At 32.2% G+C, this 115343-nt stretch carries 112 protein-coding genes, 4 tRNA genes and 1 other RNA gene (2 of these 117 only partly in view); 74 read left to right on the top strand and 43 right to left on the bottom strand.

Annotated elements, in window-relative coordinates:
* The 3 genes in view from dnaB to EU91_RS00355 are tightly spaced (at most 58 nt apart) and all read right to left on the bottom strand, a layout consistent with a single transcriptional unit that may run on beyond the window.
* A protein-coding gene (gene dnaB / locus EU91_RS00345) for a replicative DNA helicase (RefSeq protein ID WP_032525183.1) crosses the window boundary here: on the bottom strand, window positions 1-1382 show its 5' portion. It extends 1 nt beyond the left edge of the window; only the first 1382 of its 1383 coding nucleotides appear in the window; its start codon is at window positions 1380-1382; only part of the stop codon is in view: it crosses the left edge, with 2 bases visible at window positions 1-2.
* A gap of 58 nt (window positions 1383-1440) precedes the next feature.
* Window positions 1441-1896 carry a 50S ribosomal protein L9 gene (rplI, locus tag EU91_RS00350; RefSeq protein ID WP_032525182.1) on the bottom strand — a complete coding sequence of 152 codons (456 nt, stop codon included), beginning with the start codon at window positions 1894-1896 and terminating at the stop codon, window positions 1441-1443.
* 20 nt (window positions 1897-1916) lie between these two features.
* Window positions 1917-2855, bottom strand: coding sequence for an acyl-CoA desaturase (locus tag EU91_RS00355; RefSeq protein ID WP_032525181.1), 939 nt, complete (start codon window positions 2853-2855; stop codon window positions 1917-1919).
* Window positions 2856-2930: 75 nt separating this feature from the next.
* On the opposite strand from EU91_RS00355, the gene EU91_RS00360 reads away from it, so the two are divergent.
* The 5 genes from EU91_RS00360 to EU91_RS00380 all read left to right on the top strand — a co-directional run bounded on the left by EU91_RS00360 (window position 2931) and on the right by EU91_RS00380 (window position 8665).
* Window positions 2931-3629: a hypothetical protein gene (locus EU91_RS00360; RefSeq protein ID WP_032525180.1), complete on the top strand. Its 699-nt coding sequence runs from the start codon at window positions 2931-2933 to the stop codon at window positions 3627-3629.
* A gap of 18 nt (window positions 3630-3647) precedes the next feature.
* Window positions 3648-4940: an aminotransferase class I/II-fold pyridoxal phosphate-dependent enzyme gene (locus tag EU91_RS00365; protein WP_032525178.1), complete on the top strand. Its 1293-nt coding sequence runs from the start codon at window positions 3648-3650 to the stop codon at window positions 4938-4940.
* A 2-nt stretch (window positions 4941-4942) separates the two neighbouring features.
* Window positions 4943-5332, top strand: coding sequence for a glycine cleavage system protein GcvH (gcvH, locus tag EU91_RS00370; RefSeq protein WP_032525177.1), 390 nt, complete (start codon window positions 4943-4945; stop codon window positions 5330-5332).
* 45 nt (window positions 5333-5377) lie between these two features.
* Complete coding sequence (gcvP, locus tag EU91_RS00375) at window positions 5378-8287, top strand: aminomethyl-transferring glycine dehydrogenase (protein ID WP_032525176.1); 2910 nt, start codon at window positions 5378-5380, stop codon at window positions 8285-8287.
* Window positions 8288-8416: 129 nt separating this feature from the next.
* Window positions 8417-8665, top strand: coding sequence for a hypothetical protein (locus EU91_RS00380; RefSeq protein ID WP_032525174.1), 249 nt, complete (start codon window positions 8417-8419; stop codon window positions 8663-8665).
* Between the two features lie 12 nt (window positions 8666-8677).
* Here the strand turns inward: EU91_RS00380 and EU91_RS00385 are convergent, their stop codons facing one another.
* From EU91_RS00385 to rpmI, 6 genes are all read right to left on the bottom strand, one after another.
* Window positions 8678-9811: a glycosyltransferase family 4 protein gene (locus EU91_RS00385; RefSeq protein ID WP_032525173.1), complete on the bottom strand. Its 1134-nt coding sequence runs from the start codon at window positions 9809-9811 to the stop codon at window positions 8678-8680.
* A gap of 27 nt (window positions 9812-9838) precedes the next feature.
* Window positions 9839-11032: an NAD-dependent epimerase/dehydratase family protein gene (locus tag EU91_RS00390; RefSeq protein ID WP_032525171.1), complete on the bottom strand. Its 1194-nt coding sequence runs from the start codon at window positions 11030-11032 to the stop codon at window positions 9839-9841.
* A gap of 171 nt (window positions 11033-11203) precedes the next feature.
* Window positions 11204-11998 carry a thiazole synthase gene (locus EU91_RS00395; protein ID WP_032525170.1) on the bottom strand — a complete coding sequence of 265 codons (795 nt, stop codon included), beginning with the start codon at window positions 11996-11998 and terminating at the stop codon, window positions 11204-11206.
* A 2-nt stretch (window positions 11999-12000) separates the two neighbouring features.
* Window positions 12001-12558, bottom strand: a complete 558-nt coding sequence (locus tag EU91_RS00400) for a hypothetical protein (RefSeq protein WP_032525169.1) — start codon at window positions 12556-12558, stop codon at window positions 12001-12003.
* A gap of 37 nt (window positions 12559-12595) precedes the next feature.
* Window positions 12596-12943, bottom strand: coding sequence for a 50S ribosomal protein L20 (gene rplT, locus EU91_RS00405; RefSeq protein WP_011377296.1), 348 nt, complete (start codon window positions 12941-12943; stop codon window positions 12596-12598).
* A gap of 28 nt (window positions 12944-12971) precedes the next feature.
* A complete protein-coding gene (gene rpmI / locus EU91_RS00410; protein WP_011819271.1) occupies window positions 12972-13169 on the bottom strand; it encodes a 50S ribosomal protein L35 in 198 nt (65 codons plus the stop codon).
* 91 nt (window positions 13170-13260) lie between these two features.
* Here rpmI and EU91_RS00415 point away from each other — a divergent pair, with 91 nt between their 5' ends.
* Both EU91_RS00415 and EU91_RS00420 read left to right on the top strand, forming a co-directional pair.
* Entirely contained in the window at window positions 13261-14799 is a 1539-nt protein-coding gene (locus EU91_RS00415) for a SpoIID/LytB domain-containing protein (protein ID WP_032525168.1), read from the top strand.
* A gap of 26 nt (window positions 14800-14825) precedes the next feature.
* Window positions 14826-16127, top strand: a complete 1302-nt coding sequence (locus tag EU91_RS00420; protein ID WP_032525167.1) for a glycosyltransferase — start codon at window positions 14826-14828, stop codon at window positions 16125-16127.
* Window position 16128: 1 nt separating this feature from the next.
* Here the strand turns inward: EU91_RS00420 and EU91_RS00425 are convergent, their stop codons facing one another.
* The 4 genes from EU91_RS00425 to tig all read right to left on the bottom strand — a co-directional run bounded on the left by EU91_RS00425 (window position 16129) and on the right by tig (window position 21542).
* A complete protein-coding gene (locus tag EU91_RS00425) occupies window positions 16129-17892 on the bottom strand; it encodes a DNA polymerase III subunit gamma/tau (RefSeq protein ID WP_032525166.1) in 1764 nt (587 codons plus the stop codon).
* Window positions 17893-17950: 58 nt separating this feature from the next.
* On the bottom strand, window positions 17951-19318 hold the full coding sequence (clpX, locus tag EU91_RS00430) for an ATP-dependent protease ATP-binding subunit ClpX (protein ID WP_032525165.1): 1368 nt from the start codon (window positions 19316-19318) through the stop codon (window positions 17951-17953).
* A gap of 104 nt (window positions 19319-19422) precedes the next feature.
* On the bottom strand, window positions 19423-20067 hold the full coding sequence (clpP, locus tag EU91_RS00435) for an ATP-dependent Clp endopeptidase proteolytic subunit ClpP (protein WP_032525164.1): 645 nt from the start codon (window positions 20065-20067) through the stop codon (window positions 19423-19425).
* A gap of 65 nt (window positions 20068-20132) precedes the next feature.
* Entirely contained in the window at window positions 20133-21542 is a 1410-nt protein-coding gene (gene tig, locus EU91_RS00440; protein WP_032525163.1) for a trigger factor, read from the bottom strand.
* A gap of 124 nt (window positions 21543-21666) precedes the next feature.
* Here tig and EU91_RS00445 point away from each other — a divergent pair, with 124 nt between their 5' ends.
* From EU91_RS00445 to EU91_RS00455, 3 genes are all read left to right on the top strand, one after another.
* Window positions 21667-22698 carry an aspartate-semialdehyde dehydrogenase gene (locus EU91_RS00445; protein ID WP_032525161.1) on the top strand — a complete coding sequence of 344 codons (1032 nt, stop codon included), beginning with the start codon at window positions 21667-21669 and terminating at the stop codon, window positions 22696-22698.
* Window positions 22695-23597, top strand: a complete 903-nt coding sequence (gene dapA, locus EU91_RS00450; protein ID WP_032525160.1) for a 4-hydroxy-tetrahydrodipicolinate synthase — start codon at window positions 22695-22697, stop codon at window positions 23595-23597. The genes EU91_RS00445 and dapA overlap by 4 nt, the downstream gene beginning before the upstream one ends.
* 80 nt (window positions 23598-23677) lie before the next feature.
* Complete coding sequence (locus EU91_RS00455) at window positions 23678-25663, top strand: ribonuclease J (protein WP_032525159.1); 1986 nt, start codon at window positions 23678-23680, stop codon at window positions 25661-25663.
* Here the strand turns inward: EU91_RS00455 and tilS are convergent.
* Window positions 25660-26670: a tRNA lysidine(34) synthetase TilS gene (tilS, locus tag EU91_RS00460; RefSeq protein WP_032525158.1), complete on the bottom strand. Its 1011-nt coding sequence runs from the start codon at window positions 26668-26670 to the stop codon at window positions 25660-25662. The two genes, EU91_RS00455 and tilS, sit on opposite strands and share 4 nt — an antisense overlap.
* An 85-nt stretch (window positions 26671-26755) precedes the next feature.
* Here tilS and EU91_RS00465 point away from each other — a divergent pair, with 85 nt between their 5' ends.
* Together EU91_RS00465 and uvrB are read left to right on the top strand one after the other, a co-directional pair.
* Entirely contained in the window at window positions 26756-27532 is a 777-nt protein-coding gene (locus EU91_RS00465; RefSeq protein WP_032525157.1) for a DUF561 domain-containing protein, read from the top strand.
* 29 nt (window positions 27533-27561) lie between these two features.
* Window positions 27562-29601, top strand: a complete 2040-nt coding sequence (uvrB, locus tag EU91_RS00470) for an excinuclease ABC subunit UvrB (protein WP_032525156.1) — start codon at window positions 27562-27564, stop codon at window positions 29599-29601.
* Window positions 29602-29608: 7 nt separating this feature from the next.
* Here uvrB and EU91_RS00475 read toward each other — a convergent pair whose 3' ends face one another.
* Entirely contained in the window at window positions 29609-31369 is a 1761-nt protein-coding gene (locus EU91_RS00475; RefSeq protein WP_032525155.1) for an aspartate kinase, read from the bottom strand.
* Window positions 31370-31408: 39 nt separating this feature from the next.
* A complete protein-coding gene (gene holA, locus EU91_RS00480) occupies window positions 31409-32410 on the bottom strand; it encodes a DNA polymerase III subunit delta (protein ID WP_032525154.1) in 1002 nt (333 codons plus the stop codon).
* 58 nt (window positions 32411-32468) lie between these two features.
* Here holA and EU91_RS00485 point away from each other — a divergent pair, with 58 nt between their 5' ends.
* Window positions 32469-33092, top strand: a complete 624-nt coding sequence (locus EU91_RS00485) for a precorrin-8X methylmutase (RefSeq protein WP_032525153.1) — start codon at window positions 32469-32471, stop codon at window positions 33090-33092.
* Between the two features lie 31 nt (window positions 33093-33123).
* On the opposite strand, the gene mutS is transcribed toward EU91_RS00485, so the two are convergent.
* Window positions 33124-35865 carry a DNA mismatch repair protein MutS gene (mutS, locus tag EU91_RS00490; RefSeq protein ID WP_032525152.1) on the bottom strand — a complete coding sequence of 914 codons (2742 nt, stop codon included), beginning with the start codon at window positions 35863-35865 and terminating at the stop codon, window positions 33124-33126.
* 140 nt (window positions 35866-36005) lie between these two features.
* On the opposite strand from mutS, the gene psbZ reads away from it, so the two are divergent.
* From psbZ to EU91_RS00510, 4 genes are all read left to right on the top strand, one after another.
* A complete protein-coding gene (gene psbZ, locus EU91_RS00495) occupies window positions 36006-36203 on the top strand; it encodes a photosystem II reaction center protein PsbZ (protein ID WP_002807211.1) in 198 nt (65 codons plus the stop codon).
* A 49-nt stretch (window positions 36204-36252) separates the two neighbouring features.
* Window positions 36253-36729, top strand: coding sequence for a 6,7-dimethyl-8-ribityllumazine synthase (gene ribH, locus EU91_RS00500; RefSeq protein WP_025893656.1), 477 nt, complete (start codon window positions 36253-36255; stop codon window positions 36727-36729).
* A gap of 61 nt (window positions 36730-36790) precedes the next feature.
* Window positions 36791-36862, top strand: a tRNA-Gly gene (locus EU91_RS00505).
* 45 nt (window positions 36863-36907) lie between these two features.
* Window positions 36908-37339, top strand: a complete 432-nt coding sequence (locus EU91_RS00510) for a nuclear transport factor 2 family protein (RefSeq protein WP_032525151.1) — start codon at window positions 36908-36910, stop codon at window positions 37337-37339.
* A gap of 32 nt (window positions 37340-37371) precedes the next feature.
* On the opposite strand, the gene EU91_RS00515 is transcribed toward EU91_RS00510, so the two are convergent.
* Window positions 37372-37827, bottom strand: coding sequence for a GNAT family N-acetyltransferase (locus EU91_RS00515; RefSeq protein WP_032525150.1), 456 nt, complete (start codon window positions 37825-37827; stop codon window positions 37372-37374).
* Between the two features lie 172 nt (window positions 37828-37999).
* Here EU91_RS00515 and secA point away from each other — a divergent pair, with 172 nt between their 5' ends.
* Complete coding sequence (gene secA, locus EU91_RS00520) at window positions 38000-40831, top strand: preprotein translocase subunit SecA (protein WP_193741647.1); 2832 nt, start codon at window positions 38000-38002, stop codon at window positions 40829-40831.
* A gap of 8 nt (window positions 40832-40839) precedes the next feature.
* Here secA and cysE read toward each other — a convergent pair whose 3' ends face one another.
* The 4 genes from cysE to miaA all read right to left on the bottom strand — a co-directional run bounded on the left by cysE (window position 40840) and on the right by miaA (window position 44169).
* A complete protein-coding gene (gene cysE / locus EU91_RS00525) occupies window positions 40840-41574 on the bottom strand; it encodes a serine O-acetyltransferase (RefSeq protein WP_032525149.1) in 735 nt (244 codons plus the stop codon).
* 3 nt (window positions 41575-41577) lie between these two features.
* Window positions 41578-42564 carry a GntR family transcriptional regulator gene (locus EU91_RS00530; RefSeq protein WP_032525148.1) on the bottom strand — a complete coding sequence of 329 codons (987 nt, stop codon included), beginning with the start codon at window positions 42562-42564 and terminating at the stop codon, window positions 41578-41580.
* A 78-nt stretch (window positions 42565-42642) separates the two neighbouring features.
* Window positions 42643-43215, bottom strand: coding sequence for a translation initiation factor IF-3 (gene infC / locus EU91_RS00535; RefSeq protein WP_032525147.1), 573 nt, complete (start codon window positions 43213-43215; stop codon window positions 42643-42645).
* 54 nt (window positions 43216-43269) lie between these two features.
* On the bottom strand, window positions 43270-44169 hold the full coding sequence (miaA, locus tag EU91_RS00540) for a tRNA (adenosine(37)-N6)-dimethylallyltransferase MiaA (protein WP_032525146.1): 900 nt from the start codon (window positions 44167-44169) through the stop codon (window positions 43270-43272).
* 152 nt (window positions 44170-44321) lie between these two features.
* On the opposite strand from miaA, the gene gyrB reads away from it, so the two are divergent.
* From gyrB to EU91_RS00565, 6 genes are all read left to right on the top strand, one after another.
* Entirely contained in the window at window positions 44322-46289 is a 1968-nt protein-coding gene (gene gyrB / locus EU91_RS00545) for a DNA topoisomerase (ATP-hydrolyzing) subunit B (protein WP_032525145.1), read from the top strand.
* Window positions 46286-46615, top strand: coding sequence for a hypothetical protein (locus tag EU91_RS00550; protein WP_032525144.1), 330 nt, complete (start codon window positions 46286-46288; stop codon window positions 46613-46615). Before gyrB ends, EU91_RS00550 begins: the two co-directional genes overlap by 4 nt.
* Window positions 46616-46618: 3 nt before the next feature.
* Window positions 46619-46984 (top strand): fluoride efflux transporter FluC, encoded by a 366-nt coding sequence (locus EU91_RS0108895; protein WP_032525143.1) that lies wholly within the window; start codon window positions 46619-46621, stop codon window positions 46982-46984.
* Entirely contained in the window at window positions 46981-47310 is a 330-nt protein-coding gene (locus EU91_RS00555; protein WP_032525142.1) for a CrcB family protein, read from the top strand. Before EU91_RS0108895 ends, EU91_RS00555 begins: the two co-directional genes overlap by 4 nt.
* 43 nt (window positions 47311-47353) lie before the next feature.
* Complete coding sequence (gene mgtE, locus EU91_RS00560; protein WP_032525141.1) at window positions 47354-48760, top strand: magnesium transporter; 1407 nt, start codon at window positions 47354-47356, stop codon at window positions 48758-48760.
* Between the two features lie 100 nt (window positions 48761-48860).
* A complete protein-coding gene (locus EU91_RS00565; RefSeq protein ID WP_032525140.1) occupies window positions 48861-49862 on the top strand; it encodes an RpoD/SigA family RNA polymerase sigma factor in 1002 nt (333 codons plus the stop codon).
* On the opposite strand, the gene EU91_RS00570 is transcribed toward EU91_RS00565, so the two are convergent.
* A complete protein-coding gene (locus EU91_RS00570; RefSeq protein ID WP_032525139.1) occupies window positions 49847-50761 on the bottom strand; it encodes an alpha/beta fold hydrolase in 915 nt (304 codons plus the stop codon). The two genes, EU91_RS00565 and EU91_RS00570, sit on opposite strands and share 16 nt — an antisense overlap.
* Window positions 50762-50850: 89 nt before the next feature.
* On the opposite strand from EU91_RS00570, the gene EU91_RS00575 reads away from it, so the two are divergent.
* On the top strand, window positions 50851-51849 hold the full coding sequence (locus EU91_RS00575) for a carbohydrate kinase family protein (protein WP_032525138.1): 999 nt from the start codon (window positions 50851-50853) through the stop codon (window positions 51847-51849).
* On the opposite strand, the gene tsaE is transcribed toward EU91_RS00575, so the two are convergent.
* On the bottom strand, window positions 51807-52244 hold the full coding sequence (tsaE, locus tag EU91_RS00580; protein WP_032525137.1) for a tRNA (adenosine(37)-N6)-threonylcarbamoyltransferase complex ATPase subunit type 1 TsaE: 438 nt from the start codon (window positions 52242-52244) through the stop codon (window positions 51807-51809). The two genes, EU91_RS00575 and tsaE, sit on opposite strands and share 43 nt — an antisense overlap.
* 51 nt (window positions 52245-52295) lie before the next feature.
* Between tsaE and ahcY the strand changes: the two genes are divergently transcribed.
* Together ahcY and EU91_RS00590 are read left to right on the top strand one after the other, a co-directional pair.
* Window positions 52296-53714, top strand: coding sequence for an adenosylhomocysteinase (gene ahcY, locus EU91_RS00585; protein ID WP_032525136.1), 1419 nt, complete (start codon window positions 52296-52298; stop codon window positions 53712-53714).
* Window positions 53715-53716: 2 nt separating this feature from the next.
* Window positions 53717-54376 (top strand): DedA family protein, encoded by a 660-nt coding sequence (locus EU91_RS00590; protein WP_032525135.1) that lies wholly within the window; start codon window positions 53717-53719, stop codon window positions 54374-54376.
* On the opposite strand, the gene EU91_RS00595 is transcribed toward EU91_RS00590, so the two are convergent.
* Window positions 54373-54744: a single-stranded DNA-binding protein gene (locus EU91_RS00595; RefSeq protein ID WP_032525262.1), complete on the bottom strand. Its 372-nt coding sequence runs from the start codon at window positions 54742-54744 to the stop codon at window positions 54373-54375. The genes EU91_RS00590 and EU91_RS00595 overlap by 4 nt on opposite strands.
* A 134-nt stretch (window positions 54745-54878) precedes the next feature.
* Here EU91_RS00595 and EU91_RS00600 point away from each other — a divergent pair, with 134 nt between their 5' ends.
* The 6 genes from EU91_RS00600 (at window position 54879) to EU91_RS00625 (ending at window position 59994) form a co-directional block, all read left to right on the top strand.
* Window positions 54879-55931 (top strand): rod shape-determining protein, encoded by a 1053-nt coding sequence (locus EU91_RS00600; protein WP_032525134.1) that lies wholly within the window; start codon window positions 54879-54881, stop codon window positions 55929-55931.
* 4 nt (window positions 55932-55935) lie between these two features.
* A complete protein-coding gene (mreC, locus tag EU91_RS00605; RefSeq protein ID WP_032525133.1) occupies window positions 55936-56685 on the top strand; it encodes a rod shape-determining protein MreC in 750 nt (249 codons plus the stop codon).
* Window positions 56685-57203, top strand: a complete 519-nt coding sequence (locus EU91_RS00610) for a hypothetical protein (protein ID WP_032525132.1) — start codon at window positions 56685-56687, stop codon at window positions 57201-57203. Before mreC ends, EU91_RS00610 begins: the two co-directional genes overlap by 1 nt.
* Window positions 57204-57383: 180 nt before the next feature.
* Entirely contained in the window at window positions 57384-58130 is a 747-nt protein-coding gene (gene rpaB / locus EU91_RS00615; RefSeq protein WP_032525130.1) for a response regulator transcription factor RpaB, read from the top strand.
* Between the two features lie 50 nt (window positions 58131-58180).
* Window positions 58181-59719, top strand: coding sequence for a lysine--tRNA ligase (lysS, locus tag EU91_RS00620; RefSeq protein WP_032525129.1), 1539 nt, complete (start codon window positions 58181-58183; stop codon window positions 59717-59719).
* A 29-nt stretch (window positions 59720-59748) separates the two neighbouring features.
* Window positions 59749-59994, top strand: a complete 246-nt coding sequence (locus EU91_RS00625) for a hypothetical protein (protein ID WP_002805793.1) — start codon at window positions 59749-59751, stop codon at window positions 59992-59994.
* Window positions 59995-60020: 26 nt separating this feature from the next.
* Here the strand turns inward: EU91_RS00625 and smpB are convergent, their stop codons facing one another.
* On the bottom strand, window positions 60021-60515 hold the full coding sequence (gene smpB / locus EU91_RS00630; protein ID WP_032525128.1) for an SsrA-binding protein SmpB: 495 nt from the start codon (window positions 60513-60515) through the stop codon (window positions 60021-60023).
* A 52-nt stretch (window positions 60516-60567) separates the two neighbouring features.
* On the opposite strand from smpB, the gene ruvB reads away from it, so the two are divergent.
* The 5 genes from ruvB to thiC all read left to right on the top strand — a co-directional run bounded on the left by ruvB (window position 60568) and on the right by thiC (window position 65369).
* Complete coding sequence (gene ruvB / locus EU91_RS00635) at window positions 60568-61626, top strand: Holliday junction branch migration DNA helicase RuvB (RefSeq protein WP_032525127.1); 1059 nt, start codon at window positions 60568-60570, stop codon at window positions 61624-61626.
* Entirely contained in the window at window positions 61613-62401 is a 789-nt protein-coding gene (locus EU91_RS00640) for a tetratricopeptide repeat protein (RefSeq protein ID WP_032525126.1), read from the top strand. Before ruvB ends, EU91_RS00640 begins: the two co-directional genes overlap by 14 nt.
* Before the next feature lie 3 nt (window positions 62402-62404).
* A complete protein-coding gene (locus EU91_RS00645; protein ID WP_032525125.1) occupies window positions 62405-63589 on the top strand; it encodes an amidohydrolase in 1185 nt (394 codons plus the stop codon).
* Window positions 63586-63801 carry a DUF3188 domain-containing protein gene (locus EU91_RS00650; RefSeq protein WP_032525124.1) on the top strand — a complete coding sequence of 72 codons (216 nt, stop codon included), beginning with the start codon at window positions 63586-63588 and terminating at the stop codon, window positions 63799-63801. The genes EU91_RS00645 and EU91_RS00650 overlap by 4 nt, the downstream gene beginning before the upstream one ends.
* 197 nt (window positions 63802-63998) lie before the next feature.
* The gene (thiC, locus tag EU91_RS00655) at window positions 63999-65369 is read left to right on the top strand and encodes a phosphomethylpyrimidine synthase ThiC (RefSeq protein ID WP_032525122.1); all 1371 of its coding nucleotides are present in this window, start codon (window positions 63999-64001) and stop codon (window positions 65367-65369) included.
* Between the two features lie 14 nt (window positions 65370-65383).
* Here the strand turns inward: thiC and tkt are convergent, their stop codons facing one another.
* Genes tkt through acpP form a run of 3 tightly spaced genes read right to left on the bottom strand, consistent with a single transcriptional unit; the run spans window position 65384 to window position 68924 of the window.
* The gene (gene tkt / locus EU91_RS00660) at window positions 65384-67390 is read right to left on the bottom strand and encodes a transketolase (protein WP_032525121.1); all 2007 of its coding nucleotides are present in this window, start codon (window positions 67388-67390) and stop codon (window positions 65384-65386) included.
* Between the two features lie 43 nt (window positions 67391-67433).
* Window positions 67434-68678: a beta-ketoacyl-ACP synthase II gene (gene fabF / locus EU91_RS00665; RefSeq protein WP_032525120.1), complete on the bottom strand. Its 1245-nt coding sequence runs from the start codon at window positions 68676-68678 to the stop codon at window positions 67434-67436.
* 6 nt (window positions 68679-68684) lie between these two features.
* Window positions 68685-68924, bottom strand: a complete 240-nt coding sequence (gene acpP / locus EU91_RS00670) for an acyl carrier protein (RefSeq protein ID WP_002808065.1) — start codon at window positions 68922-68924, stop codon at window positions 68685-68687.
* A gap of 133 nt (window positions 68925-69057) precedes the next feature.
* On the opposite strand from acpP, the gene psaC reads away from it, so the two are divergent.
* A complete protein-coding gene (gene psaC / locus EU91_RS0108890; RefSeq protein WP_007099573.1) occupies window positions 69058-69303 on the top strand; it encodes a photosystem I iron-sulfur center protein PsaC in 246 nt (81 codons plus the stop codon).
* Window positions 69304-69383: 80 nt separating this feature from the next.
* A complete protein-coding gene (gene glmS / locus EU91_RS00675) occupies window positions 69384-71279 on the top strand; it encodes a glutamine--fructose-6-phosphate transaminase (isomerizing) (protein WP_032525119.1) in 1896 nt (631 codons plus the stop codon).
* Window positions 71280-71303: 24 nt separating this feature from the next.
* Here glmS and rimM read toward each other — a convergent pair whose 3' ends face one another.
* Complete coding sequence (gene rimM, locus EU91_RS00680; RefSeq protein ID WP_032525118.1) at window positions 71304-71849, bottom strand: ribosome maturation factor RimM; 546 nt, start codon at window positions 71847-71849, stop codon at window positions 71304-71306.
* 24 nt (window positions 71850-71873) lie between these two features.
* On the opposite strand from rimM, the gene EU91_RS00685 reads away from it, so the two are divergent.
* Complete coding sequence (locus EU91_RS00685; RefSeq protein WP_032525117.1) at window positions 71874-72059, top strand: NAD(P)H dehydrogenase subunit NdhS; 186 nt, start codon at window positions 71874-71876, stop codon at window positions 72057-72059.
* 3 nt (window positions 72060-72062) lie between these two features.
* Here the strand turns inward: EU91_RS00685 and EU91_RS00690 are convergent, their stop codons facing one another.
* Together EU91_RS00690 and rnpB are read right to left on the bottom strand one after the other, a co-directional pair.
* Window positions 72063-72812: a ribonuclease III family protein gene (locus EU91_RS00690; RefSeq protein ID WP_032525116.1), complete on the bottom strand. Its 750-nt coding sequence runs from the start codon at window positions 72810-72812 to the stop codon at window positions 72063-72065.
* Window positions 72813-72833: 21 nt separating this feature from the next.
* Window positions 72834-73214, bottom strand: an RNA gene (rnpB, locus tag EU91_RS08970) — RNase P RNA component class A.
* A gap of 38 nt (window positions 73215-73252) precedes the next feature.
* On the opposite strand from rnpB, the gene EU91_RS00695 reads away from it, so the two are divergent.
* The 3 genes from EU91_RS00695 to EU91_RS00705 all read left to right on the top strand — a co-directional run bounded on the left by EU91_RS00695 (window position 73253) and on the right by EU91_RS00705 (window position 74224).
* Window positions 73253-73326 (top strand) — tRNA-Arg (locus tag EU91_RS00695).
* Between the two features lie 78 nt (window positions 73327-73404).
* On the top strand, window positions 73405-73737 hold the full coding sequence (locus tag EU91_RS00700; RefSeq protein WP_032525115.1) for a hypothetical protein: 333 nt from the start codon (window positions 73405-73407) through the stop codon (window positions 73735-73737).
* Between the two features lie 31 nt (window positions 73738-73768).
* On the top strand, window positions 73769-74224 hold the full coding sequence (locus EU91_RS00705) for a hypothetical protein (RefSeq protein WP_032525114.1): 456 nt from the start codon (window positions 73769-73771) through the stop codon (window positions 74222-74224).
* Here EU91_RS00705 and EU91_RS00710 read toward each other — a convergent pair.
* The gene (locus tag EU91_RS00710) at window positions 74217-76763 is read right to left on the bottom strand and encodes a glycogen/starch/alpha-glucan phosphorylase (RefSeq protein ID WP_032525113.1); all 2547 of its coding nucleotides are present in this window, start codon (window positions 76761-76763) and stop codon (window positions 74217-74219) included. The genes EU91_RS00705 and EU91_RS00710 overlap by 8 nt on opposite strands.
* A 150-nt stretch (window positions 76764-76913) precedes the next feature.
* On the opposite strand from EU91_RS00710, the gene EU91_RS00715 reads away from it, so the two are divergent.
* Genes EU91_RS00715 through EU91_RS00730 form a run of 4 tightly spaced genes read left to right on the top strand, consistent with a single transcriptional unit; the run spans window position 76914 to window position 81457 of the window.
* Entirely contained in the window at window positions 76914-78281 is a 1368-nt protein-coding gene (locus tag EU91_RS00715) for a cation:proton antiporter (protein ID WP_032525112.1), read from the top strand.
* Window positions 78282-78324: 43 nt separating this feature from the next.
* Window positions 78325-79224, top strand: a complete 900-nt coding sequence (locus EU91_RS00720) for an alpha/beta fold hydrolase (protein ID WP_032525110.1) — start codon at window positions 78325-78327, stop codon at window positions 79222-79224.
* A gap of 9 nt (window positions 79225-79233) precedes the next feature.
* Window positions 79234-80088, top strand: a complete 855-nt coding sequence (locus EU91_RS00725; RefSeq protein ID WP_032525109.1) for a galactose mutarotase — start codon at window positions 79234-79236, stop codon at window positions 80086-80088.
* 13 nt (window positions 80089-80101) lie between these two features.
* Entirely contained in the window at window positions 80102-81457 is a 1356-nt protein-coding gene (locus EU91_RS00730) for a four-carbon acid sugar kinase family protein (protein WP_032525108.1), read from the top strand.
* Here the strand turns inward: EU91_RS00730 and EU91_RS00735 are convergent.
* Window positions 81454-82878, bottom strand: a complete 1425-nt coding sequence (locus EU91_RS00735) for an NADP-dependent isocitrate dehydrogenase (protein WP_032525107.1) — start codon at window positions 82876-82878, stop codon at window positions 81454-81456. The genes EU91_RS00730 and EU91_RS00735 overlap by 4 nt on opposite strands.
* 210 nt (window positions 82879-83088) lie before the next feature.
* On the opposite strand from EU91_RS00735, the gene EU91_RS00740 reads away from it, so the two are divergent.
* The 5 genes from EU91_RS00740 to EU91_RS00760 are packed head-to-tail and all read left to right on the top strand — an operon-like array spanning window position 83089 to window position 86273.
* Window positions 83089-83520 carry a hypothetical protein gene (locus EU91_RS00740; RefSeq protein ID WP_032525106.1) on the top strand — a complete coding sequence of 144 codons (432 nt, stop codon included), beginning with the start codon at window positions 83089-83091 and terminating at the stop codon, window positions 83518-83520.
* 57 nt (window positions 83521-83577) lie between these two features.
* Window positions 83578-84288: a heme oxygenase (biliverdin-producing) gene (locus tag EU91_RS00745; RefSeq protein WP_032525105.1), complete on the top strand. Its 711-nt coding sequence runs from the start codon at window positions 83578-83580 to the stop codon at window positions 84286-84288.
* A gap of 6 nt (window positions 84289-84294) precedes the next feature.
* Complete coding sequence (locus EU91_RS00750; RefSeq protein WP_032525104.1) at window positions 84295-85005, top strand: 15,16-dihydrobiliverdin:ferredoxin oxidoreductase; 711 nt, start codon at window positions 84295-84297, stop codon at window positions 85003-85005.
* Complete coding sequence (locus EU91_RS00755) at window positions 85006-85767, top strand: phycoerythrobilin:ferredoxin oxidoreductase (RefSeq protein ID WP_032525103.1); 762 nt, start codon at window positions 85006-85008, stop codon at window positions 85765-85767.
* A gap of 32 nt (window positions 85768-85799) precedes the next feature.
* Window positions 85800-86273 (top strand): low molecular weight protein-tyrosine-phosphatase, encoded by a 474-nt coding sequence (locus tag EU91_RS00760; protein WP_032525102.1) that lies wholly within the window; start codon window positions 85800-85802, stop codon window positions 86271-86273.
* Between the two features lie 2 nt (window positions 86274-86275).
* Here the strand turns inward: EU91_RS00760 and EU91_RS00765 are convergent, their stop codons facing one another.
* On the bottom strand, window positions 86276-87808 hold the full coding sequence (locus EU91_RS00765; protein ID WP_032525101.1) for a bifunctional pantoate--beta-alanine ligase/(d)CMP kinase: 1533 nt from the start codon (window positions 87806-87808) through the stop codon (window positions 86276-86278).
* Window positions 87809-87906: 98 nt separating this feature from the next.
* Here EU91_RS00765 and purM point away from each other — a divergent pair, with 98 nt between their 5' ends.
* The 3 genes from purM to EU91_RS09560 all read left to right on the top strand — a co-directional run bounded on the left by purM (window position 87907) and on the right by EU91_RS09560 (window position 89882).
* Window positions 87907-88950 (top strand): phosphoribosylformylglycinamidine cyclo-ligase, encoded by a 1044-nt coding sequence (purM, locus tag EU91_RS00770; protein WP_032525100.1) that lies wholly within the window; start codon window positions 87907-87909, stop codon window positions 88948-88950.
* Between the two features lie 133 nt (window positions 88951-89083).
* Window positions 89084-89728: a hypothetical protein gene (locus EU91_RS00775; RefSeq protein WP_032525099.1), complete on the top strand. Its 645-nt coding sequence runs from the start codon at window positions 89084-89086 to the stop codon at window positions 89726-89728.
* On the top strand, window positions 89715-89882 hold the full coding sequence (locus EU91_RS09560) for a hypothetical protein (protein ID WP_193741646.1): 168 nt from the start codon (window positions 89715-89717) through the stop codon (window positions 89880-89882). The genes EU91_RS00775 and EU91_RS09560 overlap by 14 nt, the downstream gene beginning before the upstream one ends.
* 209 nt (window positions 89883-90091) lie before the next feature.
* Here EU91_RS09560 and EU91_RS00780 read toward each other — a convergent pair.
* A tRNA-Cys gene (locus tag EU91_RS00780) sits at window positions 90092-90162 on the bottom strand.
* Here EU91_RS00780 and EU91_RS09100 point away from each other — a divergent pair.
* Together EU91_RS09100 and EU91_RS0108880 are read left to right on the top strand one after the other, a co-directional pair.
* Entirely contained in the window at window positions 90127-91434 is a 1308-nt protein-coding gene (locus EU91_RS09100; RefSeq protein ID WP_072012909.1) for a lipid-A-disaccharide synthase-related protein, read from the top strand. The genes EU91_RS00780 and EU91_RS09100 overlap by 36 nt on opposite strands.
* 34 nt (window positions 91435-91468) lie before the next feature.
* Window positions 91469-91735: a hypothetical protein gene (locus EU91_RS0108880; RefSeq protein WP_032525097.1), complete on the top strand. Its 267-nt coding sequence runs from the start codon at window positions 91469-91471 to the stop codon at window positions 91733-91735.
* A gap of 3 nt (window positions 91736-91738) precedes the next feature.
* Here the strand turns inward: EU91_RS0108880 and EU91_RS00785 are convergent, their stop codons facing one another.
* A complete protein-coding gene (locus EU91_RS00785) occupies window positions 91739-92374 on the bottom strand; it encodes a ribonuclease D (protein ID WP_032525096.1) in 636 nt (211 codons plus the stop codon).
* Between the two features lie 152 nt (window positions 92375-92526).
* Here EU91_RS00785 and EU91_RS00790 point away from each other — a divergent pair, with 152 nt between their 5' ends.
* Complete coding sequence (locus tag EU91_RS00790; protein WP_032525095.1) at window positions 92527-93084, top strand: cofactor assembly of complex C subunit B; 558 nt, start codon at window positions 92527-92529, stop codon at window positions 93082-93084.
* Window positions 93085-93112: 28 nt separating this feature from the next.
* On the opposite strand, the gene hemF is transcribed toward EU91_RS00790, so the two are convergent.
* Window positions 93113-94141, bottom strand: coding sequence for an oxygen-dependent coproporphyrinogen oxidase (gene hemF / locus EU91_RS00795; RefSeq protein ID WP_032525094.1), 1029 nt, complete (start codon window positions 94139-94141; stop codon window positions 93113-93115).
* Between the two features lie 156 nt (window positions 94142-94297).
* Between hemF and EU91_RS00800 the strand changes: the two genes are divergently transcribed.
* The 8 genes from EU91_RS00800 to EU91_RS00835 all read left to right on the top strand — a co-directional run bounded on the left by EU91_RS00800 (window position 94298) and on the right by EU91_RS00835 (window position 104719).
* On the top strand, window positions 94298-95368 hold the full coding sequence (locus tag EU91_RS00800) for an Mrp/NBP35 family ATP-binding protein (protein ID WP_032525093.1): 1071 nt from the start codon (window positions 94298-94300) through the stop codon (window positions 95366-95368).
* A 3-nt stretch (window positions 95369-95371) separates the two neighbouring features.
* Window positions 95372-96640 carry a rod shape-determining protein RodA gene (gene rodA, locus EU91_RS00805; protein WP_032525092.1) on the top strand — a complete coding sequence of 423 codons (1269 nt, stop codon included), beginning with the start codon at window positions 95372-95374 and terminating at the stop codon, window positions 96638-96640.
* Window positions 96640-98004, top strand: coding sequence for a sensor histidine kinase (locus EU91_RS00810; protein ID WP_032525091.1), 1365 nt, complete (start codon window positions 96640-96642; stop codon window positions 98002-98004). Before rodA ends, EU91_RS00810 begins: the two co-directional genes overlap by 1 nt.
* A gap of 120 nt (window positions 98005-98124) precedes the next feature.
* Entirely contained in the window at window positions 98125-98547 is a 423-nt protein-coding gene (locus EU91_RS00815; protein WP_002807018.1) for a photosystem I reaction center subunit II PsaD, read from the top strand.
* 59 nt (window positions 98548-98606) lie between these two features.
* Entirely contained in the window at window positions 98607-100127 is a 1521-nt protein-coding gene (locus EU91_RS00820; protein WP_032525090.1) for an anthranilate synthase component I family protein, read from the top strand.
* The gene (gene gshA / locus EU91_RS00825) at window positions 100128-101237 is read left to right on the top strand and encodes a glutamate--cysteine ligase (protein ID WP_032525089.1); all 1110 of its coding nucleotides are present in this window, start codon (window positions 100128-100130) and stop codon (window positions 101235-101237) included.
* Window positions 101238-101299: 62 nt separating this feature from the next.
* A complete protein-coding gene (gene ppc / locus EU91_RS00830) occupies window positions 101300-104269 on the top strand; it encodes a phosphoenolpyruvate carboxylase (RefSeq protein WP_032525088.1) in 2970 nt (989 codons plus the stop codon).
* A 3-nt stretch (window positions 104270-104272) separates the two neighbouring features.
* Window positions 104273-104719 carry a hypothetical protein gene (locus tag EU91_RS00835; RefSeq protein ID WP_032525087.1) on the top strand — a complete coding sequence of 149 codons (447 nt, stop codon included), beginning with the start codon at window positions 104273-104275 and terminating at the stop codon, window positions 104717-104719.
* Window positions 104720-104729: 10 nt separating this feature from the next.
* Here the strand turns inward: EU91_RS00835 and EU91_RS00840 are convergent.
* A tRNA-Arg gene (locus tag EU91_RS00840) sits at window positions 104730-104803 on the bottom strand.
* A 56-nt stretch (window positions 104804-104859) separates the two neighbouring features.
* On the opposite strand from EU91_RS00840, the gene recF reads away from it, so the two are divergent.
* Both recF and speD read left to right on the top strand, forming a co-directional pair.
* Window positions 104860-105972: a DNA replication/repair protein RecF gene (recF, locus tag EU91_RS00845; RefSeq protein WP_072012908.1), complete on the top strand. Its 1113-nt coding sequence runs from the start codon at window positions 104860-104862 to the stop codon at window positions 105970-105972.
* 51 nt (window positions 105973-106023) lie between these two features.
* The gene (gene speD / locus EU91_RS00850; RefSeq protein ID WP_032525086.1) at window positions 106024-106458 is read left to right on the top strand and encodes an adenosylmethionine decarboxylase; all 435 of its coding nucleotides are present in this window, start codon (window positions 106024-106026) and stop codon (window positions 106456-106458) included.
* Between the two features lie 10 nt (window positions 106459-106468).
* Here the strand turns inward: speD and larE are convergent, their stop codons facing one another.
* Entirely contained in the window at window positions 106469-107293 is an 825-nt protein-coding gene (gene larE, locus EU91_RS00855) for an ATP-dependent sacrificial sulfur transferase LarE (protein ID WP_032525085.1), read from the bottom strand.
* 108 nt (window positions 107294-107401) lie between these two features.
* Here larE and EU91_RS00860 point away from each other — a divergent pair, with 108 nt between their 5' ends.
* On the top strand, window positions 107402-108562 hold the full coding sequence (locus tag EU91_RS00860; protein ID WP_032525084.1) for a cob(I)yrinic acid a,c-diamide adenosyltransferase: 1161 nt from the start codon (window positions 107402-107404) through the stop codon (window positions 108560-108562).
* 16 nt (window positions 108563-108578) lie between these two features.
* On the opposite strand, the gene moeB is transcribed toward EU91_RS00860, so the two are convergent.
* Window positions 108579-109730 (bottom strand): molybdopterin-synthase adenylyltransferase MoeB, encoded by a 1152-nt coding sequence (moeB, locus tag EU91_RS00865; protein WP_032525083.1) that lies wholly within the window; start codon window positions 109728-109730, stop codon window positions 108579-108581.
* 287 nt (window positions 109731-110017) lie between these two features.
* Between moeB and EU91_RS00870 the strand changes: the two genes are divergently transcribed.
* Window positions 110018-110383 carry a CAAD domain-containing protein gene (locus EU91_RS00870; protein ID WP_032525082.1) on the top strand — a complete coding sequence of 122 codons (366 nt, stop codon included), beginning with the start codon at window positions 110018-110020 and terminating at the stop codon, window positions 110381-110383.
* Between the two features lie 7 nt (window positions 110384-110390).
* Here EU91_RS00870 and EU91_RS00875 read toward each other — a convergent pair whose 3' ends face one another.
* Window positions 110391-111269 carry a fructosamine kinase family protein gene (locus tag EU91_RS00875; protein WP_032525081.1) on the bottom strand — a complete coding sequence of 293 codons (879 nt, stop codon included), beginning with the start codon at window positions 111267-111269 and terminating at the stop codon, window positions 110391-110393.
* A gap of 4 nt (window positions 111270-111273) precedes the next feature.
* Here EU91_RS00875 and crtD point away from each other — a divergent pair, with 4 nt between their 5' ends.
* The gene (crtD, locus tag EU91_RS00880) at window positions 111274-112779 is read left to right on the top strand and encodes a C-3',4' desaturase CrtD (protein ID WP_032525080.1); all 1506 of its coding nucleotides are present in this window, start codon (window positions 111274-111276) and stop codon (window positions 112777-112779) included.
* On the opposite strand, the gene EU91_RS00885 is transcribed toward crtD, so the two are convergent.
* Window positions 112769-113608, bottom strand: coding sequence for a prephenate/arogenate dehydrogenase (locus EU91_RS00885; protein WP_032525079.1), 840 nt, complete (start codon window positions 113606-113608; stop codon window positions 112769-112771). The two genes, crtD and EU91_RS00885, sit on opposite strands and share 11 nt — an antisense overlap.
* 94 nt (window positions 113609-113702) lie before the next feature.
* Here EU91_RS00885 and EU91_RS00890 point away from each other — a divergent pair, with 94 nt between their 5' ends.
* Together EU91_RS00890 and EU91_RS00895 are read left to right on the top strand one after the other, a co-directional pair.
* Entirely contained in the window at window positions 113703-115151 is a 1449-nt protein-coding gene (locus tag EU91_RS00890) for a DNA helicase (RefSeq protein WP_032525078.1), read from the top strand.
* A gap of 29 nt (window positions 115152-115180) precedes the next feature.
* Window positions 115181-115343, top strand: the 5' portion of a protein-coding gene (locus tag EU91_RS00895; RefSeq protein WP_025895071.1) for a DUF2839 domain-containing protein. Its footprint extends 83 nt past the window's final position; the window shows 163 of its 246 coding nt (coding positions 1-163); it begins with the start codon at window positions 115181-115183; its stop codon lies beyond the right edge, outside the window.

The raw sequence follows: 115343 nt of genomic DNA, 5'->3' as shown, positions 1-115343 counted from the left end.
TAATTAGCTAAATTCCTAAATCTCGTAAATTGAGGTTCAAATAACAATTTAACAGTTCCTACCGGTCCATTTCTATGTTTAGTGACAATGATTTCTGTAATTCCTCTATCTTCAGTCTCTGGATTATAGTATTCATCTCTATAAATCATTAATACTAAATCTGCGTCTTGTTCAATAGATCCTGATTCTCTTAGATCGCTTAACATTGGTCTTTTATTTGTTCTAGATTCTACCCCTCTACTAAGCTGAGATAAAGCAACTACTGGTACTTTTAATTCTCTGGCCATGCTTTTAAGACCTCTTGTTATTCTTGAAAGTTCTTGCACTCTATTATCAGGGGTTGTTCCCTCCATCAACTGGAGGTAATCAATCACAATTAATCCAAGTTCTTTTTTTTGTTCAGCTATTAATCTTCTGCACAGAGATCTCATCTCTAAAACGCTTAAGTTAGGCTTGTCATCTATAAATATTGGTAATTGACCTAATGAATTGATACCTTCTCCGAGTAATGGCCATTCATCTTGCTGTAATCTTCCTGTTCTTAGCCTGCCACTCTCGATTCCAACTTCCATAGAGAGTAATCTATATGTCAACTGTTCTTTACTCATTTCAAGGCTAAATACACACACAGGTAAATCTTGAGATTGTGCAACATTTTTAGCCAGATTAAGAACCATTGAAGTTTTCCCCATTGAAGGTCTTCCAGCAACAATTATTAAATCACTTCTTTGAAAACCTTGAGTCATCGCATCAAGATCGTAGAAATTTACTGGAATTCCAGCTACTGAAGTACCTAATGATCTTGACTCTATTTCGTTGAAAGTACTTGTAAGGATTTCAGCTGCTTGAGTAAGACCTTTTGAAGGTTTTTCTTGACTGATTTCAAATATTTTTTGCTCTGCTTTATCTAGAACTTCATTAGTATCTTGAGTTTGATCAAATCCTAGTTGAACCACTTCATTCCCAGATCTTATAAGTTGCCTTCGCATGAATTTGTCATTAATTAAATTAGCAACTTGTTCTATGGAAGCTGTAGAAGAAACATTTTCAACTAGTTCTACCAGTTTGCTGTTCCCTCCAATTTTTTCTAGTGATCCATTATCTGCTAACCAAGCACTCATTGATGTTAAATCAGTTGGTTTACCCTGGGTATGCAACATTAGTGCTGTTCTATAAATCTCTTGATGGGCATTTATATAAAAGGCTTCAGGTTTAATTAAGTCTGCAATTCTTCCGATCGCGTCTGGATCGAGAAGTATGCCACCAAGAACGGCTTCCTCTGCTTGAACGTTTTGAGGAGGTACTAATCCAGAATTTTCACTATTAAAATCCTTTTTAAAATTTTTATTTTGCCCATTATTCGGAAAAGGTACAGAAACCATATCTTTAATTGCTTAGATATATACTCTGGCTACTTTTCAAAATAATGCAACAAATTGATTAACTTGTTACTTCAATATTTACTTCTGCGTTTACTTCTGCATGTAATTTTATTTTTGCAGTAAAGGAACCTAAATTATGAATATCAGGAACGGTAATGTTTCTTCTATCAATTTCTTTTTTAGTTGCCGTTTCTATTGCTTCGGCAACATCTCCATTGGTAACCGTTCCAAAAAGAACACCGTCTTCTCCAACCTGTTTTTTGATAGTGAACCTACCTATTGTAGATAGTGCAGTTTGGAAATCTAAAGCTTCCTGCTTTAATTTATCAGCAGCGATTTTTTCTTTTTCTTTCTTCCTTTCAATTTGTCTAAGGACAGCTGGAGTTACATTCATTGCCTTGCCATAAGGTAATAGAAAATTTCTTGCGTATCCAGGTGCAACTTCAACTAGATCTCCTTCTTTACCTAGTGAAGCGATTGATTCAGTTAATGCGACTTGTACTCTTTTAGCCATGAAAATATTGAACAATATAATTAATAATAAGACCTAGAGGGTAACTTTACTTTTTTTGCAAGACCAAATTTCGCAAGAATCTTAATATGTTCCCATGTTATATCTATTTGACCTCTAAATAATCCTTGTTTTGCCGAGTTGGGAAATGCATGATGATTATTATGCCAACCTTCCCCAAATGTTAATGCAGCAACCCACGCATTGTTTTTAGATGAATCACCACTTTCAAATGGCGCTTTACCCCAACAATGCGTCGCGGAGTTTACTAGCCAAGTTACGTGATAAACAACCACAAGTCTCAATGGAATTCCCCAAAGAACTAAAGCCCATCCTCCAACGCCTAATTTTTGACCTATTGCGTACAAAGAGAGTCCAATAGGAATTTGTAATAATAAAAAATATTTATTTAGAAATCTATAGTATGGATCTTTGATTAAATCTGCACTTAGTTTTGGAACAGCTTTTAGTGCTTCAACGTCTTTAAACATCCAACCCATATGACTCCACCAAAACCCCCTTTTACTATTGTGATGATCTACTTCAGTATCTGAAAAAGAGTGGTGATGCCTATGTAAACCTACCCAATCTATTGGTCCATGCTGGCAACTTATAGCTCCACAGGTAGCAAAAAATCTTTCTAACCATCTTGGAACAATGAACGATTTGTGTGATAACAATCTGTGATATCCAAGAGTGACTCCTAAACAAGCAGTTACCCAGTAAAAAAATAACAGTGATACTACTGCAGGGAGACTCCAAAATTTTGGTTGTATAGCTACAAGAGAAAGAATATGAATTGCAACCATGAAAAATATCGTTCCCCAAGTTTTATGTAGTCTTGGAGGATATCTTTTTGAATGGCTGGAAGGTTCCAGTAATTTTTCTGAGAGTTCTATAACTTTTTCAGCTGGAACAGGTTTTTTTAGTTTTGCTGTTTGTTGGAAAATTACTGAATTCATGATATTGAAATACTATTTTCAAAATTACCGATATGTAATATTATCATACTATACTATTGATAAGTTTAATTATCTGTGAGTCTCGGATATCGCGATAAATTATCTAGAGGTCGAAGGGCTATGGCTCATTTGATACACCTCTGGCATGAAAGAAATGGATGGTCACACAGAGTTTTGCCATTACTTTCAGAAGTTCTTGATTTAGGTAAAGTTCACAATTCGCAAATTTCTAATCTTAGGAATGGGAAGTTATCTTCACCAGGACCTGAAGTATTTCTTGCTTTAGCTCAAGTTAATACGATTCTTGATCAAGGTATAGAAAAAATCAGGGATCGTTTAGAAAGTGATTACCCAGATTTATGGAAATCTTTGGAAGAGTCTGCATTACCCCTAAAAAATGATTCTGGTAATCCATTGTCGGCTGGGGAGTTATTCGAGATATTTTCAGGATTAAAATCTCTACCTTCATCGTTTGACTGGTACATAGAAGATGAAGAAGCTTCTGCTTTAAGTGCTGCTCTTTCAGTGCATTTCTGTCAGAATAAGGCTTGGAGATCATGTAAAATTCAGGTAATGGATGCATATGCTGTTAATAAATCTTCCCGTAGAGAACGTTTTGCTGAGGTAATAGCAGGAATTAGAGATTTTACGGCAGAAGAATTAGATGGAGAACTACTTGATTTATATGAGGCTTCCAAAAAACTTTCTTATTTTCAGGGTAGAGGACCTAATGCTTTCCTCGCAGAATTAAGAAATTTAGCTTCTGAAAAATAATATGAGTTTTCATAATTAATGACACTAAACAATAACTTAAAACTGGCTGAAAACGCTGTTCTTTCTGTCGAAGAGAGTTTGAGTAATGTTTTCCAAGAAAGGTCTAATCAGGTTTTCCATAAATTAGAAAATATTTTGACAATTTTTAAGGAAGAAAAAGTTTCTACTAGTCATTTCAATCAATCTTCTGGTAGTGGTCATAATGATATATCTAGAGAAAAAATTGATGCGGTTTTTGCAAGATTATTTCTTGCTGAAAAGGCAGCTGTGAGGATGCAATTTGTGAGTGGAACGCATGCAATAAGTTCTGTCTTATTTGGAATTCTTAGACCTGGAGATGTAATGTTATCTCTTACAGGACAACCATATGACACGTTAGAAGAAGTCATAGGAATAAGAGGAGGAGGAAAAGGCTCACTTAAAAATTTTGAGATTGAATATAAGCAAATAAATATCTGCGAGAATTTTGATTCTTTTGAAGAAAAAATTGTTCATTCTTTTAAAGAAAATTCATATAAATTAGTATTCATACAAAAAAGTTGTGGATATAGTTGGAGAAAATCCCTGACGAATCATCAGATAGAGAAAATTTTTAGTCTCATTCATTCTCTTGATCCTAAATGTATATGTTTTGTTGATAACTGTTATGGAGAGCTTGTTGAAGATAGTGAACCAATTTCTAAAGGGGCAAATATAATTGCTGGATCATTGATTAAAAATTTGGGAGGAACAATTGTTCCTACTGGTGGGTACGTTGCGGGAGATGAAGAGTTGGTTGAGATGGCATGTTCTAGATTAACCTCACCAGGTATTGGTTCTTCTGCAGGAATAAATTTTGGACTAGGAAGATTAATTTTGCAGGGTTTGTTTTTAGCACCACAAATTGTTCATGAATCACTAAAAGGTGCTGATATGGTTGCAGCAGTATTTAAAAATTTGGGATTCAAGGTTTTACCAGAGCCAGCAACTTATAGATCTGATCTTATTCAGTCAGTAAGATTGAATAATCCTTATTTGGTACAAAAAGTTTGTCAATCTTTTCAAAATTCTTCACCAGTAGATTCTTTTCTGAATGTTGTTCCATCGTCAATGGATGGATATGATTCAAAATTATTAATGGCAGGAGGTACATTTATTGAGGGCAGTACAAGTGAATTTTCTGCTGATGCTCCTCTAAGAGATCCTTACAATATTTTTGTTCAAGGTGGTTCTCATATAGCTCACATCAAAATTGCATTAATTCGATTATTATCTGAATTATTAGATGAAAAATTAATTTCAAAGGATTCTCTATCTCCTTTATCTCCTTAATCATGTCTTACCAGTTTCCAGACAACCTAAACTATGCTGATACTCATGAATATGTTTTGGAAGAAAACGGATTATTAAAAATTGGAGTTAGTGAATTTGCTATAGATCAATTAGGTGATATCGTTTTTGTTGAGTTAGCTGATCAAGGGGCGACTTTAGAGAAAGGTGAGACTTTTGGAACAATAGAATCAGTTAAGGCCGTTGAGGAAGTCTATTTACCTTTTTCAGGGGAAATAGTTTCTGTAAATGAAAGTGTTATTGAGAATCCTGAGCTTTTACAGAATGATCCGATTGGAGAAGGTTGGTTAGTCATTTTAAAACCAGAATTAAAAGCATCAATTGCTGATTTGATGACTTCTGAGGAATATCAATCAAAGGTTGTACCAAAATAAGGCAAATTTTTTAAAACGAGCTATTTTAAAGAAAAATATTTTAATATGACATCCAAATTTGGGTCCGATTTGTTTATAGATAGACATCTCGGGTTAGGAGATAATGATGAAAGAATTATGCTGAACAAGCTTGGTTTTAATAATATTGACCAATTTATAAATCAAGTTATTCCTGAAGATATTCGGTTTAAAGATAAATCTTCAGAAATATTGCCCCAAGGTTGTTCAGAAATTGAGGCTTTAAATGAATTAGAAGAGATTGCGAAGAAGAATACCAAAATGAGATCACTAATAGGCCTTGGTTACTATGGCAATCACATGCCTAAAGTAATTCAAAGACATGTTCTTGAAAATCCTAGGTGGTACACATCTTATACTCCATATCAAGCAGAAATTGCGCAAGGAAGATTAGAAGCTTTATTTAATTTTCAAACTATTGTTTGTGAACTAACAGGATTCCCTGTCGCCAATGCATCTTTGTTAGATGAGGGGACTGCTGCTGCAGAAGCTATGGCCATGAGTTTTGCTGCAAGAAAAAATAAATCTTCAAAAGTGTACTTAGTAGAATCAAATGTTTTTGATCATACTTTTAATGTTTTACAAACCAGAGCAAAACCTTTGGGAATATTCTTAAAACGCTTTACTCAAAGTAACCTTCCTAATCATGATGATGTCTTTGGAATTTTGTTGCAATTACCCGGTAAAAATGGCGAATTATTTGACCCCACATTCTTAATATCCCAAGCACATAGATCAGAAATTATTGTATCGGCTTGTATTGATCCATTGGCACAAGTCTTAATTAAACCAATTTCTGAATTTGGTGTTGATGTAGCAGTGGGTAGTATGCAAAGATTTGGTGTTCCAATGGGTTTTGGTGGCCCTCATGCCGCATATTTTGCATGTAGCGAAAAATATAAAAGGCTGATACCTGGAAGAATTGTTGGGCAAACTCTCTCTAAAAATGGAGAAAAGTCTTTAAGACTAGCATTGCAAACAAGAGAGCAACATATTAGAAGGGAGAAGGCCACAAGTAATATTTGTACTGCTCAATCTTTATTAGCCATAATTTCTTCTTTTTATGCTATTTATCATGGCCCCTCTGGATTAACGCAAATTGCTAAGAGATTAGTGGAGTTGAGAATAAACTTAGAATCATGTTTGGTTGATTTAGGTTTTGATATACCTGATGGGATTAGATTTGATAGTGTAGATGTTTATTCTGAGCATTCCCAAAAGATCCATAATGAAGCGTTAAAAAACGGCTTTAACTTTAGAATTTTGCCCTTGGGATCAACTATTGAAGATTCAACTGGCTTTGGGATCTCTTTAGATGAGCTTAGTAATGAAAAAGAAATCAAAGATATTTTGACTTTCATAGCGAACCTCATAGAAAAAAAAGAAGATTTAGAGCATATAAAATTTGATAAAGGATTTCATCTTGAAAGTTTAGCTCTGAGATCCACTGAATGGATGCAGCAAGATATATTCACTAATTATCAAAGTGAAACTGAATTAATGAGATATATATACCGACTTGCTGAAAAAGATTTTTCTTTGGTAGATGGAATGATGCCATTAGGAAGTTGTACCATGAAGTTAAATTCTGCAGCAGAGTTAAATCCAGTCTCTTGGGCTAATTTATCTTCTATCCATCCTTTTTCTCCGTCAGATCAAACTAAGGGGTATTCAAAAATAATATCTGACCTAGAAAAATGGATAAGTGATATTGTTGGTTTAAAATCAGTTTCTTTTCAACCAAATGCAGGTTCTCAAGGAGAGTTTGCGGGTTTATTGGCAATAAATTCTTATTTTGAATCAAAAGGCGAACTTTTAAGAAAAAAATGTTTAATTCCTAAAAGTGCTCATGGAACCAATCCTGCTAGTGCAGTTATGGCAGGTTTTGATGTTTTAACTGTTGAATGTGATGACGAAGGAAATATTGATTTTCAAGATTTGTCGACCAAGGTCAAGAAATTTGATAACCAAATCGGAGCTCTTATGTTGACCTATCCTTCTACTCATGGAGTTTTTGAATTACAAATTAGAAAGATATGTGAATTAATTCATTCTGTTGGAGGATTTGTCTATTTAGATGGAGCAAATTTGAATGCTCAGGTTGGATTATGTAAACCCGGGGACTATGGTGTTGATGTTTGTCATTTGAATTTACATAAAACATTCTGTATTCCACATGGTGGCGGTGGTCCAGGAGTTGGTCCAGTAGCGGCATCAGAAACTTTAAGCCCATTTCTTCCTACTCATTCGTTAATTGATAATAATTTCTTTAATAGTTCCAATTTCGTATCTTCCGCCAAGAATGGGAGTGCAAGTATTCTTCCAATAAGTTGGATGTATATAAAAATGGCTGGTCTTAGTGGTTTAAGAAAAGCAACTTCGCATGCAATTTTATCTGCAAATTATATTGCGCATTCTTTAAAGCATAAATTTAAGATTCTTTATAAAGGAAAAAATAATTTTGTCGCACATGAATGTATTTTAGATTTTAGAGATTTAAAATCCAAAACCGGTTTGAGTGTAAATGATTTAGCTAAAAGATTAATAGATTATAGTTTTCATGCCCCAACTATAAGTTGGCCTGTTCCAGAGACCATAATGATAGAGCCTACCGAAAGTGAAGGTTTGGCAGAATTAGATAGATTTTGTGAGGCTATGCTATTGATCGGAGAAGAAATCAGTGAAATAGAAAATAATATTGAATTAAAAAATAATAATGTAATAAGTAATGCTCCCCATACGCTTAAAGAGTTGATTGCTGATAATTGGCATTATCCTTATTCTAAAGAAAAAGCTTCTTTTCCTTATAAAACTCCTACAACTATAAAGTTTTGGTCCACAGTTTCTAGGATTAATAATGCATACGGCGATCGCAATTTAATTTGTTCTTGTAATGTAAATCAAGGAGAGACGTTAGAAGAAAAAAAATGTGCTTAAAAGACTAGCGTACTTGTGTTTACTTGGTTATTATCAATGTGAATAAAAATTTAATATTTTCTTATAGAATTTTTTTAAATTTTTTTATTAAAATATTCGAGCATCAAATTTTTTGGGGTATTTGAAGCTATGACCAAAGATTTTCAATCTGGTAATGTTAAGCACCTGCCAGTTAAAAATGTTGACTTACCAAACTTTGTCAATAATTTTTCAGAAGATAACTCAAATATTTGTTCCATTGAGGGAACTAACGTTATAAGAGTACCTTTTGGTAAAAAATTTCCAAAGAAAAAAAGGCCTGAAAAGAATCAAAATATCGCTACTTTAATACTACCTTTAAGTTCGTATAGTAATCCTACGCCTCCACACGTAGCATAATTAAGATTAAGTTTAATCTAATTCTTTGAGAGTATTTGAATAATAATTTTGTAGTTGTAAAGTTGCTTGATTCCAGTCCCATTTTTCAGCTTCATTTCGTGCCTCTTTCCTCATAACTTCTCTTTGATCTTCATTCTCTAGAATTTTTTTTGTCGCTTCAATCAAACTTTGTACCCCATTATCTTTTTCATCAGGATCATATAAACAACCATTAATCCCATCACTAATTATATCTGGAATCCCCCCCTTGTTGGCTCCGATCACTGGACATCCTGCTGCCATTGCTTCAAGTAAAACTAATCCAAGTGTTTCTGTACTAGAGGGAAATAAAAATATATCTCCAGAGGCATAGGCGCTAGCAAGTTCATCGCCAGATAAATATCCTATGAAATTAGTCTTTGTATTTTCGAAGATTTTTTCAAGTTGGTTTCTATAAGGTCCATCCCCTACAAGTGCTAGGCAAGCATTAGGGATACTTTCTAAGACTGGTTTAATTCTCTCAATTTGTTTTTCGGCTGATAATCTTCCTACATAAATCAATAAATAATTAGCATCCTTATATTTTCCAAATAATGTTTCTCTCATTTTCTCACTTCTCAAATCTGGTCTGAAACTATAAGTATCTACTCCTCTTTGCCAAAGAGCAGTCCTTTGAATACCTTTATCTTTTAATTCATTGACCATTGCTGTGGAAGTGCATAAATTTAATAAGGCTTGATTATGAGCTGCTTTAAGTAATTCCCACAAAAGCGGCTCTAACATACCCATTCCGTAATGTTCTAGATATTTAGGAAGATGAGTATGGTAGCTAGCAATTAAAGGAATATTATTAGTTTTCGCCAACCATATGCCGCCTAAGCCAAGTACAGCTGGATTAACAACATGTATCAAATCTGGGTTAAATTTTTCTAACTTATCTGAGACTGCAGGACCTGGTAAACCAAGTTTCAACTCTGGATATAAGGGTAATGGCATTGCAGCAACTCCAACTACAGTTGCTCCCATATATGTTTCTGGACACCCTTCTGGACAAAAAATTATAACTTCATCACCATTTTTTATTAAAAATTCAATCGTTTTAGTCAGTCTTGTTACTATGCCGTCAACTTTGGGTAAAAAAGTTTCAGTAAACAATGCAATTTTCACTTTCTTAGGGTAATTATTTCAGAAATTTTAATTAGTCTTTATAGCCTTAGCTTGTTTTTTAGTCCAAGATGAAACACAAGGTATGCGCTTAATATCACATCTATTGGAGTATTTTTTAGCAACTTCAACAACTTCCTCTAATAAGCCATTATCAAGAGTCGTTGGGTTTAAACCTAATTCTATAAAGCATTTATTATCAACAATGAGATCATTTTCTACTGCTTCATTCCTTGGATTAGGTAAATAATTGATATCAGCTCCTGTTAGAGACGCAACTTTTTTAGCTAGTTCTCCAACTTGATGACTCTCAGTCATTTGATTAAAAATTTTGACTCTCTCTCCAGGTTTTGGAGGATTCTCAAGAGCAAGTTGTACACATTTTACAGAATCTTTTATGTGTATAAATGCTCTTGTTTGTCCTCCTGTCCCATGAACACTTAATGGATATCCAATGGCAGCTTGCATTAAAAATCTGTTTAGAACAGTTCCATAATCTCCGTCATAGTCAAATCGGTTTGTCAATCTAGGGTCTTTTAAAGTTGCTTCTGTATTTGTTCCCCAAACAATGCCTTGATGTAGATCAGTGATTCTAACAAGATCATTTTTGTTGTAGTAAAGAAATAATAATTGATCTAAAGTTTTAGTCATATGGTAAACACTACCTGGACTTGCGGGGTGTAATATCTCTTCTTCAAAGCGACTTCCATCTGGTTGAGGAACTTCAACTTTTAGATAACCTTCTGGAATTGTTGCTCCTCTATGTGATCCATATCCGTAGACTCCCATTGTTCCTAAATGAACAACATGAATATCTAAATTACTCTCTACTATTGCCGCCAGAAGATTGTGGGTGCCATTAACATTATTATCTACTGTATACCTTTTAGTAAAACTCGATTTCATAGAGTAAGGTGCTGCTCTTTGTTCTGCAAAATGGATCACGGAATCTGGTTTTTCATCAATTAGCAAATTGAGTAATTTTTGATATTGCTTAGAGATATCCATGTTAATAAATCTTATAGGCTTACCTCCAATTTCTTCCCATGCAGAAAGTCGTTCTGTTATCGAAGCAATTGGAGTTAAAGATTCTACCTCTAAATCAATATCAATTTTTCTACGACTTAAATTGTCGACAATAATTACATCATGATTTTGCTCTGCTAAATTCACCGCACAAGGCCAACCGCAAAAACCATCTCCACCTAGAACAATAACTTTCACTCAGAACTCCAGAATTAATAGATTCATAATATATTTATTAAATTACTACAGTGTGCTTCCAATTTGCGAAAAAACATTGTAAATAGTTTCAAATCTTCTTTCTTAATACAATAAATAAAATCAAATAATAAATTTTTAACCTCTTTTTAAAACTTTGCTTAATTTAGAGAATTAAAAAGATATATTTTTCTCAGGTGAACTTGCAACTGCAAAGTCTTGTTTTTTAATTCTTCCCGATAGAAAAGCTTGCCTGCCAGCTTTAACTCCATAATTTATAGCCTGAGCCATTAGAGGAGGATTTTCAGCTTGTGCTATAGCACTATTGATTAAGACGCCATCAGCACCAAGTTCCATAGCTTGAGAGGCTTCACTTGGCACTCCAATTCCTGCGTCAATTATTACTGGCACTTTTGCATTCTCAATAATTATTCTTATATTTGATAAATTTAATAAACCTTGCCCAGAGCCAATAGGCGAGCCTAATGGCATTACAGTTGCACAACCTATTTCTTCTAGTCTTTTTGCAAGAATAGGATCTGCATTGATATAAGGAAGTACAGCAAAACCCTTTTTTATTAAAATTTCGGCTGCTTTAAGGGTTTCTATTGGATCTGGTAGTAAATACTTTTTATCTGGAATTACTTCTAACTTTACAAAATTATTTTCTTCTTGACCAGATAATTTTGTAAGTTCTCTTCCTAAAATTGCTATTCTGACTGCTTCATCTGAATTAACGCAACCAGCTGTATTAGGAAGCATCCAGTATTTTTTCCAGTTGATCTTTTCGAGTAAATTTTCTCCGGTCTGATTATTTTTAATTCTTCTAACAGCGACGGTTATAATTTCAGTCTCAGAATTTGACAAACTTTCTACCATATCTTGAGTAGATTTGTATTTGCCAGTACCTACCATTAATCTACTGGAAAATTGTTTTCCTCCAATTAGTAAAGATGAATAATTTTTCATATTTAAAATCCCTTATCTTTTATACCTTTATAAGGTTTATAATTATTTCTTTTTTCTAACTCCTTACTTTTTTTAATGGCCGTTTTGTTTTTTGGATCTATCACTAAAACCTTTTGATAAGTTGCATATGCTAAGTCGTACTCAAGTAAACGCTGTTGTGCTGATGCGAGGTTATTTAGGGCTATAGGATATTCAGGGAGCGATTTTATAGCAAAGTTATAGTGTTTTATTGCTTTCTTAAATTCATTTTGAGCAGCATAAGAAAATCCTAAAGCATTATTTATTATCGCCTTGGCTTCATCAGGTTCATTTTCATAATTTTCAATTGCTTTTAAAAAAGTTTTAGTTGCCTCAGAGTATAATCTTTTTTTTATCTGAATAGAACCAAATTCATATAATTCTGTAGCTTGAGTGAGAGAATCTAAACCTTTCTGCTCGAATTTTACTAAATTTAATTCTTCACTTCTTGTTTTTAGAAATTGTCTGAATACAAAAATAGAAATTATTATTAATACGACAAAAAGAATTATTAAATAGGATTGAAAGGAAGAAATTTCCATTATTAATAATTAATTTTCTAAATTATATTCTTTTTTTCTAATTACTAACGGAAGAAACAATTTTTTCAAAACACTTAGGATCGTTTAAGGCTAATTGAGCAAGCATTTTTCTGTTAATGATAATTTCTGAATTTTTCATGCCATTTATTAACTTGCTATAGTTTGTTCCATTTATTCTGGCAGATGCGTTTATTCTAGAAATCCAAAGTCTTCTAAAATCTCTTTTTCTTCTTCTTCTATCCCTATAAGCATTACAAAGAGCTTTCATCACTCTTTGGTTTGCCGTTCTGAAAAGATTTTTGTTGCCGCCTCTAAAACCTTTTGCAAGATTTAAGATTTTGTTTCTTCGTTTTCTGGCTATGTTGCCTCTTTTTACGCGTGCCATGAATATCTAATAAAAATTGGTTAAAGATTTATGCGTATGGAATCATTAATCTTACATTATCAGCATCTCTTTCATCAACTACTGCTTTTGTTGATAGATGTCTTTTTAATTTCGAGCTTTTATGATCAAGTAAATGATTATGGAAAGCTCTTCTTCTCATGAATTTACCCGTCGCAGTAGCTTTAAATCTTTTAGCAGCTGATTTACGAGTTTTTAGTTTAGACATTTAAGTCAAATGTGTTTAATTAGAGTAATCTAAACCTTTATAGGCATTGGTGCAAATTAAAGTTTTTAATTGATAAAGAAAGTTCTAACTTATGAAACTTAAATTTACCTTTTTAAACTTATTTTTAAGTTGTATTTCTCTCTTAATAATAAACACTACATTTACTTCAGATGTAAAAGGAGAAGAATTGCTGAAGGTTGAATTAAATAAGGAAATTAAAAAAGGAAAATTTTTAATTGGTTTAAAGCAATATTTAGGCGGGGAGAATGACAGTTTTTCAAAAAAAAGGAATATCATTTTTAATGCTGATAAAGGGTTTTTAAACCTGATATCGTCTAATGGTATTAAACATAAATCAAAACAAATTAATATTAGCTGGGTGGATATACCCATCAAAAATCCAAAAATAATAGAAAGAATTGTTTTCGGTCCATTTGCTAGCTATGAGTCAGCAAAAAAACAAGCAGTCAAACTTAAAGAGAAAGGATTTGAAACTACTGTTGCATACCCTAAAAATTGGGAAGTATGGATTCCATTTCAAGATGATCTGCCAGAGTTTGAATCAAAAAATAAGATTTCCAGAAAAATAAAAAACTTTCAAATTACTCCTGTTCTTCACAATGAATATAGTGTTATGAAACTCGAAGGACCTATAAATATTTATGCTCAAGAGGAAATAAAAATAAATGGTGTCAATTTTGGTAAAAATTTTTATTTAATAAAAGATTCATATGGAACTTGGACATTAGTACAAAAAATTGAATTTGATGACTATTTGGCAGGTGTTTTGCCATATGAAATTGGACCGAATTCTCCTTTAGAAGCACTCAAGGCTCAAGCAGTTATTGCAAGAACTTGGGGAATATTTAATTCTGATAGATTTAGTATGGATAAATATCATTTATGTATAACCACTCAATGTCAAGTTTATAAGCCACCTAAAATTTCAAATAAAACCGTGCAAAAAGCCATAGAAGAAACTTCAAATTTAATTCTCACTTATAGAAATCAACCAATAAATGCTTTTTACCATGGTTCTAATGGTGGCGTATCTGCTACTGCAGGCGAGTCTTGGCAAATTCAAGATTATTTTTATTTCAATTCAATCATTGATGGTTCTAAATCATTAAATAAAATTTTTGAACTCCCAATTACAAATGAATCTGATTTAAATAACTTTTTAGATTTTGATAAAGAAAAGTTTTATGGTAGTAATCATTCTCTCTTTCGATGGAATAAGAAAATTTCTAGTCTTGAAATTAAAGAAAAGTTAATTAAAAACAAACTCATAAATAATAATGATAATGTTTTGGATTTAAATTCTATTGAACGTGGTTCTAGTGGCAGAGTGACAAAATTAGAAATACAAACGGACAAAGTCAATAAATCTATTGTTCTAGTTAAAGATGATATTCGACGAGTATTAAATTTTATACCTAGTAATTTGTTTACTATTAATAAATTAAGTGATGATTTATGGCTTTTGAGAGGAGGAGGCTTCGGTCATGGTGTAGGTTTATCTCAGTCAGGAGCAATCGAAATGGCTAAATTAGGATTCTCTTATAAAGAAATATTGAATCATTACTATCGAGATGCAAAACTGCAAACAATTGAGATATTGTCTCAATGAAAGTTAAGTAATTAAAATTTACTTTTATGAGTAAGGGTTTTTATAAAAATCGAAGATTGAAGTCGTTTATATTTCTTGGTGCTTGTTTTTTAGTAGCTTTTATTCCCCATGCTTACATTATCGAAAATTTCTTTAATACTATATTGACTCTTTCTTTTGTGATTGTTTTTTACGGGTTAATAGTTATTTCTAGAAATTTAAAAAGGAACAACATTTCAAATACTGTAAGCAGCAGAATTAGCAATAAAGAGTTACCTGTGCTTGATATTTTAGTTGCAGCTAGAGATGAAGAGAATGTCATAGCAAGATTAGTTGAAAGATTATTTAATTTAGATTATCCAAAAAATAAATTAAATATTTACATAATCGATGATGGCAGTTCTGATAAGACGCCTTTAATTTTAGATCGATTATCTAGACAATATGAAAAGCTAAAAGTCATAAGTCGTTCTCCAAATGCAGGCGGAGGAAAGTCAGGAGCTTTAAATTATGCCTTGAAGTTTACTTATGGTGAATGGTTATTAGTTTTGGATGCTGATGCTCAATTAAAACAAGATTCTTTGATAAGGTTATTTAGTTTTGTAGAAGAGGGTAATTGGTCTGCAGTTCAACTAAGAAAATCAGTAACAAATGTAAGTAAGAATTTTTTAACTTCTTGTCAGTCAATGGAGATGGCTATGGATGCAATTTTTCAATATGGAAGATTATCAGTCGCTGGAGTTTCTGAATTAAGGGGAAATGGCCAATTAATTAAGAAAGATACATTATTGGCATGTGGATCTTTTAATGAATATACTGTGACTGACGATCTTGATTTGAGTTTACGATTATTATTATCAAAATTTAGCATTGGAATCTTATGGGACCCTCCAGTCATGGAGGAAGCAGTTGAGAATTTAAATGCTTTATTAGCACAAAGGCAAAGATGGGCAGAGGGGGGGTTGCAAAGATTCTTTGATTATGGAGATCAATTATTCACCAATAAAATTGATTATTTGCAAAAATTTGATTTAACTTACTTCTTCATCTTGCAATATGCACTACCAATCATTTCTATTTTTGATTTAGTTTTCAGTATTGCTTTATTAGATCAACCAATTTACTGGCCTATTTCATTGACAGCTTTTATATTATCTGGAATTGCCTTTTGGTACGGTTCTTCTTGCAAAAGCGAAGTACCTGTATTGCAAAAAAGTAATTTTTTGATGGTATTTGTATCGGTTTTTTATTTATCGCATTGGTTTTTAGTCATCCCTTGGGTGACAATAAAGATGTCTATTTTCCCCAAAAAGATACTCTGGCGAAAAACTGTTCATACTGGAGTTTAGTTTATTCATCAAATTCTATAATTTCTCCATTAAAAAAATTTGCTAAGTTTTTTGAACTATCATCATAATTTTCTTCGTTTGATATTTTTGTTGACGAATTAGTTTTTGGTTCTATTTTTTTTATTGGTCGAAAATTATTTACTTCATTTTGAGTTATTTCTGGAGTGTTTGTTGGGTTGCTTTTATTTAATTGTTTTGTTGAAAAATTAAGTATTATTTGATCTCCAAAAATCTTTTTTACAGTATTTTCAATTATAACTTTTCTGCTTTTTATCATATTTTCCCAGTTTGGAGATAATGCAATTATGATTTGCTCTGAATCCAAACTTTCAAGTTCTGCTTGTTGTGAAAGTAACATTCTTGTTGATGGTAACTCTACTTTAGAAAGAATTAATTCCCATTTATCTTTTAAATTATTTGATCTAGGTTTATTTTGGTTATTGTCAGAAATATTTTTGGTACTTTCTTTGTCAAGAACGTCAAATTTTTCTAATTTTTCGTCTTTTTTTTCGATCAATTCATCGTTATATATCTCTTTTTTGATACTTGGTTTTTGAATTTCATTAGAAATAATTTCTCCATTAATTATTGCAATGTTTTTTATGCTTTCATCCTTCTCCTTAGTCGCATTATTTTTAATTTTTTCATTATTTTTTAAAATATTTATTTCTTGATAATCTAGAAGGCCAGTTAAATGTATTTCAAACCAAAGTCTTGGATTATCACTTGTTTTGATTTGATATTCAATATTTCTGAGATGATTATGCCATTTAATAATTTTTGATTTATTTATTTTTTTTGAGATTTTATCTAATTCATCTTGGAATCCATCTGACGTGTAATAGAGATCTGAATAATTGTTATTTGTAGAATGTAGTAATAAATCTCTTGTTATATTCAATAATCCGATAATTATTTGTAGGGGTTCATTTCCCGCATCATATAATTTGTTGCAGGTGATAATTAATGACTCAGGATTATTTTCAATCAATGATTTAATCAAATTTGTTAATTCAATTTCTGATACTTCTCCTAGCAGGTTTTGTAGATTATTAATTGTGATTCCTTCTGGTAAAAGATTCAGTTGTTCAAGGAGGCTTTGTGCATCTCTCATACCTCCATTACATCTTTTTGCAATCATTTTTAATGCCTGAACTTCATAATCAATGGACTCTTTTTCTGCTATTTCTGATAAATGTTGAAAAATATCATTGGGGCTTATTCTCCTAAAATCGAACTTTTGGCATCTACTTTGTATTGTATTTAGTACTCTCTCAGGATTTGTTGTCGCAAGAATAAATACAACTCTTGAGGGTGGTTCTTCAATAGTTTTTAGTAAAGCATTTGAAGCTGCCGTTGAAAGCATATGACATTCATCAATAACGTATACTTTCCATCTCGCTTGAGTAGGTGCAAATCTCGCTCTTTCTATAATTTCTCTTATATTTTCTACTCCTGTATTTGATGCTGCATCAATCTCGATAATATCTAGAGCGTTCCCATCTGTAATTTGTGCACATAATTCACATTTACCACAAGGATTTATAGTAGGTTGGTCGAATGCCTGGCAATTTAGAGATTTTGCAAATATTCTTGCACTTGATGTTTTTCCAGTACCTCTTGGACCGTTAAAAAGATATGCAGGAGCAATTTTTTTGGTTAATAGTGCTTGTTTGAGTGTAATGGATATAAATTTTTGCCCAACCAGTTCGTCTAAGTTCTTTGGTCTATATTTTTGATGAAAAGGCTTATGTATATTTGGCATTTATTTTTCATTAATTAGAAAAATTAGGGATTAAATTAAAACAATTAAAATCTAAATTTTATGCAGACTCTTTAATAATTCTTTTTGATCCTGAAGGTAGTTTTACAATTTTAGATGAGAATAAATTATCGACCATTTTTTTCGTAATTGTGAATTCTTTCACATTTTCTTCAGAAGGCAAAGTGTACATTACGTCAAGCATTAGTTCCTCAATTATTGATCTTAATGCTCTTGCACCTGTTTTTCTGTTATATGCTTCATTTGCTATCGCTTCAACAGAATCAGGCTCAAATGATAATTCAACATTATCCATACTTAGCAAAGTTTTGAATTGCTTTACTAATGCATCTCTTGGTTGAGTCAAAATAGACTCTAAAGTTTCTTTAGTAAGACGATCCAATACAGCACAAACAGGAATTCTTCCAATAAATTCTGGAATTAAGCCATATTTTACTAAGTCATCTAATTCTAAATTTTTCAAGGAATCCCTTGGGTCTACTGTTTTTTTTGTATCAACTCTGTTTTGATCTGAATTGGTGGTAAACCCTATGGAATGCTTACCCATACGCTTTTGAACGATATCTTCTAAACCTATAAAGGCTCCCCCGCAAATAAATAATATTTGACTTGTATCAATTTGGATGCAGTCATGATAAGGATGCTTTCTTCCGCCTTGCGGTGGCACATTAGCAATTGTTCCTTCAAGCATTTTTAATAATGCTTGCTGAACCCCTTCTCCAGAGACATCTCTAGTAATTGAAGGATTCTCGCTTTTTCTCGCAATTTTATCTATTTCATCAATATAAATTATTCCTTTTTGAGCTAGTTCTACATTCATTTCTGATTTTTGCAGAAGTCTTAAAAGTATGTTTTCAACATCTTCACCAACATATCCAGCTTCTGTCAAAGTCGTTGCATCAGCTACTGCAAAAGGAACATCAAGAAACTCTGCTAAAGTTTGAGCCAATAATGTTTTTCCACTTCCAGTAGGGCCGATGAGTAAAATATTAGATTTTTGTAATTTAGTTGCTTGTGAATCTTTTGAATTGCTATTTTTACTGTCTTCTTTAACTTTCCAAGCTAATCGTTTGTAGTGGTTGTATACGGCTACTGATAATATTTTTTTTGCAGATTCTTGTCCAACAACTTGATTATCTAGAAAATTTTTAATTTCTAATGGTTTAGGAATTGAGGTTAATTCTAAAGGAACAGATTTTTTTGGATTATCAGTTGGTAATTTCTTTTTTACTTGCGGAGAGTTATTTGTGTTTGCTTGATTATCAAGAAGTTCTTCATCGAGAATTTCATTACATAGATCTATACACTCATCACAGATATAAACCCCAGGACCAGCTATAAGCTTTCTTACTTGGTCTTGTGATTTTCCGCAAAATGAACATTTAAGATGGGCGTCGAATTTAGCCATCGATTATAAGTTTTAATTTGAAAGGTGTTAAATATCCCCTATTCACTAGGATTGCTTATAAATATCGATTCGTCATCATATTCTTAAAAAATCAGCATCCCTTGTCACTTTTTGATAACTTTATCAATTAATCCATATTCGACTGCTTCTAATGGAGATAAAAAGTAATCTCTTTCTGTATCTTCATTAATTTTTTCTAAAGGTTGACCGGTATGTTCTGCTAAAAGCGAATTTAATGTTTTCTTGAGAAAAAGTATTTCTTTAGCTTGTATTTCAATCTCTACTGCTTGACCTTGTGCACCTCCAAGAGGCTGATGAATCATAATCCTAGAATTAGGTAAAGCCAATCTTTTCCCTTTTGCTCCTCCAGAAAGGAGAAATGCTCCCATACTTGCTGCTACTCCAAAACATATTGTCACTACATCAGGAGATATCTGTTGCATAGTATCGTATATGGCCATTCCTGCAGTTACTGAGCCTCCAGGAGAATTAATATATATTTGTATATCTTTTTCTGGATCTTCAGCTTCAAGAAATAATAATTGTGCGACAAGTGAGTCAGATACTTGATCATTAATTCCAGTACCTAAAAAAATTATTCTCTCCCTTAATAGTCTTGAATAAATATCAAAAGCTCTTTCTCCTCTACCTGATTGTTCTATAACGGTAGGAACAGCCGCAATAGTTTTTTTATTACTTTCGTAAGAACTTATTGAGCTTTGAATCAAATGTTTTTTTTCTGAGTTCACAAATTAGTTTTTATCTTATAAATAATTTAAGGGGTTTTTGTTTAAATAGTAGGAAATTTCATAAATTATTTTTTTTCTTTTTTATTTTGAGCTTTTGTAGTTTTTGTAGCAGTTTTTATGGCTTTTGTTTTGGAGGTTTTGGTAGATTTAGAGTTTCTTGTATTTTTTTCTTTTACTTCAGAATTTTCTTCAAGCCAAATAATTAATTTTTCTTTGAGTAAATCGTTACTTATTACTTCAGTTAATTTTTTAATATCTATTTGTTTTGAAGATTGAGAGATGGCATCTTCATAATCTTTCATTTTTAAATCTATTTCATCTTTCTCAACTCTTATGTTTTCTTCTTTAGCTAATGCTTGAAGAGCTAAATTTCTTTGAACATTTTTTTCAGCTTGAGGCCTTGTGGACTCTGCTAATGACTTCACTAATTCCGGAGTGAAAGTAGATTTAACATCAAGACCTTGTTGAGCAAATCTTTGAGCGGTTTGTTCAATATTATTCCTCACCTCTATATCAATCATAGATTTTGGAATTTCAGCAACTAATTCGTTTGTTAAAGCATCCAATAAAGCTTCAATTTTGATATCTTTTTGAGTTTTTTCAAAATTTTCTTTAAGTTGCTTTTCAATATCTTTCTTTAATTCTTTTAATGATTCTTTGCCAGACTGTTTTGCAAAATCGTCATTTAGTTCGGGTAATTCTTTTTCCTTAAGGTCCTTGAGATTTACTTCAAAAATTGCTTCTTTGCCTCTTGAATCCTCATGAGAATAATCATCAGGAAATTTAAGGTTAAGTGTTTTAGTATCACCAATTTTCATCTTTACGATTCCCTCAACGAAACCGGGAATCATTTTGTTCTTTTCTAACTCAAGATCCATTGATTCACTTGTTCCACCATCAATCTCCTGACCAGAATCTTTATATTTTCCTTTGAAACTAACTACAGCAATATCTCCTAATTTTGCTGCTCTATTGGTAACTGGAATAATGTTTGCAAATTGATTTCTAGATTTTTCTAGCGCTTCATCTATTGACTTAGGATCAAACTTTGTCTTTGATATTTCAACACTTAGTCCTTTGGATTTTTTAAGTTTTAATTCTGGGGCAACATCAGTTTGAAGAGTAACCTTAAGTGATTTTTCAGGACTAAACTTTGCAAGTAAAGATTCAAATCCATCTACCAATTCTGGCTCACTTAGTGGCTCTATAGATTTTATTTTTAACGCTTCTTGCCATGATTTATCAATAATTTTTTCCAGAGCAGAAGCATGTAATTGTGTGATGCCAATTCTTTGGATTAAGACTTGTTTAGGAATCTTACCAAGTCTAAATCCCGGAATTTTAGCTGAACGACTGATAGAACTGATTGTTTCATTTACACACGTTTTGCATGTCTCAGATGGTATTTCTAATTCGAATGAGATTCTACTTTGAGGCAGAGGCTTTGTTTTGACTATTAGTGCATCTTTAGCCATGTTTTTCTAAGTTATTACTATGAGCAGAATCTTAATTATTTCACATTATGTGATTTCCTTGAAAGTTAATTTTTTGATAAAGTAAAAAAAATAGTCAATCTATTTATAAAAATCATTTTAAAGTGTGAGACAATCTCCGTATTTGCCCAACAGGCCATTAAAAGTTGCTGTTTTAGGTTCTTCAGGTGCTGTGGGATCTGAATTGCTAAAAATTCTTGAACAACGTGATTTACCAATATCAGAATTGGTCTTGCTTTCATCAGAGCGGTCAGAAGGAAAAAAAATTATTTGGAAAGATGAAGAATTAGTTACAAAAAAAACAACTAAGGAAGAATTTAAGAATCTTGATTTAGTTTTGGCTTCAGCTGGCGGAAGTATCTCAAAAAAATGGTTGTCTACCATTATTGATCAAAATGCTTTACTGATAGATAATTCAAGTGCTTTCAGATTAGATAAGAACGTTCCTCTTATAGTCCCAGAAGTTAATGCTAGTGACGTACTTAATCATGATGGGGTAATAGCGAATCCAAACTGCACTACCATTTTGTTGACATTAGTTTTAGCTCCATTAAACAAACTTTCGACTATTCAAAGAGTTATTGTCTCAACATATCAATCTGTCAGTGGTGCAGGCCGACTGGCGATGGAGGAACTAAAACTTTTAACTGAACAATATCTTCAAGGAAATCCTCAAAAAAGTGAAGTTTTGCCATACTCCCTTGCTTTTAATTTGTTTTTACATAATTCCCCTATGCTTTCAAATAATTACTGCGAAGAAGAGATGAAAATGGTTAACGAGACAAGGAAAATATTAAATATTGCTGATTTAAAGCTCTCTGCTACATGTGTTCGAGTCCCAGTACTGAGAGCACATTCTGAATCGATTAATATTGAATTTGCCGATGTAGTTGAGCCTAAAGATGCTCTTAAAGAATTAAAAAAATCTCCTGGAATTGAAGTTATTGAGGATTACAAAAATAATAGATTTCCTATGCCAAATGATGTTATGGGGAGGGATAATGTTGCTGTTGGCAGGCTAAGAACTGATATAAGTCAGCCTCATGGATTAGAATTATGGTTATGTGGAGATCAAATAAGAAAAGGAGCAGCTCTGAATGCTGTTCAAATAGCTGAGTTATTAATTCCAAAAAAATGATTGCAGACAAAACTGAGTGTAATAATCCACTATTTGGAAGAATATTAACTGCAATGGTTACTCCATTCACTGAGAATGGAGATGTAGATTATGAACTAGCTATAAAACTTTCAAATTATCTTTTTGAAAACGGTTCCGATGGAATTGTGTTGTGCGGTACTACTGGAGAATCTCCGACTCTTTCATGGGCTGAACAGCATGATTTATTTATTGCGGTAAAAGGATCTTTGGATGCAAGCTGTAAAGTAATAGTTGGCACTGGTAGCAATTGTACAAGCGAAGCTGTGGAAGCTACAAAAAAAGCTTACGACTCAGGTGCCGACGGTGCTTTGGTCGTTGTTCCTTATTACAATAAGCCGCCTCAAGAAGGTCTCTATAAACATTTCAGTTCTATTGCTAAATCTGCAAAGGATTTGCCTCTTATGCTCTACAACATTCCTGGCAGGACTGGATGCAATTTATTACCTGATACTGTGAAGAAACTTATGGATTTCTCAAATATTCTCAGTATTAAAGCTGCAAGCGGTAGAATAGAAGAAGTAACAGAACTAAGAGCTATTTGCGGCTCCGAACTCTCTGTGTATAGTGGCGACGATTCATTGTTGCTTCCAATGTTATCTGTAGGTGCTGTAGGAGTAGTAAGTGTTGCAAGTCATTTAGTTGGATTGCAATTGAAAGAAATGATTCATTCTTTTCAAAGTGGAAAGGTTTCCAATGCTCTTGCTATTCATGAAAAACTTCAGCCTCTTTTCAAAGCACTCTTTATGACTACTAATCCAATCCCAATTAAGGCTGCTTTGGAGCTATCGGGATGGGATGTAGGTAATCCTAGAAGTCCTTTGTCACCTTTAACCAAGGACATGAAAAAGCAACTATCTTTTATCCTGAATTCCTTATAATAGGGATTATTTTCAACTTGATAATTAAATTTAAATAAACCTTATTTGATTACAAGCAGGCCTTCATAAATTTCAAAATTATGCAATCAAGTACAAATTCAACTGTAAATAGATCTACTCATGATTCATCTAGATCTAAAAGTAATACGCCAGCTCTACGAGTAATACCTCTTGGAGGACTACATGAAATAGGAAAAAACACTTGCGTTTTTGAATATGGTGATGAATTAATGCTTGTTGATGCTGGCCTAGCTTTCCCATCTGATGGTATGCATGGCGTAAACGTTGTTATGCCTGATACAACTTTTTTAAAAGAAAATCAAAGAAGAATAAAAGGAATGATTGTCACTCACGGGCATGAAGATCACATTGGAGGTATTTCTCATCATTTAAAGCATTTTAATATTCCCATTATTTATGGTCCAAGACTGGCAATGTCAATGCTTAGAGGAAAAATGGAGGAAGCAGGTGTATCTGATAGAACAACTATACAGACAGTAAATCCAAGAGATGTTGTAAAAGTAGGACAACATTTTTCTGTTGAATTTATTAGAAATACCCATTCTATTTGCGATAGCTTTTCTTTAGCAGTTACAACACCTGTTGGCACAATTATTTTCACGGGAGATTTTAAGTTTGATCATATGCCAGTAGATGGAGAGCAATTTGATATTGAAAGAATGGTGCATTACGGAGAGAAGGGTGTTTTATGCATGTTCAGTGATTCTACTAATGCCGAAGTTCCAGGTTTTTGTCCTTCTGAGAAGACTATCTATCCTTCTTTAGAAAAACATATTGCAGAGGCAAAAGAACGAGTTATCCTTACCACTTTTGCTAGTTCTGTGCATAGAGTGACAATGATCTTAGAATTGGCCATGAAACATGGAAGAAAGGTCGGTTTGTTAGGTAGATCTATGATAAACGTTATTGCTAAGGCAAGAGATATTGGTTATATGAAATGTCCAGATGATTTGTTTGTTCCTATCAAGCAAATTAGAGACTTACCAGATAGAGAAACCCTACTATTAATGACTGGAAGTCAAGGTGAACCCCTAGCAGCGTTAAGCAGAATCTCTCGTGGTGAACATCAGCATGTTCGTCTTAAGACTACTGATACTGTAATATTTTCAGCCAGCCCAATTCCTGGTAATACTATTTCTGTTGTAAATACAATAGATAGATTAATGAAACTCGGAGCAAAGGTTGTTTATGGAAAGGGTGAGAATATTCATGTTTCTGGTCATGGTTTTCAAGAAGATCAAAAGTTAATGTTGGCACTCGCAAAACCTAAGTTTTTTGTTCCTGTTCATGGAGAACATAGAATGCTTGTTTGTCATGGGAAAAGTGCACAAACTATGGGGGTTCCAAAGGATAATATCTTAATTATTGAAAATGGAGATGTAGTTGAGTTAACACCTAATTCTATTCAAAAGGGTGATCCTGTAAAAGCTGGTGTTGAACTGCTGGATAACTCACGAAATGGGATAGTAGATGCTCGCGTATTAAAGGAAAGACAGCAATTAGCTGGGGATGGTGTAGTAACTGTTTTAGCTCCTATTAGTACAGATGGGAAGATGGTTGCGCCTCCTAGAGTTAATTTAAGAGGAGTTGTTACTACTGCAGAGCCAAGAAAAATGTCTATGTGGACAGAACGAGAAATAAGCTGGGTCCTAGAAAATAGATGGAAACAATTATCCAGACAAACTGGGCCGAATAATTTTGAGGTAGATTGGATTGGTGTACAAAGAGAAATTGAAAATGGTTTATCGAGAAGAATGAGAAGAGAATTACAAGTTGAACCACTTATTTTGTGTTTAGTTCAACCTGCTCCAAGTGGAACTCGTGCTTATATTCCAAAGATTACCGAAGAGCAAAATTTCTCCAATAGAAATAGAAATAATAATAATTTCCATAAGAAATCAAACAATAATCATCCTAATAGTTCAAATAACCCACAAAATACCCAAAAAAGTCCAAAAGTTTCTCAGAATCCATTAGCTGAGACTGCTACAGAAGATTCATTTGAAGGTAGAACAAGAAGGAGAAGATCTGCTGTAACATCTTAACTTTTTTCAAAATTTATATAGTTTTTATCCCAAACAATTTTTAAAGACTCTTGCATATGAATTTGACCTTTATTTTTTTCATAAATTGAAGTTGCTAATTTTGTCAGATTTTTAGAACTACATTGCTTTGCAGATATTTCTTTTAAAAATCTATTTAAAATTGTGCACCTCGCTTCAATACACATACCATTTAGGAGATTCCTATCGATACCTTTAACATCTTTACAATATAAATACGCTAGTTCACTAAGATCATTACGTTCATTATTGTATTTGCTCATTTTTTGGGAAAAATTATTTATCCTTTCAGAACAACCAGGATAGATGACTTCTAAGGTAGGAATAATTTTTTTTCTTACTAAATTTCTTTTTAATTTAAGATCTGAATTTGTAGGATCTTCCCAAACTGGGATCTTCATATCATTGCAAAATTGTTTTGTATCTTCCCTACTGAAAATTAATATTGGTCTTATTAAATAAATTTGATTTTCGATTAATCTTTTACTCTCAATATTACTCAGACCTGCAAAATTGCTTCCTCTAGATAAATTGAGGATAAATGTTTCTGTATTATCACTACTCGTGTGACCAGTTAACAAATAAATATTATGTTTTTGCTGGTTTTTATTTAATAAAGTTTTGGCTCTTTCACATAATTTTTTATATCTCCATTCTCGTGCTTTTTCTTCTGAAGAAATACTTTCTTTATTTGCTTGATCAAAAGAGAATGAAATATTTTTATCTTCGCAATAATCTTTTAATTCAAGAGCATATAGTGATGACTTTTCGTGCCACTGATGATCACCATGCCAAACACTAATAGACCAATTATGTAGTTTTTTTAGGTCATTAATTAGGGTTAATAAGGTCATTGAGTCTTGCCCCCCCGAAACACTTATTAAAATATTGGATCCTTTGGGAATTAATATTTTTTTGGTAAGAATCTCCTTGTGAAGCTGATGATGCCATGATGACCAATTTTTCTGACTTAATTTTTTATCAGTCATTTTGTGTTGCTCAGATAATATTTTTTAAAAAATGCACTGTTTTACTAAAACAATGTCACAATCGGGTAATAAATTCATTAAGTAAATGAGTCTGATTAATCTTTTGCCACAAAAAATCAAAGAAGAGTTAAGAAGTAAATCCTTACTCAAAGTTATTTCAGGATTGAATAATTTCGATGTTCAGTCTGTAAAAATAATTGTTGAGGCTGCTTCATTAGGAGGTGCAGATCTTGTCGATATTGCTTGTAAACCTGAACTCGTTGATTTAGCACTTAAGAATTCAACACTACCCGTTTGTGTTAGTTCAGTAGTGCCTCGATCTTTTAAAGATTGTATAAAAGCAGGCGCATCATTAATTGAGATAGGAAATTACGATACTTTTTATGAAAAAGGCATTCATTTTTCAGATAAAAAAGTTTTAAACATTACAAAAGAGACGAGGGATTTATTGCCTAATTTTCCTTTATCAGTAACTGTTCCTCATACTATGCCTATTGATAAACAAGTTGATCTTGCTTTAAAGCTAGTGGAAGAAGGCGTTGATATTATTCAAACAGAAGGTGGTACCAGTTCTACTCCTTTCTCTCCAGGAATTCAAGGTTTTTTTGAAAAATCAGTACCAACTCTTTCAGCTACCTATGCTATTAATCAAGAATTTAAGAAACAATCTCTGAATATACCAATCATGAGTGCCTCTGGATTAAGCCAAGTAACTTGTCCACTAGCAATATCCTCTGGAGCCTCAGCAGTTGGCGTTGGATCTGTGGTTAATAAATTAGATGATTTAATATCAATGATCGCGGTTGTTAGGGGCTTAAAAGAATCTTTAAAAAATTCAATAATTGGAGAAAAAATTTCTTAGTATAGAAATATCCTTTAACTACTGGCTTGATGAACAACTATAAACTTCAAGCTCCTTACGAACCAAATGGAGATCAACCAGAAGCTATTAAAAAATTAGTTAAAGGTGTAAATAATGGTAAACAGTTTCAGACTCTTTTAGGTGCTACTGGAACTGGTAAAACATTTACCATTGCAAATGTAATTCAACAAACAGGAAGACCAGCACTTGTTTTAGCCCATAACAAAACGTTGGCTGCACAATTATGCAATGAATTAAGGGAATTTTTTCCAAAAAATGCTGTTGAGTACTTCATTTCTTACTACGATTATTATCAACCTGAAGCTTATGTACCTGTAAGTGATACTTACATTGCAAAAACTGCTTCAATTAATGAAGAAATAGATATGCTTAGGCATTCTGCAACACGCTCATTATTTGAAAGAAAAGATGTAATTGTTGTAGCCTCAATAAGTTGTATTTATGGTCTTGGTATACCGAGTGAGTATTTAAAAGCTGCAGTTAAATTTGAAGTGGGAAAATCAATAAATCTACGTTCTTCTTTGAGGTCTCTCGTTGAAAATCAATATACTAGAAATGATATTGAAATTACTAGAGGTAGATTCAGAATTAAAGGTGATGTTTTAGAAATCGGTCCAGCTTATGAAGATAGATTAATAAGAATTGAGTTATTTGGTGATGAAGTCGAGGCTATTAGATATGTTGACCCTACTACAGGAGAAATACTTGAAAGTTTGGAACAAGTTAGCGTTTATCCAGCGAAGCATTTTGTGACTCCAAAAGAAAGACTTGAGAGTGCAATAAGTGCAATTAGAGGTGAATTAAAAACTCAACTCGATAAATTTACATACGAAGGAAAATTATTAGAGGCTCAACGTCTAGAACAACGTACAAAATATGATTTAGAAATGCTTAAAGAGGTTGGTTATTGTAATGGAGTTGAGAATTATGCTCGTCATTTATCAGGTAGGGAGGAAGGTTCACCGCCAGAATGCTTAATAGATTACTTTCCTAAAGATTGGTTGTTGGTAGTTGATGAGAGTCATGTGACATGTCCTCAACTTCATGCGATGTACAACGGTGATCAATCTAGAAAAAAAGTTTTAATAGATCATGGTTTTAGATTGCCAAGTGCTGCAGATAATAGACCTTTAAAATGTGAAGAGTTTTGGGAAAAATCAAAACAGACATTATTTATAAGTGCAACCCCTGGTCAATGGGAATTAGATCAATGTGATGGTGAATTTATTGAGCAAGTTATAAGACCAACTGGGGTATTAGACCCTGTCATTGATGTAAGACCTAGTGAAGGCCAAATAGAAGATCTGTTATCTGAAATAAGAATTCGAGCTCAAAAGAATCAAAGAGTGCTTGTGACAACACTTACTAAGAGAATGGCTGAAGATCTAACTGATTTTTTATCAGAAAATAAAGTAAGAGTTAGATATTTGCATTCCGAAATCCATTCAATTGAAAGAATTGAAATTATTCAAGACCTTAGAATGGGCGAATATGATGTTTTGGTAGGAGTTAATTTATTAAGAGAGGGACTAGATCTTCCAGAAGTATCCTTAGTCGCCATTTTAGATGCTGATAAAGAAGGTTTTCTGAGGGCAGAAAGGTCATTGATTCAAACAATAGGAAGAGCTGCCAGACATGTTGAAGGTGTTGCCTTGCTTTATGCAGATAACTTCACAGATTCAATGAAAAGAGCAATATCTGAAACTGAAAGAAGGAGAACTATTCAGAAAAAATATAACCAAGTCAATGGTATTACTCCAAAACCTGCAGGCAAAAAAATAGAAAATTCAATATTATCTTTTCTAGAACTTTCCAGAAAACTAGATGCTGGTGGTTTATCTAAAGATTTAATAAATATAGTTAATAACAAAACTGACGCAATTCTCAGTTCCAGTGATAATCTATGTTTGCTTGAAGAATTGCCTGACTTGATAGAAAAGTTAGAAATTAAAATGAAAGACGCTGCAAAAGAGTTAAATTTTGAAGAAGCAGCAAATTTGAGGGATAGAATCAAAAAATTAAGACAAAAATTGGCAAGAAATAATTAAAAATAACTTATTTTTCTAATTCGAAATGATTATGAATCGCATTAACTGCTTTGTCACAATCTTTTTCTAAGACAATACATGAAGTCCTAATTTCACTCGTGGCAATCATTTCAATATTGATATTTTGGTCAGCCAATGCTCTAAATATTTTTCCAGCCGTCCCAACTTTAAATGCCATTCCTGCTCCTACAGCACTTACTTTTGCTATAGCAGGGCCATCTTCAATGTATGATCCGGGTAATTTTTTTGTTAAGGCCTCAAAAACTAAGTTAGCTTTTTCTCTATCTTGTTTATTCATTGTAAGACTAATATCCTTAGTTTTTAAAGAGGAAATTCTTTCAGATTGAACAATAGTATCGATAAGTAAATTATTTTCAGCTAATGCTAAACATATCGATGCTGCTACACCTGGACGATCAGGCAGTTTTCGAAAGCTTACCTGAACTTGGTTTTTATCTGATGCAATTCCTCTTACTTCAGGTTGATCTTGTTTTTCATTGATTGGATTAACAAATATTTGTGTATCGGATAACTTAAATTTCTCAGCAACAAATCTAACAGCTTTTGGTATATTATTAATTTCAATTACACAGCTGACTTTAATTTCACTAGTAGCTATTAACCTAACATTTATATTCGCTTGAGATAAAGTATCAAATAAATCAGCTGAAACACTAGGTCTGCCCATAATGCCTGCTCCTTGAATACTTAATTTAGTCATGTTGGTTTTTAAGTTAAATTCTCCCCCTAATTGACTAGTTATAAGTTCACATTGTTCTGCAGTCTTTTTTACTTCTAATTCACCAACAGTAAATGTAATATCGTTTTTATTTCCATCATTTGTCGCTTGTATTATTAAATCTACGTTAATACTTGCTTCTGAAAGTTTTTCAAATATTTGCGCAGCAATCCCAGGCCTATCAGGAATATTTGAGAGACTGAATACTGCTTGGTTGTCTAATACTTCAAGACTATTGACTGTTTTTGTTAATTCTAAGCTTCCTCTTTTAAGCGGGAGAGGTTGGATTTGACTTTCTAGGAGAGTCCCACTGGAGTCACTTTGGCTTGATTTGACACACAATTTAATTCCATAGTTGCGAGCAATTTCTACTGCTCTTGGATGCAGAACTGAAGCACCGACACTTGCAAGTTCAAGCATTTCCTCGCAGCTAATTTTATCTAAGAGTTTTGCATTAGGAACAATCCTTGGATCAGTAGTAAGAACCCCTGGAACGTCTGTATAAATTTCGCATGTCTCAGCTCCTAAAGCTGTTGATAAAGCTACCGCGGAAGTATCTGAACCACCTCTACCCAAAGTTGTAATTTCCATTGAACCCGTATGGCTTAATGTTGTTCCTTGAAATCCAGCCACGACAACTACAAAACCCTGATTTAAATAATTTTGGATCCTTTCTGTTTTAATATCCAGAATTCTCGCTTTCCCATGAATTGATTCAGTAATAATTCCAACCTGGCTACCAGTCATTGAAATTGCAGGTATTCCGTATTCGTTTAATGCCATTGAAAGAAGAGCTATGGTTACTTGCTCTCCAGTTGAGAGAAGCATATCCAATTCTCTTCGATTAGGATTTTTACTAATTGATTCCGCTAAACAATTTAAATCATCTGTAGTTTGCCCCATTGCAGAGACAACTACGACTATTTCATTTCCTGCTTCTTTACTTTGACAGATGCTACCTGCAATATTTTTAATTTTTTTAATATTACCTACAGAAGTGCCGCCAAATTTTTTTACTAGTAAAGCCATATTTAAATCATAATGTAAATTATTAAACTTATTATTTGGTTAACTTAAATTAATTAATTTCTCTGTAAAAACATTTATAGGATTATTACCTTGTTTTAGTAATGATTCAATATCTAGTAAGTTACTCATTAAATTAATTAAATATTCTTGAGATACATTTTTGACTTTTTTTCGAATAAAAAAAATTCTTTTTGGATTAGTAATGCCTGCAAGATTACAAATCTTTTCTGCATTATCGTTACCTGAATTAACTGCTAATTTTATAATGGTATGAATTCTTATTTGACTAATTAAACCTGCATTTAGTCTTAACGCAGGTTCTCCTTTGTGTAAGGAATAATTGATTTCCATGAGGGTTTCATTAATATTTTTTTGTAAGAGAAGATCAATGATTTTGAAAATATTGGATTGATGATCACTAAATATTTTTTTTACATCACTACTTTTAAGAAAAAGTTGTGAATTCGAATCACTTGATACTGCAGAGAGGTATGTTTTTGCTTTGGCTAATTCATTAATTAGTTTAAAGCTATCATTACCAACCGAATCAATTATTAATTCAGCTGCATTTTTATCAATTTTGATATTCATTTCATTTGCTGCATCTTCTAAAAATCTTTTTTGTCCTTCATAGTCCCAGATTTCAGGTAAAGAAAATGACTTTTCTTTAGCTAAATTATTTTTGATAAGTTTTTGTAAAAATTTAGTACTCTTTAGTCTTGAATCTGGCTTTTTGGTATTTTGTAGAATGAAATAAGTATTTTGAGGTATATTGCTATGAATTTTTTCAAATTTAGTTCTTAGATCCTCATTTTTGGCAGTAAAAATTGGATTGTTTTTCAATGTAACTATTCTGTATCCCTCTCCAAAAGGAGGTGTAAGAACTTCATCAAAAGCTTTATTGACTTGCTCATCATCATCTCCATTTAAATTTGTTACGTTTATTTCTTTCCATTCTTTAGACACTTCCTTATCAATTAATTTTTGAATAAATGTATTTTGAGCATTTAAATCATTACCCCATAATATTTGTATTGGCATAATAGCTCAATAAAAACCATATATTAACTATGATTACTTCTAACACAAATTAAATTTAATGGTAATAGATCATCCAATTTTTTTGGAAAGCATCAGATTCATAAGATCTCATTTAGTAGCCAATGATCTAAATTATTTGGAAAAAAAAGTGTTAGAGAGATTAGTCCATACTTCAGGAGATTTTTCAGTTCAAAATCTTGTAAATTTTAGTGAAGGTGCTTGCGAAAAAGGGCTTCAGGCTCTTAAAAATGGCGCTCCGATTTTAACTGATACTGATATGGCTGCAGCAGCAATAAAAACTATGGCAGAAAATACCACTAGGAATAAAGTATTCACCGCTAGAATGTGGTTTGGAAAAAATAATCATACAAACTTAACTAAAACTGCATATGGCTTAAGCGAAGGTTGGAAGGAGTTATCCGCTATGAATTCTGGAAGTAAATCACCCATTGTAGTTATTGGCAGTTCACCTACAGCGTTAACTTATTTAATTGATATTTTAGAGAATGCAAAAGATTTACCTAGTTTAATTATCGGAATGCCTGTTGGATTTATTGGAGTAGAGAAAAGCAAAAACAAACTAATTTCTACCGATCTTCCTAGGATTGTTTTGAATTCAACTAGAGGAGGTGCTGCCATGGCAGCTGCTGCGGTTAACGCCTTATTGAGGGAAACTATTTAAAAAGTATTTATTTTATAAAAATGTCAAAAATCTACTTAATATCATAATTTAATTTGTTATTTTTTTCTAAAGAATTTAAAACTGATTTTGCTTTTTCTATAACTTCTTTTGGAACTCCTGCTAATTTAGCTGCTTCTATCCCATAGCTTTTGTTTGAGCCCCCTTTAACAATCTTGTGGCTAAAAATTAGCTGATCGTTATTTTGTTCTACTAAAACTTGAAAATTTTGTATATTCTTATTTGAATTTTTTAAATAATTCAGCTCATGATAGTGCGTAGCAAAAATAGTATTACATTGAATTTTTTTTGCAAGATATTCACTTACTGACCAAGCTATTGAAAGTCCATCAAAAGTAGATGTCCCTCTGCCTATCTCATCAAGTAAAACTAGTGAGTTAGAAGTTGCCTGATTTAAAATTGATGCAGTTTCAGACATTTCTACCATAAATGTTGATTGTCCAGATGATTGATCATCAACAGCCCCAATTCTTGTGAAAATCCTATCTGCAATCTCGATTTCAGCATTATTAGCAGGAACAAAGCTACCAATTTGTGTGAGAATTTGTATTAAACCAAGTTGTCTTATAAAGCAACTTTTTCCGCTTGCATTGGGACCGGTTAATATAATTAATTTTTGATTATCCTCAAAAGAGATATCGTTTGCTACAAACTTTTTATCACTTAATAATTGCTCTACAATTGGATTTCTTCCTGCGATAATTTTTGTACTATTTTTTGTCCTTGAATCATTTATTGGTATTAATGAAGGTTTTATAAAATTGTTTTCTACTGAAGTAATTGATAAACCAAGCAGTGCATCAAGAGATGCTATGGATTTTGCGATTGATCTTATTTGTTGTGTTTTTGCAGCAACTATATTTCTTAATTCGCAGAAAATTTCATATTCTTTTGATGAAGCTCTACTTTTTATTTGGAAAATCTTATTTTCTTTATTTTTAATTTCTGAAGTGATATACCTTTCTTCATTAGTAAGTGTTTGCCTTTTGATCCAATGTTGTGGAGCTAAATTAACTTTTGACTTATTTATAGAAATGTAATAACCAAAATTTTTATGAAATTGAATTTTTAGGTTTGAAATTTTGCTAATTTTCCTTTCCTTTAATTCCTCTTTATTTAGCCACTCAGAGTAATCATCCATTAAATTGCGTAAACCATCTAATATATTGTCAACACCATCGTGGATCATGCCTCCTTCACTAATATTTAGAGGAGGATTTTCCACTAGTTTAAAACTTATAGTATCAGCTAATTCTAAGAGTCCTTCATCAATATTTTTTAATTGATCAGTCCAATCTGGGAGATCATATTTGAATAATTCAATTATGGATTTTAGTCTAGGCAATTTTTTTAAACCTTCAGCTATTGCAATTAAGTCTCTGGGACTTGCATGACCTGCACAAGCTCTACCTGCAAGTCTTTCTAAATCCCCCATTGCTCTAAGTGAATTTTGGGTATCTTTACGTAATTTTTTAGATTCAAGAAAGTTAGTAATTATATTTTGTCTTTTATAAATTTCATTAACGTTTAATAGTGGTGAATCTATCCACCTTCTTAAACACCTTGCACCCATGCAAGTATAAGTTCTATCAATACTCCATAGTAGAGAACCTACATAATTGTTTTCTCGTTGTGTATTTTTGATTTCTAAGTTTTTTTGAGTTTGATAATCAATAATTAATTTGTTGTGACCATATTGGATTTGTGGAAAGTCTAATGATATTTTTAAAGAAGAATCTTTATCTAAATTTGAAGGATTAATTTTTTCTAAATAATTTAATAAACCTCCAAGTGATCTAGTTGCATTGTTTAAATTTTTAAGTCCTATTCCCTCTAGGTTTGCAATTTGGAAATAATTTTTTATTAGATAATTTGCTTCATTAATTCCAAAATTAGTCTCTTGAGAAACAGTATATGTAATTTGACTATTTTCTTTAATTAATAAATTTCTTACTGCATTGCTTCCTACAATGATTTCTGAAGAATCTAATTTAATAATTTCATCAAATAGTTTTGACAGAGATTGGCCTTCTAAAGTTATTAATTCTCCTGTGCTTACATCAGCTTTTGATATACCCCATTCATAAGATTCATCTGAGTTTTCTTCTGATAAGTAAATAGCAGTAATCCAATTATTTTTCTTTGCTATTAACATCCCCTCTTCAATTACAGTTCCAGGAGTAATTATTCTTGTTATTCCTCTTTTAATTGGAGTCCCATAATTTCCAGAACTTTTTTCTAATTGATCGCATATAACCACCGAATAATTTTTTTTAATTAAATCAGCACAGTATCTCTCCATTGCATGATGGGGAACCCCTGCCATAGGGATCTTACCAATCTCTTTGCCAGCATCTTTACTGGTAAGCGTTATTTCTAAAAGGTTAGATATTAATACAGCGTCCTCAAAAAAACATTCAAAAAAATCTCCTAATCTATAAAGTAATAACCTATCTTTATTTTCTTCTTTTAGAGTTACATAATGCTTCATTACAGGAGTTAATTTCAGTTTTGAAACTGTTTTATAGCTATAAGATTCTTCATTGATGCAAACATTTTTGTTATTTGAAATTAAATCAGTCTTAAATTTATTTATTAATTTAGTTGAATTTTTTCTTTGTCTGGGTCTTTTTTGCGATTCTTTTTTTAAATCTTCCGAAGATAAATCTTCTGGAATTTTTGGTATTTCTTTTTGCTCGTTATTATCATTACCAATCGTAAATAAATTCTTTTGAATTATCGTATCTTCTTGCATACTTTTTTAATTCCTAAATAGATATTAGGTAGAAATTTTTTTTTTGCATTCAAAGTGGCTAAAGTATGTAAATTTTCTCTAAAAATTATCATTTTCATGAGATTATAGTATTTATAATATTCGAAACTTAAGACTAAATTATGCAGGCTGTTAACTTTTTCTTTGTAAATGCTCTATTATTTGCTTCTTTAATAGCGGTAGTTGGAGTACCCGTTTTATATGTGACTCAACCTTCTACTGAGGAAGGACAGCGAGAAAGTAGGAGAAAAATTTATTCCATTGCTGCTGTTTGGGTTGTTTTGGTTTTTGTTACAGGGATAGTTTCTTCACTAGTTTGAACTTAATACCTTTTCGTGAGAGTCTATTAATATATCTAAGTAAAATTTAATGGCTATTTTTGAGGGTTCTTTTACTAATGCCTCTACTTTAAAAGTTGGGATTGTAATAGCAAGATTTAATGATTTAATTACAAATAAAATTCTATCTGGTTGTCTTGATTGTTTAAAAAGACATGGTTTAGATACTTCTGAATTAAGCAATCAAGTAGATATAGTTTGGGTTCCTGGTTCTTTCGAATTACCAATCGCAGCTAAAACCCTCATGAAAAAAAAGAGTTATGACGTCGTAATTGCTCTTGGGGCTGTGATCCGTGGTGAAACTTCCCACTATGATGTAGTTATATCTGAGGCGAGCAAAGGTATTTCGCAAGTTTCAAATGAAAATAACGTTCCAATTATTTTTGGAGTTTTAACTACTGATACTATGCAGCAGGCTTTAGAAAGAGCAGGGATTAAAAATAATCTTGGTTGGAATTATGCTTTACAAGCAATTGAGATGGGATCCTTAATTAAAAATTTAAATTAATTGAAAAAATTTAATTATTTTTATCATTGATCCCTTCTTTGAGATAAAATAAAAAAGTTATGCGGATGTAGCTCAGTGGTAGAGCATCTCCTTGCCAAGGAGAATGTCGAGAGTTCGAATCTCTTCATCCGCTTTTAATGTTTGTATCTTTTAGGATATTCTTAATAAAAATTTCGTAATGAAAAGAGTAATTTCTATTGAGGATTTAAAGGGATTATTTACTAAACCTTATGGTGTGGATGCACCAACAAAACAAAAATGGGCTGAATTTTATAATGAGAATGTTATTTTTACAGACCCAACTCAAGAAACAGAGGGCTTAGATTCTTATATTAAAGCTCAAGAAAAGCTTGTTAAAAGATGTGATGATGTTTTTTTAGAAACTCATGCCATTTCCATAACTGGAGATTGTGGATTTGTTGAATGGACAATGGGTTTAAAAATTATGGGGAAAGAATTTATTTATCCTGGAACTACTCGTTTATTATTTGGAGAAAATGGATTAATAAAAGAGCATAGAGATTACTTTGATTTTTGCGGTCCAACTTTTGGACCAGTGCCTATTTTAGGTCCTTTTATAAGATGGCTCTATGGTAAATTTGTCTCTTGATTTTGAAAAAATTTTTTTAATAGTATATATCTTTATATTTCACGAATTAACAAATCTTGAGAAATGACTTCTTTAAAGTCAAATTGAGAATAGAACAATTTTTTATTAGTAGTCATTAAATATAGTTTCTTTGTATTTTTAATTTTTTTCGAAGATAAAAGATTTTTTACAATTAATGATCCATATCCATTACCTTGGTGATTTTGATCTATCACAATATCCCAAAGCACCCCCCGATAAACTCCATCTGTTAAAGCTCTACCAAAACCAACTATTTCCCTGCCAACCCAAACGCTAACAATAACGTCACTGTTAGCAAGGCATTTTTTCAGATCATGAATTGTTCTATTTTTTGTCCAGAAAGCATTTTTATCTAATAATTTTTGTAGTTTATTTAATCCATTAGTCGGTCTAAAGTTAGGACCTAATCCAAAAAACCTTAACCCTAGAGCTCCTTTGGAATGTTTGATTAGAGATATTGCTTTCATTTTTTAAAAAGTTTTTGAAAAGTGACGAAGATTCTAATTTTTTTTGATTTTAATTTAATTACCTTAGTCGATCATTTCTTGAAAATAAAGAGATATGATTTTTATCCATTCTGTTGTAACGCGCTAATTTATAATGTTTGTAATAAGATAAATTTTTTAAGGACTATTACTTATGCTAAAACTTTTGTTGGGTGACCCGAATACACGAAAGTTAAAGCGCTATCAACCAATAGTGGAAGAGATAAATTTTTTAGAAGAAGAAATTTCTGCATTAACTGATGATGATTTGAGAATAAAAACTAAAGATCTTAAATCAAAGATTTCATCAGAATTAGATATTAAAAAACAAAAAGAAATCTTAGAAGCGTCTCTGCCAAAAGCATTTGCAATTGTTAGAGAAGCAAGTAAACGTGTTCTTGATATGAGACATTTTGATGTTCAGTTAATAGGTGGGATGGTTTTACATGAATGTCAAATTGCTGAAATGAAGACTGGAGAAGGAAAAACTCTTGTAGCAACATTACCTTGCTATTTGAATGCTTTAACTGGAAAAGGAGTGCATGTAGTTACCGTAAATGATTATTTAGCTAGAAGAGATGCCGAGTGGATGGGACAAGTTCATCGTTTTTTGGGTTTATCCGTTGGGTTGATTCAACAAGATATGAACCCAGTTGAGAGAAAGAAAAATTATAACTGTGATATAACTTATGCAACAAATTCCGAATTAGGATTTGATTATTTAAGAGACAATATGTCCACTGATATAAATGAGGTAGTGCAAAGAAAATTTAATTACTGTGTGATTGACGAGGTTGATTCGATATTAATTGATGAGGCAAGAACTCCTTTAATCATTTCAGGTCAAGTTGAAAGACCACAAGAAAAATATCAAAAAGCTGCAGAGTTATCTTTATCACTGGTCAAAGCAAAAGATTTAAGTAAAGATGGTATTGATCCTGAAGGGGATTATGAAGTTGATGAAAAGCAGAGAAGTTGTATATTAACTGATCAGGGTTTCGCTAAATGTGAAGAGTATTTGGGAGTTAGTGATTTATATAATCCTAAAGATCCTTGGGCACACTACATTACTAATGCTTTAAAAGCTAAAGAATTATTTATTAAAGATGTAAATTATATTATTAAAAATGATGAAGCTGTCATAGTAGATGAATTTACTGGAAGAGTAATGCCGGGAAGGCGTTGGAGTGATGGACAGCATCAGGCAATAGAAGCAAAAGAGAACCTTAAAATTCAGCCTGAGACGCAAACATTAGCATCAATCACTTATCAAAATTTTTTCTTGTTATATCCTGGTCTAGCAGGAATGACCGGGACTGCAAAAACTGAGGAGGTCGAATTTGAGAAAACTTATAAATTAGAATCAACAGTTATACCAACAAATCAAATCAGGAAGAGAAAAGATTTGTCTGATCAAGTATTCAAGACAGAGATTGGTAAATGGAAAGCTGTTGCTAACGAAACAGCGCAAATTCATAGAGATGGTAGACCTGTTTTAGTTGGTACGACAAGCGTTGAAAAAAGTGAATTGTTAAGTTCACTTTTATCTGAAGAAAAAATCCCTCATAATTTATTAAATGCCAAGCCAGAAAACGTTGAACGTGAGGCGGAAATTGTCGCTCAGGCAGGAAGAGCAGGTGCTGTGACGATTGCAACAAATATGGCTGGAAGGGGAACCGATATCATCCTTGGTGGTAATAGTGACTATATGGCAAGACTGAAATTAAGAGAGACTTTAGTTCCCTTACTTGTAAAGCCTAATAATGAGCATAAGCCACCAATCCCTAAACAAAGAAATTCAAAAGTAAAGGGCGGTTTTTCTTCAAAAGTAGACTCAAATTTGAAAAAGAATAATCAAAACTCTTCAACAAGCCTTTTCCCTTGCAAGTTGGATGAAGTAATTACGAAGAAACTCTCTATTTTATCCAATGAACTTGTTAAAAATTGGGGTGATAGACAACTTTCTATCTTGGAGCTAGATGACCGGATAGCTACAGCTGCAGAAAAAGCGCCCACTGATGATAATATGATCAAGCTTTTGAGAGAATTATTATCAGATGTAAAAAAAGAATATGAAAAAGTTTTGATTCATGAAGAAGAAAAAGTAAGAAAAGCTGGCGGATTACATGTTATTGGCACTGAAAGACATGAATCACGAAGAGTAGATAATCAACTTAGAGGTAGAGCGGGAAGACAAGGTGATCTTGGAAGTACAAGATTCTTTTTATCTCTGGAAGATAATTTATTAAGAATTTTTGGTGGTGATAGGGTCGCAAATCTAATGAATGCATTTAGAGTTGACGAAGATATGCCCATAGAGTCAGGAATGCTCACTAGGTCTTTAGAAAGTGCTCAAAAGAAAGTAGAGACTTATTATTATGATATTAGAAAACAAGTTTTTGAATATGATGAGGTAATGAATAATCAAAGAAAAGCAGTTTATAGTGAAAGACTAAGAGTCCTGCAAGGAATTGATTTAAAAAATCAAGTTTTAGGATATGGAGAAAGAACTATGAGTGAAATTGTAGAGGCTTATATTAATCCTGATCTTCCTCCCGAAGAATGGAATATTGATCAATTAATTTCTAAAGTCAAAGAATTTATATATTTATTAGATGATCTGAAAGCTGACGATATTGATTTACTTTCTATAGAAGAATTAAAAAACTATCTTCAAGAGCAGTTGCGAACAGCTTATGATTTAAAGGAATCACAAATTGAAAAGATTCGTCCAGGATTAATGAGAGAAGCTGAAAGATTTTTCATTTTACAGCAAATTGATAATCTCTGGCGAGAACATCTTCAATCGATGGATTCTTTAAGGGAATCTGTTGGATTAAGAGGTTATGGCCAAAAAGACCCTTTGATCGAATATAAAAACGAAGGGTATGATATGTTTCTCGAAATGATGACTAATATGAGAAGAAATGTTATTTATTCAATGTTTATGTTCCAACCTAAAACTGATACTGATGACAAAAATTAATTGAAGTATTAATCATCGCCAAGAAATTCAAAAATTTCTTTATCTTTAAGATTTTGAGAATCACCGAGTTTTGATATATCGATAGATTCCGAGTTAACTACACATTGTAATGTTTTTTGTAATTTAAGAATTTCATTTTCAAGACAATCTATTCTATCCATTAAGTTTTTTATTACATTTGCTTCTGCATCTGGTAGTGCAGAATGAGCTAGTGGATTTACTTTAACACCACTTTGATGTACTACTCTTCCAGGAACTCCAACTACAGTACTGTTACCATCTACATTTCGAACAACTACTGAACCGGCACCAATACGTGTATTAGATCCTACTGTGATAGATCCAAGAACTTTTGCACCTGCACCAACTACAACATTTTCCTTTAAAGTTGGGTGTCTTTTCCCATGACTCTTCCCTGTTCCGCCTAAAGTTACACCTTGATAAAGCAAGCAATTATTTCCAATCTCGGCTGTTTCACCAATAACAACCCCCATACCATGATCTATGAAAACTCGCTTTCCAATTTTTGCTCCAGGATGGATTTCAATTCCTGTTATTAACCTATTGAGATGACTTAATAAACGTGGTATTAAAGGAATTCGCAATTGCCATAATTTATGAGTAAACCTGTGAATTACAATTGCTTGAAATCCTGGGTAGCAGAGAATAATCTCTATTATCCCTCTCGCCGCAGGGTCTCTCTCTTTGATTATTTCTATATCTGATTTAAAAGTTGTTAACATGACCTAATTGATAACTCCAATTTCTTTTTTTAAGTGATTTATTGTTTCGATACTTAAGTAATTTTTAGCACAAATTATTTGAGGTAATCTTATAAGCTGAGATCGATTTTTTAATAACGTGTTTTCTACAACTGAAAGACTAGGACCATCACAAACTATGAGGTTTGAAGTCTTTAAAAGTGATAGTAATCTACTGTTATTATCTGAGATTGCCGTCATAAGAATTAATTCGCTACCTCTCATGCTATGGATAATAACTTCAGCTGCCCTCAATAAACCGGGACTAATGCTAACTATACCTACACAACTACCAGCATTAAATTCTTTGAGAATTTTTAATTCCTTTTGAAAGTCGCTCAAGTCAACTGCAATAGCTCGTACTCCATGCTGTTTGGCAACTTTTTCTAGAGGCTGCAAAAAATATCTGCTTGTGACAATAGTGCCATTATTTGCATTGCTCAAAACTTTTTCTAATTCTTCCATGGGAACAACTTCCACTGGTACATTAATTTTTGGAGATAGGTCTTCTGCAATTAGCATAGAAGCACCTATATCCTCTCTAGGAGTACTGACTAAAATTCTTGATCCACAATTAATACGCCAATCAATTTCATTGGTTAACATTTCTCTCGTTTCTTGTAAGGTGCAGCCAATATTTATGAAGTTATCAATAGCTCTCTTTGCTTCTTGATCTGGTAGTTTAAATGTCTTTTCTTTTGAGTAAATTGATTTTTTAAAGTCTCTTTTAGTCAAATTGTCTCTTACATAAATTCCTGATCCTGCTATTGCTTCCACGACCCCATCAATTTCAAGTTGTCTATAAACTTTGCTTATAGTATTCCGATGGAGTCCAGTCTGCATTGCAAGCTGTCGAGTGCTGGGAAGTCTGTGACCAGGAGGATAATGTCTTGCTGCTATTGCAAAGCAAATTTGATTATAAAGTTGTGTCGATGCTGGGATATCACTTTCTTGCTGTATATGAAATCTCACTTTAGAAAAGTTCCTAATTGCTAAATTTTTAGATGTAGTGACACTTTAACATTTGTCATAACTTTTAGATAATAATTTTTACTCTGCTTCTTTTTTAATTAGAGGAGTTTTTCTAGGGCTTAAAAACATTATCATATTTCTACCTTCTCTTTTTGGCTTCTGTTGAACTTCTGATTGCTCCTCTAAATCATTAGCCATTTTCAGAAGAAGTGTTTCAGCTAAATTTGAGTGTTGAATTTCTCTTCCTCTGAAAATTACAGTGCACTTTACTTTATCTCCAGATTTTAAAAATTTAGTAGCTTGACCGATCCTTACGTCATAATCATGCTTATCAATTTTGTACCTCATTTTTACTTCTTTAACTTCAGTTTGATGAGATTTTTTTCTTGCTTCTTTTGCTTTTTTTTCTTGTTCAAATTTATATTTTCCATAATCCATTATTCTGCAAACAGGAGGATTTGCTTTTTCGCTTACTAAAACTAAATCAAGTTCTCTTTCAGACGCTATCTCTAATGCTTTCAATCTATCTATAACACCTAATTGTTTTCCATCTGAATCAACAACTCTCAATTGAGGGTATTTTATTCTTTCATTTATATTAGGGAGCTCTCTTACTGGAGCACGGCGGTCAAAGCGTGGGCGTGGGGGCATTCAGTTCAGTTAATTAATTGATTGGATGATAAACAAAATCTTTTAGTTATAAATTTAGCCTAAAAAAGACTCTATCTTAATTATTGCATCTTTTAGCAGGTTTTTGTTATTAAGCCAAATAGGATTATTCTTATTCCTAAACCATGTTTTTTGTCTTTTGGCAAATTGTATGGTTTTTGAAGTAGTTAACTCAATCGCTTGATTTATCGTTAATTTGTTATTTAAGACCTCCTTGGCTTCTCCATAACCAATGGTTTTTAATATTGGTAAATCAAATCCATATTTATTAATAAGATGTCTCGTTTCTTCAATTATTCCAGATAAAAACATATTTTTTGTTCTTTGTAGTATTCTTTCTTTCAGGTCATCTCTATCTAATCCAAGCTCTAATATTCTCCAGTTAGGAGGGTTTTGAATTGCTTGAATTGACAAAGGTTTACCTGTTACATAAAAAACTTCCAAAGCCCTTATTGTTCTAATGTTATCGGCAGGATTGATTTTTTTTGTTGATTTTGGATCGCAATTTTTTAATAGTTCCCAGCATTCTTTCTGCCCAAGATCATCTAATTGTTTTCTCAAATGATTTTGTGGAGGGACATCTGGCATAAAAAAACCTTTTGTTATTGAGTTCATATACAAACCACTTCCTCCAACAAGAAATGGTAAATTATTTTGTTTAATTTCTTTTTTTATTGATTTTTGTGCAATTTCTTGAAATTGTTTTACATTAATTGGATTAATAGGTTCTTTGAGATCTATTAAAAAATGCTTTATTTTTCTTTGTTGATGCTTAGATGGTTTTGCTGTGCCAATATCCATAGATTTATAAATTTGTCTTGAATCTATATTGTGAATACAAGTTTTAAAATGTTTTGCAATTTCTATAGCTAATTCTGTTTTACCACTTGCAGTTGGTCCAATTAAAACTATTACTTGAGGTGAATTAGAAGACATATGAAATACTGAAGAATATATTATTAGCTATATAATTAAAGAGATTAAATTTTTCATAGACTTCGAGCCTTTCTCTAATTACGGTGGTAAGTTTAATTAAAGACCTTTTAAAAATAACATTTTAAAAGTTTAACGATTTTTTTTTATATTAAATGAGTGAGGACAAAAGATCTAATAAAATCTCAAATGACTATGGTGCAGAACAGATTCAGGTTTTAGAAGGCCTTGAGCCTGTCCGTAAACGTCCTGGGATGTATATAGGTTCAACAGGTCCTAGAGGTTTGCATCATTTAGTATATGAGGTCGTTGATAACTCAGTTGATGAAGCACTTGCTGGACATTGTGATCATATTGAAATAGTTCTTAGATCAGATGGATCAGCTTCAATCTCTGATAATGGACGGGGTATACCAACAGATATTCATCCAAGGACTGGAAAAAGTGCCTTAGAAACTGTACTAACTGTTCTTCATGCAGGAGGTAAATTCGGAAGTGGAGGTTATAAAGTATCAGGAGGCTTGCATGGAGTAGGAATATCTGTCGTTAATGCTCTAAGCGAATGGGTTAATGTGACCGTTTATAGGGATGGTAGTGAATTTAATCAAAGATTTGAAAAAGGTTTATCAAAGGGTGAATTGCAAACTAAGAAACAGTCTGAAAAACCTTTTAAAAAAGGAACTACTATTTGCTTTAAACCTGATAAAACAATTTTTTCTGGAGGAATAGAATTTGAATATGCTTTGCTTTCTTCTAGGTTGAGAGAACTAGCTTATCTTAATGGCGGTGTAAAAATTGTTTTTAGAGATGAGAGAAATGAATTATCAGATGGCTCTTTTAAAGAAGAAATTTACTTATATGAAGGAGGTATTAAAGAATATGTTGAGTACATGAATGCAGAAAAAGACTCTATTCATCCTGAGATCATTTATGTTGACTCAGAGAAAGAAAACGTTTATGTAGAAGCAGCTTTGCAATGGTGTTCAGATGTATATTCAGATAATATTCTAGGTTTTGCAAATAATATCAGAACTATTGATGGAGGCACTCATATTGAAGGACTAAAAACAGTTTTGACAAGAACTTTCAATAATCTTGCAAAAAAAAGGGGGAAAAGAAAAGATGTTGAAAAAAATTTAGCTGGCGAAAATATTAGAGAGGGCTTGACTGTAGTTTTATCGGTTAAAGTTCCAGATCCTGAATTTGAAGGACAAACAAAAACAAAATTAGGAAACACTGAAGTAAGAGGAATTGTTGATTCTCTTATTGGCGAGGCTCTTACAAAATATATGGAATTTAATCCTGGAGTTTTGGATTTGATTCTTGAAAAAGCAATCCAATCATTTAATGCAGCAGAAGCTGCAAGAAGGGCAAGAGAATTAGTCAGAAGAAAAAGTGTTCTTGAAAGTTCTACTTTGCCAGGCAAACTAGCTGATTGTAGTTCTAGAGATCCTTCAGAATCAGAAATTTATATCGTTGAGGGAGACTCTGCTGGAGGTTCTGCAAAACAAGGAAGAGATAGAAATTTTCAAGCTATTTTGCCTTTGAGAGGTAAAATTCTTAATATTGAAAAAACTGATGATACTAAAATTTATAAAAACACTGAAATTCAGTCATTAATAACAGCTCTTGGATTAGGAATTAAAGGTGAAGAGTTTGATGTGAGCTCACTGAGATATCACAGAGTTGTAATTATGACGGATGCTGATGTTGATGGAGCTCATATTAGAACTTTATTATTGACATTTTTTTATAGGTATCAGAGGGAACTTGTCGAGAATGGTTTTATATATATAGCTTGCCCTCCTCTATATAAAGTTGAAAGAGGAAAAAATCATAAATATTGTTATAACGAGAATCAATTAAAGGATACAATTCTAGGATTTGGGGATAATGCTAACTACAATATTCAAAGATTTAAAGGATTAGGTGAGATGATGCCAAAACAATTGTGGGATACCACAATGAATCCCCAGACTAGGATGATGAAGAGGGTTGAAATCGAAGATGCAATTGAAGCTGACAGAATATTCAATATACTAATGGGAGACAAAGTAGGACCAAGAAGAGAGTTTATTGAAACTCATAGTAGTAATTTAGATATGGCAACTTTAGATATATGATGAACAATTTGCTTAAGAATATTTGTTTAATTATATTTGCATTAATTGGTCCAATAACCTTACCTGCTGGTGGAATTCAAAAAAGTTTAAATCAATATAATTTTCCTAATAAAAATAAGGAAATTATACTAAGTTCTAATACTTCTCTTTTTTCTTTCCCTGCAAAAGATGCAAAACAGTTAATAGTTCTGGATTCAGGAACCTTAATAACTATATTACGTAATTGGAAAGTAAATGATAATGAAATTTGGATTAGGGTAAAATTAGCTACGAACAAAATTTTAGATGATCCAAATAAAATTACAAAAGGTTGGATAAAAATGTAAATTTTGGATTTCAGTTCAATTGGTATAGTTTTACTTGGTAGTACTTTTGGATTAATACTTAGAATATTTATTCAAGATAACTTTACGATAAAAATTGGTTTCGATATTCAAAATACTTCATTAGTTAATTTTATAGCATCATTTTTATTGGGAATTTTAGTACCTTTAAATTTCTTTAGTAACTATTTTTTGCTTTTTTATGCTGGTTTTTTAGGATCTTTTAGTACATTTTCTTCTTTTATATACCAATTATTTATTCTATTTAAGAAACGAAGATACTTAAGTTTAATTTTTCACTACACCGAAGTAATGATAATTTCATTTATTTTATTTTATTTTGGTTATTTTATTTCACGAATTTTTAAATGAGTATAAAAAATTTTATTTATGTACTTCTGGCTTGCTATGCAGCAACTTTCTTAAGATTACTAATAGATAATAACTTAATTATTTCAATAGTTGGATCATTTTTATTTGGATTAATAATCAGCAAAAATTTAAACAGCGTAACTAAAAAAATTTTATTAACTGGTTTTTTTTCGTGTTTTACTTCTTTTAGCGGATTTATATATTTCTTGTATGAGATTTTGAATCAAGGTAATTGGATAAAATTTATAATTTTTTTAAATTTAATAATCACTATAAATTTATTCACAATGCTTTTTGGGGTTTGGATCAGTAGTAAATTTACTTAAATTTCATATAATACTGTTAATACATTGACTAGGAATAATATTTATGAATGAGAGTAAACTCGATTCGATTACATCTTTTTCTTCAGATATAAGTACTAGAGAAAAAATTACTATACAACTTGAAGATTTATTAATCGCAGGAAATTATGATGAAGCAAAATTACTTCTTGAGCCTTCCCAGCCTGTCGATATTGCTGATGCTATTGGAAGTCTTCCCTTAATATTGCAAGCATTAGCATTTAGATTACTAAAGAAAAACGAGGCAATAGAAGTATATGAATATTTAGATCCGATAGTTCAGCAAACTTTATTAGACAGACTTCGTTCAGGAGAAGTTTTAGAGATTGTGGAAAAAATGTCCCCTGATGATAGGGTTCAACTATTTGATGAGTTGCCTGCAAAAGTTGTTCGAAAATTTTTATCTGCTTTAAGTCCTGGTGAAAGGAAAGTAACAGCTGAATTACTTGGATATGAGCCTGAAACGGCTGGACGATTAATGACTACTGAATTCATAGATCTTAAAGAGATGCAGACAGCTGCTGAAGCGCTGTCCTTAGTTAGAAAAAGAGCGCCATTTACTGAAACAATATATAGCTTGTATGTTACGGATAAAGAAAGGCATTTAACTGGAATTCTCTCTCTGAGAGACTTAGTAACAGCTGATCCTTCCAAGCCAATAGGAGATGTAATGACTAAAGATGTCGTTAATATATCCACCAATACTAATCAAGAAGAAGTAGCAAGGGCGATACAAAGATATGATTTTTTAGCTCTTCCAGTTGTTGATAAAGAAAAAAGACTTGTTGGAATAGTAACTGTTGATGATTTAATTGACGTCATTGAGCAAGAAGCAACTCGTGATATTTATGCAGCAGGCGCTATACAGCCTAGTGACGAGGATGATTATTTTCAAAGTAGTTTGTTTACAATAACTCGACGACGAATTCTATGGTTATTAATCTTAGTTTTAGCAAATGGTTTGACCACAAAAGTAATTGCGATGAATGATCAAATATTAAAAGAAATAGTTTTACTAGCTGCATTCATCCCCTTGCTAATAGGTACTGGGGGGAATGTTGGTGCTCAAAGTTCTACAGTTGTTATTAGAGGGTTAAGTACTCAAAAATTGAAGTCTCTTGGTGCAATTAAGGCAGTAGTCAGGGAGGCAATAACAGGAGCTTTTTTAGGGGTTTTGATGATGTTAGTTGTGTTTCCTTTCGCGTGGTGGCAGGGAGAAGGCCCTTTAATAGCAGCTGCCGTGGGCATCAGCCTTATTTCGATAACGACATTAGCAGCTACTACTGGAGCTATTCTTCCTTTGTTATTTGACAAAATGAAATTGGACCCTGCTTTAATGTCATCTCCTTTCATAACAACAGTCACAGACATTGCGGGTGTGTTTATTTATTTAAGTACTGCAAAATGGTTATTAACTTCTAGAATTTTATAAATTAAGTAGGTATTTATTCTCATTTTTGTAAAATTGTGGATTTTTTTGTTTAACTTTACATTTCTTAATGGTATTGTTTACAAAACAACATCTATCCTACATGGCTTCCGAAATCATAAGTGAGAATAAATTAACATCAATTGCAAGTCTAAAGGCTAGTAATGATGTAGATCTAGTGAGATCATATTTAAGGGATATAGGTAGAGTTCCTTTATTATCCCATGAGCAAGAAATAACTCTCGGCAGACAAGTTCAAGAATATGTTCAAGTTGAAAGAGCAGAACTTGAAATAATTGAAATTAATGGTGATAAGCCAAGCATTGAAGAATTATCAAAAAAATTAAATCTTACTACCTCCCAGATAAAAAAAAGGATACGAGCTGGACAACGCGCTAAAGAAAGAATGGTTGCTGCTAATTTAAGATTGGTAGTAAGTGTTGCAAAAAAATATACCAAAAGAAATATGGAGTTATTAGATCTTATTCAGGAGGGAACAATTGGATTGGTAAGGGGAGTTGAAAAATTTGATCCAGCTAGAGGCTATAAATTCTCAACATACGCTTATTGGTGGATTAGACAAGGTATTACTAGGGCAATAGCTGAAAAAAGTAGAGCGATAAGGTTACCAATTCATATAACTGAAATGCTTAATAAGTTGAAAAAAGGTCAAAGAGAATTGAGTCAAGAAATGTCTCGAACTCCAACGGTTAGTGAACTAGCCAAATATGTGGATCTTCCAGAAGATGATGTTAAAGATTTAATGTGCAAGGCTGGACAACCAGTGAGTCTCGAAACAAAGGTTGGTGATGGTGAAGATACTGTTTTATTAGATTTACTAGCGGGTGGAGAGGATTTGCCAGACGAACAAATCGAGATGGATTGTATGAGAGGAGATCTTCACTCTCTTTTGCATCAATTACCTGATCTACAATGTAGAGTTCTAAGAATGAGATACGGGATGGATGGTGATGAACCAATGTCTCTTACAGGTATAGGAAGGGTACTAGGGATAAGCAGAGATCGAGTGAGAAACTTAGAAAGAGATGGATTAAGAGGTTTGAGAAGACTTAGTGATAATGTAGAAGCTTATTTTGTTTCATGAAGAAATTCATAAATTAATTTATTTGTTTTTTCAGGTTCTTCATCATGAGGACAATGACCAGCTCCTTCAATAATATCTAGTCTTTTAATATTCCTGAATTTTTTCCTCCAATCTTTAGCTTCATCTAGAGATTCCCAAGGATCTTTTTCCCCCCAAATTAATTGGATTGGAGTATCAATCTGATCGAAAAGGTCTGTAGCAAGATAGTCATCAAATAAGTTTATAAAGCCACGAAACGCCTCTTTAGAGTTTGCCCTTCTCGCGGGTTGATAAAGTATTTCAATTAATTCTTCATCTACATTTTTTCCTGAGGGGTAAGCTTGTTCAAGTATTTTCTTAATAACTTTTGGATTAGCAGCTCTTGAAAAAAGTGTATTACTAATGATTCTTTGTCTGACTAACGTTTTAAGAACTGGTCTCATTAGATTCATTAAGATATCACTTTTTTTTAAACGTTTATCATCCATAGTTCTTTGTGCACAATCAATTAAAATGACACCTTTGCAATAATCTTTTAGGATTTCAGCAGCTCTCAACGAAATAACACCACCAATTGAATTCCCTACCAAGTAAACAGGAGATTTTATTACTTCTGCACAAAATGTTGATATTTGATTACCCCATAAGTCAAATGAATATTTAATTGAGTTTTCTTTATCAGGTTCGTAATTTAGTAAAGCACAAGGCTGACTGCTTTTTCCAAATCCTAATAAGTCAATTGCGTAGCAGTTAGAAAATTTACCTAGAAAATCTTGATTATGTCTCCAGTGGTTTTTTGATGCACCAAATCCATGAATCAATAGTATATTAATATTTTTTTTGATAGTAGATTTTTTTGATAAAGACCAAGAAATTTCCCAATTTTTCCATTTCCAAGTTTCAGATTTATTTAAAGACACTATGAATATGCTGTTAATTAAACTTTAATTCAAAAAAAAAATATTCGTTTTTAATAAATTATTCTTAGTTAAGAAAGAGGATTTACTTTATGAAAAAGAAAAAAGTCATATGTGTTGGAGAGGCCTTAATAGACAGGATCAGAAATAAGTCAAATCAAGGATTTAGAGATTTTTTGGGTGGCGCTCCTGCTAATGTTGCTTGTGCATTGAGAAAATTAAAAATAGATTCAACATTTATTGGACGTTTGGGTAGTGATGATTATGGAAAAAAATTTATTATGCAATTTAAAGAATTGGAAGTTAATTTAGATTTCTTGCAATTAGATAATAATTCATGTACTCGAGTGGTTAATGTAGATAGAGACCAATTTGGAGATCGTTTTTTTTCAGGCTTTGAAGAAAATTCTTACTCATGCTTTGCAGACGAAGTTCTAAGTAAGAAATCAATCGAAAAAGAAATTTTAAATTTGGAGAAATCTTTTCTAGAAACAAAATATTTGGTTACGGGAACTATCTTATTATCATCTCCAGCATCAAGAGAGACTATCTTTTTTCTGCTTGAACAGGCTAAAAAATTTGAAGTCAAAATAGTTATTGATTTGAATTGGAGAGAAGTCTTTTGGGATCATTCAAGTTTTTCATCAGAAATTAGTAAAGCCTCAAGATTTAAATTAATCAAAAAATTTTTAAATCATGCAAATGTTTTAAAACTTGCTAATGAAGAAGCAACTTTGTTTTTTGAGGATGAAAATCCCTTTCTAATATCTCAACAATTGTCCAATAGACCAGATGTAATAATAACTGATGGTAAAAATCCAGTTGCATGGTATATCAATGGATTGCAGGGAATTACAGAAACTCCTTCTTCACAAAAAATTGTCGATACAACTGGTGCAGGCGATGCTTTTCTAGCTGGCTTAATTTCAAAATTAATTACTTCTGGCTACCCTTCAAATGAACGAGAGATAGAAGATTGCATTAAGTTCGCAGGTGTTTGTGGATTATTAACTTGTCTTGGCGAGGGCGCCATCCAGCAACAGCCATATTATGAGAAAGTTAATAAATTTTTGGGATCTCTTATTTCGTAGTATCTTCCGTAATTTTCTGCATAACTAATTTCTATTTTCCAGAAATTTTCAATAACTGATTCTATTAATTCTGGCCATTCAATAACTAAAATTGCTTGGCTTTGAACTGCCTCTTCTTCTTCTGAAAAAAAAACTTCTTTTGCTGAAGAAACATCTTCTAACCTGTATAAATCAAGGTGAATGAGCGGAATTTTGCCGGAATTATAGTGATGAGATAAAGCAAATGTAGGACTTGTAATGTCCTCATAGATAGATAGTCCTTTGGCAATGCCTTGTACGAATGAAGTTTTCCCGGCCCCAATTGGACCTTGTAATAAAACTATTGATTGTGGATTTAATTTTTGTGAGAGTTTTTTTCCTAAATTTAAAGTCTCTTCTAAATTCTCAACAAACACAAAATTACACAAAAATCATTTATAGTTTAATAGATAAAGTATTCACTAGATATGGTTATTGCAAATTCAATTAAAACCTCCATTCCAAATTACGTAATTGCTGATATCTCTTTATCAGATTTTGGTCGTAAAGAAATTAAAATTGCCGAGACAGAAATGCCAGGATTAATGGCACTTAGAGATAAATACCAATCTGAAAAGCCATTAAAAGGTGCAAAAATAGCTGGAAGTCTCCATATGACTATCCAAACAGCAGTTCTAATAGAAACCCTTGTTGATCTAGGTGCAGAGGTGAAATGGGCTTCATGCAATATTTTTTCAACTCAAGATCATGCGGCTGCAGCTATCGCAGATAGAGGAATTTCTGTATATGCAAAAAAAGGTGAGAGTCTTGATGAATATTGGCAGTATACCCATTACATCCTTGACTGGGGTTCAGACTCTCCAAATATGATTCTTGATGATGGAGGAGACGCAACTGGCTTATTGATACTTGGTAGTAAAGCAGAAAAAGATTTGTCTGTTTTAGATAATCCTAGTAATGAAGAAGAAATTTCCTTATTCAATTCTATCAAGTCTAAGTTGGAAAATGATAGTGACTTCTATTCTAGAATCAAGAGTAACATCATTGGTGTTACTGAAGAAACTACAACTGGAGTTGCCAGACTTTATCAACTGCAAAAGCAAAATGCTTTACCTTTTCCCGCTATTAACGTTAATGATTCAGTAACTAAGAGCAAATTTGATAATTTATATGGCTGCCGAGAATCTCTAGTTGACAGTATAAAGCGTGCTACTGATGTAATGATTGCTGGGAAGGTAGCTTTAGTAATGGGTTTTGGAGATGTAGGTAAAGGTTCAGCCCAGTCTTTAAGAGGGCTTGGTGCAATTGTAAAAGTTGCTGAAATTGATCCAATTTGTGCTCTTCAAGCAGCAATGGAAGGTTTTAGCGTTGTTACCTTAGACGATGTTGTGGAAGATATAGATATATTTGTTACAGCAACTGGTAACTATCAGGTAATAACAAACGAAAATCTTTTAAAGATGAAAAATGAGGCCATAGTTTGTAATATCGGCCATTTCGATAATGAAATTGATGTGGCTTCATTGAAAAATTATCCATGGGAAAATATAAAGCCCCAGGTTGATCACATAACTTTACCGAGTGGCAATAAAATAATCCTTTTAGCTGAAGGTAGATTAGTAAATTTAGGTTGTGCAACTGGACATCCAAGTTTTGTAATGAGTAATTCTTTTACAAATCAAGTACTAGCTCAAATTGAACTTTTCAATAAGTCAGAACAATACGCTCAGGAAGTTTACGTTTTACCAAAACATTTAGATGAAATGGTAGCCAGATTACATCTTGATAAAATTGGTGCAAAATTAACAAAATTAACCAAGGAACAAGCTGATTATATTAATGTTTCTGTTGAAGGACCTTATAAACCAGAACTTTATAGATACTAAGTTTGAGTTTAATTTTTATAAATTTACTTACTTCAATTCCTGACTATATTAGTTTGGCTGTTGAAAAAAATTCAACAATTGCATACCTTACTATAGGTTTGGCAATGTTTTTAGAAAACATAATACCTCCAATTCCTTCGGAAATAATTATGCCTTTAGGAGGGTTTTTTGTTTATCAACAAAAATTAAATTTTTATATTTTAGTTTTTTGGGGATTATTAGGAACGATCCTAGGATCTTTGCCTTGGTATTACTTAGGAAAATTAGTAAATGAAAAAAGACTTTCAAGCTTTCTAGACAAAAAAGGAAAATTTTTAGGAATTTCTTCGAATGATTTAAACAAAAGTAAAAGGTGGTTTGAAAAATATGGGACCTCTTTGGTTTTTTGGGGCCGATTAGTGCCAGGAATTAGAACTTTAATTTCAGTTCCTGCTGGCATAGAACTTATGCCATTAAGGAAATTCTTAATTTGGACTACATTAGGTAGCTTGATTTGGGTTGCACTTCTCACTTATGCAGGTTATTTTTTTGGTGAAAATTATCAAATTATTGAAACTTATTTAGATCAAATTAAATATTTTGTGAAGCCAATTTTATTTTTAATTTTCTTATATTTTTTTATAAAACTGATTATTAGATTAGTTAGAAAAAATAGTGATTAAAAAGGGATTTCACTAGAGTTACCTTCGTTAGAATACTGTTTATTTTCAGACTCTTTTCGCGAGCTCAGCAAATTTAATCTATCTACTCTCACGACTGGTTTGTATCGATCTTCCCCAGTATTTTTATCTTTCCAACTATCAATTTTAAAGCTTCCTGTAATTCCAATAAGGGATCCTTTTTTAACATAATCTGCTGCTATTTGAGCTTGTTTGCCCCATATTTCTAAATTAAACCAGTCTGGCTCTTCATCCCTGCTTCTTCTGTTCACTGCAAGAGTGAAATTCGCTACGATACTGCCAGATTCAAAATATCTGACATCTGGTTCTCTTCCAGCTCTACCTACAAGATTAATGGTGTTAATTTCCATAAGAAAATTTTTTTTAATAATACTCATATTTTTAGGTTTTGCTCAAAGTTTTGCGTGCTATTCATAACCAAACGAAAGAATTGTGAGAGCTAAACAAAAAATAGATATATTATTTAAAAAAAGTATTCTTTATTGTGATTTTTAACAGATTTAAATTTTCTAGAGACATTGGCATAGATTTGGGGACGGCCAATACTCTCATACATGTATCCGGTAAAGGAGTAGTTTTACAAGAGCCTTCTGTAGTGGCTATGGATTTAGAAGAAGGGATTCCACTGGCTGTTGGTAAAGAAGCAAAGTTAATGCTTGGAAGAACACCTGGCAATATAAGAGCTGTAAGACCATTAAGAGATGGGGTCATCGCAGATTTTGATGCGGCAGAGCAAATGATAAAAACATTTATCCAGAAATGTAACGAAGGCAAGGGAATAGTAGCTCCAAGAATAGTAATTGGCATCCCAAGTGGAGTGACCAGTGTAGAGCGAAGAGCAGTAAGAGAAGCTGGGTTAGCAGGAGCAAGAGAAGTTCACTTAATTGATGAACCTGTCGCAGCAGCAATAGGAGCATCATTACCAGTAACTGAACCAATTGGAACTATGATTGTTGATATTGGTGGTGGCACTACTGAGGTTGCAGTATTAAGTTTGGGTGGAACAGTATTAAGTGAATCTGTTCGAATAGCTGGCGATGAAATAAATGAATCAATTGCCCTGTATCTTAAAAAAGTTCATAATTTAGTTGTTGGAGAAAGAACCGCAGAAGACATTAAGATTAAAATTGGATCTGCTTTTCCTGATGATGATTTTGATAAAACTACCTATGAAGTAAGAGGTTTACATCTTTTATCTGGACTGCCTAGATCAGTAACTTTGACATCAGGAGAAATAAGAGAAGCAATGGCTGAAACACTTGGCAAAATTGTTGAAGCTGTAAAAAGAACTTTAGAGAGAACTCCCCCCGAACTGGCTGCAGATATTGTAGATAGGGGTATTATGCTTGCAGGGGGAGGAGCTTTAGTAAGAGGTATTAATGATTTATTAAGCGATGAAACAGGAATTTTTACTCACATAGCCGAAAATCCACTGTTGTGTGTAGTAAATGGTTGTGGGGAGGTTTTGGATGATTTTAAAAAACTTAAAAGAGTTGTTGATACTCCAGATTTTATAAGGAATGCGATAAGAGATTAATGCTATGTTAGATATCCGAAGAATTTCTTCTAGTCGTTGGTGGCATAAGAAGAAAAATTGGATATTTTTTGGCATTTTTTTATTTTTAATTTTTGTAAGAATATCCAAAGGATCCATCTATAAAGATCTTTATTATTTTATTTCAAAGCCTTTTTGGCCTGGTCAATTTCAGCAAGAAATTATTCTTGACAGTATAAACCAAGAATCTTTAATAAAAATAAATCTTATAAAAAAAGATAATACAAGATTAAGGGAAATTTTATCTCTTCAGGATTCTTCTATTGATGATGCTATTTCAGCTGCAGTTATCTCAAGAAAAACTGGAAGTTGGTGGAGACAAATCATATTGAATAAGGGTTCAAGAGACGGAGTCGAAATTGGTAACACAGTTATCGGCCCGGGTGGATTATTAGGAAGAGTAAAAAATACTTCTTTATTTACATCTTCCGTGACATTATTAACCTCACCAGAAAGTAAGGTAGCCGTATGGATTGATAGAATTCAAATTAATGGATTACTTGTTGGGGTAGGAGATGATTATCCTAGCTTAATATTATATTCAAAAGATACTGATATAAAAGTTGGAGATTTCATATCATCATCCCCTGCTAGTACGCTACTACCTCCAAATATTCCTATCGGTATAGTTCAATCGATAGATGAGCAATTTAAAGCAAAAAAAAGAATAAAAATAGCACTTTTAGCAAAACCTAATGTTATTGATTGGGTGCAAATTCTTAAATTAAAAATTTAATGAATAAATTTTTCGAAAAGAAATTTCCTATAGTTCTGTTTATTTTTATTCCAATTATTTTTTTATGGCACCCTAATTGGCTTGGCTTTCAAGGTTTTCAGCCATACTGGCCTTTATTTTGGTTGTTGCCGTGGTCAATGATGAATGGATCAATTAATGGACTAATGTTTGGTTTGTTTCTAGGTTTAATTTTAGATTCTTTAACTCTAGAAAATAATTTTACTCAAATTCCAGGTTTAATTTTATGTGGGTTTTTGTTTGGAAGAATTAAATTGCATAGTGATATTTTGGTGGGACATTTCAGGTATGGTTTAATTTGCTCTTTTGGAAGCTTTTTATGCGGAACCCTATATTTTTTGCAGATTATGTTTAAAAATTTTTCAGGCAGTACTTTTTTACTCTATATCCCTAGTGTTCAAAATATTGTAGCTGAAGTTTTTCTCACAGGTTTTTTTGCTCCTTTTCTTTGCTCCCAATTTATGAGAATCATTAAATCTTCAAGGAGAAAAGTATCTTAATAAATTTCTTATAGAAGTAAAAACTATCCAAGAAATTAATATCCTTAAATTTATTTAAAATTTTTGTATATCTCATAGAATATCTCTTTGAGGGTTCGTAATGTTATATTTTTAATTGTTAGAATATATGTTCAATGCAATGATTCTTTGCTTTGAAATATCTGGAAATCTTTTTTAACTATGTCAAAAGCAAGAATTTTAGTTGTTGATGATGAACCAGCAGTTTTGAAGGTATTAGTCACAAGACTTCAACTGGCAGGATATCAAGTTTATTCAGCCACTAATGGAGAAGAGGCTCTCGAATCTTTTCACAGAGATTCCCCAGACTTGATAGTTCTTGATGTTATGCTTCCAAAAATGGACGGATTCGCAGTATGCCGAAGAATTAGAGCCGAATCAGTAGTCCCAATAATATTTTTGACTGCTCTTGAGGCGATTTCAGAGAGAGTGGCAGGTTTAGATTTAGGAGCTGATGATTACTTATCTAAACCATTCAGCCCAAAAGAGTTAGAAGCGAGAATAGCTACTATTTTGAGAAGAATGGGCCCTGCAGTGTCAGTTACTGAAACTAAGGAAGTTCCATCTGGTAAAGGAGTTATGAAATTTGGTAGTTTAGTTGTGGATACTAATCGCAGACAAGTTTCAAGAGCTGGGGAAAGAATTAGTTTAACTTATACTGAATTTAGTCTTCTAGAATTATTATTTGACGAGCCTGGTAAAGTTGTTCCACGAGCTGAAATTTTAGAACAACTTTGGGGTTATCCTCCTCGTAGGGCGGCAGATTTAAGAGTTGTAGATGTTTATGTCGCTAGATTAAGAGGAAAATTAGAACCAGACCCAAGAAATCCGGAACTAATATTAACTGTTCGGGGAATTGGTTATGCATCCCAGAGAGTTGGCGAAACAGCAACATCTTTGGCAAGTTAAGCCTTAGTCTGATACTTTAATGAAATAAAACAAATATATTCCAGTAAATTTTGTCTGAAATAAGAGAAGCTCGTTTACAGAAAGCTGATTCACTAGTTAGAAAAGGATTTTCTTCTTATGCAGAAAGTTTTAAAATTTCTCATACTACAAAATTTCTTTCTCAAAAATTTGATTATTTAGAAAATGGTCAAGAAGAAGATTACAGCATCTCTATTGCCGGTAGAGTAATGTCAAAAAGAGTGATGGGTAAAATTGCCTTTTTCACAATAAGTGATCAAGAAGGTCAGATTCAACTTTATTTAGATCAAAGGATTATTAACTTAGATTTAGAACACAAAAAATTACTTTCTTTTGAAGATCTTAAGGAAATAGTAGATATTGGTGATTGGATAGGCGTCTATGGAACTATTAAAAAAACTAATAAAGGTGAGCTTTCAATTAAAGTAGAAAAATGGGAAATGTTATCCAAATCATTACAACCTCTCCCAGATAAATGGCATGGATTGACTGATATTGAAAAAAGATATAGACAACGTTATTTAGATTTAATAGTAAATCCTCACTCTAAAAATGTATTTAAAACCAGAGCGAAATGTATAAGTTTTATAAGAAAATGGCTAGATAATAGAAATTTTTTAGAGATAGAGACTCCAATTCTGCAATCTGAAGCTGGTGGTGCTGATGCAAGACCATTTATAACTCATCACAATACATTAGATATTCCGTTGTATTTAAGAATAGCTACAGAATTACATTTAAAGAGAATGGTTGTTGGAGGTTTTGAGAAAGTATATGAATTGGGAAGAATCTTTCGTAATGAGGGGATAAGTACAAGACATAATCCAGAATTCACCTCAGTTGAAATTTATGAAGCTTATTCTGATTATATAGATATGATGAATTTAACTGAAGAATTGATTAAAGATATCTTAGCTGATGCATGTGGGTCTTTAATCATAAATTATCAAAATAAAGAAATTGATTTTTCTAAGCCTTGGACAAGAATTTCCATGAAAGCTATTGTCAAAAAGTATACAGGGATTGATTTTGATTCTTTCAGTGGAGACTTTCTAGCAGCAAAACAAGCCGTTAAAAATATCAATGTTGATTGTTCTAATAAAGTAAATACTATGGGAAGACTTTTAAATGAGGTCTTCGAACAAAAAGTAGAATCAAAACTTATAGAACCCACTTTTGTTATTGATTATCCTGTTGAAATTTCGCCTTTAGCTAGGCCTCATCATGATAATAAAGAAATAGTTCAGAGATTTGAATTATTCATTGTTGGTCGAGAACTGGCAAATGCGTTTAGTGAGTTGATAGATCCAGTAGATCAAAGAGAAAGAATGCAATTACAGCAATCCCTTAGAGATGAAGGAGATCTTGAGGCTCACTGCATAGATGAAGATTTTTTGAATGCTTTAGAGATTGGCATGCCTCCTACAGGAGGATTAGGTATAGGCATTGATAGGCTAATTATGTTAATTACTAATAGCGCATCGATTAGAGATGTAATCCCTTTCCCATTGTTAAAACCAGAAATAACTTCCAAAAAAAGTGAAAAATCACCCTCGAATGAAGTAAAATAATTAAATTAATCCAATACGAAATTTTTTAAATGAGTGGTGAACGTGTTGGTTTCCGTTTCAAACACGCGGATGCAGTAGTAAAAAGAAATCCTCAAGGCCGATCAAGAAGAGGATGGGTTATTGAACCAGTAGAGCAAACTACAAGTAGAGGTACAAAAATGCCTGCATATAAAATTCGCTGGAGAGATAGTGAGAGGCCAGAAACTGTGTTGCAGCATATGCTAATTGCAGATCCAGATCCTTCCCCTCCTCCAAGTTCAGTAAGTTTAGATTGATATTTTAAATAATTCCGCCTAATCTTTTATCTTTTTAGTGCAGAGTTGATTTCTTTTTTTATGCTTTTTTGTTTTTCATCTTGTCGTTTGTCATGTAATTTTTTCCCTTTACCAACTCCAATAGTTAGTTTTATCCATGAGCCTTTTAAATAAAGAGATAATGGAACAATAGTCATTCCTTTTTTTTCAGTATTAGATTTCATTTTTATTATTTCTTTTTTATGTAGTAGCAACTTTCTATTTCTTAGTGGATCATGATTAAAGAAAGACCCCACATTTTTATGTGGTGAAATGTGAACATTTAATAACAAGATCTCACCATCTCTGAATGAACAATATCCGTCTCTTAAATTTGCTTTTCCGTTTCTAATGGACTTTACTTCAGTCCCTAAAAGCTCAATTCCAGCTTCGATTGTTTCAGATATTGCATATTGAAATTTTGCATATCTATTATCAGCTAGAAGTTTAAAATTATTTGCTTTATTAGCATTTTTTTTAACTTTGTTTGAATTTTTTGCCATTTTAGTTGTAAAAAATCTTTCTACTCAGAACAATTGCAATTAACCTTTTATTATGGCAATAATTTCTTCCAATGTAGGTGATAATGACTTTTCTTTTCGTAAAAAAGAATTTAGGCTAGTTGATTCAAAAAACATTCCAGAAGAAAAGAGAAATAATAATTTGAACTTAGCCCGGCCTCTTAATTTAAAAGAATTTATTGGCCAAGAACAACTTAAATCTTCTTTAAGAATAGCTATAGATGCTTCAATTATTAGAAAAGAACCTTTGGAGCATACTCTTTTTTATGGACAGCCTGGTTTAGGGAAGACTACTCTTGCTTTTTTGATAGCCCACGAATTGAATACAAAATGTAAGATTGCGACTGCACCAGCCATTGAAAGACCAAGAGATATTGTAGGTTTACTTCTTGGATTAAAAGAAGGTGAAGTTTTATTTATCGATGAGATACATCGCTTAAATAGGTTAACTGAAGAGTTGTTATATTCTGCAATGGAGGATTTTAGAATTGACTTAACTGTAGGAGCTAACAGAGGAGCCCGTTGTAGAACAATTAATCTTCCTAGGTTTACCCTGATTGGCGCGACAACTAAATTAGCTTCAATAAGTGCACCTCTAAGAGATAGATTTGGGATATCTCAGAAAGTTGAATTTTATACATGTGATGAATTAAAACAAATTATTGTTAATTTCTCCCGATTAATAAACCTCAATTTAGAAGATGAAGCATCTTATGATTTAGCAAAGATATCTCGAGGGACTCCAAGAATTGCTTTAAGATTATTAAGAAGAGTTAGAGATTATGCTCAAGTTGTTATGAAAACTAATACTATCTCAGTGGATTTAATAAAAAAAGCTTTAAATTCTTACCAAATAGACGAAAAAGGATTGGATTCTTTAGATAGACACTATTTATCTTTTCTTAACCAAAACAATAATATTCCAATTGGCCTTGATTCAATTGCATCTGGGTTGGGCGATGATTCTTCAATGTTAGAATTTGTAGTTGAGCCATATCTCATTAAAATTGGTTTTCTGACGAGAACTCCTCGAGGAAGATTGCTTACTGCTTTAGGAAAAAAGTACATTGATTCAAAAGATGATAACTTTTAAAAAAGTTAAGGTTTGTTTTTTATTAATTTTTATTTTTTTCAATATTTTTTATATTGCACCATGCTATTCATTATCTTTGAGAGAGGATTTGTTTAAAAATGCGTTAGATCTTAGTTCAGGCGGAAAATTTAACCTCGCTTTACAAGAATGGAATCAATATCTCGATTCTTATCCTGATGATGCTGCAGGTTTTAGCAATAGAGGAAATGTAAGACTTGTTGTAGGAGATGTTAAGGGATCAATAGATGACCAAAATAAGGCAATAAGTTTGAATCCTAGTGAAATAGATCCTTACATTAACAGGGGGATAGCTGAGGAAGCATTGGGTTTATGGTCGCAAGCGAAAAAGGATTATATGTTCGTTATTTCCCTAGAAAGTAACAATTTCTCTGCATTATATAATTTAGCTAACGTCGAAGGATCTACGTCCCATTGGGATGAAGCAAGAGATTTATTCTCAAAAGCTGCTTTATATAATCCAGGATTTGCCATGGCTAGGTCAAGTTTGGCGTTAGCAGATTTCCAGTTGGGAAATATTGATGAAGCTGAAAAAGAATTAATAAAGTTAATTAGACGTTATCCAAATTTTGCAGATGCTAGGGCAGCTTTAACAGCTTTGAATTGGTCTAACGGTGAAGCTGGTAAAGCAGAGAGTAATTGGATAGCTGTAACTGAATTAGATCCTAGATATAGTGATGAAGAATGGTTAGAAAAAATAAGAAGATGGCCTCCACAACCAATTAAAGATTTAATGAATTTTATTGATTTAAAATAAGTAATGAATAGAGATCAGTTACATAAAAAAATTGATTCGTTTAATGATGAACTAATTAACTTAAGAAGACATATCCATGAACATCCGGAATTAAGTGGACTTGAAAATCAAACAGCGATCTTGATCAGTGGTTTTTTAAAAGATATTGGTTGGAACGTTAGAGAATCTATAGGTAGGACTGGAGTTATAGCTGATTTTGGCCCCCAATATAAAGGTATTATAGGTTTAAGAGTGGATATGGATGCTTTGCCAATATTTGAGGAAACTAAATTAAGTTTTTCTTCAAAAGTAGATGGTGTTATGCATGCCTGTGGTCACGATTTGCATATCTCGATTGGATTGGGTGTGGCAAAAATTATTAAGGATTTAAAACTAAATTTTGGGACTCGGATAATTTTTCAGCCTGCTGAAGAAATTGCGAGTGGAGCTAGATGGATGATTAAGGATGGTGCAACTAATGGTTTAACCCACATTTTTGGAGTTCATGTCTACCCCGATTTATCTGTAGGGACTATTGGCATTAAAGAGGGAAGTTTAACTGCAGCTGCTGGAGAACTTAATGTTGAGATTAAAGGAAAATCAGGCCATGGTGCTCGACCTCATGAAGGAGTTGATGCTATTTGGGCGGCTTCAAAAGTTATCTCGGGAATTCAAGAATCAATAACACGGAAGTTAGACCCTCTAGATCCAGTAGTAATAACTTTTGGGAAAATAAATGGTGGCAATGCATTCAATGTTCTCGCAGAAAAGGTTAATTTAATTGGTACTGTTAGATGCACTAATCGTAAAGTATTTACGAATATTGGTAATTGGCTCAATGAAAATATCACTTCTATAGCTAATAGTTGTGGAGCTGACGCAAAAGTAATATTTAGAGAAATTACCCCTTCAGTTAATAATAGTTCTGAAATTAATAGAGTCCTCAGAGAATCGGGAATTAAGGTTTTGGGTCAAGAAAATGTTATCGAATTACAAAAACCATCATTGGGAGCTGAGGATTTCGCTGAATTCTTAAATGAAATTCCTGGAGCTATGTTTAGGCTTGGGGTTTCTAATTCCAATGGATGTGCTCCTCTTCATAGTTCTAAATTTGATCCGGATGAAAGAGCTATTGCTGTTGGAATTAAAGTGATAACAGAATCCATAGTAAAGTTAAATAGTGAAATAACTAATAAAATTGATGGATGAAAATTAATAAAAGATTTGTTTTGTCTTTTGTGGCTCCTTTAATGATCCTTATATCTATTAATGGATTGATATTTAGGGATAGTCCAAGAAAGATTTTTTATTTACCTATTGGCTTAATGGGGATTCTAATTATTTTGGAAAGGGATATAAAAAGACAATTAGATAGAAAAAATATTCTAAAAAAGATAAAATCTTATAAAAAAATTAAATAAAATCATTTTATTGATTTTCACGTAATATGAGATGACTTATTTTTAGAAAAGAGCTATTAATAAGATACATACTAGGGGTGCTAAGAAATTTAACTTAGCTGAGATCATACCCTTTGAACCTGAATCATTAATTTCGATGCAGGGAAGTGGAGATTTGATCAAACTTTAGTAATAACACTTTTAAAAATTAAGAAATTATGAGAAGTTCTTGGATTAAGCCTCGCCTTGGCAAAGACAATGTAACTCAGATGAACTTTGCGAGAAATGGATATATCACTGAAGAAATGGATTTTGTTGCTAAAAAAGAGAATTTACCTTCTTCTTTAATAATGGAGGAAGTGGCAAGGGGAAGATTAATTATTCCAGCTAATATTAATCATTTGAATCTTGAGCCAATGTCTATAGGTATTGCTTCTAGATGCAAAGTTAATGCCAATATTGGTGCTTCCCCTAATGCAAGTGATATCAATGAAGAAGTAGAAAAGCTGAAACTTGCTGTTAAATATGGTGCTGATACGGTTATGGATCTATCTACGGGAGGAGTAAATTTAGATGAAGTCCGACAAGCAATTATTCAAGAATCTCCTATTCCAATAGGAACTGTTCCTGTTTATCAAGCTTTAGAAAGTGTTCATGGTTCAATAGATAGACTAACAGAAGACGATTTTCTCCATATTATTGAAAAACATTGTCAGCAGGGTGTAGATTATCAAACTATTCATGCTGGTCTATTAATAGAGCATTTGCCAAAAGTTAAAGGAAGAATTACAGGAATTGTAAGTAGAGGGGGAGGTATTTTAGCCCAATGGATGTTACATCATTTTAAACAAAATCCTCTCTATACGCGGTTTGATGATATCTGTGAGATTTTCAAGAAATATGATTGTACTTTTTCTCTAGGAGATTCACTGAGACCTGGATGTTTGCATGATGCTTCTGATGATGCTCAGCTAGCTGAATTGAAGACCTTAGGCGAGCTTACTAGAAGAGCATGGGAACATAATGTTCAAGTAATGGTTGAAGGTCCTGGTCATGTACCTATGGATCAAATTGAGTTTAATGTAAGAAAGCAAATGGAAGAATGTTCAGAAGCCCCTTTCTATGTACTTGGTCCATTAGTAACAGATATTTCTCCTGGTTATGACCATATATCAAGTGCCATTGGGGCCGCGATGGCAGGGTGGTATGGAACTTCTATGCTATGTTATGTAACCCCAAAAGAACATCTAGGACTTCCAAATGCAGAAGATGTACGAGAAGGATTAATTGCTTATAAAATAGCTGCTCACGCTGCTGATATAGCAAGACATAGAGCTGGCGCTAGGGATCGAGATGATGAACTTAGTCATGCAAGGTATAACTTCGATTGGAATAAACAATTCGAACTTTCATTAGATCCAGAAAGGGCAAAGCAGTATCATGATGAGACACTCCCTGAAGAGATCTTTAAAAAGGCTGAGTTTTGTTCAATGTGTGGCCCAAAACATTGTCCAATGAACTCAAAGATTTCAGATGAATCTCTTGATCAGCTAAAAGATAAACTTGAAGAATGTAATACTTCAGTCTAATTATCAATTACAAGTTATAGAATTTCCTTCGTTTTATTAACTACGTTTTCGACTGTAAATCCAAAATTTTTCATACATTCTCCACCTGGCGCTGATGCACCAAACCTATCCATAGTGATACAAATACCATCAAAACCTGTATATTTATGCCAACCAAATGAATGGGCAGCTTCTACTACAACTCTCTTTTTCACACTACTAGGTAAAACACTTTCTTTGTAAGATTCTTCTTGCTCTTCGAAAAGTTCTAAACAAGGCATAGAAACAACTCTAATTTTTTTACCTAAGCTGGAAATTTCCTTACTCGCTTCAATACAAAGATTTAGTTCGCTTCCAGTACCAATAAATATTAGATCTGGCGTACCTTCACAATCCGAAACTATATATCCTCCTAGGGAAACTTTTTCGATCGAGGTATTTTCTTGATTTGGCATACCTTGTCTACTTAAACAAAGGGCAGAAGGTCTTTTTCTATTTTGAATAGCGAGTTTATAAGCTCCACTTGTTTCATTTCCATCTCCTGGTCTGAAAACTAGCATGTTAGGCATGGCACGAAGTGAAGGGATAGTCTCAATAGGTTGATGTGTTGGGCCGTCTTCTCCTACACCAATTGAATCATGTGTTAATACATAGATAACTCCTAGTTCGCTGAGTGCTGAAAGCCTCATTGAACCTCTCATATAATCGGCGAAAACAAGGAAGGTTCCACCATAAGGAATAAGACCACTATTGTGATAGGCAATTCCATTAAGTACAGCTGCCATTGCATGCTCTCTTACACCAAAGTGTAAATATCTTTTTTCAGGACTATGAGGCTGAAATGACCCGGTTTCTCCTTTGATGTCTGTGTAGTTAGAGTGAGTTAAATCTGCGGATCCACCAATTAGTTCAGGAAGGTTAGGACCCAATGCACCTAAACATATTTGTGAATGCTTTCTAGTGGCTAATCCTTTATCATCAGGCGTATAAGAAGGGAGATCTGAGTCCCAATTTTCAGGTAATTGGCCTTTTAACATTCTGTGTAACTCAGCTCCTTCAGAAGGATATTTTTTTTGATATTCTTCAAATTTAGAATCCCATTCTTTCTCTAAGTTTTCGCCTTTGTTTATTGATTTTCTAAAATGCGCATATACTTCATCTGGTATTTCAAATGGAGGATATTCCCAATTAAGAAACTCTCTAGTTAATGCAGCTTCTTCTTCTCCAACAGCTGCTCCATGAATTCCAGCAGTATCTGATTTATTAGGAGAACCATAACCTATGGTTGTAGAAATTTTAATAATTGAAGGTTTGTCTGTAATTAATTTTGCTTTTTCGATAGCTTCAGTTATTCCTTTAACATCATGATTCCCATCTTCAACATGTTGTACATGCCATCCATAAGCTTCGTATCTTTTTAGAACATCTTCGGTGAAAGAAACGTCGGTTCGCCCATCAATTGTAATTTGATTATCGTCATAGAGTGCAATTAATTTCCCAAGCTTAAGGTGACCAGCTAATGAGCAGGCCTCTGATGCAATACCTTCTTGATTACAGCCGTCACCCATTATTACGTATGTATAGTGATCAACGATATTGCAATCAGGCTTATTAAATTTAGCTGCTAAGTGAGTTTCAGCTATTGCTAAACCAACTGCATTTGAAATTCCAGCTCCAAGAGGACCAGCTGTAACCTCAACACCTTCAGTTTCGAATGTTTCTGGATGTCCAGGAGTTTTTGAACCCCATTGTCTAAATTCTTTAATGTCATCTATTGAAACAGATTTATATCCTGTTAAATGCAGCAAAGAATATAAAAGCATACAGCCATGACCAGCTGATAATACAAAACGGTCTCTATTGAACCATTTTGGGTTATTTGGGTTGTGATTAAGAATGTTTTGCCATAATGCATAACCCATTGGAGCACACCCCATTGGCAACCCAGGATGTCCACTATTAGATTTATTTACTGCATCTACAGCAAGCATTCTTATACTATTTACACAAAGTGATTCTAATGAAACAGATGCAGCGACCATTGTTTTAAAATAAGTTAAGTTGGAAATACAGAGTTGGTTGTCTTCAATTCATTTTGCTGAAAGCAAGGCAAACATTGTGACCACCAAAGCCGAAAGAATTTGAAAGAGCAACTCCTACTTGAGCTTCTCTTGCATTATTAGGTACATAATCAAGATCACATTCAGGATCTGGATTGACGTAGTTAATTGTAGGAGGGATAAAATTATGTGTCAAAGAAAGTATACAAGCTACAGCTTCAATACCTCCTGAACCTCCTAGAAGATGACCAGTCATCGACTTAGTAGAGCTTACAGGAATGAGGTAAGATCTGTCTTTAAATATAGATTTAATTGCAGAAGTTTCATTTTTGTCATTAGCTGATGTACTCGTTCCGTGAGCATTTATATAATCAACTTTTTCAAGGCTAAGAGAAGCGTCTTCAATTGCTAATTTGATGGCTTCAGCGCCGCCAACCCCACCTGGAGATGGAGCAGTAATGTGATGAGCATCACATGTTGTTCCATATCCAATTATTTCTGCATAAATTCTTGCATTCCTTTTTTGAGCATTTTCTAAAGTTTCTAAAACAAGAATTCCAGATCCTTCTCCAATAACAAATCCATCTCTTTCTGCATCAAAAGGTCTACTAGCAGTTTGTGGACTGTCATTTCTGAAAGAAAGAGCTTTGGCACTAGCAAATCCAGCTACACCTAAAGGCGTAATACTTGCTTCTGCTCCTCCACAGATCATTGCATCTGCCTTTCCAAGTTGAAGTAATCTAAAAGAATCACCAATAGCATTTGAACCGGCTGCGCAGGCGGTTGAAATAGAGGAACTTGGTCCTTTTGCACCCAAAGCAATTGCAGCTAATCCAGTCGCCATGTTTGGAATCATCATTGGGACTGTAAATGGACTTACTCTTTTAGGTCCTTTATGACTGAGAATTTGAGCTTGACTTTCCATAGTTAGTAAGCCTCCAACACCAGAGCCAATTATTACTCCAATTCTTGCTGAATTAGATTCAGTAATTTCAAGTCCAGAATCACTAAAGGCTTGCTTTGCAGCAATAACTCCAAACTGGGAAAAACGATCCCATCTTTTGGATTCTTTAGTTTCAATAAAATTTTCAGATTGAAGATTTTTAACTTCCGCTGCAAATTTGCAAGGATGTTGTTCGGGATTAAAGAGAGTAATATCTGAAACCCCATTAATACCTTTTTGAAGACTAACTAAATATTCATCAATGTTATTACCAATTGGAGTTACTGCTCCAATTCCTGTAATAACTACTCGATGGAAATTTGGCATCCTTGATTAACCTTTTTTTTCTTCGATGAATTTTACTGCATCGCCAACCGTTGCTATTCCTTCAGCTGCTTCATCAGGAATTTCAATGTCAAATGCCTCTTCAAGAGCCATAACTAATTCGACGGTATCAAGAGAATCTGCCCCTAAATCATTTTGGAAATTTGAATCAGATTTAACTTCTCCTGCCTCGACACTCAATTGTTCTGAAACGATGGAGCAAACTTTTTCTAGGATTTCTTGTGACATAGTTTATTTAAATAACTAAATTATCTATATGATTTTATGCCCTAGAGTTAACAAGAGTGAAGCATATCTTAATTTTTTTAATTTCTTTGTAAGACAATAGTATTATAAGACGAGGTTCAAAAGACAATTTTCCATGTCACACGCAGTTAAAATTTATGACACTTGCATTGGATGTACCCAATGTGTAAGGGCTTGCCCACTGGATGTTTTAGAGATGGTTCCATGGGATGGCTGTAAAGCTGGCCAAATTGCGTCATCGCCAAGAACTGAAGATTGCGTAGGTTGTAAGAGATGCGAAACTGCTTGTCCTACAGATTTCTTAAGTATTCGTGTTTATTTAGGAGATGAAACCTCTAGGAGTATGGGATTAGCATACTAATTGACATAGTGCAGTTTTAAGAGAGTCCATGTTTTAAAAATACTTATTTTTTTTCAAATATAATTGGAAAAAAAAAATGTATGTGTGGAATAGTTGCTGTAACAGGTTATAAAAAAGCTTTACCATTATTAATTAATGGATTAGAAAAACTTGAATATAGAGGATATGACTCTGCGGGTATTGCAGTAATCAACTCTGAAACAAATTCTATTATTTGTAACAAAGCAGAGGGAAAACTTAAGAACTTAATCAAAAATCTTAACGAAGAAAATATCCCAGGAACTGTTGGTATAGGTCATACTAGATGGGCAACTCATGGAAAACCTGAGGTTAAAAATGCCCATCCTCATATCGATAGTTCAGGAACTATAGCCGTTGTTCAAAATGGCATAATTGAAAATTTCCAAGATTTAAAAAATAAACTTGAGAAAGAGGGCACTATTTTCAATTCTGATACAGATACCGAGGTAATTCCTCATCTAATTAAAAGAGAATTAAATACATTAAGTAAACTTAACCTTGAGAATAATGGCTCAACATTATTAGTGGCCGTGAGAAATGTTTTATCTGATCTAGAAGGATCTTATGCCTTAGCCGTTTTATGGTCTGATGCTCCAACCTCTCTGGTAGTTGCGAGAAGACAAGCACCTTTGATTATTGGTTTGGGAGAAGGGGAATTTATCTGTGCAAGTGATACACCAGCCATTGCAAATTTTACAAATATTATTTTGCCTTTGGAGGATGAAGAAATAGCTTTGTTGACTCCTCTTGGAATAGAAATTTATGACATAAACAATGAGAGACAATATCGAAATCCAGTTTCTCTAAAAGTTTCAGAGCAAGTAATGGATAAGATGAATTTTAAACACTATATGTTAAAAGAGATATATGATCAGCCACAGACTGCAAAAAACTGGTTGGAAAATTATTTGATTCAAAACTTAGACGATGGCAAATATCAAATTAATTATCCTTTTGATACAAAGTTTTTTGAATCAATTGAGAGAATTGAAATTATTGCTTGTGGAACTAGTAAACATGCTGCAATGGTTGGCAGCTTTTTATTAGAGCAATTTTCAGGTATCCCCACAAATGTCTTTTACGCAAGTGAATTTCGATATTCACCACCACCTCTGCTCCCAAACACATTAACTATTGGAGTCACTCAATCTGGAGAAACTGCTGATACGATTGCAGCTATCGATATGGAAATTAAAAGGAGGTCTTCGATTGAAGATAAAAATTTTAAACCTAATCTTATTGCAATAACAAATAGAAAAGAAAGCTCGATAGGAAGGCTGGTTCTTAACATAGTAGATATTTGTGCAGGAATAGAAGTGGGAGTTGCAGCAACTAAAACTTTTTTTGCTCAGTTACTTTCTTTTTATGGATTAGCTATAAAATTTGCGGAAATTAAAGGAAGTCAAAGCTCAGATGAAATAAGTCAATTAATAACTGAACTTATAAAACTACCACCATTAATAGAAGATCTTTTAGAACAACACAATAAATCTTCAGAAAAGCTAGCACATGATTTTTTTAATATTAAAGATGTTATTTTTTTAGGAAGAGGTATAAATTATCCTATTGCTCTTGAAGGAGCATTAAAACTCAAAGAAATTAGTTATATTCATGCCGCTGGGTATCCAGCTGGAGAAATGAAACATGGTCCAATAGCTTTGTTAGATAAAAAAGTACCTGTAATTTCTATTGCCTCACCTGGTGAAGTTTTCGATAAAGTTATAAGTAATGCTCAAGAAGCAAAAGCTAGAGATTCATATTTGATTGGGATAGCTCCTGAATGTAATGGAACGGAAATTTTTGATTATTTAATGAAAGTTCCTTCCTCTAATGAATGGATTTCACCTTTGCTTAACGTAGTGCCTTTACAATTATTGAGTTACCATATTGCTGCTCATAGAGGACTTGATGTAGATCAACCAAGAAATTTAGCAAAAAGCGTAACAGTGGAATAATTTGTTTATTTCAAATTTTTATTTTTAAATATATAGCTCTAAAAGTCCACTTGGAGGATTGATAATTAGAAAATTATTTTTTATATCTACTGATGGGACTATTTCTTTAACAAATGGTATTAGAACTTTTTTTTGATTTTTAAATAATTCAATAACAAGTAAATTATTTTTCTCATTTTCTAAATTAATGACTTTTCCAATTATTTTTAATTCATTATTTTCTAAAATCTTGACTTTGAGATCTATAAGTTCTAACAAGTGGAATTCTTCCTTTTTTAAATTAGGTAGATTATCACTCTTTACAAGAATTTTAAATTTTTTAAGTTGCTCTGCAAGATTTCTAGTATTTATTCCTTGGATCTTAATTATAAAAGTTTCTTTACCAGGCTGTTTGAAACCAGATATAAGTTCTATTTTTGAAGGAGGTTCATTTTCTTTTTGCAACCATCTTATTCCTGGCTTTAAAAATCTTTCATCAAAATCACTTAGAGATTTAACCTTTACCTGTCCATTAATTCCATGACATGATGTTATCAATCCAACGATTAACCATTCATTTTTATTTATCATGTATTGTATTAGAAAGATTGTCTTATGGAATTATCTACTAAACCCATACTCCCCGGTTCTTTTGTTGTTGTTAAAGACAATAATTCTATATACAGAGGATATAAAGGATTCGTACAAAGAGTTACAAACAAAAGAGCAGCTGTTCTTTTTGAAGGGGGTAATTGGGATAAACTCATAACTTTTCAGCTAAATAATTTAGAAATAGTATAAAAATTAGATTTTACCTGTAGTTATAAATTTTTCTATCAAAACTCTAGCTGCATTAGTTTCTGCTTGTTTATGGGATTTGCCGAAGGCAGATGATTCTTTTAATCCTTCGATAAATACATCGCAAGAAAATCTCTTAGGGTCCCCATTTTTATTTGAGACTTCAATTATTTTATAGACTGGCAAATCCAAACCTTTACTTTGACACCACTCTTGCAATACTGTCTTAGATTTGAACTTATATGGGGCTTTTAAAAATATTTCTGAATCTTCTTCCCAAATATCATCTAACCAAAGATTTACTTCCTCAATTGAATTAAAGCACTTATAAACAGCACCGATTAAAGCTTCTGTGGCTTCGCCTGTAATAGTTTTTTTTGAATTTTCATCACCAAGAGCTTTAGGTCCTTTAATTATTAATTTCTCTATATCAATTTTTTCCCCTAATTTAGTTAACCATTCATCACTTACAATTTGTGCTCTTAGCTCTGATCTCTCTCCTACATTCATTTGAGGATATTTTTTTTCAATAAAGTTAGAAGCAGCTAATCTGAGTACTGCATCTCCGAAAAATTCTAGTTTTTCGTAGTTTATTATTTTGTCCTCCGAGGAATGGATAAATGCTCTATTGAAATCTTCAATTATTGAAATATTTTGTGATCTAATTAATTCAGTAAATCTTTTTGATTTTATATTTAAAGACTGTAAAAAAGTAGTTATTTGATTAATTCTTTTTGCGTTAATTATATTTGTCATTTGATTTCAATGATCACAACAATTAGAAAGCAGGTCATAAGCCGGGTTCTGTTCATCTTAATTAAGATGGGCAATCATCTATCTAGGACTCGAATTACTTCGCAGTCTCAAGCGGCACTTAAAAGTAGATTGTTTAATGGTCATAAATCTACTAAGCCTTGCTCCCAGCCGGGGTTTACCTAGCCAACACCTCTCAATGTTGCTGGTGCGCTCTTACCGCACCCTTGCACCCTTGCCATACAATAAAGTATTAGGCGGTATGTTTCTGTGGCACTATCCTCACGGTTACCCGCACTGGGAATTACCCAGCAAGCCTGACCATGTGGGAGCCCGGACTTTCCTCAAGAAAGTTTTATTTTGGAAACAAAATAAAACTTTCTTGCGATTGCCTCTCCTGCTTTCATCTAGCATAATGCGTAATACTCTAAAAATCATCTATTGGGGCTGTAGCTCAGCAGGATAGAGCAACGGTTTCCTAAACCGTAGGTCGTGGGTTCGACTCCCGCCAGTCCCGTAAAAGTAAAAAACTATATGTAGTATATGTGCAAACTTGCTACTCTCTAGCTAGCGTATAGTTAGTAATAAATCTTTTATGGCTAAGTTGCATGATATGCGTTTAAAGCTCTTAATTCAACAAGAGCATGAACTCATTTCTAAATCCCAACCTAATGATTTAGATCTTTCAATAGTTCAAGCAAGATGCCTGTGCTGGCTTGCCTTATTGGCGGAATCTCATGAAGACCAAGCAAATGATGCTGAAAAAAGAGGAGATACCGAGCAAGCAATGGGTTGGTTTGCTGATTCTATGAGACTAAGAGATGTCATTAATTTGGTTACTAGTATTGAGATACCTTTGCCAGATAGTCCAGACTCACTTGATGAAAATGACGAATTATTGGATGGCCCTCCAATTTTGCCCAAATAGTGAGATGATGTAATAAGAATTATATTTTCTTTTGACTGAAGAACCATGTCAATGCTCTGATTGTCAGAGATTTTACAAAGAGCATGATCGTTTGATTAGAGAATTTCCTACTTTTAAGCAGCAACAAGAATTGAATTGGGCATCTATTCAATCTTTTAGAACTCTTTGTACAAAGATTACTGATGATTTGCAGAAAGAATTATCTGAAAGAGAAACAAATGGTGATATAAATTCAGAAGAAAAACATATTTCTGATTTAGAAATTTCTGAAGCTTTAGATGAACTTGAAAGTGTTAACGCCTATTTATATTCAATTGAAGCATTAATGGAAAGAATATTTGATACAAAAATTTCAAACAATGTAGAAACAAAATTTAGAGAAATTGCAAAAGAATTAGCTCCAGATCCATTAAATATGGATAGATTAATTTTAAATAGATTATTTCATCAAACGCCAGATTCACCAGATAAGAAAAATATTAATTAGTCAATTCTTCAACGTCGCAAGTAATTTCAACTGGCATTGGAGAAACTTTCCAAATAGACTTACAGTATTCTCTAATAGATCTATCTGAAGAAAAATATCCTGATCTAGCAGTATTTAATAACGCCATTTTATTCCAAGATTTTTTGTTATTCCAGCATTCACTGACCACTTCTTGTTTATTTAAGTAGTCTTCAAAGTCAGCCATAACAAAAAATGGGTCATGTCCAGTCAAACTATTTAATAAAGGTTTAAATAATTCTTTATCGCCATTGCTAAAGTGCCCAATTTCAATTAAGCGTATAACCTCTTGAAGCTCTGGACATTGCTCAATAAAAGTTTTTGGAGAGTAATTATTATTTTTTAAATCCATAATTTCGCTTTCAGTTTTACCAAAAAGAAAGAAATTTTCTTTTTTCACAAGATCTCTTAATTCCACATTAGCGCCATCTAGGGTTCCAATCGTTAAAGCTCCATTCATGGCAAACTTCATATTTCCAGTTCCAGATGCTTCTTTTCCAGCAGTTGAAATCTGTTCTGAAAGATCCGTTGCGGGATATACGATTTCTCCGAGTTTAACGTTATAGTCTGGTAAAAAAACAACTCTTAATAAACCATCCATGTCTGGATCAGAATTAACTACATCAGCAATACCGTTAATAAATCTAATCATTAACTTTGCCATAAAGTAGCCTGGTGCAGCTTTACCTCCGAATATTATTGTTCTGGGGACTTGGTGCTTGTTTGTACCATTTTTGATTCTTAAATATTGAGCAATAATTTGTAGGGCGTTTAAATGTTGCCTCTTATATTGATGAATTCTTTTAACTTGAACATCAAATAAACTTGATGGATCTACAAGTATGCCAGTTTTCGAATGGATAAAACTAGCTAATTTTCTTTTGCCATTTAGTTTAGTTTCCTCAAATTTCTGCAAAAAATTGTTGTCATCTTTTTTTTCTTCTAACTTCTTAAGAAGTTCCATGTTTGTTATCCAATTTGGACCAACTTCTTCTTCTAAAAGGTTAGATAATGATGGATTAGATAGTGCAACCCATCTCCGTGGGGTAACCCCATTAGTAACATTTGTAAATTTTTCAGGCCATAGAGCAGCGAATTCAGGAAGAAGTTGTCTCTTTATAAGGTCTGAGTGAAGAGCAGCAACTCCATTTATATGATGTGCACCAATTGTAGCCAAATGGGCCATCCGAACTGATTTGGAGCCTTCTTCATCAATTATTGATAGTTTTTGAAGGATTTTGTCATCTCCAGGATAACGTAGTCTTAATTGTTGTAGAAATCTCCAATTAATTTCATAAATGATTTCAAGATGACGAGGAAGAAGATCATTAAATAACCCTAAATCCCATTTCTCTAAAGCTTCTGGTAGTAAAGTATGATTGGTATAAGCAACGGAGGAAGTTGTTATATTCCAAGCTTTATCCCAACCTATTTGATATTGGTCAATAAGAAGTCGCATTAATTCCGCAACTGCAATAGCTGGATGTGTATCATTCAATTGAACTGTCCAATGTTTAGGAAATTCTGTTATTGATATTGATCTTTTTTCAAGGCTTCTCAGCATATCCTGAAGAGAACAACTTACAAAAAAGTGTTGTTGTTTAAGTCTTAATCTTCTACCTTCGTCAGTTCCATCGTTTGGATATAGAACTTTTGAAAGAGTTTCAGATGCAACTTTTTCTTCAACTGCACCATAATAATCACCAATATTAAATGCATAAAAGTCAAAACTTTCTGTAGCATCAGCTCTCCATAATCTTAATCTGTCACATGTATTTACTCTGTATCCTAAAACTGGGACATCATGGGGAACTCCAATCGCATGTTCTGAGGGGATCCATCTTGATCTGTAATTTCCTTTATCATCTCTATAACTTTCGGTTCTCCCTCCAAAACCAACAAAACATGATTCGTCCGGTTGTGGAAGTTCCCATGGCCATCCACCTTTTAACCATTTGTCAGTTACTTCGACTTGCCAACCGTCTCTAATCAATTGATTAAATATACCAAATTCATATCTTATGCCATAACCAACAGCTGGAACTTGAAGAGATGCTAATGATTCCATGTAACATGCTGCAAGTCTGCCAAGTCCACCATTCCCTAAACCAGGCTCCTCTTCAACTTCAAGAATTGTTGACAATGATTCAATGCCAAACCTTTTTAAAGCATCTTCTGCTTCTTGAGTTATCCCCAGATTGAGAAGGTTATTACTTAATTGCGGACCTATTAAAAATTCTGCTGATAAGTAAGCGACTGTTTTTTGTGGTTTTTTTCTTATTACTTCTTGGCTGGCTAAATATCTTGTCATTAGCCTATCTTTAACCGCATAACTTAAAGCCATGTACAAGTCGTGGGGACTTGCGGAAGTAGCTAACTTCCCGAGAGTATAAAAAAGATGGGCTGTCATTCCTTGGAAAACAGCATCTGAATCCATGCCAGCTTTCTCAGGATCTAAGTAGCAGCCTGGGGTAGGCAAACGTAGATCAAAGGGTTCGTTGGTGTTCATTGGATTAGCCATATAACAGACAATAGCCATTTTTAGGAAAATTTCTTTGTTGTAACTTCAGATCCACACTTGTTGAGTATTTTTGCTTTTTTCTTACATATTTCTTAAAGTGGGCCCTCAATAAACTATCTTCCAGTTAGGTAGTTTATTTTTTACACTTAAATGTACTCTTTAATTGCTGAATTAAGTGCACATGATTTGGAAGTTGCTGAAACGTTAATAGGAGTTATAAGATTTTTATTGATCTTTTTAGCAGCAAGAGCATTAGCAGAAGTATTGGTAAGACTAAGTTTACCAACGATTGTAGGTGAGCTTCTTGCAGGGGTTGTAATAGGAGCATCAGGATTCCATTTATTGATACCGCCTTCGGCTGGCACTGAACTAAATGAGGGACTCGTAAATGTTATTAGTTCATTAGCTTCAATACCTCCGGAAGCAGTACCTGATGTTTATTTCGAAAGCTTTCCCTCACTCCAAGCAGTAGCAACCCTTGGTTTATATGCACTTTTATTTTTAACAGGATTAGAAAGTGAGTTAGAGGAACTGGTAGCGGTCGGTGCACAGGCTTTTACTGTTGCTATGGCTGGGGTAATTTTACCGTTTGCTTTTGGAACTCTTGGATTAATGTTTATTTTCCAAGTAGATTTAATTCCAGCAGTTTTTGCTGGAGCATCTATGACAGCAACAAGTATAGGAATTACTGCAAGTGTTTTCGGTGAATTAGGATATTTGAAAACTAGAGAAGGACAGATTGTTATTGGTGCAGCAGTCTTAGATGATATTTTAGGAATTGTTATTCTGGCAGTTGTTGTGGCGCTTGCTGCAGGAGGTTCTTTAGAAATTGCTCCTATTGTTAAATTAGTTGCGGCAGCGGTGGTATTTGTTATTGCTGCTATCGCGCTAAGTCGAACAGCAGCACCAGGATTTGATTGGTTGTTAGATAGATTGAAAGCTCCTGGTGCTGTGGTCGTGGCATCTTTTGTGATACTTGTACTGTGTTGTTTTGTTGCAACAGCAATTGGATTGGAAGCAGCTTTGGGTGCTTTTGCAGCTGGTTTAATTCTTAGTAGTTCTAAAAATAATCACGCAATTCAACAATCTGTTTTACCCCTTGTATCCTTATTTGCAACAATTTTCTTCGTCTTAGTGGGAGCTGGAATGGATTTATCAGTTATCAATCCACTTGATCCAACAAGTAGGTCAGCTTTGGTAGTCGCAGGATTTTTATTAGTTGTAGCAATTATTGGAAAAATTGCGGCAGGATGGGTATTTTCAAGTGATAAACCTACAAATAGATTAGTTGTAGGCTTGGGTATGATGCCTAGAGGAGAGGTTGGTTTAATTTTTCTTGGACTAGGAACAAGCGCTAAGTTGTTAACTCCTTCTCTTGAAGCAGCTATTTTATTAATGGTTATAGGAACTACATTTCTTGCACCTGTTCTCTTGAGAATTGTTCTAAAAGATAAGCCACCAAATGATGGCAATAAAATTTCAGATGATGTTGCAGCTGATCCTGTAGGTCTTCTTTAAGAAATAATTTTATTAGTATTAATTAATATAGTATTTTCATTAAATGGAAAAATCAGCTCTGATAGATAGTGATGTAAATTATGACTGGAATTTTTTAAATTACCCAATACATACTATTTCTGCTAAGCCTGAGCAAAAATCAAAAGAATGTGCAATTTTATTAATTCATGGTTTCGGGGCCTCTACGGATCATTGGAGATTCAATATCCCTATTTTGAGTAGCAAATATGAAGTTCATGCGATGGATCTTCTCGGTTTTGGAAAAAGTCCTAAGCCCCAAGATGTTGAATACTCAGGATCTTTATGGAAGGATCAGGTTGTTGCTTATGTAAAAGAGAAAATAAAAAAACCCACAATTGTTGTTGGAAATTCATTAGGTGGTTATGCAGCATTAGCAGCTGGTGCAGAATTAAATGATCTAAATGCAGGAGTGATATTACTTAATGCTGCAGGTTATTTTAGTGAAGAAAAAACTATCAAAAAGAATATGTTGCAAACTTCAATTGAAACAGTTGCCGGCATATTTTTGAAAAATATTGTTCTTCAACGTTTGATTTTTGAGAATATGAGAAATCCAAAAAATATAAAAAAAACTTTGAATCAAGTTTATGTTGATAAAAAAAATGTTGATGATTTTTTAGTTGAGTCAATAAGGAAGCCTTCATTAGATTTCGGAGCTTTTAATGTTTTTAGAAGTGTATTTAACCCATCAGGTCCTCAGGGATTGCCGTTGGATAAGCTATTCGCAAAACTAAATGCACCATTATTACTTCTTTGGGGAGGGAAAGATCCATGGATGAACACTCCAAAAAAAAGAAATCTATATAAAAAATTTACACCAAAGAATACAAAAGAAATAATTCTTGATGCAGGACATTGCCCTCATGATGAGATACCTGAATTAGTTAATCAGCATATTTTGGAATGGGTTGATTCTCTTTAAGTAATAATCGTGAAACTTGAATTATCTAATAAGGACCAAGGAATTTTTGTCTTTCAATTAGATAAAAATAATTACATTAAATTTTGTCCTGAAAGAGGAGGCCTTATTACAAATTGGGTGTCGGATGGTAATGAAATACTTTATTTCGATGAAAAAAGATTCATGGACAAGACAAAAAGTATTAGGGGAGGCATTCCAACCCTGTTCCCAATTTGTGGAAATCTCAATACCTCTAGTTCAGTATTTGGAAACGGTTATTTGCAATTACCACAACATGGTTTCGCTAGGGATTTGCAATGGCAATACTCCTTTAGTGAAAATGAAAAATTTTTATGCTTATTCTTAAATTCATCAAAAAAAACCAAAAAATATTATCCTTTCGATTTCGAACTAAAAATAGAAGTCATCTTAAAAATTAACTGTTTAGAATTTGAAATTACAATCCAGAACAAAACAGACATTGCTATGCCTATAAACTTTGGTTTGCATCCTTATTTCAATGTTTCAGATTTCAAAAATTTAGAGTTTGTTGATAATCCACTTAATTGTCAGGATCAAGAAAGAAATACTATAAGTAATACTTTGGATGAATTAAACAAAATTAATTTAGGAGTTGATCTACTTATGTATACTTCGGGTAGAAGCTCTTTTCGAGATAAATTTTTTAAAAGAGAGGTAACTTTAAATCATCCATATCCTTTTGATTTAGGCGTTATTTGGAGTGATCCTCCAAGAAGAATGATATGTCTTGAACCTTGGACTAGTCCCCGAAATTCTTTTGTTGATGGATTTAGAAACATTATGATTCCTTCAAATGATAGTAAAAGGTTAAATGCCTCAATACAAATAAAATCTCTTAAGTAATTTTGCAGTACTTATGAAATTTGTCGTTATAGATGATGATCCCACAGGCTCTCAAACTGTTCACGATTGTTTATTACTGCTTAAGTGGGACTGCTCAACTTTAGCTAAAGGTTTTGAATCTAAATCTAATTTATTTTTTATCTTGGCTAATACAAGGTCACTTTCGGAAAATGATGCGAAATTAACAATAGAGGAAATTTGCAAAAATCTTAAGACTGTAATTACTTCTCAAGCCTATGAAGAAGAAATTATTTTTATAAGTAGAGGAGACTCTACTCTTCGAGGACATAACTATTTAGAGCCAAGTGCTCTAAATAGTTGCTTAGGTCCTTTTGATGCTACTTTTCATATTCCAGCTTTCATAGAAGGTAAAAGATTCACAATTAATGGATCTCATTTTGTTGATAAAACTCCTATTAGTCAAACAATTTTTGCAACAGATAAAATTTTTGGATATGAGACAAGTAATGTAAAGAATCTTTTATTTCAGCAGAGTAAATCGCAAATAAATTTTGAAGATATTCAAAATATTTTATTGTCAGATATCGAAATGCTAAATGATGAAGAAAATAATATTGTTTTTAAAACACTAAAGAACTTGAAGAATAATAAACATGTAGTTGTAGATGTAGAGAATTATTTTCAACTAAAAAAATTTTCTTTAGTAATTAAAAAATTAATTAAACAAAAAAAATTCCTTTTTCGAACTGCAGCAAGTTTTATAAGTTCAATTTCTGAGAAAAAAAGCGTCCCTAAGGTTGAGACATTTTTCTCAAATTTAAGAATTAGAAATAAAGAAAAGAGTTCTCTTCCAGGACTGATAATTGTTGGATCCTATGTGGAACTCTCAACACTACAATTAAATAATTTATTAGAGATAAGTAATTGCAATCCAATTGAACTAGATGTTTTTGAATTCTTTAAAATTACTTCATCAGAGACTAATCATAAGCAAAGAAATTTGTTTAAAAATAAATTTCTCAAAGAAATTAGATTTTCTTTTGAGAAAGGGAAAACTCCTGTATTGTTCACTTCAAGAAAATTTATGTCTTTAGATTATTCTGAACAATTAAATTTTTATAATTCACTTTCTTGTTTTATTTCTGAATTAGTCGCGGATTTGAAATATGAAATAGGATATTTGATTTCAAAAGGAGGAATAACAACAAATACGATTCTTAGTAATGGACTTAATGCAGATTATGTTTATCTTGAGGGACAGATTTTAACAGGCATTTCAGTGGTGACTTACAACCTGGAAAATGGCGAAAAACTTCCCATTGTTACTCATCCTGGAAACATTGGTACTAAAGATTCACTGGTTAATATTTGGAAAGTTTTTGAAAATAAAATTAATTTTTATTATTAGAAATTTGAAATAATTTCTTCTGCAAAACTGCTGCAAGATAATGGTTCTACTTTCGGTTCCATTAAACGTGCTAGATCGTAGGTGACTTTTTTTTGCTCTATTGCCTTACTTAAACCATTAGTAATTAAGTTAGCTGCCTCATTCCAACCAAAATATTCAAGCATCATTACACCACTAAGGATTACTGAGCCTGGATTTATCTTATTTAAGCCTGCATGTTTTGGTGCAGTACCGTGGGTGGCTTCGAAAATTGCTGCATTATCTCCAATATTTGCACCAGGAGCCATACCTAGGCCACCAACAATTGCTGCAGCTGCATCAGAAACATAGTCCCCATTGAGGTTTAATGTTGCGAGAATTGAATATTCTTGAGGTCGGGTTTGAATTTGTTGGAATATACTGTCAGCTATCCGATCATCAACCAGAATTAGATCTCTCCATTTCCCATCTCCATGAGAATTTGAGATTGATGCAATAACTTCTTTAATTTCTTCGCAAATAAATGCTTTTTTGTTATTTGTAAGCTTGTCAAAACCCGGTTCGATTTTTCGAGCATTATTTTCAATTGTAATTTCTGGATTTTTCTGAATATTATCTAAAATCCAGCTTTCTCTTTCTGTAATGCAATCTTCTCTAAATTCATTTACTGCTAATTCATATCCCCAATCTCTAAATGCACCTTCAGTATATTTCATAATATTCCCTTTATGTACAAGAGTCACATGCCTTTTATCTCCTGATAATCTTTTTGCATGTTCAATAGCCTTTCTAATATGCCTTTGGCTACCTGATTTACTTACTGGTTTTATTCCAATTCCTGATCCGTTTGGTATGGATCTATTTTTTAAATTTTTACTATTTGGTATTACAACGTTATTTAAGTGATTAATTAATTCAAGACAATTATTATCTTCGGCTTCCCATTCAATTCCCATGTAGATATCCTCAGTATTTTCTCTGTAAACAATAACGTCTAGATTTTGAGGATTTTTATGAGGACTTGGAGTGCCTGAATAATATTTGCATGGACGAACACAGCTATATAAGTCAAAGATTTGTCTTAATGCAACATTAAGAGATCGAATACCTCCCCCGATGGGAGTCGTTAAAGGACCTTTGATAGCCACACCGAAGTGTCTGATTGCCTCAATAGTATCTTGAGGGAGATAATTATATGTTCCATAAAGTTCACAGGCTTCATCTCCTGCATAGACTTTAAACCAATTAATTTTTCTTTCATCTCCATAGCTTTTTTTAATCGCTGAATCAAGAACGATTTGAGTAGCAGGCCAAATATCAACCCCAGTACCATCACCCCTGATAAATGGGACAATTGGATTATTAGGAACATTAGGTATGCCTTGATTAAAAGTTATTATCTCTCCTTCATTAGGTAAAGTTAATTTTTCAAATTTTGGCATAGCATTGAATTAATAAAAGATAACTCATTGAATTTCCTCGTATTGTAATTTGCAATGAGTTATTTTCTTTAAAACCTAGAAATTTATTATTCAAATGTGAATAGAGAATACTTTATTGATCAGCATTTCAACATCTTTATTAAAAGAAAAAGTAGTTAATAAGCAAGTTAAAGCAAATTATGTCATTTTCAAAAAAATACTCAGCTACTTATGAATGCGAGTTCAAATGTAAGTAATGTTGAAATAGCCAATAAAATTGCTTCTACTGCAGCTTTGTTTCGGAAATATTTTCCAGATGCAAGCGTAAGCTTTAGTCCTTGGGACAATTCAAATAATGAATCCATGCAAGATACTATTGATTTTGCGTTTCATTTCCCTGGTTGGAGTCCTCTTATTGAATGTAGAGCAATACTTTTACAATTAAGAATTGAAAATGATAATAATAACAGTGTCCCGAAATTGTTGGGAATAATAATGCGAGGTATGATTGTCCCCTCAGAGAGATGGAGAGTGGCTACCATTGGTGATTGGGAAATGACTGGCACTCATCTACCACAAAAGAAACAAAAAGATAACCTTTTTTTGGTTTGTAAAGAACTTTATAAGTTATTCTCTACAACATCCGCTGGTAACAAAAATTAGCTGTTTTATGTATTTTCCTTGTAGATTAAATACACTTACAAAAATAATTCAAAATATATGGCAGTTGCTCTTGCAGGACAATTAAGAGAAGGGACAAAAAAATCCCATACTATGGCAGAAAATACTGGCTTTGTGGCTTGTTTTTTAAAAGGAGTTGTTGAAAAAAAATCTTATAGAAAATTAATTAGTGATTTATATTTTGTTTATGAAGCTATGGAAGAAGAAATTGAAAGACTGGTCAATGAGGAACATCCCGTAATAAAACCTATAGGTTTTAAATCTTTATTCAGGAAAGAGACTCTTGTAAATGATCTTAAATTTTATTTTGGAGATAACTGGAAGAATGAAATTAATATTTCTTACTCAGCAAAAGAATATGTTGAAAGAATCCGAGAAGTTGCAAAAAATTCACCAGAGCTATTGGTTGGTCATCACTATACTCGCTATATAGGAGATTTATCAGGGGGGCAAATTTTGAAAAAGATCGCTAAAAAAGCTTTAAATTTGCAGGGAAATGATGGTTTAAATTTTTATGAGTTTGAATTAATTGCTGATGAAAAGAAATTTAAGGAAGAATATTCTCTTACTTTGAATCAACTACCAATAAATCAAGAGACTGCTGATCAAATTATTGATGAAGCTAATCAAGCTTTTACTTACAATATGAAAATGTTTAAGGAGCTTGAAGGTAACTTGATTGCTGTTTTAGGCAAGATTGTATTTAATTATATTACAAAAAAAGTAAGGAAAGGAAGCACCGAGACCTAGTAATTTATGTTTGATTCATTAGTTGATTTCCTTAAAACCAATATTGATGAATTAAATGGTCATGAAGTACAAATATCTAGCGAATTTAAAGAACATCATAATGAAGACTCAAAATATATTATTAAAAATTGGCTTTTTGCATCTCCAGAATATAGAAAGTGGAGAATAACAAGATTAGATGGTGGCACAAAACTGCAAGTGTTTAATACGGTCGCTTATCCAAATTTTGAAAGTGAAATGCCTATCTTAGGAGCTGATATTTTATGGTTTGGAACTTCTCAAAAGTTATTAGCAATACTCGATTATCAACCTTTAATTCAAGAAGGCAAGTATCTTGAAAAATATTGTTCAAGTTTAGGTAGTATTAAGAAAAAATATCCTGTATTTGATAATAATAAAATGAAGAATATATATGATCCAAAAAAGTATTTTTCCCCATGGGTAATTATATGTAGAGGAAATAAATTAAATCTTGATAGAGATTTAAATAATGTATTCTATTCATTTGTAAATAATTATTTGAAGATTTATAACTCGAATCCTGTTAATCAATTTTTAAATGCAGAGGAAATAAAGATTAATCAAATTAAATATGATAAGTACAGTTTTGAAAAAGACCCTGCAGATAAATTGTTTAAATCTTTTTTTGGAGAAAAATGGACAAAAAAATTTATCAATAAATTTCTTTTTACATTAAATAATGAGATTATCCATTGAATGTTAATACAAAATACTATTTTTTACAGGACAGATTGGAGATGGCATAATTTTCTAAAATATTTAACTAATAATTTAAGTAAATATAATTGTTTAGAAAAAATAATACCCTCGGAATATTCTTATAAAGATTCAACATATGGCTCAAAAAAATCAAAAAAAAATGTGAATCTCTCTACTTGGGGTGTAACGCATAAAAAAAGAATTAAATTCGCAAGAGCAGTGTGTATAAATAGTCCAAATTATTCTGTTTTAAATTTTTTAATTATTCCTAATACTATTTATAACGTCCCATTTTTTGGAGTAGATTTTGTTTCTCTTCCTAATAGTCATTTATTAGTATTAGATTTTCAGCCTTCATTAAAAATACAAAATCAATACAATAATGGGTTGTTAGAAAAACTTATAAAACTCAAAAATCATTGTCATTCATCTCTTCCATTAGCTGAGAAAATGTCTGCAGATGTAGCTAGATTTTTTTCTCCAGGAGTAATCTGGTCAAAATTACCAAAAGAAGAAAGAAGTGATTTTTTAATTGCTAATCAGCTTTATACCGCATTTAAGGAATATCTTGATTTGTATTTGGAAATTCTTTTCGAAAGCAAAGAAGCCAGTATTGAATTGCAAAAAGAATTAATAAATGGTCAAAATAATTATTTGCAATTTAGAAGAGATAACGATCCAGCTAGGCCAATGTTGTCGAGTTTGTTTGGTAAAGAATTTACTGAATCTTTAATTAAAGAAGTTTTATTTACTACTTAAAAGTCTTATAATTTATTGAAATTTGAAATCATATGAAAAAAATTTCTGTTCTTTTTGTATGTTTGGGAAATATTTGTAGGTCTCCTGCAGCAGAAGCTATCTTTATACGTCTACTTGAAAAGAAGGAATTAACCGATGGCTTTATTGTAGATTCTGCTGGAACTGGGAGTTGGCATATTGGAAAAAAAGCTGACTCTAGGATGAGAATTGCGGCAGAAAGAAGAGATATAAACATCTTAAGCAGAGCTCGTCAAATTACTAGCAAAGATTTTGACGAATTTAACTATATTCTTGCGATGGACGACTCAAATTTTAGAAATATTAAAGATCTTAAGAATAGAACAGCTGCAACTGATTTTGCATCAATTAAAAAAATACAAGATTTTAGATCAGTTTTTAATGAGCAAGAAGTTCCTGACCCATATTTTGGAGGTGATGAGGGCTTCGATTATGTCCTTGATATTTTAGAAGACTCAGTAAATGGTTTTTTGGAAAGTATTTCTTGAATTTATTTGATCTCAGTCTCTTTGGGAATCTTGTCATTATAAAGATCAATAATTTTATCCACTACCTCAGTAATTGAATATCCATCCGTAATAATTTCTATTGCGTCATTCGCTTTTATTAGAGGTGAAATTTCCCTATTGGAATCTTCAAAATCTCTTTTCTTTATAAGTTCTTTTAATGTATGAAGGTCTATTTCTTGTGAGTCTTTACTATTTTTATCAGATTTTCTTCTTTTTGCTCTTTCATCGATGCTAGCAGTTAAAAATATTTTAAGTTCTGCATGAGGAAAAACAGTAGTTCCTATATCTCTTCCCTCAGCAACAAGTCCTCCTGATTCTCCAATTTTTCTTTGTTCTTCTACTAAGAATTTTCTTACTTCTTTTATTGAGGAAATTTTAGAAACGATGGAACTTATTTTTTGCGTCCTAATTTCTTCAGTAACACAGTAGTTATTAACATAAACATCCTGATGTGAATTTGTATTCGACTTAAAAACAATAGAAATATCTTGAAGAATATTCTGTAATTTTTTTTCTTTTTTATAATCAATACCCTTTCTTATCATAAGCCAACTCAATGCCCTATACATTGCTCCAGTATCTAAATATAAAAGTTTAAGTTTCTTCGCTATTAACTTTGTTACTGTACTTTTACCTGACCCTGCAGGGCCATCAATTGCAATAATCGGCCTTCTTTTCATTAGAAAAACGTGATCAATTAATCTTGTCTCTCCACATCTTATCGCACCAGCTAGTAACGAAATATTATCCTCAAATTTTGCTTTTTGGAGTGTATGAGGGTGTAAATGTTCTAAATATTCAATTGAAATTTTTTTTGCTGATAGCTTTTGAATTATTCCGTTTAAATTGATTTTTTTTTCTTGTTGAAAATTTTTTTTTGCTTCTAATAACTCACTTGAAAAAAAACTAATCAATTTTCTTTCGTTTTTTGATAAATGTACGTTACGTGAACTTAAAGGAATTCCATCAAAATCTCTTTGTGTAGGAATAGATTTAATAGCAACATTTAATTTCTCTCTTATAACAAGATTTTTTAAAATTAAAAGTTGTTGCCAATCTTTTTCTCCTAAGTAAAGATTTTTTGGCTTGATGAGATTAAGTAATCTATAAACTACTGTACAAACACCATCAAAATGTCCAATTCGATTTAATCCACATAATGCATAAGATAATTCAGTTGGAGCTTTTAGGAATTTAATATTTTTATTATTAGGTGGATATATATCTTCATTACTTGGTATGAAGATAGCATCTGCGCCATTTGAAAAGGAGATTTTTATATCATTTTCAATTGTTTTAGGGTAATTCTCTAAATCTAACTTGTTATCAAATTGAAGTGGATTAATAAAAATACTTACTAAATTAACATTAGAATTGTCATTTTTTGCTGTTGATATTAGTTGTACATGTCCATTGTGAAGATTACCCATTGTTGGGATGAAGTTAATTTCACTATTTATATTTTTCCTCCAATTTTCTAATTCTTCAGTTTTCCTTATGATTACTTTCTTCACTTTGTTTTTAAAAAATAAATCTATTTGATAAATAATTACTGGACAAAAGCAATCTTAGGAGGAATATCTATATAGTGAAAGTCTATCATTTTTATTTCATGGATTACAAAACATCAGGTGTTGATATAGAAGCTGGGCGAGAATTTGTTTCCGAAATTCAACAGGCAGTTGAAGGAACTCATACATCTAATGTGATTGAGGGTATTGGTGGGTTCGGAGGTTTGTTTAGAATTCCTATCGATAGTTTTAAAAAACCAGTTCTTGTTTCAGGAACTGATGGTGTTGGAACAAAATTAGAATTAGCACAAAGTAAAAACTTTCACTTTGAGGTTGGTATTGATTTAGTTGCTATGTGCATGAACGATATCATTACTAGTGGGGCAAAACCTTTATTTTTTCTGGATTATATTGCTACTGGTAAGCTTGATAAGAAACAATTATTGAGGGTTGTTCAGGGAATTTCACATGGATGCGGAGAAAACAACTGTTCATTACTCGGCGGAGAAACTGCTGAAATGCCTGGATTTTATTCAAAAAATAAGTATGATCTTGCAGGATTTTGTGTTGGAATAGTTGATGAGGATAAGCTTATTAATGGTAAAAAAGTATCTGAAAATGACTTAATAATTGCTTTAAAAAGTAATGGAGTTCATAGTAATGGATTTAGTTTAGTAAGAAAAATTATTCAAAATAATAATCAAATAGATAAAGAATTTGAAAAATTTTCTCACTTAAATTTTTATAATGAGTTATTGAAACCTACAAAAATTTACAATAATGTGATTAACCAAATGTTATCTGAAAATATAGAAATTAAAGCAATGTCTCATATTACTGGAGGAGGAATTCCAGAAAATTTACCAAGATGTATGCCTTCTGATTTTATTCCTTATATCAATACCAGTTCTTGGGAAATACCTACTTTATTTAAATTCCTTAAGGAGAAAGGATCGATTCCTGAAAAAGATTTTTGGAATACTTTCAATCTTGGAGTGGGATTTTGTTTGATTATTGATAAACAATTTAAGGATGCGATATTAAGTATCTGTAAAGATCATAAAATAGATAGTTGGGAAATTGGAAAGATAGTTCGAAAAAATGATTCAAAAATTAGTAAATTTTTGCCAGAAATTTTAACTTAAATTTTTTTATCTTTTTAAAATGAGTTTTAAAAAATAATTTTTTATACCCAAATGAAAAAGTTAGGTGTAATATAATAAAATTACCGCCGAATAATATCGGAAGTTTAAGTATTTAGATTTAACCCTTTATTCAATGCCATTTGCAAATAATCAAAGAATTACACGTAGACGTAGTTCAGCTGGCCCTACACCTCCAAAAAGACCAATAGGTAATAATTCTGAATCATTTGGTAGACAGGCTCAAGGCCCAAGACCAACTTTCTTGACACTAAGGGATCATGGAAAAGTTTTTGTGGCTGATTTACCTAATTTGTCCGATGGTCAATTAGCGCATATTAGTAAAGAAGCTAATGAAGTTTTAAATAGTTTGGAAAAAAGACTTAGCGATCTTGAAAATGAACCTAATGTTAGTAATCCTGAAAACGATACTCTGATAAAAGCCTCTACCAAAAGAGATGTCACACTTAGATTTATTAAATCAATAGAAGAAGAACAAGAACATAGAAAGAATAATCCTGCTTTACGAGATGCTGCATCTGAATCGTTACCCAGAACTTTTCTTGAAGTTGCTAGACATAGATTGCCTGGAGCAACTTTTGATTCACTCCTTAGAGAGGCTCTTGAAGCTTGTGCAGTTGATGAGAGTACTAAAGAAAATCAAGTTATTGATGAGCCTAAAGAAACTGTAAAAATTATGGATATACCCTCTTCCAACACAAATGCTTCACTTGTTGTTAGTATCGATTCAAGTGATGATTCCAAGAATGACTCTATTTGATTCAACACAAGAGTTAATAAGTTTTAAAGACCAAAATAATTCAAAAATTAACCTTTCTTTAGATAAAGATCCCATTTTATGTAATCATTGCAAAAGGACTGCATCAAATGGTATTAGATGTTTAGGGATGTGTGTAGCAGATAATGATTATTAAAATAATTCAAATTTATAAAAATAATCTGATGAAAATAAATTAATAAATTCATTTAGTTTTATTTATTAATGGATTTAAGGTATTATTTATCCATAATAAATACAAGATTATTTTTCTATATATCAATAGGTAATTGAAACTTTATACTCTTTATTTGAAATTGAAGTTTTTCGAAAACCTCATAATTAAATGCGTAAAAAAATTAAATAAGGCGGCACCCAGATTCGAACTGGGGATAAAGGATTTGCAATCCTCTGCCTTACCACTTGGCCATGCCGCCGAAAAAGATTCGATTGAGTCTTTTTATGATCTTAACAGTAAGGAGTCTCATTCTCTGTTATTTATATGCAATGGTCATGGAGAAGATGTAATCGCGTCGGAAATAATAAAAAGATTACTAAAAAAATTAAAAAATAAAAATATTGAAGTGTTGCCTTTAGTAGGAAATGGAGATGTATTTAATTCCATAAAATCAAAGAAATTTAGTAAAATAGGATATTTAAAAGAGCTGCCTAGTGGAGGTTTTAGTAATCAAAGTCTGAAGGGATTTTTGCTTGATTTGTTTGCAGGATTTTTAATCGATAATTTAAGAAATTTTCTACTTGTAAAACAGAAGTCAAAACATAAATGCAAAATTATCGCAGTAGGCGATTTCTTGCCATTACTTTACGCTTGGAGTTCAGAATGCGAATTTAGTTTCATTGGAACTCCCAAAAGTGATCATACTTGGAGTAGTGGCCCTGGGTGGGATTTAAGCGATTTTTATCATAAGTTGAAAGGTTCTGAATGGGATCCATGGGAAATGTTTTTAATGAAATCTTCAAGATGTAAAAATGTAATTATGAGAGATAAAATTACAGCTAATAATTTGAATAAAAAAAATATTGACGCAAAATACTTGGGTAATCCAATGATGGATTTTGTGAATTCAAAAAACAAGAAGATAGCAAATATTATTTCTTTTAAAAGGATTATTTTATTAGTTGGGAGTAGATACCCTGAAGCTCTTAAAAATCTTGATAATTTTCTTAATTGTTTGCAAGATTTTGATTTATCAAAGGATTTGGTAATTCTTTTGCCTTTAAGCATTAATGCGAATGTGATTCAAATTCAAAGTTATTTAAATAAATATGGTTTTATCAAACAGAATAAAGTTAAATTTCTAATTGATGAAGATTCAGTATGGAAAAAGAAAAATCAATATGTAGTGATTGGAAAAGGTAAATTTAATACATGGGCCAATATGGCAGAAATTGGCTTGTCTAATGCAGGAACTGCTACTGAGCAAATTGCTGGGCTTGGAATTCCATCTCTTTCTCTACCGGGATCCGGACCACAATTTACAAAAACATTTGCAAAAAGGCAATCAAGATTATTGGGAGGTAGTGTTTTAGTCTGCAAGAACAAAACAATTCTTTTAAAACGTTTAAGTTTACTTTTGAAAGGAAAAGACGAAAGGTTAGAACAAGCAAAAATTGGAAAAAAAAGAATGGGGGAATTCGGAGCAAGTAAGAAAATCGTAGATGCCATAAACCTTCATTTGTTATCTTAGTAAATGGCAGTAGCTTTTAATTATTAATTCTTTTATGTATCCAATAAATGATCGGCAATATCTAAAAATTTGTGCAGAGATTGCAAAACTTATGAGTATAAGCTTATCTTCTGCTAAGAAGAAAGTAGAAATTCAAATTGCAAAAGAAGGCTCGAAAACTATTCAAGAAAAAATACAAGTTGCTCAAAGTGTCTTAAAAATTTGTGAAAAAAATGATGGAGATAAACTTAGTTCATCAAGAATACTTGATAAGCTTATGGAAACTCTTGATGGTGAAGATAATTTTTTAACTGAAGATTGAATCTTAATGTTCAAATATATTTGAGAATTTTAGTATGTCTAAATCTGCATGTACAGAAACTGTTTCGAAACATTTTTTTGCTAATTCATATCTATTCTCTCTTTCCAAGATAACTTTTAATTTATGCATAGCTTCAATTAAATATCTAACATCATTTGCTGCATAATCTAATTGATCTTTTGTTAAATCTTCGTTGCTACCCCAATCACTACTTTGAGAGCTTTTGTCCAGTTCTATACCTAACAATTCATTAATTAAGTCCTTTAAACCGTGTTTATTTGTATAAGTTCTCGCTAACTTACTAGCAATTTTTGTACAAAAAATATTTTTTGTTTTAATCTCAAGATTGCATTTTAGAGCTGCTACATCAAATCTCGCATAGTGAAATATTTTCGTAATTTTGTCATCTTCAAGAAGTGATTTTAAATGAGGTGAAGAAGATGTATTAAGTTCGATTTTTATACAGGATGTTCTTTTAAATTCATTGCATATTTGTACTAAACATAGTCTATCTCTACCATGAATTAAACCCATTGCTTCAGTGTCAATAGCCAGGTAGGATGATTTTTTGTAAAGATTGTATAAATCTGGTGTTAAATCGTTATAAAGAAGATCAATATTTTTATTTTCAGTAGTCATTTTTAAAAATTATTTAAAGATTAAGAATATTAATTAAGATTTTTTAATTAAGAGTTTTTATTTAATAGGAATATTTTACAGAATAAATCTAAAAATTTATAATATGATGTAACTTTAATTTTTATTCTCGAGTTACTAAAAAAAATTATTTAATGTCCTATTCTTTAAATTCAACATTATTGCTGACAATTCTCTTGGCCATAGGATTATTTTTTTTTCTTAGGGCTTCCAGTAAAGATAGGACAACCATCGTTGAGATTTCATCTTCTCAACAGCCAGTAAAGGTTTTAAATGGTTTATGTGAATGGCTTAATTTGAGGGGATGGAAGCAAACAGGAGGAGATTTTGAACAAAGAATTTTAATATTCAAAGGTCAAGTTGTTTCTAGTAAATTTTTAGCAATTTTTTTAGGTTTTCTTGGAGGTTTTGGTTCTTGTGCTTTGGGATTAGTAATTATACAAATATATCCTGAATTAGGTTGGTGGCCTATTCTTTTGGGATTAATTGGTGGCCCTTTGTCTGGAATTGTTTATTTTAAAAAATCAGCAAGAGAGGAGAAATTTGAATTAAGGTTGATCAACGAAAATGAAAATGATTCAACTTTCATGAGACTTAGAGCGCATAGGGATGAATTAATCTCTTTAGAAAATGAACTTGGAGAAAAACTTCAATTGAAAAGTGACGGCTCTTTATTTAAAACTCCTATTTAAGATAAGTAAAAGATAAAATTTATAATTTCTAATCAAAAATATCATTATCCTTACAGAATTTTTCTAATTCCTTATCTTTTAACCAATCTTGTGGCTTTGTAAAAATTGATGTAAGAAATTCTTCTCTAGAACCCTTTATAGCTTTATATCCATACTCCCATCTGGCTAAAGGAGGTAATGACATTAATATTGATTCAGTTCTTCCGTTTGTTTGTAATCCAAAAATTGTACCTCTATCCCACACTAAATTAAATTCGACATATCTACCTCTTCGATATAGCTGGAATTCTCTCTCCTTCGATGTATATGTTTTCGAAGCTCTTTTTTCAATAATGGGTAAATATGAAGGGAGAAATGCCTGCCCGCAGTTTTCTGCTAAGGAAAATAAATTATCCCAATCAAGATTAGATTTTCCAATATTTTGTGAATTTTTTGATGCCTCTCCGTTTTGATTATTTCCTCTATAAATATTGCCTGAACCATCTTGATAATCATAAAAAATACCTCCTATACCTCTAGATTCATTTCTGTGCTTCAAGAAGAAATATTCATCACACCATGGTTTGAAAACTTTATGCAAATTTTTATCAACTTTCTCACAAGCTTTTTTATGCTCTCTATGAAAATTTCTCACATCTGAAAGATAAGGATAAAAAGGAGTTAAGTCTGCACCTCCACCGAACCACCAAACAGGTCCAGCTTCGAAATAACGATAATTCAGATGAACAGTAGGAATATATGGATTCTTAGGATGCAATACCATAGAAGTTCCTGTCGCAAACCATTCATGACCTTTTGCTTCGGGCCTCTGAGAGATGATTGATTGAGGTAATTCTTTCCCCTGTACTTCAGAAAAATTTACTCCTGCTTGCTCAAAAATAGAACCGTTTTTCAATACTCTTGATCTTCCACCACCACCTTCGTCTCTTAGCCAGGATTCTTCAACGAATTTCCCTTTACCATCTACATTCTCAAGGCCTGAACAAATTTTGTCTTGTAGACCTAATAAGAGATTTTTAGTTTTTTCTCTCGAGTTTTTAGGAGGTTCTTTGAACATGTATTTAGAAAATCTTAAAGAAAAAATTTTTGGTTAATTATAAGTTTCCCTTTATAATTTCTCTTAGGGGGTCCTTATTTCCTATTATTTGATAGTTCGACATAGTTCTTAATCTTTCTAACAGTCGACTACCTTGTCAAAATATTTAAAAATTTAATGACCACAATAGAAGATGCGAATTATGCTTTACAAAAGGTTCTAGATACTGGATCAAAGAAAAATGTAATTGAATTAGCTTGGATTAAAAACGTAAGAGTAACTATTCCAAGAGTAATCGTAACACTATCATTGCCATCATTTGCAAATTCTCAGAGAGATAGAATTGTGAATGAGGTTCGTAAAGTACTACTAGATTTTAAAGATATTGATGATGTTCAAATAGAGATAGATAATAATCCTTCAGTAAAAGAATCTAAAACTGAAAGTAATGGTCCTGAGTTACAGCAGATTGATGGTATTCGTCATATCATCGCTGTTAGTAGTGGTAAAGGTGGAGTAGGGAAAAGTACTATTGCAGTGAATCTAGCTTGTTCTTTAGCTAAATTAGGTTTAAAAACTGGGTTGCTGGATGCGGATATTTATGGACCTAATACACCCTCAATGATGGGAGTTGCAGAGCAGAATCCAAAGGTTACTGAAGGTAGTGGTAATGATCAAAGGTTAATCCCAATCAATAAATATGGAATTTCATTAGTTTCTATGGGTTTCTTAATAGAAGAAGGTCAGCCAGTTATCTGGAGGGGACCAATGTTAAATAGTATTATCCGTCAATTTCTTTACCAAGTTGAATGGAATAATCTTGATTTTTTGGTTATTGACTTGCCCCCAGGAACAGGAGATGCTCAAATCTCTCTCTCCCAATCTGTTCCTATTTCTGGAGCTATTATCGTCACAACTCCACAACAAGTGTCCTTGCAAGATGCAAGGAGGGGATTAGCAATGTTTAAACAACTTGGTGTGCCGCTATTGGGAGTTGTAGAAAATATGTCAGTATTTATTCCGCCAGATATGCCAAGTAAAAAATATGAAATTTTTGGTAAAGGTGGTGGACAAACATTAGCTAAAGAAAATGATTTACCTTTGTTGGCACAAATCCCTATTGAAATTCCTATTGTTGATGACAGCAATAAAGGAGTACCAATCTCAATAAGCCAACCAAATAAGGAAAGTTCTGTTGAATTTGTTAATTTAGCTAAATTAATTAAAAATCAATTTGTTTGTAGTTAATTGATGTTAAGGAGAATTTCTTTATTAAATAAAAGAGGTTTTTTACAAAAAAAAGACAACTTTAGTAGAAAATTTTTATTTTCTCCACTCCTTTTAATTCCTCTTTTTCTAGTTATTATTTCGGGGTTTTTAATAAAAAGTATTCAGGATGGTTTTTTAGCATCTAATTTTTTTAGCCATGTCTTAACAGGTTTTTTAGGCTATTTTTTGGCATTTTTTATTTCTTACATACCCTTAGAGAGAATTAGAAAGTATCTGATTCCATTCTATTTGTGTACTTTAATCTCATTATTTCTAATTTATTTTTTTGGGATCTCAGTTTCTGGAGCTCAAAGATGGCTAAACTTAGGAATATTTTCTTTTCAGCCCTCAGAAGTCGCCAAATTAAGTACTGTATTAGCTCTTGCTTTAGTACTCGAAAAAAAAATAATTTCAACAATAAGAGATTTAGTATTGCCCTTATTAGTAGTTATTGTTCCTTGGTTATTAATTTTTTTTCAACCAGACCTTGGCACCTCTTTAGTTTTATTGGTTCTGACAGGTGTAATGCTCTATTGGTCGCAAATGGCTATAGAGTGGATTTTGATATTAGTTTTTTGTCTTGTAACATCAATATTATATTTATCCATACCAAATCTTCTTATTTTCTGGATCCTATTTATAGGATATCTTGCTTATAGATCTTCGAAAAGGAAAATTATTTTTTCTTCTCTCGCAATGTCGTTGCACTTATTGGTGGCAAAATTGACACCAATTTTGTGGCAATATGGGCTCAAAGACTATCAAAAAGATAGATTAGTTTTATTTTTAGATCCAAATAGAGATCCCTTAGGTGGTGGATATCATTTAATACAGAGTCAAATTGCAATTGGTTCTGGCGGACTTTTTGGGACTGGTTTGTTAAAAGGTAAGCTCACTAATTTGCAATTTATACCAGAACAACATACTGATTTTATTTTTAGCGCTCTAGGCGAAGAGTTGGGTTTTATGGGATGCATAATAGTTTTATTTTTGTTCTTTTTTTTGATTAAAAAACTTATTAATACTGCATCAATTGCCCGGACTGACTTTGAATCTTTAGTAGTTATTGGAATCGCAGCAACTTTTTTATTCCAAATAATTATTAACTTATTTATGACAATTGGATTAGGACCAGTTACTGGAATTCCCCTTCCTTTTATGAGCTATGGCAGAACGGCATTGGTGATTAATTTCATATCTATTGGATTTGTTTTATCTATATTGAAACGTTCAAGATCATTAAGAAGTTGATGAAATCACAAATCACTATTAAAAACATTCAAGACCTTTTGATTAAAGGAGTTCAAAAAATATATGTTGATGATGAAACATCTCGAAGAATGTGGTGGGCTTCTTTAGAGGTTATTCAAAAAGATTTCTTATCTCAGAATTATAAAAAGGGAGGTATTTGGGTTGCATCGCCTTTGCCTGCTCTAAATGAAAAAAAATTTTTTAATCAACTTCATGGCTGGCTTTGGGCGCCTGAGGGCTTTCCTTATTTTCAGAATGAAAATGCAGGTTTTTTACCAGGCAATAATTCAGATAAACTAAAGAAAGATTCCGATATAGTTAGTAATTATAAAGTCCTAAATCTAGGCCAAAAAGATGGTTATGAACCTTTTTTGATGATAATCACTCCAAATTTTCAATGCATATTATCAATTGCAGGAGAAAAAGATAAGAAAATTTTATTAATGAAGTGTGATGAAGAAAGCCTAAAAATTTCAATTGAATTAATGCATGCAAAATTAAATCAAGAAAATTACGATGAAGGAGTTAAATTTCGTAGTGCAATAAATAATTTAGGGAATTTGAGTATTAATAATCAATTTGAAAAATTATTTTGGCCGATATTATCGGCAAAATTAGCGAATTTCATGCCAAAGCATAATATCCAGAATTCTGCAGAAAATTATGAAAAAAATGTCCAGATAACTGAAGCAAAATTATTACGTGCAATTTCGCATGAAGTAAGAACGCCTTTGGCAACAATAAGAACCCTAATTAGTTCTACTTTAAAAAAATATAATATGGATGAATCAATGAGAAATCGTTTAATTCAAATAGATAATGAATGTAATGAACAAATTGATAGATTTGGTTTAATCTTTAATGCAGCTGAATTAGTAAGTAATGAAGTTCCGTCACAAAATAACTTAGCAAAAATCAATTTAGCAGAAATTTTTAAGAAGCTTTCTCCTTTATGGAATAAACAATTAAATCGACGTGGGATTTCTTTAAAGATTGATATCCCCAATCAACTACCGCAAATTTTGAGTGATTCTGAAAAATTAGAGTTAATGTTAAGTGGATTAATTGATAAAAATACTAGGGGATTAAAGGAAGGTAGTACATTAATTTTAGAATTAAGAACAGCTGGTCAAAAACTTAAACTTCAATTAAAAGTACAAAAATTGGATATTAATCATAAAGAAATTCTAAAAAAAGATAATAGTTCCGACATTGGTCCCGTTTTAAATTGGAATCCTCAAACTGGTAGTTTACAACTAAGTCAAAATGCCACTCAAAAACTATTAGCGAGTTTAGGAGGGCATGTTACAAAAAGGCGTGATACAGGTTTGACAGTGTTTTTCCCAATTTCAGATTCAAAATGATCGTGAGAAAGATGTCACATAAGTTATAAATATATTAAATAATGTAGAAAATTCTCCATCAATTTTCAATTTTGCAAAATATGAATGCTAACTTCTTATTATAAATAACTATAAATTAGGATGACTGAAACATTAGTTGGTCAATTTCCAAAGCATATAGGAAGTACTGGGGGGTTATTGAACTCAGCAGAAACCGAAGAAAAATATGCAATTGTATGGAAAAGTTCAAAGGAACAAGCATTTGAATTGCCCACCGGTGGTGCAGCTATTATGCATGAGGGTGATAATTTAATGTACTTTGCAAGAAAAGAACAATGTCTTGCACTAGGTACACAACTAAGAGCTTTCAAACCAAGAATTGAGGACTTCAAAATCTACCGAATTTTCCCAGGTGGAGATATTGAATTTTTACATCCAAAAGATGGCGTTTTCTCTGAAAAAGTTAATGAGGGCAGGGAGAAAGTTGGTCATAATCCAAGGAGAATTGGTGAGAATCCTAATCCAGCTGGGTTGAAATTTACTACAAAGAATACTTTTGATTAACTTCCTCAAAGTTGATATAAAAGAAGAATATAATTATAATTTGGGTTGACATTATTAATATGATCAGCTCACAAAAAGAAAGTTTTTTAAAGGCTCACAAAGAAGGTAAAAACTTTATACCTATCATTCAAACTTGGCCAGCAGATTTAGAGACTCCATTATCAACTTGGTTAAAATTATCTTCAAAAGATTCCCATGGCGTTTTTCTTGAATCTGTAGAAGGTGGCGAAAGTTTGGGTAGATGGAGTATTGTTGCTACTAGACCTCTTTGGGAAGCCGTTTGTTATGGAGAAGAAATAGTTAAAACTTGGAATAATGGAAAAACTGAAATATATAAAGGGAATCCCTTTGATCTTTTAAAAACTTGGACTAAGGAATATAAGTCATATATGGTTGATGAATTACCATCAATTGGACAGTTATATGGTTGCTGGGGATATGAATTAATTAATCGAATAGAGCCAAGCGTTTTAATAAATAAAAATGAAGGAAGCAGTATCCCAGATGGCACGTGGATGTTTTTTGATCAATTAGTTATTTTTGATCAAATTAAAAGATGTATAACCGCAGTAGTTTATGCAGATACAACTTCTTCAAAAGATGCTTGTATTGAAGAAGTTTTTCTAAACTCAATTTCTAAAATAAAGAAAACTAGAGAATTAATGAAAATTCCCTTAACAGAAAATGAGTTTTTAGAGTGGAATGAAAATGAGAATTTGAACTTAAATATTAAAAGTAATTGGAAGAAAAAAGATTTTGAGGACGCAGTTCTCTCTGCAAAAGAATACATAAGGAAAGGTGATATCTTTCAAATAGTCATAAGTCAGAGATTTCATACTCAAGTCAACCATAATCCTTTTAATTTATATAGAAGTTTAAGGATGGTTAATCCTTCTCCATATATGTCATTTTTTGATTTTGGCTCATGGTATCTGATAGGTTCCAGTCCTGAAGTTATGGTAAAAGCGGAAAAAAATACAAAAAATCAGATTATTGCAAGCTTAAGACCAATAGCTGGCACGAGACCTAGAGGTAATGATCCTCAACAAGATCTCAAATTAGAAAAGGACTTATTAAAAGATCCAAAAGAGATAGCTGAGCATGTAATGCTAATAGATCTTGGAAGAAATGATCTCGGAAGAGTTTGTGAAGTTGGTACTGTAGAGGTTAAAGACTTAATGGTTATTGAGAAATATTCACACGTTATGCATATAGTCAGTGAAGTTGAGGGGATCTTAAAAAACAATACTGACGTGTGGGATTTGCTAAAGGCATGTTTTCCAGCGGGGACAGTAACTGGGGCTCCAAAAATCAGAGCTATGCAATTGATTCAAAATTTTGAAAAGGATGCGAGAGGACCTTATGCTGGTGTTTACGGATCTATTGATATAAATGGCGCATTAAATACGGCAATTACAATAAGAACTATGATAGTTAAACCTTATGAAGATGGAAAATATGATGTTTTCGTGCAAGCAGGGGCTGGAATAGTTGCTGATTCTTCGCCTGAAAATGAATATCAAGAGACAATAAATAAAGCAAAGGGGATACTAAAAGCATTAGCCTGTTTGGATAAATAAATGAGTGTAGATAATCTTTATAAGGGTTTTGAAGTTGAACTTTTCACAGGTTCTTTAAATTCTCATATTGGAATTTCAGCGGATATTGAAAAAAATTTTTCTAATTTTGTGAAAGAGCCTGATAATAGAAATGTTGAATACATAACAACACCAGAAAAAGACTATAAGTTTTTATACGGTAAATTGCTTACTCCAAGAAAAAATTTAAGAAAATGGCTTAAAAATAAAGGTTTAACAATCATTCCTTCCTCCACTCTTTGTTTTAAACATGATATTAGATTCCAAAGATCTGATGTTGACAATATTTATCATCAGTTTATACAAGATAATTATGGAACCTCAATTGCAACTTCAAGTGTTCATATAAATATAGGAATAAACGATTTAGATAGGCTTTTTGCAGCTATTAGACTAATAAGGTCTGAGGCTGCTTTGTATCTATCCATAAGTGCCAGCTCACCTTTTTTAAATAATAAAATTACTGAAAACCATTCTCAGAGATGGATTCAGTTTCCTAAAACACCTAATAAAATTCCTTTTTTTTCAAGTCATAAGAGCTATGTCACTTGGATCGAGGAAAATATAGCTAATAAAAATATGCAAAATATCAGGCATTTTTGGTCTTCAATCCGACCCAATGGTCCAGATAGGCCTTTAATTCTTGATCGTTTGGAATTAAGAATTTGTGATTTTGTTCATGATATTAATTTGTTATTGGCGATAACAGCCATGTTGGAAATAAGGATTTTACATCTTTTTGAAAATATAAATACTTTAGATCCTTTGACTTCTAGTATTTTTTCAATTGATGAATTATCGGGAATATGCGATCAGAACGAAATTTCGGCTGCTAAAAATAGTCTTAATTCAGATTTAATTCACTGGCAAGACGGCAAAAAAATTAATTGTAGAGAATGGATTCAAAACTTGTTATCAGAATTATCATTAACCGCAGAAAAACTTAATATGAAACATCTTTTGAAGCCTATTTACTTAGTGCTTGAAGAAGGTAATCAATCCATGAAATGGATAAATCAATATGAGAAAGGCCTTTCTATTGAGCAAATAATGAAAATTTCCATCGATGATATGATCAAGAATGAAGAGTAGAGTGTTTGATTATTTAAACAAATATTTGATAAGAACATTTTCACTTATGACATAATGATTATATGGAATCTTTTAAACAGATTGAAAATAATAACGTGGATCTGATAAGTAACAATGATCCACTTGATAAAAATCGTCTTTTGATAGAGGATTTATGGGAATCTGTTTTAAGAGAAGAATGTCCTGAAGATCAAGCAGAGAGATTGATACAGCTTAAAGAACTAAGTTACTCAAAACAAATTGATAGTGATAGCTCAAAAACTTTTAAGAATGAAATAGTTGATATTGTAAATTCTATGGATTTGGCTGAATCTATTGCAGCAGCGAGGGCTTTTTCATTATATTTTCAACTAGTCAATATCTTGGAACAAAGAGTTGAGGAAGATAGATATATTCAAAGCTTTACGAATAAGAATGTTCAAAAATCTCCTGATAATCTTGATCCTTTCGCTCCAGCATTGGCAAGGCAAAATGCTCCAGTAACTTTTAGGGAATTATTTTATAGACTTAGAAAATTAAATGTACCTCCAGGAAAATTAGAGGCGTTATTACAGGAAATGGATATTCGCTTAGTTTTCACTGCACATCCCACTGAGATAGTAAGACATACGATTAGACATAAGCAAACCAGAGTTGCAAATTTGTTAAAAAAAATACAGGTAGAGCAATTTTTAACTAAAGAAGAAAAAAACTCCCTGAAAACCCAACTAAAAGAAGAAGTAAGACTTTGGTGGAGAACAGATGAATTACATCAATTTAAACCTTCAGTTTTAGACGAAGTAGATTATGCCTTACATTATTTTCAGCAAGTTTTATTTAATGCAATGCCTCAATTGAGAGGTAGAATCGCTGAGGCATTAACAGAAAACTATCCAGATGTTCAGATGCCTTCTGAATCTTTTTGTAACTTTGGTTCTTGGGTTGGCTCAGATAGGGATGGCAATCCATCAGTTACTCCTGAAATAACATGGCGAACTGCGTGTTATCAAAGGCAGTTGATGTTGGAAAGATATATTAATGCAACATCTAATCTTAGAGATCAATTAAGCGTCTCAATGCAATGGAGTCAAGTAAGTTCTTCTTTATTAGAGTCATTAGAAACAGATAGGGTTAAGTTCCCAGAAATCTATGAAGCTCGTGCGACAAGATATAGATCAGAACCGTATAGATTGAAATTAAGTTATATTTTAGAGAAATTAAGGTTAACACAAGAAAGGAACAATTTATTAGCGAATAGTGGATGGAAATTTGATTTAGAGGGAGAAATGGATAATAAAAATATAGATAAAGTTGAAAATTTATATTATAAATCAGTAAACGAATTTACATATGATCTCGAATTAATTAAAAATAGCCTGATTAGTACAGATTTAACTTGTGAAGCAGTTGATACATTACTCACTCAGGTACATATTTTTGGATTTTCTTTAGCAAGTTTAGATATTCGTCAAGAAAGTACAAGACATAGTGACGCCATTCAAGAGCTGACAAATTATCTTGATTTATCTGTCCCATATGACCAAATGTCTGAAGAAGAGAAAATTAAATGGCTTGTTGACGAACTCAATACAAAAAGGCCTTTAATTCCCTCTGACTTCAGCTGGACAAAAACTACGGAAGAAACTTTTTCAGTTTTTAAAATGGTTAAGAGATTGCAGCAAGAATTTGGAAGTCGTATTTGTCACTCTTATGTAATTTCAATGAGTCATAGTGCTTCTGATTTACTTGAAGTTCTCTTGCTTGCAAAAGAAATGGGAATTCTTGATCAAAATTCGCAAAACTCAAAATTATTAGTCGTGCCTCTTTTTGAAACTGTTGAAGACCTCAAAAGAGCACCAGAAGTGATGGAAAAGTTATTTAAATTAGATTTTTATAGATCATTATTGCCGAAAGTAGGAGAATCTTTTAAACCTTTGCAAGAATTAATGCTTGGATATTCTGATAGTAATAAAGATTCAGGATTTGTTTCTAGTAATTGGGAAATTCATAGAGCCCAAATTGCTCTTCAAAATCTTGCAAGTAGAAATGATATATTGCTAAGGCTTTTTCATGGAAGAGGCGGATCTGTAGGAAGAGGTGGAGGACCAGCCTATCAAGCAATATTAGCTCAACCGAGCGGTACTCTAAAAGGGCGAATAAAAATAACAGAACAAGGCGAAGTTTTAGCTTCTAAATATAGTCTACCTGAATTGGCTTTGTACAATCTTGAAACTGTTACTACTGCTGTTATTCAAAATAGTTTGGTAAATAATAGACTTGATGCTACTCCAGAATGGAATCAAATAATGTCTAGACTGGCAGAAACATCAAGGTCCCACTACAGAAAATTAGTACATGAAAATCCTGATTTGTTAAATTTCTTTCAAGAGGTAACGCCAATCGAAGAAATAAGTAAATTACAAATATCTAGCAGGCCTGCACGAAGAAAAAAAGGTGCAAAAGATTTGTCAAGTTTAAGAGCTATTCCATGGGTATTTGGATGGACACAGAGTAGATTTCTTTTGCCAAGTTGGTTCGGAGTAGGAACTGCATTATCATCTGAATTAAATTCAGATCCACAACAAATTGAATTATTTAGAGTTCTGCATCAAAGATGGCCATTTTTTAGAATGCTAATATCTAAGGTAGAGATGACATTATCTAAGGTGGATTTGGAAGTTGCTAGATACTACGTTGATACTCTTGGCAGTAAAGAAAATAAAGATTCTTTTGATGTTATTTTTGGAGTAATCTCTAAAGAATATAATCTTACAAAATCTTTAATACTTCAAATAACTGGAAAAAATAAGCTCCTCGAATCAGATAAAGATTTAAAGTCATCAGTAAGCTTAAGAAATAAGACAATTATCCCTTTGGGATTTTTGCAAGTTTCTCTATTAAGAAGACTTAGAGATCAAACAAGACAACCTCCAGTAAGCGAGTGTTTCATTGATAAAGAAGAATCTAGAAGAGCTTATAGTAGAAGTGAACTATTAAGAGGTGCACTTTTAACTATCAATGGGATAGCAGCAGGAATGAGAAATACTGGTTGAAAATTGCAATATTTTTCTAAAAAAAAACTAGTTCTTCCTGAAGGTTACTTTGTTAACTCTTCTCAAATCCCATTAGCCAAAGAAGTTAACAAACTTTTAGCTAATTGTGGTTGTGAGAATTTTCCTATAAAGTCTCTTTCAGAGGCCATACAGAAAAGTAATTTTTTTTTCACCATACAAAATGAATTTAAAAACAAATTATATGGCTTTGTACGTGTTACATCTGATAAGGGTTTGAATGCTAACTTATGGAATTTAAGTGCAGCAACTGGTAAAAATCAGCAACTTTATTATTCAGTCTTGCTCCAATTAACTCTTGAGAAAATAAATAGAGAAATGCCTGGATGTAGTATTTCTGTTCAGGCACCAGTATCTTCATTTAAAAGTTTAAAAGAAAATGGATTTATAATAGATCCAAATGGAATAAGAGTTATGGGTTATAAACTTTAAAGACATTTGACGAGCATGGAGGGATTCGAACCCCCGACTTTCAGAACCGGAATCTGATGCTCTATCCAACTGAGCTACATGCCCTTTAATTTTTCAATTTCTTTAAAGAAAATCTAAATATTTTAAATTTAGCTAATTTAATGAATGAATGCACAAAAAACATTTTTTTAAATAAATTAAAAATTAAAAATTTTCGAAACCATAAAAGTTTCGAAATTGATCTTAAAGAGCAAAGAGCAATTGTTCTTGGATGTAATGGCATTGGCAAGACAAATTTACTAGAGTCTATTGAGTTTTTAAGTCAATTAAAATCTGATAGAGCATTAAGTGATAAAGATTTAATAGAAAATGATTGTGATATGGCTGTAGTAACAGGACAAATAGATTTTAAAGATGATTTAAAGTTGAATTTGTTCCGAAAAGGCCCTAAAAGAATTTATGTCAATGAATCAATTTTGAAAAAGCAGAGTGAAATAAAGAATTATATTCGGAGCGTATGTTTTTGTTCTAATGACATAGATATTGTTAGAAGTGAACCTAGTTATAGAAGAACATGGATCGATAAAGTTGTATCTCAGCTTGAACCAGTCTATTTAGACTTGATAAGTAGATTTAATAGGCTTCTAAAACAAAGAAGTCATTTCTGGCGTTCAGAAAGATTTCTGAATGAACAATATTCAGATATTGTTGACAGTTTTGATATCCAGATGTCAATTATAAGTACAAGGATTTATAGGCGTAGGAGAAGGGCTTTATTGAAGATAAAACCATATGTAGAATACTGGCATAATCACTTAAGTAAATCTAAAGAGCAAGTAAGCATAAATTATCTTTCTGGAATACAAAATATAAGTCCAGAAGAAGAAGAAGAAGAAGTAATTAGTAAGAAAATAGTAGAACAACTATTTAATCAGCGTTCAATGGAGGCATTGACTGGTAAATGTAATTTTGGCCCTCATCGTGATGAAATTGACTTTCTAATTAATAATATTTCGGTTAGAAAATATGGTTCATCTGGTCAGCAAAGAACTTTTATCTTGGCTTTAAAGATGGCTGAATTAGATTTATTAACTAAAACTTTAAATGTTTCTCCAATACTTATATTGGATGATGTCTTGGCAGAACTAGATTTAACTAGGCAAAATTTGTTGCTAAATTCTGTTGGCAAAAATAGTCAATGTTTTATTAGCGCGACACATCTTGATAAATTTAATCATTCTTTTTTAGGCTCTTCACAAATGATTCACTTATAATTCTAAAGGGCATGTTTTTTAGCTAGTCTTGTTTTCATATAAATTTCTTTAATGAAAGTCCACAAAAAACAACAAATTTTAAATTCTTTCAGTGATGACCAAAAGTTAATTCATCAAAGTAAACATCTTTTGCTAGAACTTTATAGATGTGATTATGAAAAATTAAATGATGAATCCTTTTTGAGATGCACCTTAAACAGGGCTGCCAAATTGGCGAAAGCAACAGTTTTAAATTTGATAAGTAATAAATTTGAACCTCAGGGAGTTACAGCAATTGCATTACTTGCTGAATCCCATATTTCAATACATACTTGGCCTGAATCTAAATATTCTGCGGTTGATATCTTTACATGTGGTCAAAATATGATGCCAGAACTTGCCAGTCAATATTTAATTGAAGCTATGAACGCTGAAGAACATACCTTGCGTGTTATTCACCGCAATCCACCTGCAGTAGTGCATAAACAAATTAGAACGGCTGTTTAATTTGCAATATTTATCTATTTAATTTTCCGCTGATTAGTCCTTCAAGGTCTAAACTAGTGCAATTAAATCCTAAACTAGAAAAATATTTAACTAATTCATCAAAATTATATTTGTTAAAAAAATTCTTTAATTCTTTTTTGGGAATTTCTATTCTTGCAGTTAAGCCCTGACATCTAACCCTAACATTCATTAAACCACCTTTTTTTAGATATTCCTCTGCTTTTTCAACCATTTTTAGCCTCTCACTAGTTATTTCATGACCATAAGGAAATCTTGATGACAAACAAGGTTGAGCAGGTTTATCCCACCAAGGAAAACCTAAGGCTCTTGATATGTCCCTAATATCTCGTTTTGAAAATTTAAATTTTGCAAGAGGAGAAACAACACCTGCTTTTTTTGCTGCTTCTATTCCTGGCCTGTAATCTTTAAGATCATCTAGATTAACTCCATCTAAAACAATCTTGTAATTAAGTTTTTTAGACAAATAGGTGGTATGTTTGTGAAGCTCTTTTTTACATGCAAAACACCTATCCTGAGGATTTGAACTATAACTTGATTGCTCTAATTCTGATGTATTAATTTCTAAATGCTTGACTCCAATCCATTTGGCTTGACTTCTTGCTTCTTCACGAAGTGTATTTGCTAATGCAGGAGAAACACCAGTAATTGCAATGGCTTTGTTGCCTAATTGCTCGAATGCTAATGATGCTACTAAAGTACTGTCAACTCCTCCTGAATATGCAATGCATGCACTATTAAGATTCTTAATATATCTTCTAATTGTAAAAAGTTTTTCAGTTTGTTCATCAGATAGAATTTCAAGTTGATTGAACATGCTGATTACTTTATGATTCAAATTACCTATGAATAGGTTGAATTTATTATTAAATTTTTAATAATATTCTTAACTATATCTTAGATTAAATTTATTCACCTTGTTCAATTGACGAATACAAGTAGAAATAGAGGAATTGGGATCGTTACGGCAAGTGACAGTCAAGAGAGATCGAAAGGTCAACTACATATTTATGATGGGGAAGGTAAGGGTAAAAGTCAGGCCGCTTTGGGAGTTGTGCTCCGAACAATTGGTTTAGGTATATGCGAAAAAAGACAGTCAAGAGTTCTCCTTCTCAGATTTCTAAAAGGTCCTGAGAGGTCATATGATGAGGATTCTGCTATAGAGGCTTTACAAAGAGGATTCCCACACTTAATTGATCATGTAAGGACAGGAAGATCGGAATTCTTTACGGTTGACCAGGTAACAAAGTTTGATATTGGCGAGGCTGAGAGAGGATGGAATATTGCTAAAGGGGCAATTGCAAGTTCTCTTTATTCTGTAGTTGTTTTAGATGAGTTGAATCCAGTACTTGATTTAGGAATGCTTGATATAAAGGAAGTAGTTCATACTCTTCAAAATCGTCCAGATGGCTTGGAAATAATCATTACTGGAAGAGCAGCCCCTGTCTCTTTGGTAAGAATATCTCAGCTCCATTCAGAAATGAGACCACGTTCAAAAAGAGATACATCACAACTAAAAGAAAAAAGAGGATTCAATGGTGGAATTGAGATTTATACAGGTGAAGGGAAAGGTAAATCTACAAGTGCACTGGGTAAGGCTCTTCAAGCTATTGGTAAAGGAATATCTCAAGATAAAAGTCATAGAGTTTTAATCTTACAGTGGTTAAAAGGAGGAAATGGTTATACAGAAGATGCTGCCATAGAAGCTTTGAGAGAAAGTTATCCGCATTTGGTAGATCATTTACGATCTGGCAGAGATGCGATTGTTTGGAGAGGCCAGCAACAACCCATTGATTATGTTGAGGCTGAAAGAGCATGGGAAATTGCTAAGGCTGCCATTTTAAGTGGTTTGTATAAAACAATAATTTTAGATGAACTGAATCCAACTGTTGATTTGGAGCTGCTACCTGTAGAATCAATACATCAAACACTCTTAAAAAAACCAACAGAAACAGAAGTTGTCATTACCGGGAGATGTAAAAATGAACCTTCATACTTTGAACTAGCTGATGTTTACTCTGAAATGGTCTGTCATAAGCATTACGCAAATGTTGGAGTTGATTTGAAAAGAGGTGTGGATTACTAAAATATTCTTATAAAAATTAATTGGAAAATATTTTTTTTACTTTTTCAATGCCACCCTCAATAGATTTTGATTGAATTTTAAATTTAGACAAAATTTTTGAAGCTTTTTCGGAACGTTTGCCTGTTTGACATATGGTGAAAACCTCTTTCATTAGACTCATTTTTTGAATAAATTTTAAGTCTGATTCTTGTTTCAAATTACTTAGAGGAATAGAAACAGAACCTTCTATTGAAGAATTAGAAAATTCTTTATTTTCCCTAACATCAATTAGAAGTATTCTATTAGGTTTTGATTTGTATAAGCTATTAAATTCAATAGCATTAATACTTTCTATTTCAATATTTTTCTCAGTACAACCATCGTCATAATAAAAATCTTCAAACTCAGAAAGATTTTTGATTTTCTTATTAACCGGGTCACTTTTTAGATGTAATTTTTTCATATTTATATCCAATAAATTAAAAACTAAAATTTTTCCATTTAAAGTTTCACCTTTTTTTAAAATGATTTTTATGATTTCGTTCACCTGAAGAATACCTATTAAACCTGTTGAAACACCCATAACTCCATATTCTGCACAACTAGGGATAGCATTTTGTACAGGAGATTCTGGCAGAAGGTCTCTCAAATTAGGACTATTTTCATATAAATTGAAAACACTTACTTGGCCTTCAAAGCCTTGAACGCTACCAAAGACTAGAGGTTTATTTAATATCAGGCACGCATCATTTATTAAATATCTAGTGCCAAAGTTATCTGAACAGTCACAAACTATATCAAATTCTTTAATTATTTCTATGACATTTTTTGAGGTAATTCTTTTGTTAAAAGTAATTACTTCAATATTAGGATTAAGTCTTTTAATTCTTTTTTTAGCAGAATCAATTTTCAAATTACCAATTGTATTGGTTTCATGAATTATTTGTCTTTGAAGATTAGACTTTTCTACAAAATCATTATCAGCTATTCCAATTTTTCCAATACCTGCGGCAGCTAGATAAATTAATACTGAGGATCCAAGTCCCCCTGCTCCTATGCATATTACTGAGCTGTTTTTGAGCTTTAATTGACCTTCGTTTCCTATTTCTTTGAGTGTTAAATGCTTTTGATATCTTTCTTGTTCTTCTGTAGTTAAGAAATTAAATTTGATATTTTTTGAGAATTTCATTTTAATTTCGTAAAATAATATCTATGAATTTATGATAATTAAAATACAATGTTTAATCTTTTTTAAAATTCCTATTTGTTTGATTTATTAATGTTTTTTGTCAAAACAAGCCAATTAATGGTAATTATTCATAAATGAAATTCTTTTAAAAATATTCAAGATTCATTTATATCCGTACATCTAAAAAAATACAAAATGTGTCGGTTCGGAATTACACATAACAAAAAGGTAGCGGATAGAAGATTTTTCCGTTATTGTCTGATCATTATATTTAGATTACTGATTTCATGAGTGAAAACACACCAGAGTCAAATCAAGACTCCGGCTCCGCTACAAGCTCAGAAACTAAAAGCTTTTCAGAGAAGTATTCTGATGTGATGGGAAAAGTCAACGAAACACTTGGAAATGTTGATTGGACCCAGATGGGTAAATATGGCAAAGCGGCAGGAATCATTGCTGTTGTTGTAATTGCACAAATAATTATAAAAGTTGTTATTGACACAATTAATTTTTTCCCAATACTGCCTGGTCTTCTTGAACTTCTTGGAGTCATAGTTGTTGGCCAATGGAGTTGGCAGAATCTTCGTACTAGCGAGAATCGTGAGGCTGTTTTAGATAAGGTACAAAATCTTAAGAAGACATATTTAGGGTAGTTAAAGATTACATATTAAGAATTGCTTTTATGTAATCTTCAACTTGCTTTAAATACCCTCCTCCAAACATATTGGCGTGATTCAATATGTGATAAAAATTATAAATAATAATTCTTTTTTCAAATCCGTTTTTTATAGGAAAAATCCTATGGTATTCTTCATAAAATTCTTTTCTAAAACCTCCAAATAGTTTTGTCATAGCTATATCTACTTCATTATCTGCCCACCAAGATGCAGGATCAAATATAACCCCCTTTCCATTTATGTCCATTCCTGCATTGCCTGACCATAAATCACCATGAACTAGAGCATTTATTGGTTTGTGATTCAGCAATTCTGATTTAATTTTTTCTTTAACTTTATTTATAATTTCTTTATCTAAAATTCTCGATTTAAGACTTAATAATTGAGGTATTATCCTTAAGGTTAAAAAACAATCTATCCAATTATCTGCCAAGCCTTTTTTCTGATCTGTTGTTCCGATAAAACCCTCAACTGGAAACCCAAACATTTTGGGGTTAGATTCAGCTGATTTCAAGTGCAATTCACCTAAACCTTTTCCAAGCTTTTTTTGGTCAAAGTTATGCATATCTATCCATTCAATTAAAAGAATCTCTATATTTTTTATATTTTTATATGCAATAACTTCAGGAATAACTAAGTTTTCTTGGTTAATATATTTTCTCAAATTTTGTAGACAATATTTTTCAAATTCAAGAAATTTTTTGTTTCTAGTGTTTCTTTTAAGGAATAACTTTTTGTTTGAGAATTCTATTCGCCATGCATTATGAATATCGCCACCATGAACTTGTTCAATACTTTTTGGATAGGTTTCACCTAATTCTTCACAAATTTCGTTAATTTCAATAGGAGATAATTTTTGCATTTTAATGAAAAAGTCTGAAGTTATTGTTGTAGGCGCCGGTATAGCAGGACTAACTTCTGCAGCGATTTTATCAAAACAAGGCTTAGCAGTGACTTTAATCGAATCTCATACTCAAGCCGGAGGATGTGCTGGTACTTTTAAAAGAAAGAATTATACTTTCGATGTTGGCGCAACTCAGGTTGCTGGTTTAGAGAAGGGAGGAATACATTCTAGAATTTTTGATTTTTTAGATATTCCATCCCCAGAAGCCACAATTTTAGACCCTGCTTGTATTGTTGATTTAAATGATGGTGGTAATCCTATACCTATTTGGTATGAAAAAAGTAAATGGATTGCTGAACGAGAAATGCAGTTTCCTGGGAGTCAAAGATTTTGGAAGCTTTGTACCCTAATACATGAAAGTAATTGGATATTTGCTAATAATAATCCTGTATTACCAATAAGTAATTTTTGGGATTTTTCTCAACTTCTCAAAGCACTAGTACCTTCAAACCTTGTCACGGGTATCTTACTTAAATCTACTATTTTTGATCTATTGCGGATATGTGGATTATCCAAGAATGAGCGCTTGATTAAATTCTTAAATCTTCAACTAAAACTTTATTCTCAAGAGGACGTTTATAGTACTGCAGCATTATATGGATCTACTGTTCTTCAGATGTGTCAACAGCCACATGGACTGTGGCATCTTAAAAAATCTATGCAGTCTTTAAGTGAATCATTAGAAAGTTCATTAATTAAAACTGGAGTTAATTTAATTTTTGGACAAGAAGTTAATTCTATAACTTTTGACGACGTAAATATGTGTTGGCAACTATCTGCTAATTCGAAAAAAAAATCATTTATTTATCAAGCAAAAGATGTGATTTATACCGCACCTCCACAATCTTTGCTCAAGCATTTGAAAGATCCTTTAGAAAGAAAAAAAAATTATAAAAATCGACTTAATAATTTGCCTGATCCAAGTGGAGCTGTAGTTTTTTATTCAGCATTAAAAAAGGAACATATTAAAAAAACATTCTCCAATCATTATCAATTTGTTTCAAAAGAATTTTGTTCGTTATTTGTATCAATTAGTGATGATGGTGATGGAAGAGCGCCAAAAGGTGAGGTTACTTTAATTGCCAGTATCTTTACCAAAACTAAAGATTGGTTTGATCTAGATAAACAAACTTACTTAAAGAAAAAAAATAGTTTCATGAAAAAAATATCCCTTGAATTGGAAAGTCAATTTGATATTGATCCTGAAAAATGGCTTCATAGAGAATTAGCAACTCCATTGGGCTTTGAAAAATGGACAAAAAGACCTAATGGAATAGTAGGCGGGCTTGGTCAAAATCCAGATATTTTTGGTTTATTTGGATTATCAAGTAGGACACCTTTTGAAGGTTTTTGGTTATGTGGAGATTCTATTTATCCAGGAGAGGGGACTGCAGGTGTTAGTCAGTCTGCATTAATGGTTTCAAGGCAAATTTTAGCTTCCAAAGGTATAGAAAATTTTAGTTTATAAAATTTTGTCTGTTTTCTTTTGCTTCAGCAAGTTTTTTAGAAAGTAAATCCCAATTTTTTTCTTTAATAAGAGATTCCAGTATATTCAGCTTATTTTTAAAATTATTTATGGAATTTAAAATATTAATCTGATTATTAATAGCTAAATCTAGGCCTAGTTGTTCATTGCCTCCGCCAACTCTCGAAGTGTCAGCAAATCCTGTAGCAGCTAATTTTTGCGAGAGATCTAATAAAGATTGATTATTTTTTGTTTGTGCAGTTTCTATGAGGGCAGAAGCTAAAAATATAGGCAAATGAGAAATTAGAGATACTGCTTCATCATGCTCTTTTGGCGAAGCTTGGCAAATTTCACAATCCATTGATTTTATGAGCTCGGAAATAGTTCTGACTGAATTTAAATCACTATTTTGTGTCGGGGTAATAATCCATTTTGCATTTTTAAAAAGACCTTCAAAACCTGAATCAACTCCTTTTTTTTCTGTACCTGCCATTGGATGAGATCCAATAAATAGAGGATGTGAATTTTCCCATGTATTTACAATTGGTTCTTTTACAGACCCTACATCAGTTAGTATTGTTTCTTGAGGAATTGATGCTACTAATTGTTGCGAAGGACTGATCAAATCTTTGATAGGCAATGCCAAAATTATTAGCTCACATTTTTTTAATAAGCTCAGATCACAGCTAACAAAATTTGCAAGTTTTTTATCCTTAGCTTTTTTTTCATTAAATTCATTATTTGCTATTCCATAAATTGTATGATTTAGACTTTGGAGTTTTAATCCTAAAGAACCACCAATTAATCCTAATCCTACTATTCCAATTTTCATAAATTAATTAATTCAAGACCCTCTTTTATTGATACCAATTTTTTGTATATTAGGTTCATAAATTTTGCATGTTTTGAAATTAAATTAATTATAAATGCTTGAAATTTTAAGTCATCAATATTTGAAAAATTTTTTGAGAGATCAAAGTATTAATTGGGAGCATATATATTCTTTTGGGAGGATAGTTTCCAAATGTATTGAAAATGATTCTACCTATCTAATTAATTCAGAAATTTTCTCTAGCTATGATTGGTTACCTCCAATTTTGATTTCTTTATTTTTAAAGGAGGAGGATTCAACTTTTATTTTATCTAAAGAAAAAATCCAATTTATAAGCCAATTTCATATTGATTCATTGAAAAATCTAGGTTTTAATTTTATTTTGAAAAATGATCAATTTATTTTTGCAAATCATAATGTTAAATTGATAACTATCCAAAATTTTCTTAATGATCCCAATTCTTGTAATCTTAGAAATCATCGAATAGTGTATTCAGGAATTGAGGATATAAAACAGGATTTAAAAAATCATTTTAGGATTTCTTTACTTAAAAAGGATTGGACAAAAAATTTTAAAGAATTTGAATTGATCAATCAAAAATTTATAAAAGTATATGATTCGTTGAAGAAAAAGTTCTTCTTGAGAAAGGTCTTAGGTAATAGTTATATCAATTTAGATGAAAAAGAAATTAGTTTCTTGTCAAACTTTTTTCAAGAAAATTCTTTTTTTTCTGATAAATTTTTAAGCGTCAACAAAGCATTATCTCAAGGTTGGGCATGCTGGGTAAAGTTAAACGATACAAATTTAGATTGGAATTTGTATTTACAGCCAATAGATGAACTTTTTCAAATTAAGGAATTTTTTTCAAATAATAAATTTGTTTTTTTATCAGCATTGAGAAAAGATAATTTTTTCCAAATGTATTTTAAAAAGCATAGTTTAGATATTGACTTGGTTATTAATTTTAAGAGTAATTTTGAAGAGAAAAAGATTTCTTTATATATACCCTCTAAACAGTTGCTTCCTAATAATCCTCTTTTTATCAATTCAATCTTGGACAAATGCAAAAAGTTAATACTTTTTAGAAAGGGTTTAACTTTAGTGTTGTCTGATGATATTGATTTAAAAACTAATCTTGCTACAGAATTAGCTTCTACTTACGGGAAGAGAGTATTGCTAGAGACAATTCCCTCAGGTAGAAATGAAATCCTTTGCTCTAGTTTTGACTGGTGGATTATGAATTCTTATTTAATTCAAAATCCAGAACAAATTATCATTCCTTTACTTCCGATTCCGAATATGTCAGAACCCATTAATGCAATTACTGTCTCTCATAAAAAGAAGCTTTCTCAAGATTGGTTTAGAGACTGCTTTCTTCCTCAAGCTAGAATTAAACTTGAAAGATCTATTTCTCCTTTAAGAAGAAATTCAGGTAAGTTAATAATCTTAGATGGAAGAGCAAACAAAAGAAACTGGGGAAGATTACTTTTGCAAAACATTCAACCCTCAAAACAAATTAACTATATGCTACCTTTTGATTAGGTTATGATTTTGTAAATAACTAAAGAAATATGGGAGAAGCAAAAAGACGTAAAACACTTGGTTTACCTCCAAAAAAAAATAATACAAAAACTAAAATTGATGAGTCTCCAAGATTATTTGAATGGCTTCCCTTTACAATCAATCAAAGAGATAACCTAATTAAATTAAGTATTAAGGCTAGTTGGTTTGGAA

Source organism: Prochlorococcus marinus str. GP2 (genome assembly GCF_000759885.1).
Classification (GTDB): domain Bacteria; phylum Cyanobacteriota; class Cyanobacteriia; order PCC-6307; family Cyanobiaceae; genus Prochlorococcus_A; species Prochlorococcus_A marinus_J.
This window is presented reverse-complemented; position numbering and strand designations above follow the sequence as displayed.

What these genes read in the sequence shown, in the direction of transcription:
- psaC (WP_007099573.1), top strand. Translation starts at nt 69,058, where the DNA reads ATGTCACACGCAGTTAAAATTTATGACACTTGCATTGGATGTACCCAA.
- EU91_RS00890 (WP_032525078.1), top strand. Translation starts at nt 113,703, where the DNA reads ATGCTTGAAATTTTAAGTCATCAATATTTGAAAAATTTTTTGAGAGAT.
- EU91_RS00550 (WP_032525144.1), top strand. Translation starts at nt 46,286, where the DNA reads ATGATGAACAATTTGCTTAAGAATATTTGTTTAATTATATTTGCATTA.
- EU91_RS00815 (WP_002807018.1), top strand. Translation starts at nt 98,125, where the DNA reads ATGACTGAAACATTAGTTGGTCAATTTCCAAAGCATATAGGAAGTACT.
- EU91_RS00785 (WP_032525096.1), bottom strand. Translation starts at nt 92,374, where the DNA reads ATGACTACTGAAAATAAAAATATTGATCTTCTTTATAACGATTTAACA.
- EU91_RS00750 (WP_032525104.1), top strand. Translation starts at nt 84,295, where the DNA reads ATGTTTGATTCATTAGTTGATTTCCTTAAAACCAATATTGATGAATTA.
- clpX (WP_032525165.1), bottom strand. Translation starts at nt 19,318, where the DNA reads ATGGCTAAATTCGACGCCCATCTTAAATGTTCATTTTGCGGAAAATCA.
- gcvH (WP_032525177.1), top strand. Translation starts at nt 4,943, where the DNA reads ATGTCTTACCAGTTTCCAGACAACCTAAACTATGCTGATACTCATGAA.
- EU91_RS00420 (WP_032525167.1), top strand. Translation starts at nt 14,826, where the DNA reads ATGAGTAAGGGTTTTTATAAAAATCGAAGATTGAAGTCGTTTATATTT.
- EU91_RS00415 (WP_032525168.1), top strand. Translation starts at nt 13,261, where the DNA reads ATGAAACTTAAATTTACCTTTTTAAACTTATTTTTAAGTTGTATTTCT.
- gcvP (WP_032525176.1), top strand. Translation starts at nt 5,378, where the DNA reads ATGACATCCAAATTTGGGTCCGATTTGTTTATAGATAGACATCTCGGG.
- glmS (WP_032525119.1), top strand. Translation starts at nt 69,384, where the DNA reads ATGTGTGGAATAGTTGCTGTAACAGGTTATAAAAAAGCTTTACCATTA.
- EU91_RS00465 (WP_032525157.1), top strand. Translation starts at nt 26,756, where the DNA reads ATGAGTCTGATTAATCTTTTGCCACAAAAAATCAAAGAAGAGTTAAGA.
- EU91_RS00810 (WP_032525091.1), top strand. Translation starts at nt 96,640, where the DNA reads ATGAAATCACAAATCACTATTAAAAACATTCAAGACCTTTTGATTAAA.
- EU91_RS00700 (WP_032525115.1), top strand. Translation starts at nt 73,405, where the DNA reads ATGGCTAAGTTGCATGATATGCGTTTAAAGCTCTTAATTCAACAAGAG.
- gshA (WP_032525089.1), top strand. Translation starts at nt 100,128, where the DNA reads ATGAGTGTAGATAATCTTTATAAGGGTTTTGAAGTTGAACTTTTCACA.
- EU91_RS00645 (WP_032525125.1), top strand. Translation starts at nt 62,405, where the DNA reads ATGAATAGAGATCAGTTACATAAAAAAATTGATTCGTTTAATGATGAA.
- EU91_RS00690 (WP_032525116.1), bottom strand. Translation starts at nt 72,812, where the DNA reads ATGACAAATATAATTAACGCAAAAAGAATTAATCAAATAACTACTTTT.
- EU91_RS00745 (WP_032525105.1), top strand. Translation starts at nt 83,578, where the DNA reads ATGGCAGTTGCTCTTGCAGGACAATTAAGAGAAGGGACAAAAAAATCC.
- miaA (WP_032525146.1), bottom strand. Translation starts at nt 44,169, where the DNA reads ATGTCTTCTAATTCACCTCAAGTAATAGTTTTAATTGGACCAACTGCA.
- EU91_RS00565 (WP_032525140.1), top strand. Translation starts at nt 48,861, where the DNA reads ATGGCTTCCGAAATCATAAGTGAGAATAAATTAACATCAATTGCAAGT.
- EU91_RS00610 (WP_032525132.1), top strand. Translation starts at nt 56,685, where the DNA reads ATGAATAAATTTTTCGAAAAGAAATTTCCTATAGTTCTGTTTATTTTT.
- EU91_RS00885 (WP_032525079.1), bottom strand. Translation starts at nt 113,608, where the DNA reads ATGAAAATTGGAATAGTAGGATTAGGATTAATTGGTGGTTCTTTAGGA.
- psbZ (WP_002807211.1), top strand. Translation starts at nt 36,006, where the DNA reads ATGCAGGCTGTTAACTTTTTCTTTGTAAATGCTCTATTATTTGCTTCT.
- EU91_RS00515 (WP_032525150.1), bottom strand. Translation starts at nt 37,827, where the DNA reads ATGAAAGCAATATCTCTAATCAAACATTCCAAAGGAGCTCTAGGGTTA.
- moeB (WP_032525083.1), bottom strand. Translation starts at nt 109,730, where the DNA reads ATGAAATTCTCAAAAAATATCAAATTTAATTTCTTAACTACAGAAGAA.
- ribH (WP_025893656.1), top strand. Translation starts at nt 36,253, where the DNA reads ATGGCTATTTTTGAGGGTTCTTTTACTAATGCCTCTACTTTAAAAGTT.
- EU91_RS00820 (WP_032525090.1), top strand. Translation starts at nt 98,607, where the DNA reads ATGATCAGCTCACAAAAAGAAAGTTTTTTAAAGGCTCACAAAGAAGGT.
- EU91_RS00755 (WP_032525103.1), top strand. Translation starts at nt 85,006, where the DNA reads ATGTTAATACAAAATACTATTTTTTACAGGACAGATTGGAGATGGCAT.
- speD (WP_032525086.1), top strand. Translation starts at nt 106,024, where the DNA reads ATGAAAGTCCACAAAAAACAACAAATTTTAAATTCTTTCAGTGATGAC.
- EU91_RS00790 (WP_032525095.1), top strand. Translation starts at nt 92,527, where the DNA reads ATGTCCTATTCTTTAAATTCAACATTATTGCTGACAATTCTCTTGGCC.
- EU91_RS00870 (WP_032525082.1), top strand. Translation starts at nt 110,018, where the DNA reads ATGAGTGAAAACACACCAGAGTCAAATCAAGACTCCGGCTCCGCTACA.
- EU91_RS00485 (WP_032525153.1), top strand. Translation starts at nt 32,469, where the DNA reads ATGGTAATAGATCATCCAATTTTTTTGGAAAGCATCAGATTCATAAGA.
- EU91_RS00365 (WP_032525178.1), top strand. Translation starts at nt 3,648, where the DNA reads ATGACACTAAACAATAACTTAAAACTGGCTGAAAACGCTGTTCTTTCT.
- mgtE (WP_032525141.1), top strand. Translation starts at nt 47,354, where the DNA reads ATGAATGAGAGTAAACTCGATTCGATTACATCTTTTTCTTCAGATATA.
- EU91_RS0108880 (WP_032525097.1), top strand. Translation starts at nt 91,469, where the DNA reads ATGTATCCAATAAATGATCGGCAATATCTAAAAATTTGTGCAGAGATT.
- purM (WP_032525100.1), top strand. Translation starts at nt 87,907, where the DNA reads ATGGATTACAAAACATCAGGTGTTGATATAGAAGCTGGGCGAGAATTT.
- rpmI (WP_011819271.1), bottom strand. Translation starts at nt 13,169, where the DNA reads ATGTCTAAACTAAAAACTCGTAAATCAGCTGCTAAAAGATTTAAAGCT.
- smpB (WP_032525128.1), bottom strand. Translation starts at nt 60,515, where the DNA reads ATGGCAAAAAATTCAAACAAAGTTAAAAAAAATGCTAATAAAGCAAAT.
- EU91_RS00380 (WP_032525174.1), top strand. Translation starts at nt 8,417, where the DNA reads ATGACCAAAGATTTTCAATCTGGTAATGTTAAGCACCTGCCAGTTAAA.
- EU91_RS00595 (WP_032525262.1), bottom strand. Translation starts at nt 54,744, where the DNA reads ATGGAAATTAACACCATTAATCTTGTAGGTAGAGCTGGAAGAGAACCA.
- rimM (WP_032525118.1), bottom strand. Translation starts at nt 71,849, where the DNA reads ATGATAAATAAAAATGAATGGTTAATCGTTGGATTGATAACATCATGT.
- rpaB (WP_032525130.1), top strand. Translation starts at nt 57,384, where the DNA reads ATGTCAAAAGCAAGAATTTTAGTTGTTGATGATGAACCAGCAGTTTTG.
- tilS (WP_032525158.1), bottom strand. Translation starts at nt 26,670, where the DNA reads ATGACTGATAAAAAATTAAGTCAGAAAAATTGGTCATCATGGCATCAT.
- EU91_RS00455 (WP_032525159.1), top strand. Translation starts at nt 23,678, where the DNA reads ATGCAATCAAGTACAAATTCAACTGTAAATAGATCTACTCATGATTCA.
- secA (WP_193741647.1), top strand. Translation starts at nt 38,000, where the DNA reads ATGCTAAAACTTTTGTTGGGTGACCCGAATACACGAAAGTTAAAGCGC.
- EU91_RS00800 (WP_032525093.1), top strand. Translation starts at nt 94,298, where the DNA reads ATGACCACAATAGAAGATGCGAATTATGCTTTACAAAAGGTTCTAGAT.
- tkt (WP_032525121.1), bottom strand. Translation starts at nt 67,390, where the DNA reads ATGGTCGCTGCATCTGTTTCATTAGAATCACTTTGTGTAAATAGTATA.
- holA (WP_032525154.1), bottom strand. Translation starts at nt 32,410, where the DNA reads ATGCCAATACAAATATTATGGGGTAATGATTTAAATGCTCAAAATACA.
- EU91_RS00715 (WP_032525112.1), top strand. Translation starts at nt 76,914, where the DNA reads ATGTACTCTTTAATTGCTGAATTAAGTGCACATGATTTGGAAGTTGCT.
- EU91_RS00730 (WP_032525108.1), top strand. Translation starts at nt 80,102, where the DNA reads ATGAAATTTGTCGTTATAGATGATGATCCCACAGGCTCTCAAACTGTT.
- EU91_RS00650 (WP_032525124.1), top strand. Translation starts at nt 63,586, where the DNA reads ATGAAAATTAATAAAAGATTTGTTTTGTCTTTTGTGGCTCCTTTAATG.
- EU91_RS00740 (WP_032525106.1), top strand. Translation starts at nt 83,089, where the DNA reads ATGAATGCGAGTTCAAATGTAAGTAATGTTGAAATAGCCAATAAAATT.
- EU91_RS00775 (WP_032525099.1), top strand. Translation starts at nt 89,084, where the DNA reads ATGCCATTTGCAAATAATCAAAGAATTACACGTAGACGTAGTTCAGCT.
- dapA (WP_032525160.1), top strand. Translation starts at nt 22,695, where the DNA reads ATGATTGCAGACAAAACTGAGTGTAATAATCCACTATTTGGAAGAATA.
- EU91_RS00395 (WP_032525170.1), bottom strand. Translation starts at nt 11,998, where the DNA reads ATGAAAAATTATTCATCTTTACTAATTGGAGGAAAACAATTTTCCAGT.
- cysE (WP_032525149.1), bottom strand. Translation starts at nt 41,574, where the DNA reads ATGTTAACAACTTTTAAATCAGATATAGAAATAATCAAAGAGAGAGAC.
- EU91_RS00735 (WP_032525107.1), bottom strand. Translation starts at nt 82,878, where the DNA reads ATGCCAAAATTTGAAAAATTAACTTTACCTAATGAAGGAGAGATAATA.
- ahcY (WP_032525136.1), top strand. Translation starts at nt 52,296, where the DNA reads ATGGTTATTGCAAATTCAATTAAAACCTCCATTCCAAATTACGTAATT.
- ruvB (WP_032525127.1), top strand. Translation starts at nt 60,568, where the DNA reads ATGGCAATAATTTCTTCCAATGTAGGTGATAATGACTTTTCTTTTCGT.
- gyrB (WP_032525145.1), top strand. Translation starts at nt 44,322, where the DNA reads ATGAGTGAGGACAAAAGATCTAATAAAATCTCAAATGACTATGGTGCA.
- rodA (WP_032525092.1), top strand. Translation starts at nt 95,372, where the DNA reads ATGTTAAGGAGAATTTCTTTATTAAATAAAAGAGGTTTTTTACAAAAA.
- EU91_RS00555 (WP_032525142.1), top strand. Translation starts at nt 46,981, where the DNA reads ATGAGTATAAAAAATTTTATTTATGTACTTCTGGCTTGCTATGCAGCA.
- EU91_RS00875 (WP_032525081.1), bottom strand. Translation starts at nt 111,269, where the DNA reads ATGCAAAAATTATCTCCTATTGAAATTAACGAAATTTGTGAAGAATTA.
- EU91_RS00625 (WP_002805793.1), top strand. Translation starts at nt 59,749, where the DNA reads ATGAGTGGTGAACGTGTTGGTTTCCGTTTCAAACACGCGGATGCAGTA.
- recF (WP_072012908.1), top strand. Translation starts at nt 104,860, where the DNA reads ATGAATGAATGCACAAAAAACATTTTTTTAAATAAATTAAAAATTAAA.
- EU91_RS00400 (WP_032525169.1), bottom strand. Translation starts at nt 12,558, where the DNA reads ATGGAAATTTCTTCCTTTCAATCCTATTTAATAATTCTTTTTGTCGTA.
- fabF (WP_032525120.1), bottom strand. Translation starts at nt 68,678, where the DNA reads ATGCCAAATTTCCATCGAGTAGTTATTACAGGAATTGGAGCAGTAACT.
- rplT (WP_011377296.1), bottom strand. Translation starts at nt 12,943, where the DNA reads ATGGCACGCGTAAAAAGAGGCAACATAGCCAGAAAACGAAGAAACAAA.
- uvrB (WP_032525156.1), top strand. Translation starts at nt 27,562, where the DNA reads ATGAACAACTATAAACTTCAAGCTCCTTACGAACCAAATGGAGATCAA.
- larE (WP_032525085.1), bottom strand. Translation starts at nt 107,293, where the DNA reads ATGTTCAATCAACTTGAAATTCTATCTGATGAACAAACTGAAAAACTT.
- EU91_RS00355 (WP_032525181.1), bottom strand. Translation starts at nt 2,855, where the DNA reads ATGAATTCAGTAATTTTCCAACAAACAGCAAAACTAAAAAAACCTGTT.
- mreC (WP_032525133.1), top strand. Translation starts at nt 55,936, where the DNA reads ATGTTAGATATCCGAAGAATTTCTTCTAGTCGTTGGTGGCATAAGAAG.
- EU91_RS00760 (WP_032525102.1), top strand. Translation starts at nt 85,800, where the DNA reads ATGAAAAAAATTTCTGTTCTTTTTGTATGTTTGGGAAATATTTGTAGG.
- EU91_RS00640 (WP_032525126.1), top strand. Translation starts at nt 61,613, where the DNA reads ATGATAACTTTTAAAAAAGTTAAGGTTTGTTTTTTATTAATTTTTATT.
- infC (WP_032525147.1), bottom strand. Translation starts at nt 43,215, where the DNA reads ATGCCCCCACGCCCACGCTTTGACCGCCGTGCTCCAGTAAGAGAGCTC.
- mutS (WP_032525152.1), bottom strand. Translation starts at nt 35,865, where the DNA reads ATGCAAGAAGATACGATAATTCAAAAGAATTTATTTACGATTGGTAAT.
- tig (WP_032525163.1), bottom strand. Translation starts at nt 21,542, where the DNA reads ATGGCTAAAGATGCACTAATAGTCAAAACAAAGCCTCTGCCTCAAAGT.
- EU91_RS09560 (WP_193741646.1), top strand. Translation starts at nt 89,715, where the DNA reads ATGACTCTATTTGATTCAACACAAGAGTTAATAAGTTTTAAAGACCAA.
- thiC (WP_032525122.1), top strand. Translation starts at nt 63,999, where the DNA reads ATGAGAAGTTCTTGGATTAAGCCTCGCCTTGGCAAAGACAATGTAACT.
- EU91_RS00685 (WP_032525117.1), top strand. Translation starts at nt 71,874, where the DNA reads ATGGAATTATCTACTAAACCCATACTCCCCGGTTCTTTTGTTGTTGTT.
- hemF (WP_032525094.1), bottom strand. Translation starts at nt 94,141, where the DNA reads ATGTTCAAAGAACCTCCTAAAAACTCGAGAGAAAAAACTAAAAATCTC.
- acpP (WP_002808065.1), bottom strand. Translation starts at nt 68,924, where the DNA reads ATGTCACAAGAAATCCTAGAAAAAGTTTGCTCCATCGTTTCAGAACAA.
- EU91_RS00720 (WP_032525110.1), top strand. Translation starts at nt 78,325, where the DNA reads ATGGAAAAATCAGCTCTGATAGATAGTGATGTAAATTATGACTGGAAT.
- ppc (WP_032525088.1), top strand. Translation starts at nt 101,300, where the DNA reads ATGGAATCTTTTAAACAGATTGAAAATAATAACGTGGATCTGATAAGT.
- EU91_RS00425 (WP_032525166.1), bottom strand. Translation starts at nt 17,892, where the DNA reads ATGCCAAATATACATAAGCCTTTTCATCAAAAATATAGACCAAAGAAC.
- EU91_RS00575 (WP_032525138.1), top strand. Translation starts at nt 50,851, where the DNA reads ATGAAAAAGAAAAAAGTCATATGTGTTGGAGAGGCCTTAATAGACAGG.
- EU91_RS00710 (WP_032525113.1), bottom strand. Translation starts at nt 76,763, where the DNA reads ATGGCTAATCCAATGAACACCAACGAACCCTTTGATCTACGTTTGCCT.
- EU91_RS00475 (WP_032525155.1), bottom strand. Translation starts at nt 31,369, where the DNA reads ATGGCTTTACTAGTAAAAAAATTTGGCGGCACTTCTGTAGGTAATATT.
- crtD (WP_032525080.1), top strand. Translation starts at nt 111,274, where the DNA reads ATGAAAAAGTCTGAAGTTATTGTTGTAGGCGCCGGTATAGCAGGACTA.
- EU91_RS00510 (WP_032525151.1), top strand. Translation starts at nt 36,908, where the DNA reads ATGAAAAGAGTAATTTCTATTGAGGATTTAAAGGGATTATTTACTAAA.
- rplI (WP_032525182.1), bottom strand. Translation starts at nt 1,896, where the DNA reads ATGGCTAAAAGAGTACAAGTCGCATTAACTGAATCAATCGCTTCACTA.